Source organism: Rhodomicrobium vannielii ATCC 17100, from assembly GCF_000166055.1.
Taxonomy (GTDB): Bacteria; Pseudomonadota; Alphaproteobacteria; order Rhizobiales; family Rhodomicrobiaceae; genus Rhodomicrobium; species Rhodomicrobium vannielii.
Genome location: NC_014664.1, coordinates 287,920 through 402,880 on the forward strand (window position 1 = coordinate 287,920; position 114,961 = coordinate 402,880).

94 protein-coding genes, 1 tRNA gene and 2 pseudogenes (1 of these 97 cut by a window edge) are annotated in these 114,961 nt (G+C 63.0%); 50 read left to right on the forward strand and 47 right to left on the reverse strand.

What is annotated here, in order from left to right; translation table 11 throughout:
• Positions 1–17 precede the first annotated feature (17 nt).
• On the forward strand, positions 18–572 hold the full coding sequence (locus tag RVAN_RS01235; RefSeq protein ID WP_013417942.1) for an ActR/PrrA/RegA family redox response regulator transcription factor: 555 nt from the start codon (positions 18–20) through the stop codon (positions 570–572).
• Between the two features lie 127 nt (positions 573–699).
• On the opposite strand, the gene RVAN_RS01240 is transcribed toward RVAN_RS01235, so the two are convergent.
• Both RVAN_RS01240 and RVAN_RS01245 read right to left on the reverse strand, forming a co-directional pair.
• A complete protein-coding gene (locus RVAN_RS01240; protein ID WP_013417943.1) occupies positions 700–1,173 on the reverse strand; it encodes a nucleoside deaminase in 474 nt (157 codons plus the stop codon).
• Between the two features lie 115 nt (positions 1,174–1,288).
• Complete coding sequence (locus RVAN_RS01245; RefSeq protein ID WP_155942317.1) at positions 1,289–2,071, reverse strand: hypothetical protein; 783 nt, start codon at positions 2,069–2,071, stop codon at positions 1,289–1,291.
• Positions 2,072–2,074: 3 nt separating this feature from the next.
• Between RVAN_RS01245 and RVAN_RS19950 the strand changes: the two genes are divergently transcribed.
• The 4 genes from RVAN_RS19950 to tam all read left to right on the forward strand — a co-directional run bounded on the left by RVAN_RS19950 (position 2,075) and on the right by tam (position 6,332).
• Positions 2,075–2,353, forward strand: coding sequence for a hypothetical protein (locus RVAN_RS19950; protein WP_155942318.1), 279 nt, complete (start codon positions 2,075–2,077; stop codon positions 2,351–2,353).
• 56 nt (positions 2,354–2,409) lie between these two features.
• The gene (locus RVAN_RS20655) at positions 2,410–4,917 is read left to right on the forward strand and encodes a pseudouridine synthase (RefSeq protein WP_081449547.1); all 2,508 of its coding nucleotides are present in this window, start codon (positions 2,410–2,412) and stop codon (positions 4,915–4,917) included.
• Entirely contained in the window at positions 4,914–5,471 is a 558-nt protein-coding gene (rsmD, locus tag RVAN_RS01255; RefSeq protein WP_013417946.1) for a 16S rRNA (guanine(966)-N(2))-methyltransferase RsmD, read from the forward strand. The genes RVAN_RS20655 and rsmD overlap by 4 nt, the downstream gene beginning before the upstream one ends.
• A gap of 93 nt (positions 5,472–5,564) precedes the next feature.
• Positions 5,565–6,332: a trans-aconitate 2-methyltransferase gene (gene tam, locus RVAN_RS01260; RefSeq protein WP_013417947.1), complete on the forward strand. Its 768-nt coding sequence runs from the start codon at positions 5,565–5,567 to the stop codon at positions 6,330–6,332.
• A 9-nt stretch (positions 6,333–6,341) separates the two neighbouring features.
• On the opposite strand, the gene RVAN_RS01265 is transcribed toward tam, so the two are convergent.
• Positions 6,342–6,923, reverse strand: a complete 582-nt coding sequence (locus tag RVAN_RS01265; RefSeq protein WP_013417948.1) for a TIGR00730 family Rossman fold protein — start codon at positions 6,921–6,923, stop codon at positions 6,342–6,344.
• A gap of 335 nt (positions 6,924–7,258) precedes the next feature.
• Positions 7,259–7,912, reverse strand: a complete 654-nt coding sequence (rplS, locus tag RVAN_RS01270) for a 50S ribosomal protein L19 (RefSeq protein ID WP_013417949.1) — start codon at positions 7,910–7,912, stop codon at positions 7,259–7,261.
• A gap of 206 nt (positions 7,913–8,118) precedes the next feature.
• Here rplS and RVAN_RS01275 point away from each other — a divergent pair, with 206 nt between their 5' ends.
• A complete protein-coding gene (locus tag RVAN_RS01275) occupies positions 8,119–8,727 on the forward strand; it encodes a hypothetical protein (RefSeq protein ID WP_041787177.1) in 609 nt (202 codons plus the stop codon).
• Between the two features lie 65 nt (positions 8,728–8,792).
• Here the strand turns inward: RVAN_RS01275 and RVAN_RS01280 are convergent, their stop codons facing one another.
• Genes RVAN_RS01280 through RVAN_RS01290 form a run of 3 tightly spaced genes read right to left on the reverse strand, consistent with a single transcriptional unit; the run spans position 8,793 to position 11,774 of the window.
• Positions 8,793–9,881, reverse strand: a complete 1,089-nt coding sequence (locus tag RVAN_RS01280) for an HlyD family secretion protein (protein WP_013417951.1) — start codon at positions 9,879–9,881, stop codon at positions 8,793–8,795.
• Positions 9,874–10,662 carry an ABC transporter ATP-binding protein gene (locus RVAN_RS01285; RefSeq protein ID WP_013417952.1) on the reverse strand — a complete coding sequence of 263 codons (789 nt, stop codon included), beginning with the start codon at positions 10,660–10,662 and terminating at the stop codon, positions 9,874–9,876. The genes RVAN_RS01280 and RVAN_RS01285 overlap by 8 nt, the downstream gene beginning before the upstream one ends.
• Positions 10,659–11,774, reverse strand: a complete 1,116-nt coding sequence (locus tag RVAN_RS01290; protein WP_013417953.1) for an ABC transporter permease — start codon at positions 11,772–11,774, stop codon at positions 10,659–10,661. The genes RVAN_RS01285 and RVAN_RS01290 overlap by 4 nt, the downstream gene beginning before the upstream one ends.
• A gap of 289 nt (positions 11,775–12,063) precedes the next feature.
• Between RVAN_RS01290 and dksA the strand changes: the two genes are divergently transcribed.
• Positions 12,064–12,480, forward strand: coding sequence for an RNA polymerase-binding protein DksA (gene dksA / locus RVAN_RS01295; protein WP_013417954.1), 417 nt, complete (start codon positions 12,064–12,066; stop codon positions 12,478–12,480).
• Positions 12,481–12,552: 72 nt separating this feature from the next.
• On the opposite strand, the gene RVAN_RS01300 is transcribed toward dksA, so the two are convergent.
• The gene (locus RVAN_RS01300) at positions 12,553–14,895 is read right to left on the reverse strand and encodes an NADP-dependent malic enzyme (RefSeq protein WP_013417955.1); all 2,343 of its coding nucleotides are present in this window, start codon (positions 14,893–14,895) and stop codon (positions 12,553–12,555) included.
• 437 nt (positions 14,896–15,332) lie between these two features.
• Here RVAN_RS01300 and RVAN_RS01305 point away from each other — a divergent pair, with 437 nt between their 5' ends.
• The 4 genes from RVAN_RS01305 to RVAN_RS01320 all read left to right on the forward strand — a co-directional run bounded on the left by RVAN_RS01305 (position 15,333) and on the right by RVAN_RS01320 (position 21,198).
• On the forward strand, positions 15,333–16,178 hold the full coding sequence (locus tag RVAN_RS01305; RefSeq protein WP_013417956.1) for a formylglycine-generating enzyme family protein: 846 nt from the start codon (positions 15,333–15,335) through the stop codon (positions 16,176–16,178).
• Positions 16,179–16,199: 21 nt separating this feature from the next.
• Positions 16,200–17,828 (forward strand): L,D-transpeptidase family protein, encoded by a 1,629-nt coding sequence (locus tag RVAN_RS01310; RefSeq protein ID WP_013417957.1) that lies wholly within the window; start codon positions 16,200–16,202, stop codon positions 17,826–17,828.
• A 372-nt stretch (positions 17,829–18,200) separates the two neighbouring features.
• Positions 18,201–19,301: a quinolinate synthase NadA gene (gene nadA / locus RVAN_RS01315; protein ID WP_013417958.1), complete on the forward strand. Its 1,101-nt coding sequence runs from the start codon at positions 18,201–18,203 to the stop codon at positions 19,299–19,301.
• Positions 19,302–19,545: 244 nt separating this feature from the next.
• Entirely contained in the window at positions 19,546–21,198 is a 1,653-nt protein-coding gene (locus tag RVAN_RS01320) for an L-aspartate oxidase (protein WP_013417959.1), read from the forward strand.
• 163 nt (positions 21,199–21,361) lie between these two features.
• Here RVAN_RS01320 and RVAN_RS01325 read toward each other — a convergent pair whose 3' ends face one another.
• From RVAN_RS01325 to erpA, 4 genes are all read right to left on the reverse strand, one after another.
• On the reverse strand, positions 21,362–27,346 hold the full coding sequence (locus RVAN_RS01325; RefSeq protein ID WP_013417960.1) for a DUF3320 domain-containing protein: 5,985 nt from the start codon (positions 27,344–27,346) through the stop codon (positions 21,362–21,364).
• Between the two features lie 548 nt (positions 27,347–27,894).
• On the reverse strand, positions 27,895–29,445 hold the full coding sequence (gene ubiB / locus RVAN_RS01330) for a 2-polyprenylphenol 6-hydroxylase (RefSeq protein ID WP_013417961.1): 1,551 nt from the start codon (positions 29,443–29,445) through the stop codon (positions 27,895–27,897).
• A gap of 185 nt (positions 29,446–29,630) precedes the next feature.
• On the reverse strand, positions 29,631–30,419 hold the full coding sequence (xth, locus tag RVAN_RS01335) for an exodeoxyribonuclease III (RefSeq protein ID WP_013417962.1): 789 nt from the start codon (positions 30,417–30,419) through the stop codon (positions 29,631–29,633).
• Between the two features lie 6 nt (positions 30,420–30,425).
• Complete coding sequence (gene erpA, locus RVAN_RS01340; RefSeq protein WP_013417963.1) at positions 30,426–30,761, reverse strand: iron-sulfur cluster insertion protein ErpA; 336 nt, start codon at positions 30,759–30,761, stop codon at positions 30,426–30,428.
• 110 nt (positions 30,762–30,871) lie between these two features.
• Between erpA and RVAN_RS01345 the strand changes: the two genes are divergently transcribed.
• A complete protein-coding gene (locus tag RVAN_RS01345; RefSeq protein WP_013417964.1) occupies positions 30,872–32,071 on the forward strand; it encodes a deoxyguanosinetriphosphate triphosphohydrolase in 1,200 nt (399 codons plus the stop codon).
• Between the two features lie 46 nt (positions 32,072–32,117).
• Here the strand turns inward: RVAN_RS01345 and RVAN_RS01350 are convergent, their stop codons facing one another.
• The 3 genes from RVAN_RS01350 to RVAN_RS01360 form a co-directional block, all read right to left on the reverse strand.
• Complete coding sequence (locus RVAN_RS01350) at positions 32,118–33,149, reverse strand: cytochrome-c peroxidase (protein WP_013417965.1); 1,032 nt, start codon at positions 33,147–33,149, stop codon at positions 32,118–32,120.
• Positions 33,150–33,605: 456 nt separating this feature from the next.
• Positions 33,606–33,824, reverse strand: coding sequence for a hypothetical protein (locus tag RVAN_RS01355; RefSeq protein WP_013417966.1), 219 nt, complete (start codon positions 33,822–33,824; stop codon positions 33,606–33,608).
• A 228-nt stretch (positions 33,825–34,052) separates the two neighbouring features.
• Entirely contained in the window at positions 34,053–34,529 is a 477-nt protein-coding gene (locus tag RVAN_RS01360) for a DUF2059 domain-containing protein (RefSeq protein WP_013417967.1), read from the reverse strand.
• 176 nt (positions 34,530–34,705) lie between these two features.
• Here RVAN_RS01360 and ahcY point away from each other — a divergent pair, with 176 nt between their 5' ends.
• On the forward strand, positions 34,706–36,106 hold the full coding sequence (gene ahcY / locus RVAN_RS01365) for an adenosylhomocysteinase (protein ID WP_013417968.1): 1,401 nt from the start codon (positions 34,706–34,708) through the stop codon (positions 36,104–36,106).
• Positions 36,107–36,295: 189 nt separating this feature from the next.
• Here the strand turns inward: ahcY and radC are convergent, their stop codons facing one another.
• On the reverse strand, positions 36,296–37,057 hold the full coding sequence (radC, locus tag RVAN_RS01370) for a RadC family protein (RefSeq protein WP_013417969.1): 762 nt from the start codon (positions 37,055–37,057) through the stop codon (positions 36,296–36,298).
• Between the two features lie 223 nt (positions 37,058–37,280).
• A complete protein-coding gene (locus tag RVAN_RS01375; protein ID WP_013417970.1) occupies positions 37,281–37,862 on the reverse strand; it encodes a TIGR00730 family Rossman fold protein in 582 nt (193 codons plus the stop codon).
• A gap of 198 nt (positions 37,863–38,060) precedes the next feature.
• On the opposite strand from RVAN_RS01375, the gene RVAN_RS01380 reads away from it, so the two are divergent.
• Together RVAN_RS01380 and RVAN_RS01385 are read left to right on the forward strand one after the other, a co-directional pair.
• A complete protein-coding gene (locus RVAN_RS01380) occupies positions 38,061–40,055 on the forward strand; it encodes an ABCB family ABC transporter ATP-binding protein/permease (protein ID WP_013417971.1) in 1,995 nt (664 codons plus the stop codon).
• Between the two features lie 186 nt (positions 40,056–40,241).
• Positions 40,242–40,985, forward strand: a complete 744-nt coding sequence (locus RVAN_RS01385; protein WP_041787178.1) for an outer membrane protein — start codon at positions 40,242–40,244, stop codon at positions 40,983–40,985.
• An 18-nt stretch (positions 40,986–41,003) separates the two neighbouring features.
• On the opposite strand, the gene RVAN_RS01390 is transcribed toward RVAN_RS01385, so the two are convergent.
• Positions 41,004–42,185: an MFS transporter gene (locus tag RVAN_RS01390; protein ID WP_013417973.1), complete on the reverse strand. Its 1,182-nt coding sequence runs from the start codon at positions 42,183–42,185 to the stop codon at positions 41,004–41,006.
• Positions 42,186–42,486: 301 nt separating this feature from the next.
• Between RVAN_RS01390 and infA the strand changes: the two genes are divergently transcribed.
• The 13 genes from infA (at position 42,487) to RVAN_RS01455 (ending at position 53,426) form a co-directional block, all read left to right on the forward strand.
• On the forward strand, positions 42,487–42,705 hold the full coding sequence (infA, locus tag RVAN_RS01395) for a translation initiation factor IF-1 (RefSeq protein ID WP_013417974.1): 219 nt from the start codon (positions 42,487–42,489) through the stop codon (positions 42,703–42,705).
• Complete coding sequence (locus tag RVAN_RS01400; RefSeq protein WP_013417975.1) at positions 42,665–43,405, forward strand: Maf-like protein; 741 nt, start codon at positions 42,665–42,667, stop codon at positions 43,403–43,405. The genes infA and RVAN_RS01400 overlap by 41 nt, the downstream gene beginning before the upstream one ends.
• Before the next feature lie 2 nt (positions 43,406–43,407).
• Positions 43,408–43,605, forward strand: coding sequence for a DNA gyrase inhibitor YacG (gene yacG, locus RVAN_RS01405; protein WP_013417976.1), 198 nt, complete (start codon positions 43,408–43,410; stop codon positions 43,603–43,605).
• A gap of 382 nt (positions 43,606–43,987) precedes the next feature.
• Positions 43,988–44,073, forward strand: a tRNA-Leu gene (locus RVAN_RS01410).
• 16 nt (positions 44,074–44,089) lie between these two features.
• A complete protein-coding gene (locus RVAN_RS01415; RefSeq protein WP_013417978.1) occupies positions 44,090–45,193 on the forward strand; it encodes a D-alanyl-D-alanine carboxypeptidase family protein in 1,104 nt (367 codons plus the stop codon).
• Between the two features lie 612 nt (positions 45,194–45,805).
• A complete protein-coding gene (locus RVAN_RS01420) occupies positions 45,806–46,072 on the forward strand; it encodes a helix-turn-helix domain-containing protein (RefSeq protein WP_013417980.1) in 267 nt (88 codons plus the stop codon).
• Positions 46,069–48,087, forward strand: coding sequence for a hydrogenase 4 subunit B (gene hyfB / locus RVAN_RS01425; protein ID WP_013417981.1), 2,019 nt, complete (start codon positions 46,069–46,071; stop codon positions 48,085–48,087). The genes RVAN_RS01420 and hyfB overlap by 4 nt, the downstream gene beginning before the upstream one ends.
• On the forward strand, positions 48,087–49,052 hold the full coding sequence (locus RVAN_RS01430) for a respiratory chain complex I subunit 1 family protein (RefSeq protein ID WP_013417982.1): 966 nt from the start codon (positions 48,087–48,089) through the stop codon (positions 49,050–49,052). Before hyfB ends, RVAN_RS01430 begins: the two co-directional genes overlap by 1 nt.
• A complete protein-coding gene (locus RVAN_RS01435) occupies positions 49,049–49,714 on the forward strand; it encodes a hydrogenase-4 component E (protein ID WP_013417983.1) in 666 nt (221 codons plus the stop codon). Before RVAN_RS01430 ends, RVAN_RS01435 begins: the two co-directional genes overlap by 4 nt.
• Entirely contained in the window at positions 49,711–51,147 is a 1,437-nt protein-coding gene (locus RVAN_RS01440) for a hydrogenase 4 subunit F (protein WP_013417984.1), read from the forward strand. Before RVAN_RS01435 ends, RVAN_RS01440 begins: the two co-directional genes overlap by 4 nt.
• Complete coding sequence (locus tag RVAN_RS01445; protein ID WP_013417985.1) at positions 51,144–52,658, forward strand: NADH-quinone oxidoreductase subunit C; 1,515 nt, start codon at positions 51,144–51,146, stop codon at positions 52,656–52,658. The genes RVAN_RS01440 and RVAN_RS01445 overlap by 4 nt, the downstream gene beginning before the upstream one ends.
• 7 nt (positions 52,659–52,665) lie before the next feature.
• Positions 52,666–53,193, forward strand: coding sequence for an NADH-quinone oxidoreductase subunit B family protein (locus RVAN_RS01450; protein ID WP_013417986.1), 528 nt, complete (start codon positions 52,666–52,668; stop codon positions 53,191–53,193).
• On the forward strand, positions 53,190–53,426 hold the full coding sequence (locus RVAN_RS01455) for a sulfurtransferase TusA family protein (RefSeq protein ID WP_013417987.1): 237 nt from the start codon (positions 53,190–53,192) through the stop codon (positions 53,424–53,426). The genes RVAN_RS01450 and RVAN_RS01455 overlap by 4 nt, the downstream gene beginning before the upstream one ends.
• A gap of 24 nt (positions 53,427–53,450) precedes the next feature.
• Here RVAN_RS01455 and RVAN_RS01460 read toward each other — a convergent pair whose 3' ends face one another.
• Entirely contained in the window at positions 53,451–54,194 is a 744-nt protein-coding gene (locus RVAN_RS01460; protein ID WP_013417988.1) for a competence/damage-inducible protein A, read from the reverse strand.
• A gap of 257 nt (positions 54,195–54,451) precedes the next feature.
• Here RVAN_RS01460 and map point away from each other — a divergent pair, with 257 nt between their 5' ends.
• On the forward strand, positions 54,452–55,282 hold the full coding sequence (map, locus tag RVAN_RS01465; protein ID WP_049779569.1) for a type I methionyl aminopeptidase: 831 nt from the start codon (positions 54,452–54,454) through the stop codon (positions 55,280–55,282).
• Positions 55,283–55,322: 40 nt separating this feature from the next.
• Here map and RVAN_RS01470 read toward each other — a convergent pair whose 3' ends face one another.
• Complete coding sequence (locus tag RVAN_RS01470) at positions 55,323–56,312, reverse strand: aldo/keto reductase (protein ID WP_013417990.1); 990 nt, start codon at positions 56,310–56,312, stop codon at positions 55,323–55,325.
• Positions 56,313–56,421: 109 nt separating this feature from the next.
• Here RVAN_RS01470 and RVAN_RS01475 point away from each other — a divergent pair, with 109 nt between their 5' ends.
• Positions 56,422–57,261, forward strand: a complete 840-nt coding sequence (locus RVAN_RS01475; RefSeq protein ID WP_013417991.1) for a helix-turn-helix transcriptional regulator — start codon at positions 56,422–56,424, stop codon at positions 57,259–57,261.
• A 12-nt stretch (positions 57,262–57,273) separates the two neighbouring features.
• Here RVAN_RS01475 and RVAN_RS01480 read toward each other — a convergent pair whose 3' ends face one another.
• Positions 57,274–58,167: a hydrogen peroxide-inducible genes activator gene (locus RVAN_RS01480; protein WP_013417992.1), complete on the reverse strand. Its 894-nt coding sequence runs from the start codon at positions 58,165–58,167 to the stop codon at positions 57,274–57,276.
• Positions 58,168–58,262: 95 nt separating this feature from the next.
• Between RVAN_RS01480 and RVAN_RS01485 the strand changes: the two genes are divergently transcribed.
• Positions 58,263–59,738 carry a catalase gene (locus RVAN_RS01485; protein WP_013417993.1) on the forward strand — a complete coding sequence of 492 codons (1,476 nt, stop codon included), beginning with the start codon at positions 58,263–58,265 and terminating at the stop codon, positions 59,736–59,738.
• Between the two features lie 411 nt (positions 59,739–60,149).
• Here the strand turns inward: RVAN_RS01485 and RVAN_RS01490 are convergent, their stop codons facing one another.
• The 4 genes from RVAN_RS01490 to RVAN_RS01505 all read right to left on the reverse strand — a co-directional run bounded on the left by RVAN_RS01490 (position 60,150) and on the right by RVAN_RS01505 (position 64,471).
• Entirely contained in the window at positions 60,150–60,620 is a 471-nt protein-coding gene (locus tag RVAN_RS01490; protein WP_013417994.1) for a hypothetical protein, read from the reverse strand.
• A 157-nt stretch (positions 60,621–60,777) separates the two neighbouring features.
• Positions 60,778–62,643 (reverse strand): cobaltochelatase subunit CobT, encoded by a 1,866-nt coding sequence (cobT, locus tag RVAN_RS01495; RefSeq protein ID WP_013417995.1) that lies wholly within the window; start codon positions 62,641–62,643, stop codon positions 60,778–60,780.
• 108 nt (positions 62,644–62,751) lie between these two features.
• Entirely contained in the window at positions 62,752–63,738 is a 987-nt protein-coding gene (gene cobS, locus RVAN_RS01500) for a cobaltochelatase subunit CobS (protein ID WP_013417996.1), read from the reverse strand.
• Between the two features lie 76 nt (positions 63,739–63,814).
• Entirely contained in the window at positions 63,815–64,471 is a 657-nt protein-coding gene (locus RVAN_RS01505) for a DnaJ domain-containing protein (RefSeq protein WP_013417997.1), read from the reverse strand.
• Positions 64,472–64,653: 182 nt separating this feature from the next.
• Here RVAN_RS01505 and RVAN_RS01510 point away from each other — a divergent pair, with 182 nt between their 5' ends.
• Both RVAN_RS01510 and RVAN_RS01515 read left to right on the forward strand, forming a co-directional pair.
• Positions 64,654–64,938 carry a BolA family protein gene (locus tag RVAN_RS01510; protein WP_013417998.1) on the forward strand — a complete coding sequence of 95 codons (285 nt, stop codon included), beginning with the start codon at positions 64,654–64,656 and terminating at the stop codon, positions 64,936–64,938.
• 24 nt (positions 64,939–64,962) lie between these two features.
• Positions 64,963–65,622, forward strand: a complete 660-nt coding sequence (locus tag RVAN_RS01515) for an alpha/beta hydrolase (RefSeq protein WP_013417999.1) — start codon at positions 64,963–64,965, stop codon at positions 65,620–65,622.
• A 9-nt stretch (positions 65,623–65,631) separates the two neighbouring features.
• On the opposite strand, the gene RVAN_RS01520 is transcribed toward RVAN_RS01515, so the two are convergent.
• Entirely contained in the window at positions 65,632–67,269 is a 1,638-nt protein-coding gene (locus RVAN_RS01520; protein WP_013418000.1) for a CorA family divalent cation transporter, read from the reverse strand.
• A gap of 495 nt (positions 67,270–67,764) precedes the next feature.
• Between RVAN_RS01520 and RVAN_RS01525 the strand changes: the two genes are divergently transcribed.
• Positions 67,765–68,508 carry a DUF1614 domain-containing protein gene (locus tag RVAN_RS01525; RefSeq protein ID WP_013418001.1) on the forward strand — a complete coding sequence of 248 codons (744 nt, stop codon included), beginning with the start codon at positions 67,765–67,767 and terminating at the stop codon, positions 68,506–68,508.
• A gap of 31 nt (positions 68,509–68,539) precedes the next feature.
• On the opposite strand, the gene RVAN_RS19960 is transcribed toward RVAN_RS01525, so the two are convergent.
• The 3 genes from RVAN_RS19960 to RVAN_RS01540 all read right to left on the reverse strand — a co-directional run bounded on the left by RVAN_RS19960 (position 68,540) and on the right by RVAN_RS01540 (position 70,512).
• Positions 68,540–68,761 (reverse strand): hypothetical protein, encoded by a 222-nt coding sequence (locus tag RVAN_RS19960; RefSeq protein ID WP_013418002.1) that lies wholly within the window; start codon positions 68,759–68,761, stop codon positions 68,540–68,542.
• 351 nt (positions 68,762–69,112) lie between these two features.
• A complete protein-coding gene (locus RVAN_RS18560) occupies positions 69,113–69,751 on the reverse strand; it encodes a retropepsin-like aspartic protease family protein (RefSeq protein WP_013418003.1) in 639 nt (212 codons plus the stop codon).
• Between the two features lie 50 nt (positions 69,752–69,801).
• Positions 69,802–70,512: a retropepsin-like aspartic protease family protein gene (locus RVAN_RS01540; protein WP_013418004.1), complete on the reverse strand. Its 711-nt coding sequence runs from the start codon at positions 70,510–70,512 to the stop codon at positions 69,802–69,804.
• A gap of 167 nt (positions 70,513–70,679) precedes the next feature.
• Here RVAN_RS01540 and dnaG point away from each other — a divergent pair, with 167 nt between their 5' ends.
• On the forward strand, positions 70,680–72,563 hold the full coding sequence (gene dnaG, locus RVAN_RS01545; RefSeq protein ID WP_013418005.1) for a DNA primase: 1,884 nt from the start codon (positions 70,680–70,682) through the stop codon (positions 72,561–72,563).
• 260 nt (positions 72,564–72,823) lie between these two features.
• Positions 72,824–74,917 carry an RNA polymerase sigma factor RpoD gene (rpoD, locus tag RVAN_RS01550; RefSeq protein WP_013418006.1) on the forward strand — a complete coding sequence of 698 codons (2,094 nt, stop codon included), beginning with the start codon at positions 72,824–72,826 and terminating at the stop codon, positions 74,915–74,917.
• 225 nt (positions 74,918–75,142) lie between these two features.
• On the opposite strand, the gene grxD is transcribed toward rpoD, so the two are convergent.
• The 3 genes from grxD to RVAN_RS01565 all read right to left on the reverse strand — a co-directional run bounded on the left by grxD (position 75,143) and on the right by RVAN_RS01565 (position 78,028).
• Positions 75,143–75,481 (reverse strand): Grx4 family monothiol glutaredoxin, encoded by a 339-nt coding sequence (grxD, locus tag RVAN_RS01555; RefSeq protein WP_013418007.1) that lies wholly within the window; start codon positions 75,479–75,481, stop codon positions 75,143–75,145.
• 78 nt (positions 75,482–75,559) lie between these two features.
• On the reverse strand, positions 75,560–75,796 hold the full coding sequence (locus RVAN_RS01560; RefSeq protein WP_013418008.1) for a BolA family protein: 237 nt from the start codon (positions 75,794–75,796) through the stop codon (positions 75,560–75,562).
• Positions 75,797–75,997: 201 nt separating this feature from the next.
• Positions 75,998–78,028, reverse strand: a complete 2,031-nt coding sequence (locus tag RVAN_RS01565) for a glycosyltransferase family 2 protein (RefSeq protein ID WP_013418009.1) — start codon at positions 78,026–78,028, stop codon at positions 75,998–76,000.
• A 74-nt stretch (positions 78,029–78,102) separates the two neighbouring features.
• Here RVAN_RS01565 and RVAN_RS01570 point away from each other — a divergent pair, with 74 nt between their 5' ends.
• A complete protein-coding gene (locus RVAN_RS01570; protein WP_013418010.1) occupies positions 78,103–78,969 on the forward strand; it encodes a hypothetical protein in 867 nt (288 codons plus the stop codon).
• 63 nt (positions 78,970–79,032) lie between these two features.
• On the opposite strand, the gene RVAN_RS01575 is transcribed toward RVAN_RS01570, so the two are convergent.
• The 5 genes from RVAN_RS01575 to RVAN_RS01600 form a co-directional block, all read right to left on the reverse strand.
• Positions 79,033–80,829 (reverse strand): tetratricopeptide repeat protein, encoded by a 1,797-nt coding sequence (locus RVAN_RS01575; protein WP_013418011.1) that lies wholly within the window; start codon positions 80,827–80,829, stop codon positions 79,033–79,035.
• 4 nt (positions 80,830–80,833) lie between these two features.
• On the reverse strand, positions 80,834–82,240 hold the full coding sequence (locus RVAN_RS01580) for an HlyD family type I secretion periplasmic adaptor subunit (RefSeq protein WP_013418012.1): 1,407 nt from the start codon (positions 82,238–82,240) through the stop codon (positions 80,834–80,836).
• Complete coding sequence (locus tag RVAN_RS01585; RefSeq protein WP_013418013.1) at positions 82,203–84,476, reverse strand: peptidase domain-containing ABC transporter; 2,274 nt, start codon at positions 84,474–84,476, stop codon at positions 82,203–82,205. The genes RVAN_RS01580 and RVAN_RS01585 overlap by 38 nt, the downstream gene beginning before the upstream one ends.
• Before the next feature lie 93 nt (positions 84,477–84,569).
• Entirely contained in the window at positions 84,570–87,074 is a 2,505-nt protein-coding gene (locus tag RVAN_RS18565) for a hypothetical protein (RefSeq protein ID WP_013418014.1), read from the reverse strand.
• A gap of 510 nt (positions 87,075–87,584) precedes the next feature.
• Positions 87,585–88,706, reverse strand: a complete 1,122-nt coding sequence (locus tag RVAN_RS01600) for a glycosyltransferase (protein WP_041787182.1) — start codon at positions 88,704–88,706, stop codon at positions 87,585–87,587.
• A 643-nt stretch (positions 88,707–89,349) separates the two neighbouring features.
• Here RVAN_RS01600 and RVAN_RS18570 point away from each other — a divergent pair.
• From RVAN_RS18570 to RVAN_RS18575, 5 genes and pseudogenes are all read left to right on the forward strand, one after another.
• Positions 89,350–90,969 carry a methyltransferase domain-containing protein gene (locus RVAN_RS18570; protein ID WP_013418016.1) on the forward strand — a complete coding sequence of 540 codons (1,620 nt, stop codon included), beginning with the start codon at positions 89,350–89,352 and terminating at the stop codon, positions 90,967–90,969.
• Positions 90,970–91,109: 140 nt separating this feature from the next.
• Positions 91,110–91,869 (forward strand): annotated as a pseudogene (surE, locus tag RVAN_RS01610) (5'/3'-nucleotidase SurE).
• A gap of 32 nt (positions 91,870–91,901) precedes the next feature.
• Complete coding sequence (locus RVAN_RS01615; RefSeq protein WP_013418017.1) at positions 91,902–92,519, forward strand: protein-L-isoaspartate(D-aspartate) O-methyltransferase; 618 nt, start codon at positions 91,902–91,904, stop codon at positions 92,517–92,519.
• A gap of 186 nt (positions 92,520–92,705) precedes the next feature.
• Positions 92,706–93,778, forward strand: a pseudogene (locus RVAN_RS01620) (IS630 family transposase).
• Positions 93,779–93,901: 123 nt separating this feature from the next.
• On the forward strand, positions 93,902–95,776 hold the full coding sequence (locus RVAN_RS18575; protein ID WP_013418019.1) for a LysM peptidoglycan-binding domain-containing M23 family metallopeptidase: 1,875 nt from the start codon (positions 93,902–93,904) through the stop codon (positions 95,774–95,776).
• 225 nt (positions 95,777–96,001) lie between these two features.
• Here RVAN_RS18575 and RVAN_RS01630 read toward each other — a convergent pair whose 3' ends face one another.
• From RVAN_RS01630 to RVAN_RS01645, 4 genes are all read right to left on the reverse strand, one after another.
• Positions 96,002–97,519, reverse strand: coding sequence for a malonate--CoA ligase (locus tag RVAN_RS01630; RefSeq protein ID WP_013418020.1), 1,518 nt, complete (start codon positions 97,517–97,519; stop codon positions 96,002–96,004).
• 608 nt (positions 97,520–98,127) lie between these two features.
• Positions 98,128–98,460 (reverse strand): EamA family transporter, encoded by a 333-nt coding sequence (locus RVAN_RS01635; protein ID WP_013418021.1) that lies wholly within the window; start codon positions 98,458–98,460, stop codon positions 98,128–98,130.
• Positions 98,457–98,885 carry a hypothetical protein gene (locus tag RVAN_RS01640; protein ID WP_013418022.1) on the reverse strand — a complete coding sequence of 143 codons (429 nt, stop codon included), beginning with the start codon at positions 98,883–98,885 and terminating at the stop codon, positions 98,457–98,459. Before RVAN_RS01640 ends, RVAN_RS01635 begins: the two co-directional genes overlap by 4 nt.
• 63 nt (positions 98,886–98,948) lie before the next feature.
• Positions 98,949–99,506, reverse strand: a complete 558-nt coding sequence (locus tag RVAN_RS01645) for an NAD(P)H-dependent oxidoreductase (RefSeq protein WP_013418023.1) — start codon at positions 99,504–99,506, stop codon at positions 98,949–98,951.
• A gap of 237 nt (positions 99,507–99,743) precedes the next feature.
• On the opposite strand from RVAN_RS01645, the gene RVAN_RS18580 reads away from it, so the two are divergent.
• Positions 99,744–100,433, forward strand: coding sequence for a TetR/AcrR family transcriptional regulator (locus RVAN_RS18580; protein ID WP_013418024.1), 690 nt, complete (start codon positions 99,744–99,746; stop codon positions 100,431–100,433).
• Positions 100,434–100,453: 20 nt separating this feature from the next.
• On the opposite strand, the gene RVAN_RS01655 is transcribed toward RVAN_RS18580, so the two are convergent.
• Complete coding sequence (locus RVAN_RS01655) at positions 100,454–101,410, reverse strand: oxygenase MpaB family protein (RefSeq protein WP_013418025.1); 957 nt, start codon at positions 101,408–101,410, stop codon at positions 100,454–100,456.
• Positions 101,411–101,676: 266 nt separating this feature from the next.
• Between RVAN_RS01655 and tig the strand changes: the two genes are divergently transcribed.
• The 4 genes from tig (at position 101,677) to lon (ending at position 108,281) form a co-directional block, all read left to right on the forward strand.
• Positions 101,677–103,137 (forward strand): trigger factor, encoded by a 1,461-nt coding sequence (gene tig, locus RVAN_RS01660; RefSeq protein ID WP_013418026.1) that lies wholly within the window; start codon positions 101,677–101,679, stop codon positions 103,135–103,137.
• Between the two features lie 255 nt (positions 103,138–103,392).
• Positions 103,393–104,037 (forward strand): ATP-dependent Clp protease proteolytic subunit, encoded by a 645-nt coding sequence (locus RVAN_RS01665; RefSeq protein WP_013418027.1) that lies wholly within the window; start codon positions 103,393–103,395, stop codon positions 104,035–104,037.
• A 280-nt stretch (positions 104,038–104,317) separates the two neighbouring features.
• Positions 104,318–105,586: an ATP-dependent Clp protease ATP-binding subunit ClpX gene (gene clpX / locus RVAN_RS01670; protein WP_013418028.1), complete on the forward strand. Its 1,269-nt coding sequence runs from the start codon at positions 104,318–104,320 to the stop codon at positions 105,584–105,586.
• A gap of 256 nt (positions 105,587–105,842) precedes the next feature.
• Positions 105,843–108,281 (forward strand): endopeptidase La, encoded by a 2,439-nt coding sequence (gene lon, locus RVAN_RS01675; RefSeq protein WP_013418030.1) that lies wholly within the window; start codon positions 105,843–105,845, stop codon positions 108,279–108,281.
• A gap of 74 nt (positions 108,282–108,355) precedes the next feature.
• Here the strand turns inward: lon and RVAN_RS01680 are convergent, their stop codons facing one another.
• Positions 108,356–108,826 carry a cupin domain-containing protein gene (locus RVAN_RS01680; protein ID WP_013418031.1) on the reverse strand — a complete coding sequence of 157 codons (471 nt, stop codon included), beginning with the start codon at positions 108,824–108,826 and terminating at the stop codon, positions 108,356–108,358.
• Between the two features lie 426 nt (positions 108,827–109,252).
• The gene (locus RVAN_RS01685; protein ID WP_013418032.1) at positions 109,253–110,278 is read right to left on the reverse strand and encodes an alpha/beta fold hydrolase; all 1,026 of its coding nucleotides are present in this window, start codon (positions 110,276–110,278) and stop codon (positions 109,253–109,255) included.
• Positions 110,279–110,455: 177 nt separating this feature from the next.
• Between RVAN_RS01685 and RVAN_RS01690 the strand changes: the two genes are divergently transcribed.
• On the forward strand, positions 110,456–110,935 hold the full coding sequence (locus tag RVAN_RS01690; protein WP_013418033.1) for an Hsp20 family protein: 480 nt from the start codon (positions 110,456–110,458) through the stop codon (positions 110,933–110,935).
• Between the two features lie 26 nt (positions 110,936–110,961).
• Here RVAN_RS01690 and RVAN_RS01695 read toward each other — a convergent pair whose 3' ends face one another.
• Both RVAN_RS01695 and RVAN_RS01700 read right to left on the reverse strand, forming a co-directional pair.
• A complete protein-coding gene (locus RVAN_RS01695) occupies positions 110,962–112,293 on the reverse strand; it encodes a class I SAM-dependent RNA methyltransferase (protein WP_013418034.1) in 1,332 nt (443 codons plus the stop codon).
• Complete coding sequence (locus RVAN_RS01700; RefSeq protein WP_041787999.1) at positions 112,256–112,987, reverse strand: TlyA family RNA methyltransferase; 732 nt, start codon at positions 112,985–112,987, stop codon at positions 112,256–112,258. The genes RVAN_RS01695 and RVAN_RS01700 overlap by 38 nt, the downstream gene beginning before the upstream one ends.
• A gap of 269 nt (positions 112,988–113,256) precedes the next feature.
• On the opposite strand from RVAN_RS01700, the gene RVAN_RS01705 reads away from it, so the two are divergent.
• Positions 113,257–113,673, forward strand: coding sequence for an SET domain-containing protein (locus RVAN_RS01705; RefSeq protein WP_013418036.1), 417 nt, complete (start codon positions 113,257–113,259; stop codon positions 113,671–113,673).
• Positions 113,674–113,834: 161 nt separating this feature from the next.
• The gene (locus tag RVAN_RS01710; RefSeq protein ID WP_013418037.1) at positions 113,835–114,443 is read left to right on the forward strand and encodes a hypothetical protein; all 609 of its coding nucleotides are present in this window, start codon (positions 113,835–113,837) and stop codon (positions 114,441–114,443) included.
• 281 nt (positions 114,444–114,724) lie between these two features.
• Here the strand turns inward: RVAN_RS01710 and RVAN_RS01715 are convergent, their stop codons facing one another.
• Positions 114,725–114,961, reverse strand: the final stretch of a protein-coding gene (locus RVAN_RS01715; protein ID WP_013418038.1) for an SPOR domain-containing protein. Its footprint extends 1,518 nt past the window's final position; only the last 237 of its 1,755 coding nucleotides appear in the window; the start codon falls outside the window, past its right edge; it ends in the stop codon at positions 114,725–114,727.

Genomic DNA, 114,961 nt, shown 5'->3' on the forward strand with positions numbered 1-114,961 from the left:
AGGTAAATGGGCAGCTCATGGCAACTCTCGCAAGTCCGGAAATCCGGACCGATAACTCGCTCCTGATCGTTGACGACGACAAGCCGTTCCTCTCACGGCTCGCGAAAGCCATGGAGGCCCGCGGCTATGCCGTTAGAACGGCGGAAACGCTGGAAGCCGGCAAGCAGGCGATCCGCGAAGCCGCTCCCGCCTATGCGGTGGTGGACATGCGGCTCGACGACGGCAACGGCCTTGAAGTCATCAAGCTTCTCAGGGAGACCCGGCCGGATTGCCGCTCTCTCGTGCTGACGGGTTACGGCAACATTGCCACCGCTGTCACCGCCGTGAAGCTTGGCGCGGTCGACTATCTGTCGAAGCCGGCGGACGCCGAGGACATTCTCGCGGCGCTCACCGCATCCGGCGAGACGAAACCGAAGCCGCCGGAGAACCCCATGTCGGCCGACCGCGTCCGCTGGGAGCATATCCAGCGCGTCTACGAGCTTTGCAATCGCAACGTCTCCGAGACTGCGCGCCGTTTGCATATGCATCGTCGCACGCTTCAGCGCATCCTTGCGAAGCGAGCGCCGAAATAGTCATTCCGCGAAACGGCCCACGACCGTCCACAGCATGATCCGCAAAATTCACGCCGGTTTTGCGAAAAACATCATGCTTAAACAAAAGCTTAGAACGTGCTTTTGATCCGTCAAAAGCGATAACGCTCTAATCCCGAGGCGTTCGCGACGCGTTGACCTGAGCGCGCTCGTCGCGACGTTCCTGAAAAAAGGCCCGCAATAACGCCGCAGCCTCAGCTTGGGCGATGCCGCCGTAGATCTCCGGCGCGTGATGGCACGTGGCCGCTGAAAAGAAGCGCACGCCATTTTCCACCGCGCCGCCTTTCTCGTCCCACGCGCCGAAATACAACCGCCTGATCCGCGCGAAAGAGATAGCGGCGGCGCACATCGTGCAAGGTTCCAGCGTCACGTAGAGATCGTACCCCGGCAAGCGCTCGCTCTGGACAGCTTCGCAGGCTTGCCGGATCGCCCGCATCTCCGCGTGTCCGAAAGGATCGCGCACGGAGATGACAAGGTTGTGACCGCGCCCCGCAATCGATCCATCGGGCGCGACGACAACCGCGCCCACCGGCGTCTCGCCCAGGGCGGCGGCGCGCTCCGCTTCGATCAGCGCTTCCTGCATGTATCTGTTCGGCTTCACGCGCGAAGTTTAACGCAGATTCCCGCATCGCGCCGCAACGCTCGAGCACCCACAAAAAAAGCCCGGCACTTGCCGGGCTTTTTGAATGCTGACTCGCTCACGCGGCTTCGGCCGTCTCCTTCAGGTCGAGCTGATCCTGAAGGTCGCGCAGGATGTCGGCGGCCTTCGGCATGGGTACGGCGGCCGCGTCGAGGGCTGGCCGCGCATCGTCGCGCTTCACGTCGGCGCGGTCTTCATGCTTGAACTCGATGAGCTGCGTGCGCGGCTTGAGCACGTTGCTCGCGCGCACCTCGCGCCCGGCGTCCATCTCCTCGGTGTAGGCGCCCGATCGGAACAGCGTCTCGATGGACTTCGCCACGACGCGCATGGTGCGTTGCGCCAGCTCCTCGCCGATGATCTGCTGGGCCTGCGCCTCCTTGATGCGCGACACGAACCCCGCCGCCATCATGGCCACCTCGATCTGATAGCGGAAATTCTCCTCGGGCGAGTATTTCACGCGGTCCCAGACGTTGACGAGCAACGTGCTCATGTCGTCCATGACGACGCCCGCGCCGAAGAAGTCGAAGGACTTCGCGCCGCCCGAGTCGATGGAGCCAATTGCGAGGCTCACGCCCATATCGGGATGGAGCGACGACAGCGAGCCGTAAAGCTCGTCCATGGAGCGGATGACGTTGATGACGATCTGCGGATCGGTCAGCGAGCGCTCCTTCTCCGCGATCAACACCCGAACGCGCCGGATCTCGCGCTCCACGCCCTGCGCATCGGCAATGACGAGTTCGCCTTTGTCGGTGTCGCGTGTAAGAAGTTCGCGCAGCTTCGGCATGACGAAGATGACGTTGTACGCACCCACGTCGACATCCGAGAGGAGCTTCCGGTTCACGGATTGCTCGCCATCGATGAGGCTCGACCAGAAAGCCAGATCGAGCAGCGGGTTAAGCCCGAAAAAGGTCATCAGGTCTTTTTCTTCGTCGCCGAACTGCTGATAGTGGCGCGTGAATTCATTATATGCGAGAAGTATGCGTTGCGTGCGGTTCACGCCATCGGCCTGCTGGCCGGTTCGAGCGACTCGCAGCAACTCACGAATCTGCGCGGCATGAAGGGCTTCCCGCAAACTGTTGACAGCCTTTATAATCCTCTCTCGCCGCATGTCTTTGTCTCCTAACCTCGCCGAATCATTTGCGGTTTTCGGAAGGTTAGCCTTTTTTATTGGTTCACATCATGCCTTCACCGAACGATACACGCGATCAGGACACTGCGGGAGCCGAGAGGGTCGCAAAAGTCATAGCTAGATCAGGGCTTTGCTCTCGAAGAGACGCAGAAGTCTTGATTGGGGAAAAGCGGGTTTCCGTCAACGGCTCGATCATTGAAAGCGCCGCGCTGGACGTTTCTCCCACCGACCGAGTCGCCGTAGATGGCCATCCGCTGCCCGCGCGCGAGCCGCCACGCCTGTGGCGCTATCACAAGCCGAAGGGTCGCGTGACGACCCATAAAGACCCCGAAGGCCGCCCGACTGTATTCGAGGCGCTGCCCGACAACCTGCCGCGTCTCATCTCCATCGGCCGGCTCGACTTCAACACCGAAGGGCTGCTGCTCCTCACGAACGACGGCGAGCTTGCACGCCATATGGAACTGCCATCGACCGGCTGGGCGCGGCGCTATCGCGTGCGCGCGTTCGGCGAGATCGATCAGGCGTCGCTCGACAAGCTGAAAAACGGCGTGAGGATCGCGGGCGTCAATTACGGCCCGGTGGAAGCCTCGCTCGAACGCGAGACCGGCGACAACGTCTGGATCACGCTTCTGATCCGCGAGGGCAAGAACCGCGAAGTGCGCCGAATCATGGAGCACCTTGGCCTCACCGTGAACCGGCTCATTCGCATCTCGTTCGGCCCGTTCATGCTCGGCGATCTGGAGCCGGGGCAGGTCGAGGAGGTGAAGACGAGCGTCCTGAAGGACCAGCTCGGGCCGCGCCTCGCGCGTTCGCTCGGCGTGCGCCGCGAAGTCGTGCGCGAGGAAAAGCGCCTTTCGACGCCATCGCGTGGCAAGCCGACTTATCTGCGCCGCAAGGAAGCTGAACCCGAGCGGCCACGCCGCGCCTTCGAGGAGCCGCAGATGCGGCGTCGGCGCGTGCTGTCCGAGGATGCCTCGGAAGCGCCGATCGTGGAACTGGTGCCGGTGCCGAAGCCGCCGCGCGCGGATCGCGGCGAGCGGGGAGAAAAGCGCGATTTTGCGCCGCGTGATCGTGGCGAACGGAGTTTCGACAGGCCGCGCGACGACGCGGGCGGCGAGCGGCGGTCATTCGGGCGTCGCGAGGACAGCGGCGGGGAGCGCCCGGCGTTCCCCAGCCGCGCCGATGGCGACCGCGCGCCGCGTTCCGCGAGAGACGGCGATGGCGGCGAGCGCAAACCCTATCCGAAGCGCCGCGAAGGGGAAGGTGAGGGCGAACGACGCTTTAATCCCCGTGATGCAGGCGACCGTCCGGCTTTCCGCAAACGCGAGGGCGACCGCGCGGAGCGGCCTTCACGCGCGGGCGGCGGCGAGCGTCCGCCCTTCCAGCGGCGTGAGTCGGACGCTGGCGCGGAACACGGCGGCGATGCGCCGAAGCGGACATGGGCGCCCCGGATCGACGCCACGACAGAAGATCACTCGACGCCGCGTTTCAAAAGGCGCGAGGAAGGCGGCGAGGGTAGGCCGTCGCGGCCGAGCGATGCGCGGGGTGAGCGCCGTCCGTTCAACCGCGATGCGCGCCCCGAGGGCCGCTTCGATCGCAAGCCGCGCGACGGCGATGCGGGCGGCGAACGTCGGCCTTTTGTGCGCCGCGAGGATGGTGCGGAGCGCCCGGCGTTCCGCAGCCGCAGCGATGGCGACCGCCCTGCGTTCCGCAGCCGCAGCGATGGCGACCGCCCCGCGCGTTTCGCGAGGGATGGCGAAGGCGGCGAGCGCAAGAGTTCGACGGCGAGGCCAGGTTTCCGTTCCCGCGATGCGGGCGAGGGCCGTGCCGACAACAGGTCGGCCGAGGGATCGGGAGAACGCAGAAGCTTCCGTCCGCGCGAGGGTGGCGGCGAGCGCAAGAGTTTCGGTCCCCGCGACGGGGCTGACCGCCCGCCGTTCCGCAAACGCGAAGGGGACCGCACTGACCGGCCTTCGCGCGCGGCGGGTGAGGATCGGCCGCGCTTTCGCAGGTCGGAAGACGGCGGCGATAGCGCGCGTGGGCCACGGCCCGACCGAGCACCCGGCGACCGTCCGGCATACCGGAGCCGCAGCAACGAAGGCGGCGCAGGTGGCGAACGCAAGAGCTTCGACAAGCCGTTCCGCGAGCGACGGGAAGGTGCCGGCGATCGTGCCCCGCAACGTGAGGGCGAGCGCCAGGCAAGCGGTGCGCCGTTCGAGAAGCGTGGCGGTGCGGGCGGCGCGCGGACGTATGGGAAAAAGCCGTTCGGTTCGCGCGACGGTGCGAAATCGTTTTCCGGTCGCGGCGGTAGCGGCGCAGGCACGGGCGACAAGCCTTTCGGCGCGCGTCCAAGCGGCGCGGCGGGCCGTGATCGCAGCGGTGGCGAAGGCGGCGAGGGCAAACCTTTCGGCGCACGCAAGACGTTCGGCACGCGCGGCGGCAAACCGGGCGGAGGCGCGGGCGGCGGCAAATTTGGCAAGCCCTCCACCCGGCGCGATGGCCCGTCCAAGCCGCGCACGGGCGGTGGCCCCCGCAAGCCGCGCGGCGACAAGGCGTGAGGATCGTCGGCGGACGATTTCGCGGGCGCGGCATTGCTGCGCCCGACGGCACGACGACGCGGCCCACCTCGGACCGCGTGCGCGAATCGCTGTTCAACATTCTGGTGCACGGCATCGACGGCCCGCCGCTTGAGGGCGCGCGCGTGCTCGACCTGTTCGCAGGCACCGGCGCGCTCGGCCTCGAAGCCCTGTCGCGTGGCGCGGCATACTGCCTGTTCGTCGAGGACGAGGCGGCGGCGCGCGGCGCGATCCGTGAGAATATCGAGGCGCTCGGGCTGACGGGCGCGAGCAAGCTCTGGCGGCGCGATGCGACGAAACTCGGGGTCGCCGCACCGATGCAGCCGTTTCAACTTGTCTTCGCCGATCCGCCTTACGCGAAGGGCCTCGGCGAACTTGCATTGAACGCTGCGCTCGATGGCGGCTGGCTCGCGGCGGGCGCGATCTGCGTGCTGGAAGAGCGCGCCGATGTGGCTGTCGCGCTGCCGGAAGCCTTCGAGCCGCTCGACGCGCGCATCTACGGCGAAACGGCGCTGCATTTCTTCCGCAAGGGCTGACCCCGCCAGAGCGCGCTTTTTCTGACGCCCCGACGCATGATAAGCTCACCCGCGAAGCGCTGACGCTTGAGCGAGGCGCAATCGGAGGCGTGCATGCCGTGGTCGTCCGAGCAATATCTGAAATTCGAGGATCAACGCACGCGCCCCGCGCGCGACCTGCTCAACGCCGTCCCTGCCGAGGTGATCGCGAGGGCCGCCGATCTCGGCTGCGGGCCGGGCAATTCCACCGAACTCATCGCCGGGCGCTTCCCGGAAGCCGACATCGTGGGCGTGGACAGCTCCTCCGATATGCTCGACGCGGCGAAGAAGCGTCTTCCGGGCGTGAAGTTCCGCTTCGGGCGCATCGAGGAGTGGAGCGAGCCGGGGCCGTGGGATCTCATCTACGCCAACGCGTCGCTGCAATGGGTGGGCCAACACGAGCGGCTTTTGCCGCGCCTCGCTGAACGGCTTTCGGACGGTGGATTGCTCGCCGTGCAGATGCCGGACAACCTCGCCGAACCGTCGCATGCGAGCCTGCGTACCGTCGCGGCGACGCCCGCCTATGTCGCCAAGTTGGGCAAGGCGATCAAGCTCCGAAGCCCTCTGCCGCGTGCTGAATGGTATTACAAGCTGCTCAAGCCGTATGCGTCGCGTGTCGATATCTGGCGAACGACCTATCTGCACGTGATGCCGAGCCACGACGCTATCGTGGAGTGGGTGAAGGGCACCGGCGCACGGCCGTTCCTGAAGCCGCTCGACGAGGACGAGCAGACGGCCTTCCTCGCCGCCTATCGCGAAGAGCTGGCGAAAGCCTATCCCGCGCTCGACGATGGCACCGTGCTTCTGCCGTTCCCGCGCTTCTTCCTCGTCGCGACGCGGTGAGCGCGCCGGCTAATACTCTTCCTCGCCAATCCACTTGACGGCGGCGGGCGCGCGGTAGGCCTCGATCGCCAGAAGCAAAGCGCCCGGTTCGTCCGCCACGATCAGCATGTCGCGATGGAGCGGGCGGAGGAAGCCCTGCGCCACGACGTGGTCGAGAAAGCCGCTCAAGCCATCATAGAAGCCGTTCACGTTGAGGAGCGCGCATGGCTTCTCGTGGTCGGAAAGCTGCGCCCACGTCCATACCTCGAAGATTTCCTCAAGCGTGCCGATGCCGCCCGGCAGCGCGACGAAGCCATCCGATAGCTCGGCCATCAGCGCCTTCCGCTCGTGCATGGAGCTGACGATGCGAAGATCCGACAGGCCCGCGTGTCCGACCTCCTTGCGTATCAGCGCCTCGGGGATGACGCCCGTCACCGTGCCGCCCGCCTCCATGCAGGCGTCGGCGAGGATGCCCATCAGCCCCACGGCCGCGCCGCCATAGACGAGGCCGATGTCGGCTTCGGCAAGCGCGGCCCCAAGTTGCCGCGCGGCCTCGGCATAGGCTGGGTCCGCGCCCCGGCTCGATCCGCAGAAAACACAGAGCCTTTTCATCGATGTCTCCCCGCAGTGTGAAATCGCGCCTCGTGAAGGCGCGCCGCGAGGTTTTGCTCTAACCCCGCGTTCCTTTCGGGCTATGCCTACCCATTTTCCGGCGAGGATGGAAGACGGCTGATGATCGGGCGGCCTGCCGATCGGGCGGCCTGTCGATCGCGCGGCGCCAATCGCCGGACGCCTATGTCGCTGCGAGGCCCAAGCCTGCGAGCGGGGCATGAAAAAGGCCGGGCATTGCCCGGCCATAGCTGACCGCCGAAGCGGTCTATTGAGCGGTTCTGAATGCCGCTGCTGATTCTGGTGTTCGAGGCGACGAACCGTTCGTCGCGAAGCGCTTACGCCTCGGCCTTGTCCTCGGCGGGGACTTCGTCCGCCGTCGTCTCTGCGAGAAGCTTCAGCGCCTGACCCGGCCAATCCTCGCGTTCGAGGCGACCGCCAAGCTTCAGGTAATCGTCCACGAGGGCGATTTCCTCATCGGTGAAGCTCGCAAGCTGCTCGAACTTGATCACGTTAAGCTCGGCGAGGCGCTTTTCGTCAGCGGCCTGCAGGCCCTTGATGAGCTTGAGGTCGTCCGGGTTGCCCTTCGGACGCTTGAAGCCCTTGAACTCGGCCTTGAGCGCCTTGGCGCGAACGTCGGTGCGCTCCGGGATACGGGCGGCCTTGCCGCGCAGGCCGCGCAGGTAATACAGCTTCGCGCGACGAACCTTGCCGCGGCGGATGACCGTGATGCTGTCGATCAGCGGCGAGTACAGCGGGAACACGCGTTCCACGCCTTCGCCATAGGAGATCTTGCGGACGGTGAAGCTTTCCTGGAAGCCGCCGCCAAAACGCGCGATGCAGACGCCTTCATAGGCCTGAACGCGTTCGCGCGCGCCTTCGACCACCTTCACGTTGACGCGCAGCGTGTCGCCAGGCTGGAACGTCGGGATGCGGCGCTTTGCCTCAAGCTGCGCCATCTGCTCTTTTTCAAGCGTTTGGATGATGTTCATCTCTGCGAAATCCTTCTACGGCGATCAAAGGCACCTTCTTGCCGCGCTGAAAAGCGCAAGCCGCCGCGCCAGTTGAGCTGGAATTTCGCTTGTGTAAGCGAAAAATTCCGGCTTGTCGATTGCAACGTTTCGGTGACGGGCCGATTTCCGCGCAAGATAGCTGGATTATGTTGGCGGAAATGCAACGTAGCCCCCACATCAGGAGAATGATGCGACACCTTTATCTCCGCGCGCCCGCCGCCGCATTTATTGCGCTTTTAGCGTTGAATTCCCCTGCCAGCGCGGGGGATCAGGCGAAGTCGATCATCAATTCGCTCGACCCGAAGAGCATGACCGAGCTGTTCGAAGTCTCGCGTCGCCAGCCCGACGCAGCGCTGACGAACATCACGCCGGTTTCGGCGAATACGTTTCGCTTTCTGTTCATATGGCCCGGCTCGAACCCGGTCATGACTTACGATCGCGTCGGGCGGAGCTTCGCCGAACGATTCGTCGGGTTTGCGGATCAACTGAAGCTGCTGGTGAGGGGCTTTTGCCTGCCGACGAGCCACATGTTTTTCGGCACGGCATCCTATGGCGGCGAAGAGGTGAACGTGGCCTATCGCGACATTCAGGTGCGGTTCCGTGCGGGATGGCAGCCCGACTGCGCGGGGCGATATCTTTCGGTCGCGGATGTGGATCGCCTGTTCGCGCCGCTGCCGGTGACAGGCTATGGCGCGGCGCTGCCATACCGTCCGCGCCCGGACAAGCCGACGCCCCCGCCGCAAAACGATCTGAAGCCCTTCCTCAATCCCGCTCAGCCCGCACCGATTCAATAAGCGCGTACGCGAATCGACCGATCCGCGTGCTTCAACGCACAGCGTCGACTTTAGCGAACCGCCGCCTAGCGCGTGGTGGCGTCTTTCGCGAGCGATGTCTGCTCGGCGCTTTCGGCGTCGCGGAACATCACGTCGACGCGCATGCCGGGAAGCAGCGGCCCGCCGGGGTCCATGTCGAGAACCACTTCGAGGATATCGACGTCGGTATGCTTGCGTGGACCGCGCGAGGTAAGCTCGGGGCTGCCGAGCGTCTTCGCCATGGTGGCGACGCGCGCGTCGAAGATGCGATCCGGGAACGCCTCGGACTTGACGATGGCGCGCTGACCGACAAACACTTTCCGCACGTCGCGCTCTTCAACCTCGGCGCGCGCCTGCATGTGCTCGCTGTCGCCAAGCAGGATGAGCGGCGCAACGGCAGCGGCCATCTCGCCAGTGCGGGCGTCGACCTTGAGCACGGTGGCATCGGCGGGCGCGCGGACGCGCAACCGTTCGAGGTTCGCGGCGACGCCGGTCACTTCGGCGCGGGCAGCGGCGAGGGCCGCTTCCTCACGCGTCAGCTTCGGAAGGTCTCGCTCTTCCACGCGGCGGAGCTTCTGCCGCTCCCGCTCGACCCGGTCGGCGGCGGTGGAAACGGCCGTGCGCGCCTTGGCAACGTCGGCTTCGCTCGCCTTGTAGAGCTTCCTGTTCGCGAGCGCGGCGTCGAGGTCCATGCGCGTCTCGAAAGCTTCGCGCTCGGCATCGTAGACCGCATCTTCCGCCTTGCGGCGGTCGAGCGCCGCGCCCTTGACCTTGGCGTCGTCGCGGTCGGCGAGTTTCACCGCCACCTGCGCCTCGAACGCCGCGAGCCTGGCCGCGAGTTCTCCGTCATCGAGACGGAAAAGCAGGTCGCCTTTCTTCACGTGCTCGTCCGCGCTGACGAGGACATCCTTGATGGCGGCGGGCATGGGCGCGGCAATGCGAAGCTCGCGCCCCTTCGGTTCAACGCGGCCGGGCGCTGCTGCCGCCCATAGCGACGTTGCTGGCGCTGCGGGCTGCGGCTCGGACCAGGCGGGGCTGCCGCCCGGCTGGTAAACGCCGGTCGCGATGAGGATGGCGAGGCCGAGGCCTGCCGAGCCGAAGACGAGCGCCACTGACTTGGAACGGAAATTACGCATGCGCTTGTCTCTTTCTCTCCTGATAGGGGGCGGGAGTGCCGTGAGCCGCCTGCGGTTGTCTCAGCCGCGCCGGGATGACGGTCGCGGCGTGCTTCTTGCGCTCTCCCGAAATGATGCCGTCTTCGATTTCGATCACACGGTCGGCGAAGGGAATGGTACGCGGATCGTGGGTCACGGCGAGCACGGCGCGGCCATTTTTCCGGGCGACGCAGCTCAGTAGCTCCATGATCGCGTGCCCGTTTTCTGTATCGAGGGCTGCGGTCGGCTCGTCCGCGAGGATGACCGGCGGCTCCGGCGCGATGGCGCGGGCGATGGCGACGCGCTGTTTCTCGCCGCCGGACAGCGTGCCGGGGTAGGCCTTGAGCCGATGGCCGAGGCCGACTTCGATCAGCGCTTCAGCCGCGCGCTCCTTGCACTCACGGGAGGGGAAGCCGCGCACGTCGAGGCCGAGCCGCACATTGTCGAGCGCGGAAAGCGTCGGAAACAGATTGTAGGACTGGAAGATGAAGCCGAGATGGCGGCGGCGCAGGTCGGCGAGGTCTTCGGCCGAGCGGTGGACGACCGCTTCGCCGCCGAGCGTCAGCGTGCCCGATGTGGGCGTGAGCAGACAACCGAGGATCGACAGCAGCGTGGTCTTGCCGCTGCCGGACGGCCCCATCAACAATGTGAATTCGCCTTCGTAGAGCGCGAGATCGACGCCCTTCAGCGCCTGCACCTTGCCTTCGCCCTGACCGAGTTCCTTCACGATCTGGCGGGCTTCGAGAATGGGAAACGCTCTCATCGTGCAAACACCATGGCGGGATCGATCTTCGTCACCTTGAAAATGGAGGAAAGGGCTGACACCGCGCACATGACGACGGTGACGACGAGCAGCATCGCGGCGAGCTGCGGCGTCAGCATGATCGGCATGGGCGTGTGGAGGCTCGCTTGCGCCACGGCGAACGAGACGGCGATGCCGAGCGCGTAGCCGAGGAACGCGCTGACCGTCGCCTGCGTGAGGATCACCTTGTGTATATAAAAAGAGGAAGAGCCAAGCGCGCGCAGCGTGGCGAACTCAGCGAGGTGATCCTTGGTGCTGGAATAAAGCGTCTGCGCGACGACAACCGTGCCGATAATCAGGCCCAGCACCGCGCCGCCCAGCAGCGCCACGCCCGCGCCAGTGCCGAACAGCCAGTAGTCGAGGTTCGTCTGGCGAAACTCGGCCTTGGTGAAGATCGACGTGCCGGGAAGCTTCGTTTCGAGCGCTCGCTTGACGCTGGAAACCGCGACGCCCGGCTGCACCTTCACGAGATAGAACGTCGCCTGATCGGATGGCACGGAGAGAAGCTCCCGCGCCTTCGCGAGCGACATGAAGATGTAGGGCGAGGTGGTGAACGAGCGAATGCCTTCCGTCAACGCATCGACGCGCAAGCGCTGGCCGTTGATCTCAGCAACGGAGCCAACCCCGGAAATGCCGAGCGTGTCGGCATAGGTGCGGTCGACCGCGACGCCATCGGGCGAGAGCGCGGACACGCTGCCTTCGGCCACGTTCCACGGCGGCAATGTGCCATCGGAGCCGACGACGACGACGCTTGTGGTGCTGGTGTCGTCCCTGGTCCATGGCGCGAAGGAAGCGACAACGGGCTCGACTGCGGAGACGCCGGGAACCGAGAGCGCTGCGAAGCGTTCGCGACCGTGAAGGATCGTCGCTTGCTCGAAGCTGTTCGAACCGTAGGCGGCGATCCAGATGTCACCGTTGGCGTGATCGATGGTGTCGACGATCATCTTGCGTGCGCCGAGATACAGCCCGAGCTGGACCGCGAGCAGGACGACCGCAAAAAGGATGCCGATGAGCGTCACGAGAAAGCGAGCTCGATCGTGAACGAGGTTGCGTATTGCGAGTTTGGTAACCATATAAACGCGGGCGTATCCGTCCTTTGGCGCGGAATGGGCGGGTTCCCGAAAACAAATTCTTACACGCGCCGTGGTCGGCAAATGTGAACGCCCAACTTCTGATAGTAGGCGAATGAACAAACAACTGTGGCAAGATGCGGGCGAAGTGTATCGGAGCTTCGCGGCAGCGTTGCGATCTTGACTTGGAACGCGTTGAACGTCATAAGGGCTGCAATCATCGCGATTGTAAGTTTTTAGCGTCTTCAAGAACCCGCCAGACTTGGCGGGAGTTCGTGCGATAGGGGGCGACATGGGAGCAGTCGATCTGCCTCCGGACTACCGGCCATCTGAAGACGAACCTTTCATGAATGAGCGCCAGCGCGCTTATTTCCGGAAGAAACTTCTGGATTGGCGGGACGAGATTCTTCGCGAAAGCAGGGAAACGCTCGATTTTCTTCAGGATTCAACCCAACACCCCGACATTACCGACCGTGCGAGCCACGAATCCGACCGTGGGATAGAACTTCGCGCGCGCGACCGCCAGCGGAAACTCATTGCCAAGATCGATGCGGCGCTCGTCCGGATCGATGACGGCTCCTATGGCTATTGCGAGGAGACGGGTGAACCTATCGGCGTCAAGCGGCTGGACGCACGTCCCGTGGCGACGCTGAGCCTCGAAGCGCAGGAGCGACACGAGCGCCGCGAACGCATCTATCGCGACGACTGAACGCATCGAACTTTATTTTTTCAGACATGCTCCCGCCGCCCCTGAGGGCGGCGGTTTTTATTTGTGATGCGATCAGCCCGTCACGTCGAAGGCGGCGAGCGCGGCCATGTTGACGAGGTCGTTATCCGAAGATCCAAGCGATGCGATCTGCACCGGCTTCGACAGGCCGACCAGCATCGGGCCGATCACGATCCCGCCGCCAAGCTCCTGAAGCATCTTCGTTGCGATACTCGCCGCGTGGAAGGCGGGCATGATGAGCACGTTCGCCGTGTCCGACAGGCGGCAGAACGGATAGAGCGACATCGCGCGGCGGCTCAGCGCAACATCCGCCGCCATCTCGCCGTCATACTCAAAGTCGACGCCGCGCTCGTCGAGCAGCTTCACCGCCCCGCGAAGTTGATCCGAGCGGTCGCTCTGCGGGTTGCCGAAGGTCGTGGCGGCAAGCATCGCGACGCGCGGCGTAAGCCCGAAGCGGCTCGCCACGCCCGCGGCTTCCACCGCGATGTCGGCAAGCTCCTGGGAGTTGGGCATGTCGTGCACGGAGGTATCGGCGATGAGGACGACCTTGCCACGGGTCACGATAACCGAAACACCGATCACGCGGCGGCCCGGCATAGGATCGAGCACGCGGCGCACATCCTGAAGCGCGGTCGACCAGTTGCGCGTGACGCCCGTCACCATCGCGTCGGCGTGGCCCATCGCCACCATGCAGGCGGCGAAGACGTTGCGCTCGTTATGCACGAGGCGCAGGCAGTCGCGGTAGAGATAGCCCTTGCGCTGGAGCCGCTGATACAGGAATTCCGCGTATTGCTGGTTGTATTCCGATGTGGCGATATTGTGCTGCTCGAAGCTTTCGACGTTGTTCACGCCCGCCATGAAGAACGCCTGACGGATCTGTGCTTCGCGGCCGATGAGGATCGGCGTGCCGAGCTTCTGGTTTGCGAATGAACTCGCCGCGCGGACGACCTGTTCTTCCTCGCCCTCGGCGAAGACGACGCGTTTCGGGCGCAGGCGAAGCGCCTCATGGATCGAGTTGATGAAGCCCGCCGCCGGATCGAGCCGGGCGGAAAGGCGCACCTTGTAGCCTTCCATGTCAACGATGGGACGGCGCGCAACGCCGGAGTCCATGGCCGCTTTCGCCACGGCCAAGGGGATCGCCGTGATGAGGCGCGGATCGAACGGCGCGGGAATGATGTAATCCGGGCCATAGCGCAGACGCCGCCCGTACACCTTCGCCACCGCGTCCGGCACGTCGGCGCGCGCGAGTTCCGCGAGCGCATTGGCCGCCGCGATCTTCATCGGCTCATTGATGGTGCTGGCCTGCACGTCGAGCGCGCCCCGGAAGATATACGGGAAGCCGAGTACGTTATTGACCTGGTTCGGGTAGTCGGAGCGGCCCGTCGCCACGATGGCGTCGCTGCGCACCTCGGCCACGTCTTCCGGGGTGATTTCCGGGTCGGGGTTCGCCATCGCGAAGATGATGGGCTTGTCGGCCATCGTCGCGACCATCTCTTTCGTCAGCGCGCCCGCTGCGGACAGGCCGAAGAACACGTCCGCGCCTTGGATCGCGTCGGCGAGCGTGCGCGCCTTCGTGTCGATCGCATGCGCCGACTTCCACTGGTTCATGCCCTTCTCGCGGCCGCGATAGATCACGCCCGACGTGTCGCACAGCGTCGCATTTTCGTGGCGCACGCCCAGCGCCTTCATGAGTTCGAGGCAGGCGATGCCCGCCGAGCCCGCGCCGTTGACGACGAGCTTCACGTCGGCGATGTCGCGGCCCGTGAGGTGGACGGCGTTGATGAGGCCCGCCGCCGCGATGATCGCGGTGCCATGCTGGTCGTCGTGGAAAACGGGGATGTCCATCAGCTCGCGCAGGCGCTGCTCGATGATGAAGCAGTCTGGCGCCTTGATGTCTTCGAGGTTGATGCCGCCGAAGGACGGGCCGAGATAGCGCACGGCGTTGATGAACGCGTCAACATCTTGCGTATCGACTTCGAGGTCGATGGCGTCCACGTCGGCGAAGCGCTTGAACAGCACGGCCTTGCCTTCCATCACGGGCTTCGAGGCGAGCGCGCCGAGATTGCCAAGGCCGAGGATCGCAGTGCCGTTCGAGATGACGGCGACGAGGTTGCCCTTCGCGGTGTAGTCGTAGGCGAGGCGCGGGTTCTCGGCGATGGCCTCCACCGGCACGGCCACGCCCGGCGAATAAGCGAGCGACAGGTCGCGCTGCGTCGCCATCGGCTTCGTCGGCACGATTTCGAGCTTGCCAGGCTTGCCTTCGGCGTGGAATTGGAGTGCTTCCTGCCGCGTGAATTTCGGCGGCGCGGCCACTGGCGTGGTGTGACGGTTTTCGCCGGTTTGGCCTTCGGAAACGGCTTTCGGTCGCGTCGGCGACGTGTTTTTTGAAACGGACATGTCGATCTTCTGATGAGATGGGGACGCGGCCCGGTCTCGCACGCCGGAACGCTTTGTGGTGGACGTTAGCGCCCGCGAACGGGGCGCACAAGCGCGCTGGCGCCTCATGCTGAACCTTTTCGCCACAACCTTTCGATTGATAACAGTTTTTGGCGATCTAATTCCCCCGCCGGGCGCGTCTTGCGATGCAGCCTGAGGGCGAGACGTTGTAGCCATGCAATTATAGGGCGTACAAAGAATTTTTTGCTTCCGAGTGATCGGATTTTGTTCCTATTTGTTGATCGGATTATGGAAGCAAAGTTTTAGGCATGCCGTGCGAAAACCAGCGTAGGCCGCAGGCTTCAACCGCTGGGTGATCGTTCCTGCGCACTCGATCTCAGCACTTGGTAACGATGGGTGGGGTAGAGGTGGAGAAGTGTATCGATTGGAAGCATCCCATGATTGGCGCATTTCTCGTTGTGCTCGTACTTCTGTTCATGCCGCAAAGCGCCGACGCACAGCGGCGCTCTTCGCAGGCTGACGCTCCTAAAACCTTCCGCGACTGCTCGAACTGCCCGGAGATGGTGCCTTTGCCAGCGGGCGAGTTTCTGATGGGATCGCCCGAGACGGAGCGCGGTCGCAACAAGGACGAGGGGCCGCAGCGCCGCGTGTCGGTCCCGGCCTTCGCGGCGGGCAAATATGAAGTGACCTTCGCCGAATACGACGCCTGCGTGGCGGATGGCGCTTGCGCCTCCAAGCCCGCCGACGAGGGATGGGGACGCGGCCGCAAGCCCGCCATCAACGTCTCGTGGGACGACGCTCAAGCCTATGTTTCGTGGCTCTCGCGAACGACGGGCCAGCCCTATCGCCTGCTCACCGAAGCGGAATGGGAATACGCCGCGCGCGGGCAGACGACGGTCGCGGAGCGTGCGTTACCCTTCTCCACGGGGCGAACGATCAACTACCGGCAGGCGAATTACGACGCCAACTTCGTATACCCCGGCGGCCAGCAGGGCGAATACAGGCAGAAGACGACGAATGTCGGCTCGTTCCAGAAGAATGCGTTCGGTCTTCACGACATGCACGGCAATGCGTGGGAATGGGTCGAGGATTGCTATCGGCCGACCTACGAAGGCGCACCGACCGATGGCACGGCCGTACAGGACGCGACCTGCGAGCTTCGCATTTTGCGCGGCGGCTCATGGAACTATCACCCCCGGCTTTTGCGTTCGGCGTATCGGTATGCCACGCCCGGCACCATTCGTCTCAATTCGTTCGGGTTTCGCGTCGCGAGGCCGCTTTGATGCATCTCTGAGGGCCTCGACATGAAAAAATTCAAGCTCATCACGTCCTGCGCGTTCGTTGTTCTCGTGGTGGCGGGGCTTTCCGCTCCCGCGCCGACGCCTGCTGATGCACGTTCGAACCGCTACACGGACGACGACTACACGCGGCCGAGGTTCGGGGCCGCGCCCGTGCTTGCCATCGTCGGCCTGAAACAGCAGCGCATCACGGTCTACGACGCGCGCGGCAAGATGCTGGAATCGCCCGTATCGAGCGGCGCGACCGGCTATGAGACGCCGCCCGGCATTTACAGCATCGTGCAGAAGAAGGAGGAGCATCACTCCAACCTCTATGACGACGCGTCGATGCCCTATATGCAGCGCATCCTCTGGACCGGCATCGCGCTGCATGAGGGCGTTCTGCCCGGCTATGCCGCGAGCCATGGCTGCATCCGGTTGCCGGGCTCGTTCGCGCAGCGGCTGTTCGGGCTCACGAACATGGGCATGCGCGTAATCGTTGCACGCGAGGACATTGCGCCCGCTCCGATCGCTCAGCCCTTCCTGTTCGGTGCGCGCGAGGTGGCAGAGGAAAGCGACGGCGAGACGTCGATCCTCGGCATTCCCGTGAGCGTCGGTCGCGATAACGGCTCCGACCTATTGCAGCGGCTGCGCCTTAGCGCAATGGCCAAGACGGGCGAGGCGGAGGCCGCCGCCCGGCGCGAAAAGGAACTGAAGCAGATCGCGCAGAAAAAGGCCGTCGAAGCCGCGCCCGCGCTGAAGGTGGTTGCGGCCGCAGAGCGCGATGTCGCCAGGGCGGAGGCAGACTTCGCGGCGACGGCCAAGCTGATCGAGGCCGCCGACACGGACGCGAAGGCGGAAAAGGCGGCGAAGGCTAAGGAATCGGCCACAACGAAGCTCGCATTGGCGCGCGAGAAGCTCGCGCAAGCAACGGCGCAGGCGGAAGCGAAAGCCGCCGCCGCATCGACGGCAAAGCAGGAAGCCGAGGCGGCGGAAGAGGCGAAAAGCACAGCGCAGGACGCCGCCGATGAGGCTGAACTCAACACTGCGCCCGTTTCGGTGCTCATCAGCCGCAAGACGCACCGGCTTTATATCCGCAAGGCCAACCAGCCGATTTACGAAGGCCCGGTCTCGATCCGCGATGATGACAAGCCCATAGGGTCGTTCGTTTACACAGCCGTCGACACGTCGCGTTCCGGTGCGCTGAACTGGACCGTCGTTTCGCTGTACAAGGATGCGCTCAACGTCGAGCCTTACGTGAAGCAGAAGGAGCCGGCTTCGAAGAAGAAGCAGCCGCCAGCGCCGCCGCATGCGACCGATGTCGCGGCCGCTACGGCAGCACTCGACCGGCTGACGGTGCCGCAGGAAGCGCTGGACAAGATTTCGGCGGTGGTGCTGCCGGGGTCGTCGCTCATCATTACCGATGAAGCGCCGAGCGTCGAAACCGGCAAGGATACCGATTTCATCGTGTTCATGAGCGGCGAGCCGGCGGGCAGCATGGCGATCCGCAAGCGCGCGCCGAGCCAGGGCTGGGCGCGTCGCGGTGGCGAGACGGACTTCTGGGGCAATCCGCGCCCGCGCCGCTATGGCGGCGGGGGAGGCGGCTGGTCGCGCGGCGGTGGCGGCGGGTTCCCGTCGTTTTTCGGCGGATTTTAGCCGAAGCCTCGATAGCTGAAGGAAACGCATCACAAAAGGCCGGGGCATTCCCGGCCTTTTTCATTGGCGGCGGATCGCTGGGCTAGGTATAGCCGCCCCTCAGGAGCGCCTTTTTGCCGCTGCAACCTGCGAATTGAGCCGGTTTCATACGGCGGAGGCTTAATTGTGAGGACATTACGGCTCCGGTGCGCAAAAAAGTGATTGGCAAGCCGTAAACGCACTCTTATCTTATAGTCCGAGTGAGCATAAGGTCGAGTCGAGTGATCGGCTGGGACAGGAAACCCGAGGGGGTTCCTTTTTTGCCTGTCCCTCTTATGCTCAGACGGAGCATTACTCCCGGCGACGGGACGGTGGGGTGGAGGACTATTCGGCATGGCATTTCTCGATAGCGGCGTGGAGCCGATCCGTCGGCAGAGGGGCGCGGACCCGGTTCGCGCGCTCGATGCGGACATCGACATCGAACCCGCTCGCCATCATTTCGACGCTGCGTTCGTTCGCGAGGCCATCCGCGAACTGAAGCCGGTCTATGCCAAGGTTGAGCGCGTGATCCCGTCCTTCGAATGGGCCGCGCATGCGCCTTATATCAAGGCGATCCGCGACCTGAAGCGCGAGAAGAATGCCGTCATTCTCGCCCACAATTACATGACGCCGGAAATCTTTCACGGCGTGGGCGACATTCTGGGCGACAGCCTCCAGCTCGCGAAGGAAGCGGCGAAGACCGACGCGGACATCATTGTCCAGTGCGGCGTGCACTTCATGGCCGAGACCTCGAAGCTGATGTGCCCGGAAAAGAAGATCCTCATCCCGGACCCGAAGGCGGGCTGCTCGCTCGCGTCGTCGATAACGGCCGAGGACGTGCGCGCCCTTCGCGCCGCCTATCCGGGCGTGCCGGTCGTAACATACGTGAACACGAGCGCGGCGGTGAAGGCCGAATGCGACATCTGCTGCACCTCGGCGAATGCGGTGAAGGTGGTGGAAAGCCTCGGCGCGCCGCGCGTGCTGCTGATCCCAGACCAGTATCTCGCGCGCTACGTGGCGACGCAGACGAAGGTCGAGATCATCTCGTGGAAGGGCGCGTGCGAGGTGCATGAGCGCTTCACGGGCGCCGAGCTTCGCGGCTATCGCGAGGCCGAGCCGAACGTGAAGATCATCGCGCATCCCGAGTGCCCGCCGGACGTGATCGCCGAAGCCGATTACACCGGTTCGACAGCGGGCATGATCATGTGGGTGACGGATCACCAGCCGAAGCGCGTCGTGCTCGTCACCGAATGCTCGATGGCGGACAACGTCGCTTACGCCGCGCCGAAGACCGAATTTACGCGGCCGTGCAACTTGTGCCCCCACATGAAGCGCATCTCGCTGCCGAAGATTCTCGACAGCCTCCTTTACGAGAAAGTTGAGGTCACGGTCGATCCGGCAGTTGCGGCCCGTGCGAGACTCGCAGTTGAACGTATGGTGAAGCTGCCGCTTTGAGCGGTTCCAGGAAAAGTGGGAACCGGTTTTCCGTCTGGAATTGCGACAAGACAGTAAGCTTGAGCAATTCCAGGAAAGCAGAAACCGAGTTTTCGCCCGGAGTTGCGACCGAACAATAAGCTGGAGCGCCCGGATGATTCCGTTTAATGCGGAGGCGTTTCGAAGCGTTGGCGGCTGCCGCCAACGCCCTCGGTAACCTCGTCGGTGAGGATGCGCCGACTTTTCAGGTGGGGAGCATCCCGAAATGATCGATACTCGCGCAAAAGATCTGCTGCCTTTCCGGCGGCGGACGGGGCCTGATCGCGTTCTGGTGGTTGGCGGCGGACTCGCGGGTCTGTTCACGGCGCTTCGGCTTGCGCCGCTGCCCGTCACGGTGCTGACGCCGAAGCCGCTCGGCGAGGGGTCGTCCTCGGCCTGGGCGCAGGGCGGCATTGCGGCGGCTATCGGCGCGGGCGACGACGCGGATTCTCATGCGGCTGATACCATCGCGGCGGGTGCGGGGCTGACCGATCCCGAGGTTGCGCGTGTCGTCACCAGCGAAGCGGGCGATCGCATCCGCGACCTTCTTTCTTATGGCGTGCCCTTCGACCGCGAGCTTGACGGCAAGCTTCGTCTTTCGCAGGAAGCCGCTCACAGCGCGCGCCGCATCGTGCGCGTGGATGGCGACCGCGCGGGCAAGGCCGTGATGGCCGCGCTGATCGCGACGGTCGCGAAGACGCCGTCGATCTCCGTGCTCGAAAATGTCGAAGCGGTGGAACTCGTCAAGCGCGACGGCCGCGTGGTCGGGCTTTACGCCACCCGCAGCGGCAGCCATGGGCGCGCCTCGTTTCTAGCGGGCCGCGCGGTCGTGCTCGCGACCGGCGGCATCGGCCAGCTTTTCCGCGTCACCACCAACCCGGCGGAAGCGCGCGGCGGCGGTCTCGCCATGGCGGCGCGGGCCGGGGCCATCATCGCAGATCCCGAATTCGTGCAGTTTCATCCGACCGCGTTCGACGTGAGCCGCGATCCCGCGCCGTTGGCCTCGGAGGCCATTCGCGGCGACGGTGGCCGCCTCGTGAACCGCGACGGTGAGCGTTTCATGCTGGCGATCGATCCGCGCGGCGAGCTTGCGCCGCGCGACGTAGTAGCGCGCGGCGTGCATCGCGAGATCGCGGCAGGACGCGGCGCTTTCCTCGACGTGCGCGCGCTCGACCTCGCCCGCAGTTTCCCGACCGCCTACGAGGTCTGCACCGAGGCGGGCATCGACCCGGCGAACCAGCCGATCCCCATCGCGCCCGCCGCGCATTATCATATGGGCGGCGTCTCGACCGACATGCGCGGACGCACCTCGGTCACCGGGCTATGGGCTTGCGGCGAAGTCGCATGTACCGGGCTTCACGGTGCGAACCGGCTCGCGTCGAATTCGCTTCTCGAAGCGGTGGTGTTCGCGGCTCGCGTCGCTGACGATATCGCGGCGGATGCCCCGCACTGGCCCGCGATGGGCGAGATCGAAGCGCCCGAGACCATCGCCGTTCCCGTCGTCGAGCCTGCCGAAGAGGCGCGCCTTCTGAAGCGTCTGCGCGAGGTGATGGCCACCCATGTTGGCGTCGAGCGAACGGCGGCAACGCTGAAGGCGGCGCTTCAGTCGGTGGTCGACATTTCGCGCATGGCCGCTTCGCCTGCGCTTGCCAACATGGCCGCCTCCGCGATTCTGATCGCGTCCGCCGCGCATGAGCGCAAGGAAAGCCGCGGCGCGCATTGCCGGCTCGACTTCCCCGCCGCGAAGGAGCGAAGCCGCCACACCTTCATGACGCTGACCGATGCCGTCGGGATTGCCGCGCGCGTGACGGGCAAATCGGCCTTCGATGCCGAAGATGCGAGAGTGGTTCGGGCGCGGGCGGCAGATCTGGCCGGGTAGGGCGTACGAGGCCCGAAGCCATTCGCGGTGCCTGGATTTCCAAGCCGGAGCTTTTCCGATTCAATGAAACGGGCGACGCGCTGGGCGTTCCTTGTCGGTTTTCACCCGGCTCGGAACGCTACGGGCACAATCCGCGAGCAGAGCTGAGGCGGACCTTACGACATCAGTCTGAAAGTTCCTGCTGGTACCGCACAGCGTGGTGAGCGGCGGCAAGAAACCGCTCGCGCGCTGCTTCGCGCAGACGCCCGATCCCCATGTGTCTTGCCAACATGATCGCCGCTTCGTCCGGTTTCGCGCCCTCCGCCAGAAAGCGTTCCGCCAGCGCCGCGAGTTCTGGAAGCGGAATGTCGGTATGATCGCGCAGCTCAGCGCTGCTTGCGCGGAAGCGCGGCAGCCTCGACTTGTCGGCGTTCTCGGGCCAGTAGATCTTGCGGCCGTCTTCCGTGGAGCGAGGGAATCGCCGCTCGATGACATCGAGCACCGTTTCGCGGATGCGCCCGGCGGCGCGGTCGAAGCCGTGGGCGCGTGCGATGCGACGAACGAGCACGTCGTCGAAAACAGGGCCTTCGGTCTCGATGACGTGAGCGACCATTTTCCGAAGCGTCGGCCGATACCACGTTTCGTAAAAGCCGTCGCGATCAGGCGCGAAGCCGGCTGCGGCGAGGTCGGCTGCGCGATATCCAGCCGCGTCGGTAACGAGGAACGTCAATTGCTCACCGTCCGCGCGCCCCGCATAGATCGTGGATTGCGGTGGGGCGTCTTCCTCGGCTTCGACTGCGTCCGCCTCCTCGGCTGGAACGGCCGACTCCGGCGGGGAAGGGGCGTCGTCGGGCGGCGTATCGGAAATGAGCGCAAGCACCGCCTCAACCGGGGCAGCGGCCGCTTCAATCGGTATCTCCTGCAACTTGGCCATCTCGGCCGTCCGGTCGCATTCCAGGTGCTCGGTTAGCCGCGCATTCAGATGTGCGAACGCACTGTCGGGATCGACCCACCAGTCGGTCGACCAGACGCGCAGGATGCGCCAGCCCAGGTTGCGCAGCACGCCCTCGCGGAGCCGGTCTCGGTCGCGCGCGGTCGCTGAGCGATGGTAGGTCGCGCCGTCGCATTCCACGCCCGCGAGATAGCGGCCCGGCGCATCGGGATGCACGACGCCGAGGTCGACTCGGAAGCCGGAGACGCCGACCTGCGGATGCACCTGCCAGCCTTTTTGTTCGAGCGCCTTCTTCACCGCATCCTCGAACGGCGATTCCGTGTCGCCAAGAGGCTCCGAAGCGGTGGCGAGCGCGCGTGGCCCACGCTCCGCATATTCGAGGAAATGTTTGAAATCGCGGATGCCTGCCGCCTTCGTGCGGGACAGGTCGATCTGGTCCGGCCTGAGCGTGGCGAAGACCACGAGTTCCGACCGCGCCCGCGTGATGGCCACGTTCAGCCGCCGCGTGCCGCCATCCTTGTTGAGCGTGCTGATCTGCACCGACACCTTACCCGCCTGATCGGGGCCGTAGGCGATGGAAAACAGGATGACGTCGCGCTCGTCGCCTTGCACGTTTTCGAGGTTCTTCACGAACACGGGCTCAGACCATTCCGCGCCGAAAAAGCGTTCGAGTTCCGGCTTCTCGCGCCGCTCCTTGTCGAGCAGCGTTTCGATCAGCCGTTGCTGTTCGCCATTGAACGTCACGATACCGAGCGAGCTTCCGCTGGCGGCGAAAGCCGGGTCCGAAAGACGCCGCACCACGTCCGCAACAACGGCGTGCGCCTCCTGCCGGTTGACGCGGCCGGATCCACGCTCGTAGACGCCGTCCGGCACATGCATGAAGCGCACGGCGCGATCTTCAGTCACGGGAGACGGGAAGGTGACAAGGCTGCCGTCGTAATATTTCTCGTTGGAGAACGCGATCAAGCTTTCGTGGCGGCTGCGATAATGCCAGGCCAGCCGCTTGCTCGGAATGTTCGCGGCAAGACATTCGTCGAGAATGCTTTCGAGGTCTTCCACCTCGCTCGCATCCTCCGTGGCGTTGCTTCCACGGTCGAAGAACGACGTCGGCGGGAGCTGCTTCGGGTCGCCCGCGACGACCACCTGCTTGCCGCGCGCGATGGCACCGATGGCGTCCCACACCGGGATTTGCGACGCCTCGTCGAAGATCACGACATCGAAAGGCTGTGAGTCTGCGGGTAGAAACTGCGCGACGGAGAGCGGGCTCATCATCACGCAGGGGGTCAGCGCCGTCAGCGCGTTCGGCAGTTGCGAGAACAGGCGGCGAAGCGGCATGTGCCGCGCCCGTTTTTCGATCTCCCGCGAGAGGACACCGAACTCGGGGTCTTGTCCGAAGGCGTTGCGGGCGGGCACCGCGCCCGACAGCCGCGCGACGACCACGTGGCGGGCCAGTTGCGCAACCTTATGGTCGAGTTCGATGAAGCGCGCGATGGCGTCCTCATGCTGGTTCGAGACGAAGCCACGAAGCAGCGCATCGCGATGCACGGTCTGTTCCACCCACCAGCGCGCATAGGCGACCTCGAAGGCGATGTCGATGTCCGAGGCAACGATATTGCCCGCCGTGAGCGCATCGATCAGCGGCGCGAGGCCGCGAGCGCGCGCGGCGGCAGCGTGGCGGAGCCAGTCACACCAGCGCTGGGTTTTCGGCGCGTTCGCCTCCCAGGTTTCGGCGAGACTCGCGGCCTCGCGCAGCCAGTGCGCCGAACGCGGCAGGCCGAAATAATCGTCGGAGAGGTGCGCGAGGTGGACAAGCTCCTTGCGCACCGCTTGAAAGGCCTTGTACGCGGTCAGCGTCTTGCCCGCGTCCGTCGCGAAACGGCCGCCCTCGCGCATGAAGTCTGGCCGGTCGAGGATCAAAGCGGCGATGCACGCGAGCCAGCCCGCCTTGTCCCGCTCCGTATTGGCGAGCGACGCGGCGGCGTCGGTAACCTGCGCGAGCCATGCGAAGGCGGCTTCGACGCGCGCGGGATCGGTTTCGAGGCCCTGCCAGATGGCGCCCAGCGCTCCCAGCGTTGCGTCGTGGCGCATCGCCTTGGCGCGCGCCTCCTTCAGCTCCATCAGCCCGACGATTTCAGCGCCGACGTCCTCCGGACTGTCGCCGTTGGTGAATGGCGCGAGCGCATCCCACACGCGCTTCTTGCGTCCGTTCCGCGTCAGGAAGGACGCAGCGAGCGCATCGCGCCAGTCCTGCATCAGACGGCCGAGATCGAGGCTGAACACTGCGTCGCGATAACGATTGGCGAGTCTCGCTCGCGCGGCATCGCAGGCGGCGCGGTCCTTGCGCCACGCCTCGAAAACCGGCTTCAGCGCGCGGATGTCCCTGCCGGTGAGCGCGGCGGCGTCCTGAGCCTCCGGTTTGAAGGCAAGCGCGGCGAGGACGATCATTGAATAAAGGCGATGCGGGTCTTCCGTTTCGGACGTTCCGAAATGCTTCGCGAGCACGGCACCCGCGCTGGACAGGTCGACCACGGATTTGCGGAACGCCCCGCAGGCTGCCTCCAGTTCGCCCCGCCATACGGGCGACCAGTCGGCGTGGCCGATCTCCTTGAGCGGATGATTTGCGGGCGCGGTGCCGAGCGCCTGCACGGCCGTTCGCAGGCTTCGGCAGAGATCGCGCAAGGCACGCATGGCAGCTTGGTCGTGCTGATCGGGGGAGGCGAAGGAGAGCTTGAGCTTCGGCGCGAAGTCGCGATGCGCGATGACGCGACCGAGCGCCTTGTGCACCGACAGGCCGTTGCCGTGACGCCGATGCAGCGCGAGGACAACCTCGTTGAGCTTGTCGCGCAGCGCCTTCAAGTCTCCCGTCGCCGCATCCCACTCGTTCGCGGCATCGGCGGCGCGCGATTCCCACGCCGTCTTGAGTTGCGCGAGCACAGCGGTTTTCTGCGCCTTGGCCGAATGCACTTCGAGACAGAAGGAGCCGAGGCCGATGTCGTTCAGCCGCTTGCGCACGACCTCCAGCGCCGTCGTCTTCTGCGAAACGAACAGCACCGACCGACCGTCGCCGAGAAGCTGCGCGATCATGTTCGCGATCGTCTGGCTCTTGCCGGTGCCCGGCGGTCCGAACAGCACGAAATCCTTCGCGCGCGACGCGGCGACCACGGCGGCGGTCTGCGACGAGTCCGCGAGCAGCGGCATGAACAGGTCTTTCGGGTGGATCTCGCGATCGAGCGCGCGCTCCTCCGGCATGTCGCGCGGATCGCCGTAGGTGTCTTTCGGCGTGTCGATGAGATGGCGAACCACAGCGTTGCGCTTGAGAAGTTCCGCGCGGTCGACCAGATCCTTCCACATCAGATATTTGGCGAAGGAGAAGTTCGACAGCGTGACCTCTTCGGTGAGTTCGAACCCCTTCATGTCCTTGATTTGCTGGCGCGCGATGCGCCAGATTTGCGCCACGTCAAGGCCCGACGCGTCCGAGGGTAGATCGCGCTCGAATTCCGGCATATCGAGGCCGAAATCCTGCCGGAGCATTTGCAGGAGCGTCGGATTGATGCGGGCGTCGTCGTCGTGGCGCACGAGCCGGAAGCCGGAGCGGATCGTGCGGCGCTCCAGCCGGACCGGCACGAGCAGCAGCGGCGCCCGGCAACGCTGATCTTTCCCGGCGGGCGACCACGACAGAAAACCGATGGCGAGATGCAGGCTATTCGCGCCGCTCTCCTCGAGCGAGCTTCGGGCCGCGTGATGGATTTCGGTCAGCCGATCCTGAAGTTCGTCATCGGAAAGCGCGGTAAGAACTTCGCCCCGTAAAAGCGCTTCGAGCGCGTGCTGCCTCGCGGCGTCTTCCCCCGCCTTCAACTGATAAACTTCGGCGTCGCGCGGATCGTCGCCACTCATGACATCGGCTGTGGCGAGGATTTTTATCGTGTCGCCGCTCGCAAGCCTGTCTTCCAGCGCGCCTGCGTCGGGGCAGAAAAGATCGACAGCGCTTTTCCCGCTCTTGAAGTTCAACAGCCGGTTGCGGAGCGACAGGTCGAGAAGCTTGCGCTTCCATTGTTCCACGCGGTCGAGCGGCTGATCCGGCTCGGCGGGCTTGGCCGCTTCCTCCATGAACGAGGGTGGTTCGTCGAGCCCAACCGATTCGCCGGCTTCCGCCGTGACGGGCAGAGCATCCTGCTGCCCGTCAAGCTCGACGCCGAGCGGGCGGATGCGGCGTTGCCGCGCCTGCGCGATGTCCACCACGAGTTCGAAGCGGCGCGGTTCATCCTCGTTCGCGTAGCTTGCGGCCTTGTCGACCGCAGTGCGGAATTTCAGCGGCGGATGATTGGTGAGAAGCGTCGTCTCGATCAGGATCATTTCCTGCAATTGCAAACGCTTGCGAACCGTCTCGGCTTCGTCGACGACACATGAGGAGAAGGCGTCTGGCGTCAACCATAGGCCGCAGAAAGCGTGGCCGGTCACGAAGCCGACGATCGGGTTGAGCCCCGCCTGTTCGAGACAGGCCGCGTAAAGCAGGGTCAGATCGAGGCATGTCCCGAGCTTTCGCTCAAGGATCGCGCCGGGCATGCGGATTTTCTGCCCGTCCTGCTCGAAGCTCGATGGCGGCAGCGCGTAGACGATTTTCGCGTCGACCAGGGCGGCCCAGATGGCTTCGGCCACTTCCCACGAGCGCCCCTTCCGGTTGCCCGCGTAGCCGTCGAGCGCGGAGTTCCTGCCATGCAGTCGAAGCTTCTCGGCCGCATTTCGCAGGATCACTTCGACGGCCGGATCGTTCGGGCGGACGAAAGCGGCGACAAGTTCAGGTGGCGTCGAAAGGCCGGTCCATTCGGTCGGCGCGAGGGCGCGGCACGGGATCGTGATGGCGGCCAGCGATTCGTCGCCCGCGCGCACCGAGATGCGGATTTCGCCGTCCGCCGCTTCTGTCAGGCGATTGAGGAAGGCGGGGTCGAGGTCGACGTCGACCGGACTGATCGACCGTGTGTCACCAGCCCTGAGGCGGTCGAGGCGAAGGGCCTTTGGCTTGAGAAAGGCCGGTTCCGAGGTGATCGAAATTGCTACATCGGAGAAGTCGCCGTCGGTTTCATTGGCGATTTCGATTTCGCCGACGGCCGGAATGGAATTGACCTGAAAGGCGAGATTGATATGCGGCGCGACATTCGCCCTGAGCTTTACGGAAGGCGCCGGAAGATCGGTATCGTCGATTGAAGGACCAATCATCATAAAAAATATACCTAAGTGCGCATGTCCCGCATACTCTGCGCCTACAAACTTCGCAAGGGAGATTTCTTTTTTGCCGAGGTAATGACCGGTGAATCGGGGCGATGCGCAGCACGTTCGGCCGCACTAAGGCGGCGGACTTACCCGGCCGCAATCAGGAGCGGGAAACCAATCGGCGCCAGCGGCAACTCGTCCGTCGCCGCGAAGCCGTCAGGCGCCTAGATTGAGGAGCTAGAGGCGGCCCTTTAAGCCGAAGAGGCGCGGCGAAAGTTTCGGTCAGCTTAATTTTAGACTGGCAATTCGGACAAACGATGGACGGTTCCACGCAACGCCTCCGCTCTAGGAGCTAATGGAACAAAACATAAACTGAAAAGGATCGGATGGGAACACGCCAACAACGGCTGAGGCATTTGCCTTGTGGAAAACGTAGGACAAACTCATTTTATCGCCCAATAGCGACGACGACGCCAGCATCGCACAAGCTTCGCCTATAAGTCTAAGCGCAACCGGTAGCAGCTTTCGGATGTAAGCGTGCGATGTGCAGTTCTGGGTTATGGAAAAAGGAGTTTAGCCGCGATGGCGAGCAGCGCGCCGGTCGCGAGCCAGAGCGGCAGCGCGATGGGCCATCGGCTTGGCTGTGGCGACGCTTCGCGCGGCTTGTCGGGGTCGAGCGCGTCGACGATCTTCGCGCCGCGTTCAATCAGGTCCGGCGCATGTTTGAGCGCGATCGCCAAAGCGCCCACGTTCGAAACGGCGTCGCGGATCTGCGCACGCGGCCCAAGCTGGCCGGTCAGCCATTCGCGGACGATCGGCTCCGCCGCGACCCAGATGTTGAGCTTCGGATCGAGCGAACGCGCAACCCCCTCCACGACAACCATGGTCTTCTGCAGGAGCAGAAGTTCCGGCCGCATCTTCATCTGGAACACTTCCGTGTTCTCGAAAAGCTGCGAGAGGAGGCGCGCCATGGAAATTTCTTCCGACGGACGTCCCATGATTGGCTCGCCGATGGCGCGCAGCGCCTGGCCGAAAGCCGCCACACTCTGATTGGCGGGCACATAACCAGCCTCGAAGTGAATTTCCGAGGCGCGGTAATAATTTCGGGTGATGAAGCCGTAGAGGATTTCGGCGAGGAAGCGCTGCTCCTTAGGGCCGAGGCGTCCCATGATCCCGAAGTCCACAGCGATCAGCGCGCCGTCCCGTGGGTCGACGAACAGATTGCCCTGATGCATGTCGGCATGGAAGAAGCCGTCGCGAATGGCGTGCTTCAAAAACGATTGGATGACAGTGAGGCCGAGCGCCTCCATGTCGACCCCGGCCGCACGAACCGCCTCAATGTCGGTAAGAGGAATGCCGTCGATCCAGTCGAGCGTCAGCACGCGCTTCGACGTGCGCTCCCAGTCGACACGTGGCACGCGAAAGCCGACATCGCCGCTCTTCGCGATGTTATCGGCCATCTCGGATATCGCAGCGGCTTCAAGGCGCAGATCCATCTCCAGCACGACGGACTGGGCGAGCGTGTCGACCGCCGCCACTGGCCGCAAACGCCTCATCGGCTGCGAGACACGCTCCGCCGTATGCGCCGCGAAATAAAAGCTTTCGAGGTCGCGTTCGAAGCGCTTTTCGATGTCCGGTCGAAGGATCTTGACAGCGACGGCGCGAGTGTTGCCGCCCGGCGTGCGCACGGCTGCCTTATGCACCTGTGCGATGGAGGCCGCCGCGAGAGGCGGGCCGAATTCCGCAAAAACCTCCTGCCAGCGCCTGTTGAAGGCGGCTTCGATCTCATGGTGAGCTTTGTCGACCGAGAACGGAGGCAGGCGATCGCGAAGCGAGCCGAGCGCGTTGGCGAGATGAGGCCCTACCACGTCAGGACGTGTCGCAAGAAACTGCCCAAGCTTGATATAGGTCGGCCCGAGCGCGCGGATCGCCTTCGCCAGCCGCTCCCCTCTCGCCTGTCGTTTGGCGGCCGACTCCCGCTCGTCTGCACGCAGGATGCGCAGCGGCGCGGGCAGCGTCACATAGTCGGGGACGAATCCCACGCCGTACCTTGCGAGCGTCGCGCCGGCTTTCGTCAGTCGGTATGTATTCCTGATGGCTTTGAACATGAGCGGGGGGTGTGGAATTGAATTATGTGCCGATTAGCACGTGCGAGGATTAATGTCAGGTTTTTGAATCGCCGCAGGTTGAAGTTTTCGCGGCGATTTCACCTTCGCGGGATGGCGGCGGACCTGCGACGAGAGGCGAGCGCGGCGTTTCGATGAGCCGAGCCGTTTCCACCGAAGCCGAGCCGTCACATGCCGAGGGTGACCTGGACGGGAGTGTGATCTGAAGGCTTGTCCCAGCTTCTTGGCGTGCGGTCAATCACGGTGGAGCGAAGCCTTGAAAACGCCTGTGGCGACAGGAGGATGTGATCGATCCGAAGACCGAGATTTTTTTGCCACGCGCCCGCCTGATAGTCCCAGAAGGTGAATTGGCCGCCGCCGGAGTTGCAGGCCTCGACCGCGTCAGCAAGGCCGAGATTGAGAATGCGGCGGAACGCCTGCCGCGATTCCAGACGGTACAAGGCATCTTCCGTCCAGGCTGCCGGATTATAGACGTCGATGCCGCGCGGAATGATGTTGTAGTCGCCCGCGAGCGCGAACGGCTCCTCATACGAGAGCAGCGTTTCGGCGTGCGCCTTGAACCGTGCGAGCCATTCGAGCTTGTAATCGAGCTTCGGCGAAGCCACGGGGTTTCCGTTCGGCGCGTAGACCGACGCCACCCGAAACGCGCCGCCACCCGGAAGCGACAACACCGCCTCAATGTAGCGCGACTGCTCGTCGGTGTCGTCGCCGGGCAGACCGACGACGGTTTCATCGATGGGAAATTTCGACAGGATGGCGACGCCGTTGAACGACTTCTGCCCTATGACAGCGCAATTATATCCCAGATCCTCGAACGCGCCGCGCGGAAAGGCCTCCGTTTGGCACTTGATCTCCTGAAGGCACAGCACATCGGGGCGGGCGCGCTTCAGCCACTGCACGGCGGCAATCTCGCGCTGTTTGATGGAATTGACGTTCCATGTCGCGACGGTGAGCACGGCTTGTCAGATCGAGAAGGACGTGCCGCACCCGCACGAGGCGGTGGCGTTAGGGTTCGTGATCTTGAAGGACGAGCCCATCAAATCGTCGATGAAGTCGATCTCGGAACCCGCCATGAACGGCACGGACACGGGATCGATGACGACGCGGGCGCCGGATTTCTCGATCACGATATCGTCCGCGGCCGCCTCGAGCACGATCTCGAAATTATAGCTGAACCCAGAGCAACCGCCGCCTTGCACGCTGATGCGCAAAGCATTCTCGCCCTGCGCGGACCCGACGATCTCCCGAATACGGTTGGCGGCACGCTCGCTCACGCTTATGTTGACTTCCGTGGTCATGACGATTGTTCGCCTCTCCTGAACCTTGACCTCAGTTTGGATGTTCGCGCGTCAATGTCAACCGCGCGGGGGCCGAGAAATGCCCGCGACGAGACATCGGAGACGAAACCATGATGGAGCTTGCCCCTTACGCGGCCCATGCCGAGATGAGCGTCGGGCGGCTTCATTCGGAATCGCCGTGTCCCACGCGCGATGTCTATCAACGCGACCGCGATCGCATCGTCCATTCTACCGCCTTCCGCAGGCTGATCCACAAGACGCAGGTCTTCATCTATCACGAGGGCGACCACTACCGCACGCGGCTCACGCACACGTTGGAGGTGGCGCAGATCGCGCGCACGCTGGCCCGCGCGCTCGCCCTCAACGAAGATTTGACCGAGGCCATTGCGCTCGCCCACGACCTCGGCCACCCGCCCTTCGGCCATGCGGGCGAGGACGCGCTGAACGCGGCGATGGCGGCCATCGGCGGCTTCGATCACAACGCGCAGAGCTTGCGCATCGTGACGCTGCTCGAACACCGCTATGCTGCGTTTTGCGGCATGAACCTGACGTTCGAAACGCTGGAAGGCATCGTCAAGCACAACGGTCCGCTCGTCACTGCCGATGGGCTCCCGGTCGCGCGCCACGCCGAAAGCGGCCTGCCGCTCGCGATCCGCGCCTACGCCCGCGAACAGGATCTGCGCCTCGATACTCAAGCCCCGCTCGAAGGCCAGATCGCGGCGCTTGCCGATGACATCGCCTACAACAATCATGACATCGATGACGGTTTCCGCGCCGGCTACATCACCGTGCGCGAAATGGAGGAGGTGCCGCTCGTCGCGCGGATGCTGGCGGAGGTGCGCGACCGTTACGGCGATCTTGCCGACGCGCCGCTCGTCTATGAAATGAACCGGCGCATGGTCGCGGCGATGGTGCAGGACGTGCTGGCGGAGACGCGCGCACGGATCGCCGCCGCAGCGCCCGCGTCAATCGAGGCGGTGCGGACCGCGCCCGCGCCGCTCGCCCAGTTCTCGGATGACATGGCGGCAAGCATCGCCGACCTGCGGCGCTTTCTTTTCGCGCGGGTCTACAAGCACCGCGACATCGTGAAGAAGATGACGGATGCGCAGGCGATCCTGCGCGAGCTTTACGATTATTTCGCCGCCAATCCGGCCGAAATGCACCTCGAAGCGACGCGCGTGGCGTCGCTTTCGGACGACACGGCGCGGCTTCGCGCGGCGGGCGATTTCGTGGCGGGCATGACTGACATGTTCGCCATCAAGGCCTATGCGGCGATCAGGAGCGGCCTCGCGAAAGCTGCGCCGCGTTAGCGGGGAGGCGCCCGAAACGGTTTCGTGCCGCTTCGAGCGCCATTTTCTACTCGGGCTTCGGCACATCTTTCGTGCGGACCGGCAGGATCGGCATTTCGACGCGCGGCTGCTCGCCGGTCAGTGTCTTTAGGAAGGCCACGATCAGCTTCGTATCCTCGTCGGTCAATTTCTCGCCGAGTTGAGAATCGCCCATGACGGCGACGGCCTGCTCAAGCGACCACACCTGCCCGCTGTGGAAATAGGGAGCGCGCAAGGCGACGTTGCGAAGCGGGGCGGCGCGGAACACATATTCATCCGACGCAGTCTTGCTGACGGCGAAGCGGCCCTTATCCCCCAACGGCAGGATTTCCGCGCCGGGTTTCTGGATCACGCCGAACGGGTAATAGCCGTTGCCGCCGACATTGATGCCGTTGTGACAAGCCGCGCAACCCTTGTCCATGAACAGGCGGAGGCCTTTTTTCTCCGCGTCATCAAAGGCCGTCTCGCTCCCTTCGAGGAACTGGTCGAAGCGCGCTGCGGGCGTGATGAGAGTGGCTTCGAACGCCTCTATTGCCTTCGCGAAATTATCGAAGGTGATCGGCTCTTTCTCGCGGGGGAACGCCTTCTTGAACGCATCGACGTAACCCGGCATCGCGGCGAGCGTCGCGACGACATTGGCGGGCGTGTTGTTCATCTCGACGCTCGCCTGAACCGGGCCTTTCGCCTGCGCTTTCAGGTCTTCGGCGCGACCGTCCCAGAACTGAGCGATATTGAATACCGAGTTGAGCACGGTCGGCGCGCGGCGCGGGCCTTTCTGCCAGCCGTGGCCGATAGACGTCGGCCCCGCATCCACGCCGCCGGTGCCGAGATTGTGGCAACTGTTGCAACTGATGATCTGGCTGCGCGAAAGGCGCGGATCGAAGAACAGCATCTTGCCGAGTTCGACCTTCTCGTGCGTAACCGCATTATCCTTAACGGCCGGAACGACGGAGGGAATTGGTTTGAAGACGGCATTTGCGTCGGCGCGCAAATCGTCCGCCGATGCCACCGTCGGCAGCATGAGGCCGAGCCCCAATGCCAATGAGAAAATTCTCTTCATGTGCCCACTCCTTTTTTTGAAAGGCGGCCCCATTTCGCGCCATTGCGACAGCGGGCTCATTGAGCGAGGTCAATGTTTAGAACGATTAAAAACAGAAGCTCAGTTTTCAAAGTGAGCACGTTCTTACAAAGTACGCGCCAGCCGTTGGCTATGTCGGAATATTGCGCATCGCACACGCGGAACGCGAAGTTTTCCCGCAAAGCGCGCAAGGCGTGCGCCAAGATGACGCGGCACCAACTGGCAATATCGCTCCTGCCCGGCCGCACGCAACTGCGTCCGCGTCGGTCCGCACTCGGGTGTTTAGCTTATCGTACAATGATTTAGGCTGCTGCTTGACGCGTTTTTCCGCGCGGCCGAAATAGCACCTCGCCGAAACGCCAAGAGGGCTTCCGCGGAGCACGCGCAAAAAATTGGAGTAATAAGCGAAGCGTCAATGCATCGGCGCGGGAATGCGCCTCAATTCGCTTCCTTGTAATGGTCCTGGCAGCGCGGGAGGAGATTCCGCTCATTCTTAGCCAGACAGGCCTTAAGGTCACGCAGGCGCTTGGCCTTGATGTCCTTGCAATACTGCTCCATGTCGAACTTGCACACGTCCCTGATCTTGTAGGTCGTCGTTGTGGCCTCGGCGTTTGTGGCCAACAGGCAAACGAGCGCGAAGGCGGCGGCGCGTTTCATGGGCATCCCTCATCATAAGAATCCGCCATCGGAATACGCATCTGCTTGGGCAAAAGTTGGACCTGAAGCTCAGTGAATGATGGCGCACCGCGGCGGCAAAGGATGGGGGCGCGCCGCCATCTCATGCGTGGCATGTCGATCGTCGTGTCCCGGTTCGCTTGCGCGGAGCGGCAGCCGCTTCGGAGGCGCACGTAGCGCGGCTCCCTAGCGGCATGATTCCAGCGGGCGCTATTTCTTTTGTTCCTCGGCGGGCTTCTCATCGCCCGCTTTTTGCGGATGCAGTTCGGCTTGCACTTTTCCCAGCGCCGCCTGAAGCTCCTGCTCCGTCGCCGGCAGAACCTCGTTCCTGTAGGCGTCCATCTTGCCCACGGCGGACTTCGCGACCTCTGAGCCGTAGAAATCGGCGAGCGCCTTCAGTTCGTCGGCGGTGAACGTCTTCACCATAGCCTGCCGGATGGCCACCGACACCTTGCCGATGTCGAAATATTTGATCATCAGCGTCTTGAACTGCTCCTGCTGCTCGGGAGGCAGCGTCTCCGCGATGCCCGCCACGGTATCGGCGATCTGCGATTTTGGCGGCACGGCTGCGAGATAACGGTCGGCTTGCGCCTCGCGGTTCTGCGGCGTGTCGTCGAGCGCGAGGGCAGGGAGCGAAAACGGCAGCAAAACCGCCAGGAAGAGGAGGCGAGCGGCTAGGGCGGGCATGGTCGGAGTCCTTCGTTTGGGAGTGAAAGGGTCTGAACTCGGTTAGGAAACGCTACGTCACGAAGCCGGGGACGACATAAAGCAATGTTTATGTCTTTATTGCTTTTCGATAGCACAAGGGATACGACTGCCCCAAACCATCTTGCCGCTGCGGCAAACAAGCCTGGGAGAAGCCTGTGTCGAACGATTTTCTTGTCAAAGATCTAAGCCTCGCGGACTGGGGCCGCAAGGAAATGGACATCGCCGAAACCGAAATGCCGGGCCTGATGGCCGTGCGCGAGAAGTTCGGCAAGGAACAGCCGCTCAAGGGCGCGCGCGTCGCGGGCTGTCTGCACATGACAATCCAGACCGCCGTCTTGATCGAGAGCCTTCAGGCGCTCGGCGCGGACGTCCGCTGGGCATCGTGCAACATCTTCTCGACGCAGGACCACGCCGCCGCCGCCATCGCCGCGCGCGGCACGCCGGTGTTCGCCATCAAGGGCGAGACGCTCGACGAATATTGGGACTACGTGGACCGCATTCTTGAATGGCCGAACGGCGAAACCGCCAACATGATCCTCGACGACGGCGGCGACGCGACGCTGATCGTGCTGCTCGGCGCGGAAGCCGAGACGAACCCGGCGGTGCTCGAAAACCCGCATAGCGAGGAAGAAGCGAGCCTCTTCAAGACCATCAAGGCGCGCCTTGCGAAGACGCCCGGCTGGTATTCCAAGGTGAAGGCCAACATCAAGGGCGTGTCCGAAGAGACGACGACCGGCGTGCTGCGCCTCTACCAGATGGAGAAGAAGGGCACGCTCGCCTTCCCGGCCATCAACGTCAACGACAGCGTCACGAAGTCGAAGTTCGACAATCGCTATGGCTGCCGCGAAAGCCTCGTGGATGGTATCCGCCGCGCGACCGACGTCATGATGGCGGGCAAGGTCGCGGTGGTGTGCGGCTATGGCGACGTGGGCAAGGGCTCGGCGCAGTCGCTGCGCGGTGCTGGCGCCCGCGTGGTCGTGACCGAAATCGACCCGATCTGCGCGCTTCAGGCGGCGATGGACGGCTTCTCGGTGCAAACGCTCGACGACGTAGCCGACAAGGCCGACATCTTCGTGACGGCGACCGGCAACAAGGACGTCATCACGCTTGAGCACATGCGCAAGATGAAGGACATGTCCATCGTCTGCAACATCGGCCACTTCGACAACGAAATCCAGATCGCGAACCTGAAGAACTACAAGTGGACGAACGTGAAGCCGCAGGTGGACATGATCGAGTTCCCCGGCGGGAACCGCATCCTGCTGCTGTCCGAAGGCCGCCTCGTGAACCTCGGCAACGCCACGGGCCATCCGAGCTTCGTGATGAGCGCGTCGTTCTCGAACCAGGTGCTCGCGCAGATCGAGCTTTGGACCAATGTCGGCAAGGGCAAGTATGAGAACAAGGTGTATGTGCTACCGAAGCATCTCGACGAGATGGTCGCGCGCCTGCACCTCGAAAAGCTCGGCGTGCATCTGACGCAGCTCTCGAAGGAACAGGCCGACTACATCGGCGTGCCGCTCGAAGGACCATTCAAGTCCGACCTCTACAAGTATTGAGAACGCTGCGCCGCGCATTGTCGCGGCGTGCATTTCCGACAGGCAACGCGCGGCGGCGCGTTGCCTTTTTTGCGCGACGCAAACTGGCGCGCTCGTCATGACGCGATCCGCCCCGTCCCTCCCGCGGTCGCAGTCGTTCGCTGTCACGTAGGCCGTGGTTACGCCAACGCCACAGGGATCAACCTGCGCTCAAAAAGCCCCGACCGACTTCAGGCTGAGATGGCCGTCGCGGCCGAGGATGATGTGGTCGTGTACGGTCACGCCGAGCTTGCTTCCCACCTCCGCGATTTCCTTCGTCATCTCGATATCGGCGCGTGATGGCGTCGGGTCGCCCGACGGGTGGTTGTGCGCGAGAATGACAGCCGAAGCCGACAATTCGAGCGCGCGCTTCACCACCTCGCGCGTATAAACCGACGTGTGGTCGATGGTGCCGCGCGACTGCACCTCGTCGGCGATCAGCTTGTTGCGCCGGTCGAGGAACAGGATACGGAACTGCTCGCGATCCTCGAATGCCATGGCCGAGCGGAGATAATCGAGAACCGTCGACATGGCGGCGAAAATGGGCCGCTTCTTCACCTCGCCCTGCGCGGTGCGCAGCGCCGCTGCCTGCACCACGCGGAACTCGGTGACGACGGCTTCGGTCACGCCTTCCACCTCAAGCAGCCGGTCGCGGGGAGCGTTCATAACTTCCCCGAACGAACCAAACCGCGCGAGGAGATCCTTCGCGAGCGGCTTCACGTCCCGCCGCGCGATGGCGCGGAAGAGCACGAGTTCCAGAAGTTCGTAATCGGGCAGCGGATCGGCCCCGCCTTCGAGGAAGCGCTTTCGCAGGCGGTCGCGATGGCCCCAGTAATGCGGTTTGGGGCGGGGAGGCTGTGGCGGTGGAACGCTCGCACCTGCTTCAAGGGAGAGGAGCTCGAACAGGGGGCTTTCTTCGAAGCAGTTCGCCATGGGGATGCACAACGCTACGCAAAACGGAAACGCACTTTCAACAGGACGAATAAACATCAGATTTTATGAAAAGAAAAGCGGCATTTGAGGCATCTTGCGAGCGTTCGCGCCGAGGTTGCCGCGTTTTGCTCCTCCAAGGGCGCGACGATGCATTTATCGAGCGCACGGGCCGTCATTGCCGGCCAACATCTACCGCGTTCGCTTCGCCTTCGGCCGGCGAGGGTCAGGCGCGGATGAGCGTCGGCGGCGGCGCCTTTTTCGAAGGGCGATGCTTCAGGAAAAACGGCACCACATCCTCGGCCTTTTCAACCACGATATAGCGCGTATCGAGGCCGGGTCGGATGAAAAGCTGCTCGCGCATGCGGTCGAACATCGCCAGCAGCAGATCCCAGTAGCCCGCCGTGTTGACGATGAACACAGGCTTGTCGTGGTGGCCGAGCTGCGTCCAGGTGAGTTGCTCGACAAGCTCTTCCAGCGTGCCAACGCCGCCCGGCAGGGCCACAAACCCGTCGGACAGGTTGAACATGAGCATCTTGCGCTCGTGGAAGCCGCTCGTGACGTAGCGCTCGCTGATGGTTTCGAGCGCGTTCTCGATTTCAAGGAGAGAGGCCGGTATGATGCCGGTTACGTGGCCGCCATGATCGATGACGGTCTGCGCAACCGTGCCCATCATGCCATTGCCGCCGCCACCGTAGACAAGGCCGATCTGCGCCTCGGCCATCGTGCGGCCGAGCGTTCTCGCCGCATCGAGAAAGCGCGGATCGATCCCGGAACCAGAGCCGCAATAAACACACAAACGCTTCATTTTCTCTGCTTTCATATCGCCGCCGTCTTCACATCCTGAGCGTGTCTTTCCATGAGCTTACCAGCGCGGAACTTGCCCGCCGCTTAAGCCGCGGGCCTCGCCTGACACGGAAATCCGCTTATATGGAGAGAAGGCGCCGCCGCAATCATACACCCGCCGAAGCTCGAAGTTCCGGCTTCACCGTCAACGAGGCCTTTTTTGCATCACCACGCATCGCGATCCGTCCCGCCCGAAAAGCACGGCAAGACAGACCATAAAGCCATTTTCCGGTATCTTTTGCCGTTCGCCTGGCCGAAGGGCCGTGCCGACCTCAAAGCCAGGCTTGTGCTGGCGGCGGTGGTGCTCGTGGCGGCCAAGGTCGTGACCGTCTTCATGCCCGTCACCTACAAATATGCGGTCGACGCGCTGACGGCCATGCCGAAGACGGACGGGGCGCAAGCGGCGTGGACACTGGCTGCGGTGCCGTTGTTCATGACGCTCGCTTATGCCGGCGCTCGGATCGCGATGACCGGCTTTCAGCAGCTTCGCGACGTGCTGTTTGCGCCTATCGAGCAGAACGCGACGCGGATGCTGACGACGAGCGCCTTCCGCCATGTGCACGATCTGTCGCTTCGCTTTCACCTCGACCGGAAAACGGGCGGCCTCACGCGCGTCTTCGACCGGGGCAAGATCGCGGTCGACCTCATCATCCGCATGGGCGTGTTGAACCTCGTGCCCACGATCCTCGAAGTGCTGTTCGTGTGCCTGCTCTTCGGCTTTTACTTCGGCTGGACCTTCGTGGCCATCGTGCTGGGGATGATCGTAATCTACACGTGGTACAGCATCGCGGTCAGCGAGAAGCGCATCGCGATCCGCCGCGAATATATCGAGGCCGACACCGACGCGACGACCAAGGCCGTCGACAGCCTTCTCAACTACGAGACGGTGAAATATTTCGGCAACGAGCGCTGGGAGGCGGACCGTTTCGACCGCTCGATGCGCCGCTACGAACGTGCAAGCATCAAGACCGCGACTTCGCTCGCCGCGCTCAACTTCGGCCAGACCGTCATCTTTACGTTGGGCATGGTAACCGCAATGGCGCTATCGGCGCACGGCGTGGCGACGGGCGCGATGACGGTCGGCGATTTCGTGCTCATCAACGCGGTCTTCATCCAGCTCTATCAGCCGCTCAACCTGATGGGCGTCATCTATCGCGAGATCAAGCAGGCGTTCGTCGATATCGAGGCGCTGTTCGAACTCATCGGCCAGAAGCCGGAGGTGAAGGACAAGCCGGGCGCGAAGCCGCTCATCGTGGGTGCCGGCGCGATCCGCTTCGACAACGTCACGTTCAGCTATGACGGCGTGCGTCCGATCCTGCGAGGCGTCGATTTCGAAGTGCCGCCCGGACATATGGTGGCGCTCGTCGGGCCGTCCGGCGCGGGCAAGTCAACGATTTCGCGGCTGCTTTACCGCTTCTACGACGTGAAGACGGGGCGCATCACCATCGACGGGCAGGATGTGCGCGATGTCACGCAGGAGTCCTTGCGCGCCGCCATCGGCATCGTTCCGCAAGATACGGTGCTGTTCAACGATACCATCGAATACAACATCCGCTATGGTCGCGTCGACGCGACGGACACCGAAATACGCGAGGCCGCGCGCATGGCGCAGATCGACGGCTTCATCAAGCAACTGCCGCTGGGCTACAAGTCGATGGTCGGCGAGCGCGGGCTGAAGCTGTCCGGCGGCGAGAAGCAGCGCGTCGCCATCGCGCGCACGATCCTCAAGGGGCCGCCGATCCTCATCCTCGACGAGGCGACGTCGGCGCTCGACAGCTTTACGGAAAAGGAAATCCAGTCGGCGCTCGACAGCGTCGCAAAGGGCCGCACGACGCTCGTCATCGCGCACCGGCTTTCGACGGTCATCGGCGCGGATACGATCCTCGTGCTCGACAAGGGCCGCATCGTCGAGCGCGGCACGCATGCTTCGCTGCTCGAAGCGCGGGGGCTTTACGCGGCGCTCTGGACGCGTCAGCAGGAGGCCGAGGAGGCGCGGCGGAAGCTCGCCGAGATGGTCGAGGAAGGCGCGCTGCCGACCGTGGAGCCGAATGCGAGCGGCGCCGCTGTTCCGGCGCACATGCGGGAAGTGCAATCCCGGCGGAGTTGTGACCTTGAAGAAACAGCGGACGACAAGGTCGTTGTATCAAGGACTTAGGGACTGGAGCGCACTGCTTATCCACAAGCTGTTCACGCTGCGTCTGCGGCCGGCCATAAACACCCGCTTGCGTTGCATTTCCGTTAATGCCACAGCTTTTACCAGTAACGTGTAAAGCTTCTCTGTGGCAACGTAAGCGGGAAAGTTATGTCAGTTGTAAAGTCAGTTGGTGGGGCCGCTCTAGGTATGTTCCTCGCGGCCCAGGTGGCGTATGCAGCCGATCCATATTATGGCGGAGGCTATGGTGGATACGGCGGATACAAAGACCCCTATCCCCCTCAGCCCGTCGCGCCCATCCCCCTCTGGCAGGGCTTCTATATCGGCGGAAATATCGGGGGTGCCTGGTCGACGATCGAGACGGCCAGTAACGTGGTCTTCGTGAACGGCGCAACAACGGTCTTGTCCGACCGAAGCGTTGAGGGGTCCGGTTTTCTCGGCGGTCTCCAACTCGGCTACAACATTCCCATCGGCAATTTCCTCTGGGGCATCGAGGGCGATCTCGGCGGCCTCGGCAACGACGCGAGCAAGAGTTTCGCCGTTGGTGGCGTTCTGCCGAGCGTTCTGACGGTGTCCTCGGACGGCGGCTGGTACGGCGACGTGACGGTCAGGGGCGGCTTCCTCTATGGCAACGCGCTGATCTACCTGAAGGGCGGCTTCGGCTTCTATACCGGCGAGACCAATGTCACGCTCGTCACCGACAACATCAGCGCCCTCCGCCAGTCGAGCGGCACGTTCACAGGATGGACGCTCGGCGGCGGCCTCGAATATCAGGTCAGCCCGCGCTGGTCCATCAAGGCGGAATATCTTTATTTCGACTTCGGAGACAGCACGCTCAACTTCGACGACAGGCAGTTCAACAATGACATGTCGGTCAACACGTTCAAGATCGGCTTCAACGTTTTCCTGAACGGCGTCGGGCCGCTTTACTAGAAAAGCGGCGACGGGGGCTTAGCCCCGCTCGTCGCCATGGCCTTTGACGGGTTCGGTTTGCACGAGGCAGAACGCGGCCAGCGCCGCAAGCATGATCACGGCGGACACTACGAAGGTTCCGGCGCCGAGCGCTTCGATGAGCAGGCCGAAAAGCAGAGGCGAAGCGGCCTGCGCCATTCTCGACGGCACGCCGAGGATGCCGAGCCGGTAGCCGTAATTTTCCGGCCCGTAGATTGCGAGAGGCACAGTCCCTCTCGCAATCGTGAGAATGCCGTTTCCGGCACCGTGGAGGAGGGCGAAGATTGCGATGCCAGGCATCCCGAAAAACAGAAGCGCTGCGCCTAGCGGGTGCAGCCCCGCTGATAGCCTTGCCGAGGTCAGCGGATGAGCGCGCTTGAACAAGGTCGCCTCGGCGATGCGCGCGGCAACCTGCGCCGGCCCGATCAGCATGCCGGCGGCGATCGCCTGCGTCCCGGTTGCGCCGAGATCTTGCAAGAGGTGCGGAAGGTGCGCGGCCATCCCCGTGGAGATGGTCCAGCCCGCCGCGAAGGCAAAGCCGAGCAGGATCATCGTCCGGTCGATTTCGATCCTTGGCGCGGGGTTGGCCGGGGAGGGCAGGTCGCCCCTGACGCGCGGAAGCATCGCGTTGAGCGGTACGCCGATGAACAGATGCGCGAACGCCCATATGACGCAGGTCTCGCGCCAGCCGACTGCGGCGAGGCCCCATGCGGTCAGCGGCCATCCGACCGTGCTTGCGAGACCCCCCATAAGCGTGACGCCGGTGATCGCTGGTCGGGCGGTGGCTCCATAGATGCGCGCAAGTGTCGCGAAAGCAGCATCGTAGAGGCCGAAGCCCATGCCCGCACCCATGAACGCCCAGGCGAGCCAGACCCAAACCCAGTCCGACGCGCCTGCCATGACGAACAGCCCTGCGGCAAAGAACGCGTTCGACAGCATGAGCACGGTGCGGCCGCCGAACCGGTCGATGGTGCGTCCAACCCGCGGCCCGACCAGCGCGGAAATGAGGAGCGAGAACGAAAAGGCGGCGAATACGCCATTTGCCGACATGCCCGTGCTCGCGGCGATGGGTCCGGCAAGGATCGCCAGCAAATAATAGCTCGAAGCCCAAGCCAGCGTCTGCGTCGTGCCGAGCGCGAGGATCACGCCGAGTCGGGAAGACCCGGCGCTCAATACGGGCACCAATTATGCAAAGAATCGATCACGATGGGAGGTCCGTCTGGCTTCGCCGGTTTGGCCGATCGGATTGCGAGGCCATACATTCGCCAGAGGCTGGTGCCCCGTCAAGCGCGCCACCGAGCCAGCAAACACCTGTTTTCAACCGTCGCTGGTCTGCCGCAGCCGATCCGTCTTGATTTTGGCGGGCCAAGCGGCCATTCTCCGGCAAATTCACAGATCGCTGCGTTTCCTTTCGTAATCTCAAGACGAACATCCGGCTTAGATGGCGTTTTGAAAGCGCAGCGGCTTTTCATTGGCAGGAGTTATGTCGAAAGAAGAACTACTGGAATTTCCTGGTATCATAAGCGAACTTCTCCCCAATGCGACGTTCCGGGTGAAGCTCGACAACGGCCACGAAATCATAGCGCACACCGCCGGGCGCATGCGGAAGAACCGTATCCGCGTGCTCGCTGGAGACAAGGTTTTGGTCGAGATGACGCCTTATGATCTTACCAAGGGACGCATCACTTATCGCTTCAAATAGGGGATCGATCCTGTCCTCGAAGCAACAGCCTGAAGAACGTGGCCATCCCGCCGCCGTACAATCGGCTGCGCGCAAGCTTCTCGTTCTGGCCAGCGCATCGCCTCGCCGCCTTGCTCTTCTGGAGCAGGTTGGCATTGAACCGGATGCGCTCCGTCCCGCATCTATCGACGAGACACCAAAAAGAGGTGAAGCCCCCCGCTCCTATGCGCAGCGGCTTGCGCGGCAAAAGGCCCTGACCGCCAGGGAGAGGCTGGAGCGAGAGCCGAACCTGGGCGGAGCGTTCGTGCTTGCCGCCGACACCGTTGTCGCCGTCAATCGCAAGATTATTGGCAAGCCGGAGTATCTCAACGAGGCCGCCGCCGCCCTGCAAACGCTCTCTGGCCGCTCGCATCGCGTCTTCACCTCGGTCTGTCTCATCACCGATACGGGCTCGGTGAAAATGCGCACCGTCGAAACGCGCGTTCGCTTCAAGCGCCTGTCGGCAGAGGAACTCGACAGCTACCTCGCCTGCGGCGAATGGCGCGGCAAAGCGGGCGGCTATGCGATCCAGGGGATTGCGGGTGCGTTTGTGCAGAAGATTGTCGGCTCGTACACGAACGTCGTGGGGCTTCCGCTGATCGAGGTGGTGCAACTTCTGACCGGGGAGGGGTTTCCCGTTTATTTCAACTGGCTCAATCGCGCGGAAGTCGATTCGCTTTGAAGATGACGGAAGATCGCGACGAAAAGGCAGAGGGCGCTCCCCCATGCGTCATTTGCGGAATGCGTCCGCAGGTGCCGGAATACAGACCGTTCTGTTCGCGGCGCTGTGCGGATGTCGACCTTCACCGCTGGCTTGGGGGCGTCTATGCGATCCCGGTTAAGCCCGAGGAAGAGGAAGACGAGGGCGACGCAACCGGCTGAAGCCATTCCGTAAGATGCGAACTCAGTGCATTACCGGACAGGCTTCTTTTAGGTCCAGGGGCGTAAGTTCAGGGGCGAATGCATCTGATCTGACCGCCTGTTACGCAAAGGACGTTGATGCCGCTTGTGCGAAAATCGTCGCCCGGGGCGCGTTCAATTGAAAGCGATGACGCGTTGGGCATGACGAAAGCGATCTCGAAGCCGGAAGGCTCCCGCAGCCCATGCACGCTCCGTCAACCGATAGAGACTATGGTGGACAACGGTCGCAAGGGCGGCCAAGCGTTCGCGCTCCACAAGTTCTGCTCAAGTCGGCTGTGCTTTTCTGAACCGAGCAGTTGACGCACCGTAAAGCCTCGCTATGATCCAGCTTCCCGATGCGAGTGCCCCAGTGGCGGAATGGTAGACGCGGCAGACTCAAAATCTGTTGCCTGCAAGGGCGTGCTGGTTCGAGTCCGGCCTGGGGCACCAATCGAGCGAATTGATTATGTACGCATCATTGTCGAAGAAGACGCAGCTTATCCTTTGCGGAATGGCGGCGTTTCTGTTCGGTGCGCAAGGCGCCGTAGCCGGCCCCGCGCTCCTCACCGAACCCGCGACAGGGCTAGTGCTCTACGCCGAAGACGCGGATCTCCCGTGGCGGCCCGCCTCGCTCACAAAGCTGATGACCGCCTATCTCACCTTCGAGGCGATCCGCGACGGTCGGCTATCCCCCGAAGACATGTTGACGTCCACGGCACTCTCGCGCAGCCAGCCTCCCAGCAAATTCGGCCTTCCGCTCGGCGCGCAGATCAAGGTCGATCTCGCCATCAAAGCGCTGATCGTCAAATCGGCGAACGACGTCGCCATCATGCTCGCGGAGAAAATCGGCGGTTCGAGCGAAGCGTTCGTCGATCAGATGAACCGCACGGCGAAGCGGCTCGGCATGACGAACACGAAATTCGTCAATCCGAACGGCCTGCCGCAATTCAACCCGGACGGCACCGAGACGCCCGAGCAGGCTGTCACGACGGCGCGCGACATGGCGCTTCTTTCGAACATGATCCTCAAGGAATTTCCGCAATACACGCCCATCTTCTCGATGACCGAAGTGCGCGTCGGCAACCGGCTTCTTACCTCGCATAACGGCATTCTCAAGAGTTACGACGGGGCGGACGGCATGAAGACGGGCTTCGTCTGCGCGGCTGGATATAATGTCGTCGCAAGCGCGACGCGGAACGGCCGCCAGCTTGTCGCGGTGGTGCTCGGCGAGCGCTCGTCTGGGGCGAGAACCATTCGCGCCGCAGCGCTTTTCGAGCACGGCTTCGAAATTTATCCGTGGAAGGCGGTGCTTGCGCCGACGCTTGCCACTTGGCCCGTGGAGACACCTGAAGGCGCGCAACCCGCCGACATGCGCGGTATCGTGTGCAGCGGTCGCAAACCCGCCGTCAGCGCGAAGCAGAAGTCGAAGCGGCCCGCATCGCAGCCCGGTCATGGCGCATCGACCGCGAAGCCGAAAGCGGCACACGCCCCAGGCGATAAGAAGAAGCCCGCGCCGAAGGCTGCGCATCCGGCTGCGGCCAGCCCCGCCGCCGCTCGCACGAACGGGTAAACGCTCGGGGACCGGCCGGTGTTGCCGACGCCGAACGCAAGGCAGTCGGCCTCGGTTGACCGGCGGCGGAACCGCTTCGCGGTCCGCAGCAAGCCCGCCACGATGAGTCCCACGCAGCACGATGCATAGAATGAAATATCGCGAAACCTGAGCGCGGCCTTCGGAGCCACGCTACCGGAGGTGCGTTGCACATGCCTTCCCACAGACAGCGCGAGACGCGTGCGAATCACGACGCGCATAACCTTCGAGCCGCGCGCCTGGATCGGGCTCGATGACGCAGAGAGCTGATCGAAAAAGCACGCCGTCGTGCCGCGTCCCGATACGCACGATGTTGGCGGCCGCATTATCTGCCGTACGTGCGATCGCTTCACCGGTTCCATCGTAGGGTTTTCCACCGCGAGCGCAATCAGAAGTGGAAAACACGCTCCACCTCGGCACAGCCGCCTTTTCCATCTGAGTTGATGCTTGAGACATCAGCCTTGAGGGTTTAAGTTTCATAAAAGAGCCTTTCGTGGTCCTTGATCGCGAGGGGGCGGCCTACGGATTTTGGCGCGTGTTTCGCGAACCGGTTTTCGCGCGTTAACGCATCCAAGAGTTCGAAGGGGAGAGTTCGTGCTCACCGGAGCCCAGTTGCGCGCCGCGCGCTCGCTTATTGGCATCGACCAGAAGACATTGGCCGATCAGGCTGGCGTGTCCCTGCCAACGGTTCAACGCATGGAAGCGAGTCCCGGAATCGTTCGCGGCGTGGTGGACAGCCTCACGAAGATTGTCGAGGCGCTGGATCGCGCGGGCGTCGAACTCATCGGAGAGGGAGCCGTTTCAGGCGGTGGCGGGCGCGGCGTGCGCCTGAAGAAGCCGCTGGAAAGGGCCGAGGAATGACCGGCGCGGGCTGGCAACTTCAGGCGCTTTTCGTGGCGCTCGCGATCTACGCGGGAGCGGCGCTTGCTGCTGTTTTCCTACCCCGGCGCCGGCTCGGCTTCGTCTACGCCGCCTCCGCGGCTGCGGCTTCGCTCGCGATCGCCGCCGACGTTTCCGCGTTTTTCAATGAAGTCCTGCTGAAGGAGCACCTGCCGATCGGTCTTCCCGGCGTCGGCCTTCATATTCGCCTCGACGGGCTTTCCGCCTTCTTCGGCTTCATCGTGAATGTCGGCGTGCTCATGGCCAGCATCTACGGCGCGGGCATCAAGCGCGACGACCTTTCAAGGCGCATCGAGCCGCTCTACCCCGCATTCTGCGCCGCGATGAACGCCGTTCTCCTCGCCGACGACGCGTTCGGCTTCCTCTTTTTCTGGGAATTGATGTCGCTATCGTCGTGGGCGCTCGTCGTGTCGCGGCATGACGATCCGGACAATCGCAAGGCAGGCTACGTCTATCTTCTTATGGCGGCCGGCGGCACGATGGCGCTGCTGTTCGCCTTCGGCGGCCTCGCAGGCGCGTCCGGCGGCTATGCCTTCGACACGATGCGCGCGAGCCATCTTACGCCGCTCGTCTCGGCGCTCGTACTCGGCGCGGCTCTGTTCGGCGCGGGGTCGAAGGCGGGTATCATGCCGCTGCACGCCTGGCTGCCGCTCGCGCATCCCGCCGCCCCGAGCCATGTTTCCGCGCTCATGAGCGGCGTCATGACGAAGGTGGCGATCTATGCGCTCATCCGCGTGGTGTTCGACCTGCTGGGCGATCCGCAGTGGTGGTGGTCGCTGCCGTTCATCCTGCTCGGCGCGGCGTCTGCGGTCGGCGCGTTGCTCTACGCGGTGCAGGATCAGGATCTGAAGCGGCTGCTCGCCTATTCCACGATCGAGAACGTCGGCATCATCTTCGCCGGAATCGGTCTCGCCATCGCGTTCAAGTCGTCGCATATCCCGCCAGCGGCGGGCATCGCGCTCGCCGCCGCGCTGATCCACGCGTTGAACCACTCCTGGTTCAAGTCGCTCCTGTTCCTCGGCGCGGGCGCGGTGCTGCACTCGACCGGCACGAAACAGCTCGACAGGCTCGGCGGCCTCATCCATCGCATGCCGAAGACGTCGGCCTTCTGGCTCATCGGTGCGCTGGCGATCTCCGCGCTGCCTCCGCTCAACGGATTCGTCTCCGAATGGCTGCTTTTCCAGGCGGTGCTGACCGGCCCGGTATTCCCTGAGCCGATTCTGCGTTTCCTCTCGCCCGTGCTCGGCGCAATGCTGGCGCTCGCGGCCGGACTTGCCGCCGCCTGCTTCGTGCGCGCCTACGGGACAGTGTTCCTCGGTCGCCCGCGCAGCCCCGAGGCCGCCAATGCGCACGAGGCGCCGTTCGCGCAGACGCTCGCAATTGGCCTTCTCGCCGTTCTCTGCATTCTCGGCGGCCTTTTCGGCGGGCTGACGGCCTTTGCGCTGAACCCGCTGCTCGTCGAATATGCCGGAGCCGCCGCCGCGATCAACACGCAGACCGGCCCCACGCCGTTCTCGCTCATCGCCTTCGATCAGGGCCGCGCGATCTACGACGCACCGACGATTGCGTTCTTCGTCGCGGTGTCGGCGTTCGCCACCATGGCGGCGATCCACCTGTTCGCGTCCAAAAAGACACGCCGCTCGCCCGCCTGGGACTGTGGCTTTCCCGATCCTTCGCCCGCCACGCAATACACCGCGTCGAGCTACAGCCAACCGCTGCGCCGGGTCTATGGCGGCGTCGTCTATAGCTCAACCGAGACCGTTGACATGCCACCGCCGGGGAGCTTGCGCGAAGGGCATTTCAACATTCGCTTCACCGACTACATCTGGCGCTTCCTCTATGTCATGCCCGCTAACGCGCTCTGGTCGCTTTCGGAGCGTTTCGACCTCATCCATTACCTGACGATCCGCCGCTATCTCGTGCTGATGTTCTCCACGCTGATCGTGCTGCTCGTCATAACCGCGACGTTCATGTGATGCCCGCAACCCTTCAATCCTTCGTCGCTCAGGGCGCGCAAATGTTCTTCGTGCTCGCCATCGCGCCCGCGGTGACGGGCATCACGCGGAAGGTGAAGGCGCGCCTTATGCGGCGGCGCGGGCCTTCCCTCTTCCAGCCCTACCGTGACCTGTTGAAGCTCGTGCGCAAGGAGTCGGTGCTCGCGCCGAACGCCACCTGGTTCTTCCGTTCCGCGCCCTACATGATTTTCGCATTTACCTGGGTCGCGGCGGCGCTGGTGCCCACGCTTGCCTCGGGGCTGATGTTCAACTGGGCCGCCGACGTGGTCGCCCTCGTCGCGCTGATCGGCGCAGCCCGCGCACTGCTTGCGCTCGCCGCGATGGACGCCGGCACCGCCTTCGGCGGCATCGGCTCGTCGCGCGAAATGATGATCGCCTCGCTTGCCGAGCCAGCCTCGCTCCTCGTTGCACTCACCATCGCATTCGCCGCAGGCACGACGCGGCTGCCCGAAGTGGCGCAGTTTCTCATCACGCAGCCGCTCGAAATCCGCGTCTCCTTCGCGCTGGCCTTCGTGGCCCTCGTCATCGTGGCGATGGCAGAGAACGCCCGCATTCCGGTCGACAACCCCGCCACGCATCTCGAACTCACCATGGTGCACGAGGCGATGGTGCTCGAATATTCCGGCCGTCACCTCGCCATGATAGAGGCGGCGGGGCACCTGAAGCTCACGCTCTACATTTCGCTCATCATCTGCCTGTTCTTGCCCTTCGGCATGGCGCCCTTTGACGGAAGCGCCGGGGCGTGGGCCATCGGCATCGGCAGCTATCTCGCGAAGCTCATGCTCGCGGCGGTGGCACTCGGCGTGTGGGAGGTCAGCATCGCCAAGATGCGCGTCTTCCGCGTTAGCGAGTTCCTCGGCGGCGCGTTCACCTTCGCCTTCCTCGCGATCCTGCTCGAATTCCTGTCCCGGGAGGTGCAGCGGTGACGAACGCCTATGACGTCGCACACTTCCTCGCTGGCATGATGCTCGTGTGCAGCTTTACGCTCCTTTATCAGGATCGCATTCTGGCGGTGCTGAACACGTTTGCGGTGCAAGCGATCATGCTGTCGCTCGCCGTCGCTTGGCAGGGCTATGTCCGCAACGCGCCGGACCTGTTCATCACGGCGGCCATGGCGTTCGGGCTCAAGGGCATCATCATCCCCGTCGCGCTGAACCGCATGGTGGAGAAGCTCGGCATCAAGCGCGATGTCGATCAGGTGGTTAATGTCGGGGTCGCGATGTTTCTCGGCCTCGGCCTGACGAGCCTCGCGCTGCTGCTCGTGCTGAAGGTTACGCCGGGTGCCGCATCCTTCACGCGCGAAGGGTTGGCGCTCGCGCTCGCGATCATCCTGCTCGGCTTGCTTCAGATGATCTTGCGCCGCAACGCGGTGACGCAGATCGTCGGCTTCATGTCGATCGAGAACGGCCTCATCCTCGCGGCGACCGGTGCGCGCGGCATGCCGCTCGTGGTGGAGGTCAGCGTCGCGTTCTCGGTGCTCATCGCGCTGTTCGTCTTCGCGGTATTCCTGTTCCGCATCCGCGAGCGTTTCGACAGCGTCGATGTGGAAAGCCTCGACAAGGTGCGAGCGGCGAGGGCGCATCGATGAACGAGGCCGTTTACGCCGTCGTCGGCATTCCGTTCCTCTCCGCGATCCTGCTCGCGCTCATCCCAAGCTATCGGGTGACGGCGCTCGGCAACGTGCTCGCTTCGGGCCTCACCTTTGTGGCGGGGCTATCCTTCCTCACGCTGCCGCCGGTCACCGAGACCTATGTGATCCTCGACGACCTGAACAAATTCTTCATCATCCTGAACACCCTCGTCGGCTTCACCACGTCGCTGTTCAGCCGCAGCTACATCGGCCACGAGATCGAGACGGGCCACCTCACGCCGCTGTTCGTGCGCTTCTACCATGCGATGTTTCAGGGGATGATGGGCGCGATGAACCTCGCGCTGCTCGCCAACAACATCGGGCTGATGTGGGTTGGCCTCGAATTCGCAACGCTCATGACCGTCATCATGGTGGGCATCTACCGCACGCCCGCCGCGCTCGAAGCCGCGTGGAAATACTTCATCCTCGGCATCGTCGGCATCTCGCTCGCCTTTTTCGGCACGATCCTCGTCTATCTGACCGGGCAAGGCGTGCTCGGCGAGGGCGAGGCGGCCATGACGTGGAGCGAACTCATCAAGATCGCGCCGCAGCTCGACGCGCCGTTGCTCAATATCGCGTTCATCTTCCTGCTCGTGGGCTACGGCACGAAGGTCGGCCTCGCGCCGCTGCATGCGTGGCTGCCCGACGCCCACGCCGAAGGGCCGACGCCGATTTCCGCCGTGCTGTCCGGCCTTCTGCTGAATGTGGCGCTGTTCGCACTACTCCGCTTCAAGATGCTGATCGCGGCGAACCCGAACGCGCTTGCGCCCGGCCCGATCCTCATCACCATGGGCCTCGTCTCGCTCATATTCGCGGCGTTCATGCTGTACCAGCGCCAGGACATCAAACGGCTGTTCGCCTATTCGTCCATCGAACACATGGGCCTCATCACCTTCGCTTTCGGCCTCGGCGGCCCGCTGCTGAACTTCGCGGCGCTCTTGCACATGGTGATGCACAGCCTGACGAAATCGGCGATCTTTTTCGCGGTCGGGCATGTTACGCAGGCGAAGGGCACGCAGGAACTGTCCGCCATTCGCGGACTGTCGGTTTCAAACCCGTTGCTCTCGGTCGCGCTCGCGGCGGGGGTCATCGCGATTTCCGGGCTGCCGCCGTTCGGGGCGTTCATGAGCGAATTCCTGATCCTCACCTCTACCTTTGCGCGCGAGCCGTTGCTGGCCCTTGCGGTGGCATTCGGCCTGCTTGTCGCGCTGGGCGCGCTGCTCATGCGGCTTCAGGACATCCTTTTCGGCGAGCCGACCACGCCCAATCATCCAGTCAGCGCAGCGTCGGCGCCGATCTTCGTCCACCTGTCGCTGATCCTGATCGCCGGGATGTTCCTGCCGCCCGCCGTCGTCGTCTGGTTCAAGCGCGCCGCGGAGATGCTCGGATGATCACCATCAACGAGAGAAGCCGCGATGCGGAGCCGGTTGCGCTCGCCGACGCGATCCGCGCCGCGCTGCAGGTTCGCGCCGACGGCTTCGCGCGCATCGAAGCCGACGCAGCGCTGTGGATCGGCCTCGCCAAGGCCTGCACGGCGGGCTGGCATGATCTCGGCGCGCTGTGGGTCGACGATCACCATGTCCGCATGGCGCTGTGGGATGCGCAGGAAAACTGCCGCGCCATCGTCTCGCTCTCGCTCAAGGCGGGGGCTTACCCATCCGTCGGCCTGCATCACCCGCCGGCCCTCCGCCTCGAACGCGCGATGCGCGACCTCTATGGCGCGATACCGGACGGCATCCCCGACGAGCGCCGCTGGCTCGATCACGGCGTCTGGCCGGGGCGGGAGCACGAGCCGGGCTATCATTTCCTGCCGGTCGAAGGCAACGGCCTGCATCAGATCCCCGTCGGCCCGGTGCATGCAGGCATCATTGAGCCGGGGCATTTCCGCTTCACTGCCAACGGCGAGACGGTGGCGCGTCTCGAAGCGCGGCTCGGCTATGTGCACAAGGGGGTCGAAGCGCTGGCGCAAGGCGCGTCGATAGAGAAGGCCGCGAAGCTCGCCGCGCGTATGTCGGGCGACAGCACCGTAGCCTACAGCTTCGCGTTTTCGCGGGCGGTTGAGGCCGCGCTCGGCTGGGAGATACCTCCCCGCGCGCAGATCCTGCGCGGCGTGATGGCCGAACTCGAACGCCTTTCGCACCACGTCAGCGATGTCGGCGGCATCTGCAACGACGCAGCCGTCGCCGTGCTTCTCGCCCGCTGCTCGCTCATCCGCGAGGACATCCTGCGAACGCAGGCGGCGCTTTTCGGCCACCGCATGATGATGGACGCAATCGTGCCGGGCGGCGTCGCCCGCGACATTGATGCGGCGGGCGCAACGGCGATCCTCGCGCTGCTGGAGCGCATCGAGATTGGCTTCCATCGCGTCGTCCGCGCCTACGACCAGTCGCCATCCATTCAAAATCGCACGCACGGCACGGGCATCGTGCAGCTCGATTTCATTCGCCAGTTCGCGGCGGGCGGGTTCGTCGGTCGCGCGGGCGGCCGCGCCTTCGACGCGCGCGCGTCTTTTCCGTACCCGCCTTACAACGCCGTCGCCTTCAAAGTGCCGACGCGCGAGGAAAGCGACGTGGACGCGCGTATCTGGATCCGTATCGAGGAGATCGCCGAGAGCGCCGGCATCATTCGCCAATTGCTTGCTAAGCTCGAAGACGGGCCGATCCATGCCGCGCCGCCGCCATTCCAGCCGGGCGCGGGTGCGGCGCTCGTCGAAGCCTTCCGCGGCGATCTGTTCCTTGCCGTGCGTATCGAGGATGAAAGCCGCATCGCACACATGCACGCGCGCGACGCCTCGTGGTTCCAGTGGCCGCTGCTCGAAACCGCGATCGATGGCAACATCGTCGCCGATTTCCCGTTGTGCAACAAATCGTTCAATTGCTCCTATTCGGGCGTGGATCTGTAGGGACCCGATGCACATTCTGCTTCTCGATGCGCTCCTGAAAGGCCCCGCCACGGAACGCGCGCCCTCCCCGGAGGAAGCGGCGGTCGCCGATCTCGCCCGCGCGCTCGGCACCCGCGCCCGCGCGCGCCTCGGCCGGTCGCTCGCCATCCGCGAGGTCGATGCGGGCTCCTGCAACGCCTGCGAACTGGAAATCCATGCGCTCGGCAACCCGGTCTACGATGTTGAGCGCTTCGGCCTGAAATTCGTTGCGTCGCCCCGCCACGCCGACGTGCTGCTCGTGACCGGCGCCGTTTCGTGGAACATGCGCGAGGGGCTGGAGCGCACCTACGCCGCGACGCCCGATCCGAAATGGGTGGTCGCGGCGGGCGATTGCGCGGCGGGCTGCGGGGTGTTCGCGGAGAGCCGTGCCTGCGCTGGCGCCGTGGCGAAGATTATCCCCGTCGATCTCGTGATACCGGGCTGTCCGCCGACGCCGACCGATCTTCTCAAGGGGCTGCTGGCGCTGGTAGAAGGCACGGCGCAACCCTCGCGATGACGGACGCCATCACCATCGATACGCGCGGGCTTTCCTGTCCGCTGCCGGTTCTGCTCGCGAAAAAGCAGTTGCGCGCCATCGCGCCGGGCGCGCTCGTACGCATCCTCGCCACCGATCCGCTCGCGCCCGAAGACTTCCGCGACTTCTGCCGCGTCTCGGGCTGCGCCTGGGTCGGGTCGCGCGAAGCGAAAGACGGCGCACTCGAAATCACGATCCGGCAGACCGAAGCCTGAGGCAGTCGGCCCGCCGCCGTCCACCTAGCCGCCGAAAACAGCGGCGAGCCGCGCTTCGAGATCCGCTTTCGCCGCAGCAAGCCGCGCCTCGTCAACCGAGCGCAGCACGAGCGTCGTGCCGTAGCGCCCCTCGTCCATGAACGGATAGCTGCCCATCGGCACGTCCGGGAACGCGCGCTGGCACGCTTCGAGCGGCGCCGCAACCGCGCCCTCGGGTCGGTCCACGCGCACCGAAACCGACAACATTTTCGCGCCCGTGCGGAGCCGCGGCGTCACCGCCTTCAGCATCGCCTGCATGATCGAGGGCACGCCCGCCATGACGATCACATTGCCGATCATGAAGCCGGGCGCTTTGGATACGGTGTTTTCGATCAGATCAGCGCCGACGGGAATGCGCGCCATGCGCAGCCGCGCGGGCGTCATCTCGCCTTCAGGGATGCGTTCGAGCAGCAGCGCGCGGGCGCGCTCGTCTATGGGAAGCGCCACGCCGAAAGCCTTCGCGATGGCGTCGGCCGTGATGTCGTCATGCGTCGGGCCGATGCCGCCCGTGGTGAAGACGTAGTCGTAGGCTGTGCGCAGCGCGTCGACTGCGGCGACGATCGCGGCCTCTTCATCGGCGACGACGCGGACTTCCTTCAACCGGATGCCGTTTTCGGTGCAATGATCGGCGATAGTGCCGATGTTCTTGTCCTTGGTTCGCCCGGACAGGATCTCGTCGCCGATGACGAGCAGCGCGGCGGTGACTTCGGAAGCGAATGCGCCGGTCATGGGAACCTCGTTGAATGCGTTATCGCGCATTCCTTAACAGGAAACCACGCAGTTCGCCAAGGCGCGGCGCATGTGCCGGAGCCTGCCGCGTAGCCATGCGCGACGATGATGGCTGGCCATCAGGTGTTGTGACTCGGCGCGGCACCTGCCATATTGCGGGTTGCACATCTGTAGCTTCGCCCCCGGCTTGCCGGAAGACAGGCTGAGCGCGAAAAGTGCGGTTGACCTTCAAGCGCGTGGGCGCGCGGGATCTTGGCATGAACGGATCGGATTACGGCGCGCCGGTGAGGCTCGCACAGGACAGCAAGATCAGGCTTTATGGGCCGGAAGCTTTCGTCGCGATGCACAAGGCGGGGCAGCTTTGCGCGGTCGCGCTCGATCAGATCGCGGACATGGTGAAGCCAGGCGTCCCGACCGATGCCATCGACCAGTTCGTGTTCGACTTCGCTATGGACCATGGCGCGGTGCCTGCCACGCTCAACTATCGCGGTTATACGAAATCCACCTGCACATCGCTGAATCATGTGGTGTGCCACGGCATCCCCGGTCCGCGCGTCCTCCTCGAAGGCGACATCCTCAACGTGGACGTGACGCTGATCCTCGACGGTTGGCATGGCGATTCGAGCCGCATGTATACGGTCGGCAAGGTGGCGCGGAAGGCGGAGCGCCTGATCGAGGTGACGCACGAAGCCATGATGCGCGGCATCGCGGTCATCAAGCCGGGCGCGCATGTCGGCGATATCGGGTACGCTATCCAATCATTTGCGGAAGCGGAGCGGTGCAGCGTGGTGCGCGATTTCTGCGGACACGGCGTCGGTCGCGTCTTCCACGACAAGCCGAACATTCTGCACTACGGCACAGCCGGTGAGGGCGTTACGCTTGAAGAAGGCATGATCTTCACGGTCGAGCCGATGATCAATCTCGGCAAGCCGCATGTGAAGATGCTGTCCGACGGATGGACGGCGGTCACGCGCGACCGCTCGCTGTCGGCTCAGTTCGAGCACACGGTCGGCGTGACGGCAACGGGCGTCGAGGTGTTCACCTACAGCCCGAAGGGCTATCATCAGCCGCCTTATCCCGCCGCCTGATAGGTATGAAGGGAGCGCGAGCGCGCTCCCTTCATTGTCCCTACTTGTCGAGCAGATCGAGCAGAGCGGCGCTGCCATAGCGTTCGCCTGACGCTGCCCCGCGTGGTGCGGCTTCGTCGAGCGCGGCAAGGTCGTCGGCGCTGAGATGCAGCCGCGCGGCATCGACGTTCTCTTCCAGATATTTCCGACGCTTCGTTCCGGGGATCGGCACGATGTCCGGCCCCTGCGCCAGAAGCCACGCCAGCGCGACCTGTCCCGGTGCCGCGCCCTGCGTCTTCGCGATGGCCTTCACTGCATCGACAATCTTCATGTTGCGGTCGAAATTCTCGCCTTCGAAGCGCGGCTGCGTGCGACGGAAATCGCCCTCGGGGTACTCCTCCGCCCGCTTCGCCGTGCCCGTGAGGAAGCCTCTGCCGAGCGGGCTATAGGGCACAAAGCCGATACCAAGCTCACGACAGGTCGCCAACACCCCCTCCTCGACGCCGCGCTCCCAGATCGAATATTCGCTTTGCAGCGCCGAGATCGGGAATTCCTTGTGCGCGCGGCGCAGCGTTGCGGGCGACGCTTCCGACAGGCCGAGGAACCGCACCTTGCCCGCGCGGACGAGATCGCCCATCGCGCCCACCGTCTCTTCGATCGGGACATTCGGGTCGACGCGATGCTGATAATAGAGGTCGATGTGATCGACGCCGAGACGCTTCAGCGCCTCGTCGCACACCTTCTTCGCGTGCTCCGGACGGCCGTTGGCCTTGTATTGGCGCACACCCTCCTCGATCACGAAACCGAACTTCGTTGCGATGATCGCCTCGTCGCGGCGGTCCTTCAGCGCCTTGCCGACGAGCACCTCGTTCGTGAACGGCCCGTACATCTCGGCGGTATCGAACAGCGTGATGCCGAGGTCGAGCGCGTGCTGGATCACGGCGATGCTCTCAGCGTCATCGCCAGCGCCATAGGCGTAGCTCATGCCCATGCAGCCGAGCCCGAGCGCGGACACTTCCAACCCCTGCGTTCCGAGTTTGCGTTTTTCCATCGAAGGCTTCCTTTGGTTAAATGCCTCGACGCCACATTAACCGTGCAGCATAATGTTACCAGACCATAGATTATACTGGTATTGGCGCTAACAGGATGTCGGATACGCCATGTCACTGGCCCACGCAGGATATGACCGCCGCCCGCTCGGCGACTTTCTCCAATCGCGGCGCGGACGACTGAACCCTGCGGAATGCGGTTTTCCGGCAGGCCGCCGCCGCACGTCCGGCCTTCGCCGGGAGGAAGTGGCGCAACTCGCGGGCGTCAGCGTGACCTGGTACACATGGCTCGAACAGGGGCGCGAAATTCAGGTTTCCACGCAGACGCTCGAAGGCATCGCGCGAGCGCTCCGACTCGATCGCGCCGAGCGAGAGCACCTGTTCCTTCTGGCGCAAGGCCGCCCGCCCGCCATGGCGGAATGGCGGCCGCGCGAGATCACCGCCGCGCTCCAGCGCATGCTCGACGGCCTCACCTATTCGCCCGCCTATATCCGCACCAAGCGCTGGGACATTGTCGGCTGGAACCGCGCCGTTGCGCTGACCTTCGCCGATTACGGCGCGATGGAGCCGCATGAGCGAAACTCGATCCGTCTCGTCTTCGCGCACCCCGCATGGCGCACGCTGATGGTCGACTGGGAGGCCGACGCGAAAAAGGCGCTCGCCATTTTCCGGGCCGACTTCGCGCGCGCTGGAAACGATCCGCGCTTTCTGGAACTGGTGGACGAACTCGACCGGCTCAGCCCCGAGTTTCACCAGTGGTGGCCGCGTCACGACGTGCGCAACCACGGCGAGGGCGTGAAGGCCGTCCGTCACCCGAAGGTGGGCCTGATGTCGCTCGAATACACGGCCTTCATCGTGGAGAGCGACCCCGACCTCCGCATGGTGGTCTATACGCCCGCGCCGGGCTCGGACACGGCGGACAAGATCGCGCGGCTCGTCGATGGCGGCTAAGACCGCGTCAAGCTAACCGCCGCCAAGCTCCGTCACGATGCGCCCAAGCTCGCGGAAATCCGTCTTCTTCGGCGAGGATGTCCGCCAGGCGAGCCCGATGGTTCGATGCGGGATTGGCGGCGCGAACCGCATCAGCCGCACGCCGGACCGCGCCTCAATGTCGAGGCTCATGCGCGGCAGCAGCGTCACGCCGAAGCCGCCCGCAACCATCTGCACCAGCGTCGAAAGGCTCGTCGTGCCCATCGTGTCGAGTTTGCCCGCGCGGTTCAGCGAACAGACGCTAAGCGCCTGATCGCGCAGGCAATGGCCTTCCTCAAGGAGAAGGATGCGCTCGTTGAGGAACATGTCCGGTGAGGCGAGCGCGCCCTCCGGCACCGGGCGGCTTTCCGGCAACGCGAACACAAACTCGTCTTCGAACAGCGGCAGGGTCTCGATGTCCGGGAGATCGACGGGCAACGCCAGCAGCACGGCGTCAAGCCGCCCGCCCGCGAGGTCGGCGAGGAGATGATGCGTCTGGCTTTCGCGAAGCTCAAGGTCGAGATCGGGATAGGTCTCGCGAAGCACGGGCAGAAGCCGCGGAAGCACATAGGGCGCGATGGTCGGGATGACGCCGAGCCGGAGCGCGTGGGAGAGAAGCGCGTCGCCTTGCCGCGCGGATGCCTCCAGATCGCGAACGGCGGCGAGGATCGATGCCACGCGGCGAGCGGCTTCCTCGCCCTCGCGCGTAAGCTTCGCGCCGGTCCGCGTCCGCTCGATCAGGACGGTGCCGAGTTCGCGCTCCAGATCCTGAATTTGCATCGAAAGCGCGGGCTGCGTCACGGCGCAGGCCTCCGCCGCGCGCCCGAAATGGAGCGACCGGGCCAACGCATCGAAATAACGAAGCTGTTTCAGCGAGATATTTGCCATTAGGTAATCTTATCGCAACTTCAGATAATGCGAATAGCCCTGATTGCGCTATGTGGTTAAGTTCGAGCCATTCTAAACAGGGAGCAAGCAAATAAATGGCCGACAAACCCATTTTGACGACGACGGCGGGCGCTCCGGTTCCCGACAATCAGAATTCGCTGACGGCGGGCGAACGTGGTCCGGTGTTGCTGCAGGACGTCCATCTCCTCGAAAAACTCGCGCATCAGAACCGCGAGCGCATTCCCGAACGCGTGGTGCATGCGAAGGGCTGGGGCGCGCACGGCACCTTCACCGTGACGAGCGACATCACGAAATACAGCCGCGCGAAAGTGTTCTCCGACATCGGCAAGAAGACCGATATCATCGCGCGCTTCTCGACGGTGGCGGGCGAACTCGGCGCCGCCGATGCCGAGCGCGACGTGCGCGGCTTCTCGGTGAAATTCTACACCGAGGAGGGCAACTGGGATCTGGCCGGCAACAACACGCCCGTGTTCTTCATCCGCGACGCGCTGAAGTTTCCCGACTTCATCCACACGCAGAAGCGCCATCCGCAGACGAACCTGCGCTCACCGACGGCGATGTGGGATTTCTGGTCGCTGTCGCCCGAGAGCCTGCATCAGGTGACGATCCTGTTCTCGGATCGCGGTATTCCGGTCGCGCCGATGTTCATGAACGGCTACGGCTCGCACACCTATTCGTTCATCAACGCGCAAAATGAGCGCTTCTGGGTGAAGTTCCACTTCAAGACGCTGCAGGGCCACCGCCATTTCACGAACGGCGAGGCGGAGGATATCGTTGGCAAGGATCGCGAGAGCTATCAGCGCGAACTGTTCGGCACGATCGATCGTGGCGACTTCCCGAAATGGCGGCTGTTCGTCCAGATCATGCCCGAGACCGACGCCGACAAGACGCCGTACAATCCGTTCGACCTGACGAAGGTGTGGCCGCATGGCGACTATCCGCTGATCGAGGTCGGCATCCTCGAACTGAACCGCAATGCCGACAACTATTTCGCGGAGATCGAGCAACTCGCTTTCTCGCCGTCGAACGTTGTGCCGGGCATCAGCCACAGCCCCGACAAGATGCTGCAAGCGCGCGTGTTCTCCTATGCGGATGCGCACCGCTATCGCCTTGGCACGCATTACGAGGCGCTGCCGGTGAATGCGCCGAAGTCGGGCGTGCACACCTATCACAAGGACGGCGCGATGCGGTTCTTCGGCAGCCAGACCGGCAATGTCGATGCCTTTTACGAGCCGAACTCGTTCGGTGGCGCGGTGGAAGCGCCGCAATATCGCGAGCCGCCGCTGAAAGTCTCCGGCGACGCGGACCGCTACAATCACCGCGTCGGCAACGACGACTACAGCCAGCCGCGGGCGCTGTTCCGGCTGTTCGACGCCGAGCAGAGGGAGCGGCTGTTCAGCAATATAGCGGAGGCCATGCAGGGCGTGCCGGTGGAGATCGTGAAGCGGCAGGTTGTGCACTTCTACCGGGTCGATCCTGAGTATGGGCTCGGGGTGGCGGCCAAAATGGGCCTCGCGCCGGAGGACGTGCAACTCAAGGCGGCGGAGTAGCGCGAGCGAGGTCGGATCAAGCGTTTTGGCCCGGCCTCAAAATTTAATACGAATGACACTTATCAAACGGACGATAACGGTCTATCTTGTTGTAACGCATGGTCTTAAGCGAATGGCACCGTCTTTCAGCCATTAGCCGGTGGCGTTCGTCGACCTGTGTACCTGGTTGCGGTTTTTCTCAAGAAATGCCCCGGAGGCCTAGCTTTCCGGGGCTTTTTTTATGGGCTGGCAACCTCTCGAACGATTAGCGTTGCGTGTGGCGGGCTAAACGTCATTGAAGCGCTACTGCCCTCAGAGTGGCAGCCTGTCCGAAGTGGCATGATCCGCAAACCGGGCTTGCGACAAAACCATGCTTCAACAAAGAAGCGCGGCGCTTTTTTCATCAGGTGCGATAGCGCTCCGCAGGCGGATTCACAGCGCGACGGCCATGATCCCTTGAAATGACAGGATCGCGCTGACTGCGGCGACACCCACCGAGATGAGCAGTTCCAGCCGCGTCGGCCTGAACCACCCCCGTCGCATCGCGTTCACCGGACCGAGCGGCAGCAGCGGACAAACGCGCGCCTGATCCTGCGGCTGCCGCGTCTTCAGAAAGGCGATCAACTCATCCGGCCTGTATCCCGCCGCCTCGGGATAGGCGCATCTCCGTTCCACAGGGAAGCGCGGATCATATCGCCAGATCAGAAGATCGCGGGCGCTTGCGTTGAGCAGAAAATCGAGATCGTCGCGCGGAATGACGGGGACGCCTTCGCGGTCCGGCACGAGCCTGAGCGCCGCCGGCGAATTTTGCGCCGTCCAGCGATGCGGCTTGAAAGGTTTAAAATGTTGCCCCGTAGCAGCGATCGTCGCCGAGGCGTCCAGCGTAGCGGCAATGTCGGTCATGTGGCCCCCTTGTGGTCTTGGGGCTCATGGTCGGGAATGATGCTTGCGTGTGGCTCGCGTCAAGCTGGTTATCCCCATCTGGCGCAACTTAAGGCTGCGTTCGACGCTTTAAGCAGCTTCTCCGCGTCAAGTCGAGTCCGATTAAACGCAGGCCGATCTAATGGAACTTGCCGCGCCGACCGAGACTGCGGCCGCGCTCGGCGAACAACTCCGCCAGCTTCTCCGTCATCGCGCCCGCAAGTTCCTCAGCGTCCGAGATCGTCACCGCGCGGCGATAATAGCGCGTCACGTCGTGGCCGATGCCGATGGCGATGAGTTCCACGGACGAGCGCGTCTCGATTTCGTAGATCACCTGCCGGAGATGCTTCTCAAGATAGGTGCCCGTGTTCACCGAAAGCGTCGAATCGTCGACCGGCGCGCCGTCCGAGATCATCATAAGGATGCGCCGCTGTTCCGGCCGCGCCAGCATGCGAGCATGCGCCCAGGTCAGAGCCTCGCCGTCGATGTTCTCCTTCAACAGCCCCTCGCGCATCATCAGGCCGAGATTGCGCCGCGCGCGCCGCCAAGGCATATCCGCCGCCTTGTAGATGATGTGGCGCAGGTCGTTCAGGCGGCCGGGCTGCGGCTGCTTGCCGGCGGCGAGCCACTGCTCGCGGGCCTGTCCGCCCTTCCATTGCCGCGTCGTGAAGCCGAGGATTTCCACCTTCACGCCGCAACGCTCCAGTGTGCGCGCGAGGATGTCGGCGCAGCACGCCGCGACCATGATCGGCCGCCCGCGCATCGAGCCGGAATTGTCGATGAGGAGCGTCACGACCGTGTCGCGGAACTCCGTGTCGCGCTCCATCTTGAAGGAGAGCGGCTGGAAGCGGTCGGTGACGACGCGCGACAGCTTCGCGGTGTCGAGGATGCCCTCTTCGAGGTCGAAGGCCCACGAGCGGTTCTGCTGCGCGAGGAGGCGACGCTGGAGGCGGTTCGCGAGGCGGCTCACAGCGACCTGTATCACCGCGAGTTGCTTGTCGAGGAAGGCGCGCAGGCGTTCGAGTTCATCGGCGTCGCACAGTGATTCGGCGGTCACGAACTCGTCGAACTGCCGCGTGTAGACCTTGTAGCCGAAGTCTCCCGGCGCATCGAGCACGGACGTGTTGGGCCGCCGTGAGGAATGCGGCTGCTCCTTGCCTTCCGTCTCGGACGGCTTGTAGTCCTTCTCGGTGATGTCGGCCGCGTCGGCGTCGTCGTCGGCGTCCGAGCCTTCCGCGTCGTCGGCCTGCGCCTCGGATGCTTGCGAGCTTTGATCGCTTTCTTCCTGCGAGCTTTCGCCGGGATTATCTTCGTTCTTCTGCTCGTCCGCGTCGGCGCTTTGCTCCGTCTCCGGGTCTTCGACGGGAGCTTCCATCAATTGCAGGGCGACGAGCACATCGCGCGTCAGCTTCGCGAAGGCGGCCTGATCGGCGACGGTGTCGTCGGCGCGGTCGAGGATGTTCCCCGCGCGCTCGTTCACCCAGTCGCGCCACACATTGACGATGCCGTTCGCACCGCGCGGCGGCTTCTGGCCCGTGAGCCGTTCGCGCACCATGAGCGCCAGAGCATCGGCGAGCGGCGCGTCCTGCCGGTCGACGTCACGATCCGGGAAACGCTCGTAGATCGCGGCGAGCTTTGCGTCAAGGTTCTTGGCCACGCCCCTCATGCGGAGCGACCCCAGCGCCTCCACTCGCGCGCGTTCCATCGCGTTATAGGCCGACCGGGCCTCTCCGGACGGCGGCGCGTAGGCGTTGTGCAGCTTCTCGTCATGCGCCGAGATCATGAGCGCGAGCGAGTCCGAATAGCCGCGAATGATCGCGATTTCTTTTTTCGTGATCGCGCGGCTCGGCAGCGGCAGGCGCACCGTCTTGCCGTCGTAGCCGGGCGTCTCGGGGCCGAACGTGACGTTTACGGAATTGTTCTCCGCCAGCGAGCGCGTCGCGAGCGAAACAGCCTGCTTGAACGGCTGGGTCGGGTCGGCCTTTTTTCTCGGGGTGTTCGGCATGGGGCCTAGCCTTCGGGGCGCTTCATCGGTCTTGCCGGAAAGCGGCGTGCCGCTTCCCGGATTGTAGCTTCGCGCGCGGCTCGGATGCCCGCCGCTGCGGCCACTTGCTCAGCTTAGCGCGATATTGGCCGTCGACGCTGGCAGTTCCTCGCCGAAGCAGCGCTGATAGAACTCGGCCACAAGACCGCGCTCCAGCTCGTCGCATTTGTTGAGGAAGCTCAGCGTGAAAGCGAAGCCGACATCGCCGAAGATCGTCGCGTTTTCGGCCCAGGTGATGACCGTGCGCGGGCTCATGACGGTGGAGAGGTCGCCATTCACGAAAGCCGTGCGCGTCAGTTCCGCGACGCGCACCATGTTGCCGACCGCGCGGCGGCCCACGTCGGTCTCATACCCTTTCGCCTTGGCGACCACGATATTCAGCTCGTCCTCGTAGGGCAGATAATTCAGCGTGGCGACAATCGACCAGCGGTCCATCTGGCCCTGGTTGATCTGCTGCGTGCCGTGATAGAGGCCCGACGTGTCGCCGAGACCGATGGTGTTTGTCGTGGCGAACAGGCGGAAGGCCGGATGCGGGCGGATCACGCGGCTCTGGTCGAGCAGCGTCAGCTTGCCGGACACTTCGAGCACGCGCTGGATCACGAACATCACGTCCGGGCGGCCCGCATCATATTCGTCGAACACGAGCGCGGTGTTTGATTGCAGCGCCCACGGCAGGATACCCTCGCGGAATTCCGTGATCTGCTGGCCGTCGCGCACCACGATCGCGTCCTTGCCGACGAGATCGATGCGGCTCACATGGCTATCGAGGTTGATGCGCACGCATGGCCAGTTCAGCCGCGCCGCGATCTGTTCGATATGCGTCGACTTGCCGGTGCCGTGATAGCCCTGGATCATCACGCGGCGGTTGTAGGCAAAGCCCGCAAGGATCGCGAGTGTCGTCTCGCGGTTGAACAGATAGTCCGTATCGAGATCCGGCACATATTCGGACGACTGAGAATAGGCCGGAACCTCCATCGCGCTGTCGATGCCGAACACCTGACGGACAGAGACTTTCATGTCGGGCAGGCCCGCCAGGCCTGCTTCACCGTTGGTCATGGCTTCCCCTCGGGATTGTTTTGGTGCCAGCGCTTCCCCGGCTTGCGTCCGGTCGGGCCGCCCGCCAGTAAGTCGACTAGCGAACGAGACCGGACTGCTTCAGATAATTATAGGCTGCGAGCACTTCGCGGAAGCGATCCTCGGAACTGCGATCCCCGCCGTTGTGGTCGGGATGATGAAGTTTTACAAGCGCTTTGAACTGAATCTTGATGTCGTCGGATGAGGCTGTCTCGTCAAGATTGAGCGAATGAAGATGTTTCAGCGCGCCTTTGGACACCGCGCGGCGTTGCTTGACGGCTTCGGCAGACCGCGCCTGCTCCCGCCCGCGCACCCGCTTCAGGAGTTCAAACGGATCGTTGGCGGCTGTCGCCGCAGCGGCAGCGGCGGCTGCATCACGGGCGGCGTGAAGCTCCGGCGCGTCGTGACCGTGCACGCCCATCGACCAGGTGGGGCGATGACCGGTGGCCGCCGACTTCTGGAAGTCCGCCACCTCTTCGTCTTTCATGCCCGCGAAATAGTCGTAGGTCTTGTTGTATTCGACCACGTGGTCGCGGCAGAAAAGGTAATATTCCCCCTCCGCATCACGGCCCTTTGGAGCCTTGTGCAGTCCAGGTTTGGTGCACCCGCGCCATTGACAAGCGCGCGGAGCGGCGGCGGCGGGCTTTTCTGCGCGCGAGCGCCCACGCCCCTTGGTCACGCGGATGCTGTCGAAATATTTCGAATCGAGCTTCATGCGGAAACGAGTGTCACCTGCCGGAACCAAGTTTATCGTGCGGACGCTTCCGGCTTCGCATCCACCCTCAACCACAGTATGCGGCCACCGGCAACTCCTTACAAGGTCTTGACAGAACGCCAAATCGTGCCTCGTAAATTGTAGCAAGAAAAGCGCCCGCGTATTTGAGGCTGGAGGGTTCGATGTCCGTCGAAAAGTCTATCCGTGAGAAACTGGAAAAAGCCTTTCTTCCGACGGTTCTCGCCATTGAAAACGAATCCGGCAAGCATGCTCATCATGTCGAGCAGCAAGGGCGCGCCGGTCCATCCGGGGACACGCATTTTCGCGTGCGCATCGTGTCGAGCGCCTTCGAGGGAAAAAGCTCGCTCGAACGTCATCGCGCGGTGAACGCCGCGCTTGCCGAGGAACTTGCCGGGCCAGTCCACGCACTCGCCATCAAGGCGCTGACGCCCGCCGAAACCGCATAATCGATCAAAGCTTCCGGAGACGCTATGCCCGCTCTTCTCGACGGCCCTCGCCTTGCCCCCGCTTCGGGCGGCGAGGCGAAGCAACTCGTGATTTTCCTGCACGGCTACGGCGCCGACGGAAATGACCTCATCGGCCTTGGCCGCGAATGGGCGCCGCTTCTGCCGGACACCGCCTTCGTTTCGCCCGATGCGCCGGAAACGATCCCCGGCTATTTCGGCGGGCGGCAATGGTTCTCGCTTTCGACGCGAAGCGAGCGCGAATGGGAAGAGGGCGTTTTGAGCGCGGAGCCCGCGCTTGCTGCCTTTATCGAGGACGAGGCGAGGAAGGCCGGGCTGCCGCTGTCGAAAGTGGCGCTCGTCGGATTCAGCCAGGGCACGATGATGGCGCTGCAAACGGGGCTGCGCCTGCCGGAGCCGGTGGCGGGCATCGTCGCTTTTTCGGGTCACCTCGCGGGCGCGACGCGGCTTGAAAGCGAAATCAAGGCGAAGCCGCCGGTTCTGCTTCTCCACGGTTCGGCCGACGAAGTTATCCCCGTCGCCGCGATCCATCTGGCGCGCGAGACGCTGGCAGCTGTCGGCGTGCCGGTCCAATGGCAGATCCGCCCCGGCCTCGGTCACGGCATCGACGGGCAGGGCCTCCTCGCGGCGGGGCGTTTCCTTCGGGCGTGCTTCGGCCTCGACTAGATTGAAGTGCTAGAACGGCGGCTCCTCGCGGTCACGCTGGTTCTCGCCGGACAGCCTGTCGAAGAGATCGGTCAAGCGTCTCGAATAGATAATGGTGAGGCCAACGAATATCGTGACCGCGACCAGCACGGCGATGAAATATTCGACCCTGAAAGACATGGGCTCTTCGGCATAAGCGATCAGGTTCATGCCGAGGAAGCCCGTCACGATTGTGCCGATCAGGCCAACCGTGGTGACGACCGTAAGCCGGTGCATCGAGGCGTTCTGTTTGCGCAGAGCGTTACTGTCGAGATACTTCACCAGATCGAACAGTTCGCTCCGGACCTCGGCGAAAAGCGCGTCGATGGCGAGATGTTTGCGCAGCATGCGGAACAGGTCGCGGACATGGGCGCGGCCGGAAAGCTCCGTGAAGAAATAGCGTTGCGAGAAGCGCAGGAAATTCTCCTGCAACAGCAGCGTCTCGTCGCGAAACGCCATCCGCGAATCGGGTTTGGACGGATCGAGCCGCTTCAGCGTCGCAACGAGCTGATCCGAGATCATCAGGAGCGACGCCTTGTGAAAGTGGGCGACGAGAAACAGCCGGAAATACTGGTGCCGGAACTGGCTCAAGAGGCCGCGCTGGTCGTCGGTCAGGCTCGGATTGTCGCCCGCCGAGACGATGGCGAAGGCTTCGCCGGAGGTGAGGAATCGCGTTTCGAGTTCCGGCGCATCGAGGCCGCCCGAATACATGCGGTCATAGACGTGATTGGCCTCGAACTTCTGCACGAAGCGCTTGGAATAGGGCATGATGCCGGTCTTTGACGGCCGCGTGGCGAGCGTCAACGCGATGTAATCGCGCTTCGTCAGCACGTCGAGCGAGGGCAGCGTGATGTAGGTCATCACCGGCATGCGGTAATATTCAATCTCGCGAAACCTGAGACGGCCCGTGTCGCTCGACGCCGCGTTCACGATCGGTGACAGCACGAATTCCCAATGTCGGGCGATGCAGGGCGAGCGGCGCGTGCCGACGAAGTCGATATAGCGCTCGCGATCCTCGTAATCCGAGGCGCAAAGCACGGCGTCGTTGTCATCGAGCCACTCGACGCGGGCTGCGCAATGCACGGGCTGGCCGTCCCTCGTCCATCCGGCCGGATAGGCTCGCCCGAAGGTTTGCGTAATGCCCTGCGCAATTTCGAGCGGGATATTCTCTGCCCCGATCTCGCAGACGAGAATGGCTGTGTTCACCTCATAGAAGAAATACAGATCGATATGCGAGACGTCGCAGATGACCGGCGTGGCGCCGCGCTCCGTCGTGATGCGCACCTTCTTGATATCGCAGCGCCGGTAGACCTTCATGGGCAGATCGCCGGGGTTCTTGCGCCCGGCATCCGGCGCGTCGCCATATAGAAAGCGCTGCGCATGCGGAAGGAACGAAATGAACTCGCGGTAATGGCGCTCTTCGAAATGATCGCCGCCAAACGGACCGGCGGAGCGCCACGGCGTGCCCTCGCATTCCAGGTCGAACAGCGCGCCGCAGCCGCCGAACCCGCTTTTCTCACCCGAGGTGATGATCTGGAGCGGCCAAAGCACGATTTCGCGGAAATGGTGCGCGATGCGCCCGGGAGCTTGCGTTTTCGCTTCCTGGGGAAGCATCACCTTTTCTTGCATGCGAACCTGCGGTCTTCCTGTACTCGCGACGAAGCTACTCCACATTCAGGACAGTTTCACGAAACGAAAGCGCGCCCATTCAAAATATTCGCAAGATCTAGTGGTCCGATTCCGACATTTGCATCCGTTCGCAGCACCTCGTGAGCAAATGTCGGAATCACAAGGACCACTAGCAACTTGTTGATTTTAGTGGAGCTTTTGAATTTGGCATTTGAGCGAGAGCTCGCTGCAACCGGGACTCAAATGTCAAATTCGCTCCACTAGTCGAGAGAGCGGGGTCTTGCCGCCTCTATGTGTACAACGCTGTAAACGGTTTTCTCAACCCCGTCGCTTAGCATCGCGGGAGATCGCGGGCGTTTCGCCGAATGCGCCCAGCGTTGAAGCGTGTCGTCCGCGCACGGATTTCAGGGCGTCGACGGATCGAGATCGTCGCCCCGTATGTTTCTTGAAAGGCCGTGCGGGTCTCCTGCCGGCTGTCACCGCGAGGAAGACGCCATGCTTTCGAGCCATCTCGATTACCTGCCGGTCTCCAGCGGACTTTACATCGCGCTGATGGGCGCGCTTCTCGTCCTCGGCGTTCTCGTCAAGATCGGCCTGATCCGTTACGTCTATACGCGTCTCGGCATCACGCCGCTGTCGGCCATCCTTCTGCTGCTGGCGAGCCTCGCAGGATCTTACGTCAACATTCCGCTCGCGCATTTTCCCGACGAGACGGTGGTCGTGCGCCAGTATGTGGACTTCTTCGGTATGGAAGTGGTCCTGCCGAGGGAGGTTGACTGGCCCGGAACGATCATCGCCATCAACATCGGCGGCGCGGTCATTCCGATCCTGTTGTCGCTCTATCTTCTCGCGGTGAACAAGATCTGGCTGCCGAGCATCGTCGCGACGGCCATCGTCAGCGCCGTGTGTTACATGGTCGCCGAACCGGTGCCGGGGGCTGGCATCATGATCCCGATCTTCATTCCGCCGCTGTTCGCCTGCGCCGCCGCGCTGATCGTCGCGTGGAACAAGGCACCCGCCGTTGCCTATGTAAGCGGCAGTCTCGGCACGCTGATCGGCGCGGACCTCTTCAATCTCGACGAAATACAGAAGATCGGCACGCCGGTGGCATCAATCGGCGGGGCAGGGACGTTTGACGGCATTTTCGTGACGGGCATCTTCGCCGTGCTGCTCGCGAGCCTCGTAGGCGCGATCAGCGAGCGTCGGGCAACGGAACGAGCATCAAGCGGCGACGCGTGACGGCATGCGCGCCCGAAGGCGCGCCGCCTTTCTACATCGAGCCGTAGCGCTTGATGAGTTCGCGCTCGACATCGTCGCTCATCACGCCGCCGCGCTGCCGGATGAAACTCTCGGCGTCACGCGCTCTGTCGCCGCGCACGAACTCCGCCACGCGACGCGCGGTGCTCCGCAGCGTCTTCGCGACATCGATGCGGTCGTGATGGCCCTTGCTCGGGAGAGAGTAAATGTTGAATGCGCCAGCGGTCCTTGCCATGGGGGCGCTCCTTTCAGGGGCTGGATCGATCCGCGTCGAAATTCGCACCGTCGAACGCGGATCAGCGCCGAAAGCGAGAAGCCGGAGCGGTGCGGCGCGTTTATAAAACGCCCGATGCTCCAACCCTTCTTTCGGGATTAGACGAAGGATGTAGGCCCGTCCATGACGCGCAGCAATGCGGCGCGAGTCAGGGTTCGCATGCATAAGCTGCATGACTGCGCAACCGCACGCATCGCTTGCGTCGCCAAGGGTCTGGCCTATCGACGGAATCAGCTTCGCGATGCAAAAATTTTCTTCGCTGGCACTCTGCTGCGACATTTTCGCAATCGGAGAGCGGAAGCCGCGTTCGCGCTACTCGATCATCGTCAGCTTGGAGCCGTTCAGCTCGAAGCCGGAGAGCTGCTTGATGAAGCTCATGCCGAGGAGGTTCTGCGCCATGCGGCCCGGCTCCGCGACCACCGCCTGCACGTCGCGCACGGTGATGTCGCCGATGCGCACCTGATCGAGCGTTACCGACGCCACGCGCGCCACACCGTTCGCGGTGGTGGACCGACCGTTGAACCGCAGGGACTGCGGCTGAAGGCCAAGCTTCTGCGCCGTCTCATACGACAGCGCAACATAGGTCGCGCCTGTGTCCGTCATGAACTCGACCTGCTGGCCTCGAATGGCCGCCAGCGCGTGAAAATGGCCGTAATCGTTGGCGCTCAGCACGACCTTGCGCGCCGTCGAGGCCTGATCGGTCTGGCCCGCGTTGATCGTACCGCGCAAGGGAAGGGACGAGGCCGTGAGCACGCGGGTGTTGAAGCGGGACACGCCCGGCGAAGTCTGCTCGAAGCTGAAAAGATGCGAAAATCCGGCATCGGTGGCTGCCTGCCGAACGCGCTCGTAAAGCGGCTCGAAGGAGTGGAAGGTGGCGTAGGCACCGACCAACGCAACCGACCAGACGAGCAGTTCCTTCGCGATCAATCGCTGAATCGACCGGCTTTCCATCGGCGGCTACCATTCCCCGTGTGACGAGCGCCGCGATGAAAAGTGTCGCTTTAACTCTTCATCACGAGCCTGTTCCCTGAGAATTCATATGACCGCAATCGGCTTAAAAAACTCATACCGAGAAGGCTCTGATGCAGCGCTCCGGGGCGCGTAATCAGCGCATCAACCTTTTCGAGCGTCACCGCGCCGAGCGAAACCTTGTCGAGCTTCACGCGCGCTGCGAATGCGCGACCGTTCGCCGTATCGACCGGCACCGTGTAGTCGAGCGCGCTGATGAGGATGCCCGCGCGGCGTGCGTCCTCCGGGCGAAGCACGACCGTGGACGCGCCCGTGTCGACAATCATGCGCACGGCCTTGCCATTCACCTGCACCTTGGCGATGAAATGGCCGTCGCCCTGCCGCTTGACCGACACGACGGCGCCCTTGCCCGAGCCTTCCATGCCCGGCGAAACCGTTTGTACCGTGCCGGGGTTGAGTTCTTCGACGACGCGATCGCGCACCTCGCCAATTTCGGTGCGATAGGTATAAAGAGAGATGACGACGAGGAAGATCGCCGCCCAGCTTCCGAGCGCCTTCAGCGCTTCGGCCACGCGTCCGGCAGTGAGCCGTGTGACGCCGGCCATCAGGAAGATGAGAAGTGCAAGGAGTGCCGCGACGCGCGGAAATTCATCCCGCGGAAGACCAGCGATGGTGTCGCCGTCGCCGGTCAGCAGGTAAAGCGCGAGACTGACGGCCAGAAGCCCTATCGCCAGGAAAATCATGGAACCAACCATCTTTCAACGCGTGCAATATGGAGGATATCGCGCAAAAGTCAGCCCCTTGTCGCGCAAACAAGGGAGCCCCCGCGCGAATCGATCCATAATTGCTGCGGAGCGTAACCGTTCTGCGCCGCGGCGTTGAGACCAGAATGCGCTGTGAGGCCCCGTAGATGCGTTATCCGCCCGATTTGCTCGACGAAATCCGAAGCCGTCTGCCCGTCAGCCGCGTCGTGGAGCGGCGCGTGAAGCTGAAGCGGCAGGGCCGCGAATATATCGGGCTGTCGCCGTTCAAGACCGAGCGCTCGCCTTCCTTTACGGTGAACGACCACAAGGGCTTCTATCATTGCTTCGCGACGGGCGAGCATGGCGATGTCTTCACATTCCTGATGAAGGTCGAAGGACTATCCTTCCCCGAAGCGGTGGAGCGGCTCGCGGCCGAAGCGGGCGTGATGCTCCCCGAGCCCGAGCCGGTGGACGCCGTCAAGGAGAGCCACGAAAGCCGCGTCCGTGCCGCGCTTGAGGAGACGTGCCGCTTTTTCGAGGTGGCGCTGGCGAGCCTCGACGGAATGGCGGCGCGCGCCTATCTCGAAAAGCGCGGCGTCGGCGCGGCTGAGGTCGCGGCGTTTCGGCTCGGCTATGCGCCCGACTCCAAAACGCGCCTGAAGCAGCATCTTTCGGCCAAGGGCTTTACGCTCGCGGAGATGGAGGACGCCGGGCTCCTCATCCACGGCGAAGATATCCCGGTTCCCTACGACCGTTTTCGTGGCCGCCTCATATTCCCGATCACCGACGCGAAGCGCCGCGTGATCGCGTTCGGCGGTCGCGCGCTGCAACCCGACCAACAGCCGAAATACCTGAACTCGCCCGAGACGCTGCTCTTTCACAAGGGCCATGTGCTGTTCAATCACGCCGCCGCGCGCGACGCGTCGAAGGTCGAGCGTGCCGTGATCCTTGCCGAAGGCTACATGGACGTGATCGCGCTGGCCCGTGGTGGCTTCCCGAACGCGGTCGCGCCGCTCGGCACCGCGCTCACCGCCGATCAGCTTCGGCTTTTATGGGCGATGTCGCCGCTACCGACGCTCTGCTTCGATGGCGATTCGGCTGGCCGCAAGGCCGCGCATCGCGCGCTCGACACAGCGCTCCCGTTCCTCGAACCGGGGCGGTCGCTGCAATTTGCCTTCCTGCCCGAAGGCCGCGACCCCGACGATATGGTGTCTGGCGGCGCAAGGGATGCGCTGGCGAAGCTTCTGGCCGAACCGCTGCCGTTTATCGATGTGCTCTGGTCGCGCGAGGCCGAAAAGCACGCCCTCGACACGCCCGAACAGCGCGCGAGCTTCGAGGCGCGCCTCACGGAGGCCGCACAGAAGATCGAGCACAAGAGCCTTCGCTTCCATTATATGGCGGGGTTTCGCGAAAGGCTTCGCGGCATCGGCCACAAGAGCGGCGGCCTGCCGCGTCCGCGCCCCGATGCCGAGAGTTGGCGGGCGCGCTCAATGCTCGCGCCGACCGGCGGCGCCCGCAAGCCACGCGCTCCGGCCGGCGGCCGCTCCATGCTTCCGCAGCGCACGAGCGAGCTTCTTTCCAGTCCGCTTACGCAGGCGACAGCGCCTGTCACCGCACCCCGGGAAGCGGTCATAATCAGCGCCATTCTCGCCCATCCGTGGCTGATCGACGAGCACATGGAAGAGATTGCTCGCATTCCGTTTATCGACCCGGATTGCAACCGCATCCGCAACGCTGTGTTAACCGTGCATCAGTTTGATGAATCACTTGACAACAAAAAATTGTTAGAGCACCTCTCAAAGGAGGGCTATGAGGCGGAGCTTGAGCGCCTGGATAAGGCGTGCGCTCACAAGGCTGATCCACACTTCGCGCCGGATGCAGAGAGAGAGCAGGTCCAGGAGGGCTGGCGTCATGTCATGATGCTTCATGACAAGGCAGGCGTTCCCAGTTCGCTGCTTGAGGCGGAGAGTGAGTGGATGAGCGACCAGTCCGACGAAAATTCGGTTCGGCTCATTGCCGTGAAACAGCAGGTGGAAATTGTGTCGACTTAATCAACTCGCCTATATTGCGAGCGGCACAAACATTCACCAGATAGTATATGAGGCACGTGGCAGGGCGAAAAACGAGCTTCATGAGTAACGGCGCATTAAGCACAACCGCTTATCTCTTTAAGTGGTTCGGCGATCAGAATCGCAAGCTCTCCAGTGAGCACCGCTATACGTCTTGAACGTACAAAACGAGATTGACCCGATACCCTGACGGGGTGGCAGCTCCTTGCGAGCCCCGTTTCCCGGCATTTCTGGAGCGCATAATGGCAACAGCGACGACAAAAAACGAGGACCAGGAGACGCAAGCGTCCGAATCCACGGACAGCCCGGTTCTTGATCTTTTGGATGCCGCCGTAAAACGCCTGATCAAGACCGCAAAGGCGCGCGGTTACGTCACCTACGACGAGATCAACGAAGTCATGCCGCCCGAGGACGTTTCCCCGGACCAGATCGAGGACATCATGACGATGTTCTCAGACCTCGGCATCAACGTCGTCGACGCGGAAGAGGTCGAAGAAGCTTCGGCCGAGCATCTCGACGACGAGGAAGACGATCGCGCCGCACCGGCCAATCTGCCGGTCAAGCAGGAACGGTCCACCGAGGTGGGCGAACGCACCGACGATCCCGTGCGCATGTATCTGCGCGAGATGGGTTCCGTCGAGCTTTTGTCGCGCGAAGGCGAAATCGCCATCGCGAAGCGCATTGAGGCTGGCCGCGAAGCCATGATCGGCGGCCTTTGCGAAAGCCCGCTGACCTTCCAGGCCATCATCATCTGGCGCGATGAGTTGAACGAGGGGAAGATTCTTCTCCGCGACATCATCGACCTCGAAGCCACATATTCCGGTCCGTTCTCGCGTCCCGAGGAGGGCGACGGCTCCGAAGAGGAGTATGATCCCGAGCCGCAGCCGCAGCTGCAGCCCGTAAGCGGCCCCCGTCCCGTTGTCACGAACGGCGGCGGCGCAACTAACGGGGTGACAGGCCTCAACGGCGCTAACGGTCACGCCCGCCCCGAGGGAACCGATGCCGTCGGCCCCGAGGGCGAAACCGCCGAATTCCGCGGTGAGGAAGACGACGACGACCTCGAAAACAGCCTGTCGCTCGCGGCGATGGAGGCCGAACTCAAGCCGAAGGTGCTCGAAACCTTCGACCGCATCGCCACCGAATACAAGAAGCTGCGCAAGCTTCAGGATCAGCATGTCGAGCGCAAGCTGGCCGACGACGCGCTGTCGCCGCAGCAGGAGAAGCGCTCCCGCAGGCTTCGCGACGCGGTCATTCAGGACGTTAAGAGCCTGTCGCTCAACCCGGCGCGTATCGAATCGCTGGTCGAGCAGCTTTACGACATCAACAAGCGCCTGATCGGCTATGAAGGCCGCCTTCTGCGCCTTGCCGATGGTTTTGGCGTCCGCCGCGACGAATTCCTGTCCTACTATCAGGGCAGCGAACTCGATCCGAACTGGATCGACCGCATCGGCACCCTGAAGGGCAAGGGCTGGCAGAAGTTCGTCGAGAAAGAACGCCAGCGCATCGATGAAATCCGTCAGGAAATCTACGCGCTTGCCACCGAAACCGGGCTCGATATCGCCGAGTTTCGCCGCATCGTTAAGATTGTGCAAAAGGGCGAACGGGAAGCCCGGCAGGCGAAGAAGGAAATGGTCGAGGCAAATCTTCGCCTCGTGATCTCTATCGCCAAGAAATACACGAACCGCGGCCTGCAATTCCTCGACCTTATTCAGGAAGGCAATATCGGCCTGATGAAAGCGGTCGACAAGTTCGAATACCGCCGCGGCTACAAGTTCTCGACCTACGCCACGTGGTGGATCAGGCAGGCGATTACACGCTCTATCGCAGATCAGGCGCGCACCATCCGCATTCCGGTGCACATGATCGAGACGATCAACAAGATCGTGCGCACGTCTCGCCAGATGATGCACGAAATTGGCCGTGAACCGACGCCGGAAGAACTGGCCGAGAAGCTTTCGATGCCGCTCGAAAAGGTGCGGAAGGTTCTCAAGATCGCGAAAGAGCCGATCAGCCTCGAAACGCCCATCGGCGACGAGGAAGACAGCCACCTCGGCGACTTCATCGAGGACAAGAACGCGATCCTGCCGATCGACGCCGCGATCCAGTCGAACCTGCGCGAAACGACGACGCGCGTGCTCGCCTCGCTCACACCGCGCGAGGAGCGCGTGTTGCGCATGCGCTTCGGCATCGGCATGAACACCGATCACACGCTGGAAGAGGTCGGTCAGCAGTTCTCCGTCACACGCGAACGCATCCGCCAGATCGAGGCGAAGGCGCTGCGCAAGCTGAAGCATCCGAGTCGCTCGAGAAAGCTGAGAAGCTTTCTGGACAACTAAGGAGCCGCAAGCTCCGCAGCTTGAGACACCGAAATGCAAAAACCCGGCCTTTGCGCCGGGTTTTCGTTGTCTACCGATGGTGAAGTGTATTGGACTTCGTCGTGGCCGACGCCGGGCCGGAAATGCAGGCGATGCAAAGAGCTATAACCCAAGCGCTGCCCGGCAAAGCCGATAAGCGCCCGGTTCCGTTCTCGCTCGCCTTGTCGAGCGCGATCTCGCTCCCCGCTAAGCCGCCTTGCTCGTCGGAACGCCTTTGTCGGCGAAAACCTTTTGCAGCTCGCCGGACTGGAACATCTCCGACACGATGTCGGCACCGCCGATGAACTCGCCTTTGACATAGAGCTGCGGGATTGTCGGCCAGTTCGTGTAGGCCTTTATGCCGTCGCGAATTCCGTCATCGGTGAGGACGTTGATATCCTGATACGGAACACCGAGGAAATTCAGGATCTGCGAGACGCGGCCGGAAAAACCGCATTGCGGAAATTCCTTGGTCCCCTTCATAAAGAGCACCACGTCGTTTGTCGTGACCTGATCCTTGATCCAGCTCTGGACGTCTTCGCTCATGCTTGGCCTTCCTTGTGCGATGTCGCAATTAAGGTGTTAACAGCGCGCCGAGAAAACAAGGCGCGGTGGCAAAATCTGCTACTCGCCGGGAAGCCTGGTGGTGAGTGCGAGGGCATGCAACTCGCCACCCATCCGGCCTTTGAGCGCGGCATAAACCAGCTGATGCTGCTGCACGCGCGATTTTCCGGCAAATGCGGTCGATGTCACGAGTGCCGCGTAATGATCGCCGTCGCCCTTCAGCGCCTCGATCTGCACTTCGGCATCCGGCAGGTGCTCCTTGATCAGGCGCTCGATTTCGTGGGCCTCCATGGGCATCGGCGGTGCTTCTCCTTCGATGGTGATGCGAAAGATTACAGGCGAATTGCTGCGCTGCGCAACAAGCGCCGACATGGGGGCGCCCGATATGGTTCAAAGCCGCGTGATCGGAGAAGCAAACTTTCCGCGCGCACATCGCCCGCCCACGTCGTTGTTCGAGCCGCAGCGCCAGAGAGCGGCAGCCATGCGAACGCGATCAGATCAGGCGCACAGCTCGATTGATCGAACCGCCACCGTCGTTTCTGTGCCGTGTCCGAACATGGGATCGCCTCGCAGAAGCTCTCTCGCCAGCTCCGCGCCCCCCGCGATGTAACGATCATGACCATCGCCGAACGCGATGTAGCCGTACACTTGGCGGTTATCGAAATATTGCGGGATCCCGTGCCTGCGCGCGCTTTCCGAAAAGATTACGTACTCGTGACGAGCGGTTCCGTCCCGGTAAGCGAGCTCGCCCAGCACGTCGGCGCGGATCAGATATGTGCAATGCGTAACGGGCACTTCGATCACACCGCGTATCCAACGGTTGAGGATCCAGGAATACTGGTCGCAATCTTCGAAATATCCGCTGGCGTCTATTTCCGCATGGTAGTTCGAATATGGATCGTCCGGGGACAGTGAGCGCAGGAATGGCGCGACGATCGGAAGGTCGAGCGCCACCAATTCGCGGAGCGTGCACGGCCGGATGAAATTGTCCACGTCAGCCACGAAGTAGAAGTCGCACCGATGCGCGAGGGCGCGGCTCAGGCTGACGTTTCGAATGTGTCCCAGCACATCAAACCGCGTCTCGTTCCATTCATGGACGCTGAATTGCTCCACGGGGACTTCCACCTCCTCGGCATCGAATTCTACGTCGGCGTAGAGGTGACCCACACGCTTCGCCCATTCTCGCAGGATGCGTTCTGTCCCATCGGTATTGTTGTTGGTCCGGATGTAGAGAACAATCGAAGATTTGGGATAATCAAGCGACTCGATGCATTCGAGATGAAGCGGCAGAAACTCTTCTTTCTGTTTTGCAAGTATTGCAACGAGCACGCGCGGCGCTGCTTTCAAGCGCGAGCGTAGCATTCTTGGAGCCACCAAGGCGTGCTGTTGTACGAAGTCATCGGCGACAAGCGATCCAAGGTTTCGGTCCTGATCCAGGCTTTCGCTCGCGACTTGCGCATTCGCAGATACACGCGTCCGATCCTCATCGGAGAGCTTTCCCGATGCGAGAAGCTTCAAACTTGCATAGAGGCAATCCCGCATATGACCGGACCAATAGGCATTGACAGAGAACTCATCCAGAAGCCCGGTTTCGTAAATCCAGGCTTCGACAAACAGCCCATCCGAGGGCATGGGAATCTGCAACCCGCGCTTTGCGAGTTGGTATCCTTCCTCATTCCGCCCCTTGAGGCGGCAGAACTTGCTCGCCCCGTGCAGGGCTTCCGCCCGCGATGGCGAGGCATCAGCAGCGCGAAGATACGCGTCGATAACGTCCTGTTCGGCGTGTCCGAGCTCCTCCTTCAACTGCGCGACGGAATAAAGGCTGATGAAAACTTCCTCCTGCCAGAAGCCAAGCTCAGCCCGGATCAGGTATTGTTGCAATGCGCGAACCGACTCTCGGCAGTCGCGATAACTCTGTGCGAGATAAAAACGGTAGCGGGCGATAAGGAACGGGTTGGTTTCTGTCCTCAACGCAGTCTCAAGCACTCTGGCATCGCGCCGGTAAGTCTCGGGATCTTTCCGGCGAGCACCATCATCGTTGACCTTCAAACGGATACCCGGAAGCTGTCCATCTGAAGAAGCCTCTTCGCAGGTGAGATATTCGTGCAGAACCCCCTCCCAACGCCACGGAAGCGCGCTGCGGACGATCTGGGTCCGCGAATGCACGATGCTGCCATGCTGGATCTCGATCGCGTATTGATCTGCGGCCAACTCGGGGATCGTGTTGCCCGGTTCAAATTCCAGCACATCATCGGCGTCGATGATCAGCGTGTAATCGCCCTTTCCACGCGCCAACTCCAGCGCCTCGGTGCGATTGTGCGCGAAATCGCGCCAGGGCCGCTCATGCAACTCGCCCGGCAGGTCGCGCAAATGCTCGCGGATAATGTCCTGAGTGCCGTCGGTGGACCCAGTGTCCACGATGACCCAGTGACCGATGATCGGCCGCACGCTGTCGAGGCAACGCCGGATCACGGCCGCTTCGTTCTTGACGATCATGTTTAAACAAATTATCTGGTTTTTGTTTTTCATTGCAAGCTCCGGTTGAGCGGACTGGCGAGCCGGCCGAAGTTGAGTGAGGTGCACATGCTCATCACCGGCCGATCATGAGACGGCGGCACTTTCTTTTCCTGCTCGGGGGCAGCCTGTTGCTGCCGTTGAAAACCACCCCGGCGTGGCCTATTTGCAACAGTGTGTCTGTCCTCGATGCGCCGTTGGAACTTGAAGGCAAGTGGGGTGGGTCCGCGCCGTCGGATGCGGCGGCGGTGATGGAGCGCATGCGCACGGCCTGTCTGGCGGGGGTGGCCTTGGTTTCGGACCGCCAGCCGGATAGGCTCCGGGTCGATAACCATGCCGGAACGCTGCCCTCGATATGGCTTCACTCCCAGCCGCCGCGAACCGGCTGGATCATCGTCAGTATCGGCACCCGCGACTGGTGCAAACTCGCCTATCAATTCGGGCACGAGCTCGGGCATGTGCTTTGCAACAGCTGGCAGTCGGATGCAAAGCCCCAAACCCCCTGTCAATGGATCGAGGAAGCGCTGGTGGAGGCGTTCTCTCTGCGTGGCCTCGGGCTTCTTGCGGATGCGTGGGAGCATGCGCCTCCGTTCCCGAGGGACGCTGCATTCGCGGACGCCATCCGAAACTACCGGGAAAAGATGGTCGTCGATTATCGCGCGGCCTCGAAGGAGCAAGACGAGACGGCGTCGCTGCGCACCTGGTTTAACCGACATGAAGCTTCCCTTCATGTGAACGGCGGAGTTAAAGCCGCCGCAGGTGCGGTCTCCACCATGCTCGATCTGCTGGAGAGCGACGCCACCATGATCGCCGACTTGGGAGCGCTGAACCGCTGGCCGGGACGAAGTGGGGTTGCTCTGCACCACTACCTCAATCTATGGGAGAAAAGCTGTGCGGAGCTGAAGGCCCCCGGCCGATTGCCCGTGCGACTGCGAAACCTGCTCGCTCAACAATGAACGTGACGGCGCAGCCCGTGAGGTCTCAGGCCCGGCTCGCTGCTAATCGACCGCCCCCGGCGATCACGCCATCATTTCAGGTTCCACGTCCGCTTTGGCTTGTTCAGTCAGCTTGAGGTCGAGCGTGGCGAGTTCCTCCGCCGCATCCTGCGCGCCAAGCGCCACCGCACGCTCGTACCATGCGCGCGCGGCTTCGATTTCCTTCGGCCCGCCGAGCCCTTGCGCCGCGTAGCGAGCGAGCATCAGGGCAGCAACAGCATGACCTTGCTCGGCCGCTCGGCTGAACCAGCGCCGCGCCTCGTCGTGATCGCTCCCGATAATCGTCCCGTCGTTGTGCATGATGCCGAGGGCGAACATTGCGCCGGAGTGGTCCGCCTCTGCGGCCGAGAGAAACCGCGACTTCGCCGCTTCCGGATCGTACGGAACGCCACGGCCCTGAAGATAAAACTCACCGAGCGCCACTTGTGCATCCGCCATGCCGTCGTCGGCGGCACGTTCGAACCAGGCGGCGGCTTCGCGGTCGTCCTGATCCAGGCCCCGGCCATCGGCGAGCATGCGGCCATACCAATATTGCGCGCTCACCACCTCGTCGGCGGCCTTTTTCAGCCAGAAGGCGGCGCGCGCGTCGTTGCGCGGCACACCGATGCCCTCGGCGAGACAGACCGCATAGTTGAACGCGCCGATAAGATCGCCTTGCTCGGCGGCACGCTCGAACCATTCATGCACCGGGATGTCACGATTATCGAGAGTCGTCACCCCGCCATCCTGCAGCAGCACCGCGAGGTCAGCCTGGGCAACGGTATCGCCGGCCTCGGCGGCACGCTTGAACCAGGCCGCCGCCTCGTCCGGGTCGCGTGCCATGCCCGCCCCCGTAAGATAGAGCGTGCCGAGTGCCCTGGCGGCGGCTTGATGGCCTTGTTCGGCCGCCGTGCGAAACCAATGCGCCGCCTCGATATAGTTCGGCGGCAGCGCGCCACCGCGAGAATAAAGCTCACCGAGGTGCATCGCCGCGTCGCTCTCGCCCGCGACTGCCGCGCGACGCAGCCAGCTTTCGCCGTTCAATGGATCGACCGATCCGCCGCGACCTTCCAGCAGCATCAGACCGAGCTTTATTTGCGCGGCGGTGTGCTGAGCCTCGGCGGCGAGACTATAGAGCCGCCGCGCCTCTGCCTCATCCAGCGCCGTACCAAATCCGCCCTCCGCCGCCGCGCCCAGCAGGTAATGCGCGGTGGGTAGCCCCGCCTCCGACGCGCGGAGGAGTTCGTCTCGTGCCATGAGCGCATTGTTTGCGATGTCGGTGCGAAGCATCAGCGCGATGGCGTAACCGAGCCTGCCTTGCGGACAATCCTGCGCGGCCGATTTTCGGTACCATTCGAACGCGGCATCGGGATCGCGCAATTCTTCTGGGCCGGAGGAGAGAATAAAAGCCAGCATGGCCTGAGCATCCGGCGCGCCCGTTTCGGCCGCCTTCTTTGCCCAGACCACGGCGGCGTGGTAATCGGGCGCGTCCGAATCAGCTGACTCGAACAGTCTTTCATCGGTTCCGACAGCCGCTTTGGGCACACCGAACAGGTGGAGGGCGGCGAGGCGGCACTGCGCCTCGACATGCCCGGCCTCGGCAGCCAGTTGATACCATCGCGCTGCGGAGACCGGATGCGCAAGCGCGCCTTTGCCCTCAAGGTAGCGCTCGCCGACAATAAACGCCGCTTCCGCGTCGCCCGCCTCAGCTGCGGCTACGAAAAGCGCAAGGGCGCGTTCCGGTGCCGCCTTCGAGAGGCGCTCGGCCCGCGCCCGCGCCCGCTTCGGTGAGCGGGCAACGAGGCGGTCAAGCAACTTGTGCAGTATATCCAACCCGATCATGCTGTCAGGCTCCTGGCTCGCGCATGCTTTCGTGAGCAATCGGAAGAATTTTCGATACGTAGTATTCCAATATGGAGCGTGTGCCGACCTTGACGTCTGCGGTGAGCGGCATGCCGGGCATCAGGCGGAAGCCGGGAGGGGTGTCATGCAGTTGCATTTCAGTGAGAGAGATGTAGGCCTTGTAGTAGAGGGTGCGGGGCCGGTTCGGCAGGCTGGAACCGCCTTCCTGAGGCGTTGCTTCGGGGCTGAAGCTGTCCGCGCTTATCAAACGCACCGTGCCCTTTGCGCTGCCATATTGCAGGAAGGGCAGGGTATCGAACTTGACAGTTACCTGATCCCCGGGGCGAACATAGCCGCTGTCGATGCCGGAAATGTCGGCCTCGACCGATAGCGGCGCGTCGAGCGGGACGAGCTGGATCAGCGGTTCGGCACTGGTGACGACCGAGCCGACCGAGATCTTCGCCACCGACAACACAACTGCGTCGCGCGGCGCTGTCAACACCACCAGCTGATTATGCAAGTTTGCCTTGGTAAAGTCCTGGCGTGCCTGCGCCAGCTTGCGGCGCGTATCGGCGAGTTCCTGCGAGAGTTGGGCATCCCAGCGGTTAACGTAGGCTTCCCGTTCCGCTTCCTCGGCGGCGAGTTTCCGGCCCGCTTGCGCGCTTTCCGATTCCATCTGGGAAAGCGCAACCGCCATGTTCAGCCGGGCGTCCGTCGCGAGGATCGTATTCAGCTTGCTGCCGACCTGGAGGTTCTGAAGCTCCTGGCGCATGCCCTCGACATTTGCTGCGAGACCAAGACGCTTGCGATAGTGATCGGCCTGCGCGCTGCTGCCGTCCATCTCGGTACGGTACTGGTTGATCTTCTGATCGTGCGCTTCCAGCGAGGATTTATACTCTCGCGATTGCTGATAGAAGATCGCTGCCTGCAACGTGGAGTGCGAGTTCGCCGGATCGGGCACGTAATCCTTGCCCGAAGTCTGTGCTTCGAGCCGCGCGGCCTTGGCCGTGAGCGAATCGAGCTGATCTTGCATCGACGTGAGGTCGGCCGCGCTGATGGTCGGGTTGAGGCGGGCGAGCAACTGGCCCTTGCGAACGATATCGCCCTTTCGCACATCGATGCTCTCGACGATGGAGTGGTCGAAGGGCTGCACGACGATATTCGGCGCGTCGGCGACCAGCTTGCCGCTGGCCGACACGATCTTGTCGATCTTGATCAGCCCGCTGGCGGCGACCGTGGAGACCACCAGCAGGAACACGAAGAGGTTCGTCGCGCGTGACAGCCTTGGAATCGGCTTCGCGATGATCGCGGCCGAGGGGCTCTCGAATTCGAGGGCGGCAAGTGGCAGCGGGCTCGTATCGGCCCGCTTCGCCTTAGCTGGCTTGGATAAACGAGGGAGCAGGAGCGGCATGGACTTTTCCTTGGTAATCGGAGTGGCGGTTCTGTTGAAGCCAGAGGTGGCGATAGACGGCGCAGCGCTCTACCAACTCGCGATGCGGACCAATATCGATGACCTTCCCGCGGTCGAGGACGAGGGTCTTGTCGCACTCGACAAGCGACGAGAGGCGGTGGGAAATGATCACCATCGTGCGGCCGCGAGCCATGCGCTGAAGGTTGGCGTTGATGAGCGCCTCGCTTTCAGGATCGAGGGCGGAAGTTGCCTCGTCGAGGATCAGCAGCTTGGGATCGGCGATCAGCGCTCTGGCGATGGCGAGACGCTGCCGCTGGCCCCCGGAGAGGTTGGTGGAACCCTCCTGGACCCAGGTCTCATAACCCTGAGGCAGGCGCTCGATGAACTCCTCGGCACCGGCAAGCCTCGCCGCGCGCACGGCGTCTTCGAAGCTCAGGCCCGGCCGCCCGGCCAGAATGTTGTCCTTCACCGAGCCGCGGAACAGGAAGTTGTCCTGCAGCACCGCCCCGAAGCTCTGGCGCAGATGACGGAGGTTTATCTCCCGCAGTTCAATTCCATCGATCTTGATCGCGCCCGAATACTCAGGGTTGATACCCATCAGCAGGCGGGTGACGGTGGATTTGCCTGACCCCGAACGCCCCACCACGCCCAGCATCATGCCGGGTTCGATGGCAAAGCTGATGTTGTCGAGTGCGGGCGACTTGCTGCCCTCATATTTGAACGTCACCTCATCGAAGCTGATCGCGCCTTCGAGTTTCGGACGCAAACCGTGAGTGAGCGCGCGCTTCTCGGTCGGCCGGTTGAGCACCCATCCGACCTGAAACAGCGCCTGGCGCGCTTCCTGGACGTCCTGAAGAAGACGCGCCAGATTCACCAGCGGACCGGCGACGCGGCCGCCAAGCATCATGAAGCCGATCAGACCGCCGAGAGACAACGGGTTATTCGAGGTCATCGCGAGATACGCGCCAAGCGCCAGAACGCCCGCCTGCGTGTATTTCTCGAACGGCATCACGAGCACCATGGGCCAGTTACTGAGCTTGCCCATCCGCATGTTGAGATCGCCGACGGTGGCAATCCGCTGATCCCATTCCGCTGCGCGAGTGGATTCAAGGCACAGCGACTTGACCGTGCGGATGCCGTAGATGCTCTCGACCAGCGTGGAGCCCTTGTCAGATTCCGCCTGGATGACCTTGCCTGTCAGATCCGCGAGCGGGCGGAGAAAGGCCCAGATGATGAGGGTGATGCAGGCCGCTGCGGCAAGCACCGTCCAGGCGAGCGTCGGCTCCATGTAGAACAGCACGGGCAGCAGTAACAGAACCATGGCGACGTCGATGAACGTCGTAATCATGCGACCGGTGAGAAACTCGCGGACGCGATAGAGTTGGCTCACCTTGTAGGAAAGCTCGCCGGCCTGATTGCGCTCGAAGAAGTCGATCGGCAGCGTCATCAACCGGTTGAATATCGCAAGGTGAAGTCTGGTATCGAGCCGCGTGGCGAGCGTAATGAGCAGCATTCGCCGCGACCATGCGATCAGCATCTCGAAGCCGAGCGCGATCAGCAGTACAACGACGATCAGCGTGAGCGTGTTCATGCTGTGATATGTGACGACCGTGTTCAGCGTCGTCATAATCATCAGGACGGGGAGCACGCTGAGGATGGTGATGGTAATCGAGCCGATCGCCACATCGCGCAGGATCGATTTCTCACCCCAGACCATGCGGGTGAGCAAGCCGAGGTCGAATGGCTTCTCATCTTCGCTCTCGCCGCGCGAGGCGCGCACGAGCAGCGCAGTGCCATCCCAGACTTGCTTGAGGCGGAGTTCGTCGATTGGCGTAGGCGGTTTGCTTGAGGGTGCCAGTGGATCGCGCACCAGAAGCACGCCGTGCTCATGATTGCGACCGACAACGACAGCGGCGCCGCCATCCGAAAGCAGCAGCAAGACCGGCGCCGGGTTGTCGAGTTTCATCAACTGACCGAAGCTGAGGCGCACAGCGCGGGCCCACAGGCCGTATTGGCGGAGCCATTCCACCAGCGCGGGCGAAGTGGGAGCTGCGCCGCCAGCATTGGGACGGATCCCCGATGGGTCGGGATCGACGCCGTGATAGCGGGCGACATGGGTAGCGGCGACTATCCGAGCTTGCAGAGCGGTAGTGCCCTGCCCGTCAGAAGCGGCCTTCTCGCCAAAATCGCTTGTGGCGATGTGCAGCGGAATGTTGGCAGGTGACACGAAGTTCATCTCGATCACTCTATGGGCTGTTCAAGGAGAAATGGATTGTCTGGGCATGCAAAGGAGGAGATCGGCCAGAGCGGCCGATCTCCCGTTTTTGTCTTAGTGCTTGGGCAAGGACAAATGATGTGTCTGGTTATTCAGGTTGATCGGGTTGAACGAACCTGAATTACCATTGTCCTTGAAGATGCCGCCCGCTTTGATGTCGCTGCCATTCTTGAGGTTATTCAGCAACGACGCCACATTTTTGGGTGCGACATCTGTAGGCCGCAGAGACGCGCTTACCTGTTTCGCGATGCTCTGAAGCTGGTTGTCACCAGCGGTGCTCTTGGCAGTTTCTCCGGTGCTTCCCTGAGTTTTGGCTGAGCCGGAGATGAAGGTCGGGCGGTCGCCCTTGGAGCCATGATCGCTGCTGTTCGAGCCGTGACCATGATCGGGCTTCCCGTGGTCCGGCTTGCAATGCCCGCCGGACTTGCCCGTAGCGCCGGTAGCGCCCGTAGCACCCTTCTTGCCGGTAGCCCCGGTAGCACCCGTGGCTCCCGTCTTCCCGGTGGCACCCGTAGCTCCCGTCTTGCCGGTAGCACCCGTGGCACCGGTCCTGCCGGTAGCACCCGTGGCACCGGTCCTGCCGGTAGCGCCTGTGGCACCGGTAGCACCCGTTGCGCCGGTAGCACCTGTGGCACCCGTTGCGCCGGTGGCACCCGTTGCGCCGGTAGCGCCGGTAGCACCCGTTGCGCCGGTAGCACCCGTGGCACCGGTAGCACCCGTAGCGCCGGTGGCTCCTGTAGCACCCGTTGCGCCGGTAGCACCCGTAGCTCCAGTGTCGCCAGTCGCGCCGGTAGCACCGGTATCACCGGTAGCGCCCGTAGCTCCAGTGTCGCCAGTCGCGCCGGTAGCACCGGTATCACCGGTAGCGCCCGTAGCTCCAGTGGCACCTGTTTCACCTACGCCCGTGGCACCGGTTGCGCCCGTAGCACCGGTATCACCCGTTGCGCCGGTAGCACCCGTGGCACCAGTCGCGCCTGTAGCACCCGGCGCGCCGTTCTGGCCGTTCTGGCCGTTTTGACCATTCTGGCCATTCTGGCCGTTTTGGCCGTTTTCGCCGGTGGCACCTGTTGCGCCCGTAGCACCCGTAGCGCCCGTAGCGCCGGTTTCACCCGCGCCAGTGGCACCTGTGGCACCCGTTGCACCTGTAGCACCCGTGGCACCGGCTGGACCCGTCGGACCACCTTCAGGACCCGTTGCGCCAGTGTCACCCGTTGCACCTGTCGCGCCGGTAGCACCGGTATCACCGGTAGCGCCCGTAGCTCCAGTGTCGCCCGTAGCACCCGTAGCTCCAGTTGCACCCGTAGCTCCCGTAGCGCCTGTGGCACCGGGTTCGCCGGCTTCACCCGTGGCGCCGGTTGCACCCGTGGCTCCCGTGTCGCCAGTAGCGCCTGTAGCTCCAGTAGCGCCCGTGGCTCCAGTGTCGCCGGTTGCACCCGTTGCGCCGGTAGCGCCTGTGGCACCCGTTGCGCCCGTAGCTCCAGTTGCACCCGTAGCTCCCGTTGCACCCGTGGCTCCCGTGTCGCCAGTAGCGCCTGTAGCGCCCGTGGCTCCAGTGTCGCCGGTTGCACCCGTTGCGCCGGTAGCGCCAGTAGCGCCTGTAGCGCCCGTGGCTCCAGTGTCGCCGGTTGCACCCGTTGCGCCGGTAGCGCCTGTGGCACCCGTTGCGCCCGTAGCTCCAGTGTCGCCGGTTGCGCCCGTAGCACCGGTTGCACCGGTAGCGCCTGTGGCTCCAGTGGCACCGGTAGCACCGGTGTCACCCGTAGCGCCGGTTGCGCCAGTAGCGCCGGTTGCACCCGTTGCACCGGTTGCGCCGGTAGCGCCTGTGGCTCCAGTGTCACCGGTTGCGCCGGTTGCACCCGTTGCACCGGTTGCGCCGGTAGCGCCTGTGGCTCCAGTGTCACCGGTTGCGCCGGTTGCGCCGGTTGCGCCGGTAGCGCCGGTAGCGCCGGTAGCGCCGGTAGCGCCGGTAGCGCCTGTAGCTCCAGTTGCGCCGGTAGCGCCCGTGGCTCCAGTGTCACCGGTTGCACCGGTAGCGCCTGTGGCACCGGTAGCACCCGTTGCACCGGTAGCACCGGTGTCACCCGTAGCGCCGGTTGCGCCAGTAGCGCCGGTTGCACCCGTTGCACCGGTAGCGCCTGTGGCTCCAGTGTCGCCGGTAGCGCCGGTAGCGCCGGTAGCGCCCGTGGCACCAGTGGCGCCAGTGTCACCTGTGGCACCGGTACTACCTGTAGCACCGGTATCGCCCGTGGCACCTGTAGCACCGGTAGCGGCGACATCTAGAAGCGTAACGTCATACTGCCCGTTTACGGTATGACTTCCTGCTGTTTGAAGCGTTCCGGCCTGGTTGAACACGACGATATTGGCCGGGTTCTGTGTATCATCGAGGCTGACGATGACCTTGTACTCGGCGATCGTGGCGCTCCCGACCGCCGCATCAACTGCCGCTGTCGTATTATTTGTGCTACCCAAAAGCGTATAATTTAGGCCATCGAAGTAGTAAATATATTCTGTGGTTCCAGATATATCACGACCCCAGACCTGCACTAGTTGATCAGCCATGCCGATACCCTTTTTTTACCTGTTTGCAACCGAGCTTATATGAAGGATGTACTTTAGCTCTACATGCGTATTACTGGCGATTGCAAGGTATCCCGCTGTAGTTGCACACTAATTAATGCAACTACCTGACATAGAAAAAAATGATGCGCCTGCGAAAAAACTGGCGGCGTCCTGGGGGGGATCGCGCTTTCGGGCTCTAGCAGCGGTGCTTCGCGTTGTGCAGGCGCGGCTGACCGCTGGGTAAATCACAGTTGCGAAAGACGGGGAGCAAGACGTTCGTGCTATCGATGAGGTGCTACCAGGTCAGTCGCCGTGCACTCTCACTCACTGCATTTCAGACGCGTTGGCATCTCGTCTGGGTCGCGGTCGGAAGCCAGCTGTTCTGCGTAGGCTCCCTGTAAAGACGCATTAAATGTCTTGATTTCAAAAGGTGCGGAAGCAGAATGGGCGCAGTTTACGGCGCGGTGATTGCATTGGTTGCCGCTGATAGGCAACCAATGCAGTATAGTCTTAGGCCTTCTGAAGCAAATTTGCCTCTTGGATCTTCTCGCGAGCGAATTTGGCGTTGAGCTCAATGCGTTCCGGATAACCCGCCGGCAAATCCTTCAACTGGAGCAGCTTTTCGCTTGCTTCCAGGGACTCGGGATAATGGCCCGCCCAATAGGCGAGGACCGCGTATTCATCGAGCATCCCGTAGGTATAAACCGAAGGCTCTACGAAAAGCGCGGCGCCTTCCGGCTTCTTGATGTCGATCCCCTGACGGGCGATCATGTAGCCTTGGTGGAACTTGTTGTTCACACGGCAGTATCGCGCGGCGGCATGCAATGATTCGGCGCGGGTCGGGCATACGTTGAACGCGCGAAGGTAGGTTGCAAGGATGTCGGCTTCACTGTGGCCAAGATCTTCCATGAGCCGTCCGGCCGACAGGAGGGCGATGAAAACTTCCTGTTCCCAGAAGCCAAGTTCGGCGCGCTTCAGGTAGTTGGTGAGGGATTTGGCCTTGTCGCCGGCGGAGCGATAACTTTGCGCGAGATAGAAGGTGTAGCGAGAAACCAGGAAGGGATCCTGCTCAGACTTGAGCGTGCGTTCGAGAAGCTCGGCATCGTGAAGGTATTTCTGAGGATTTTTGTTGCGGGCGCTATCATAGAACGTCCGGTTGTGAAGGCCCCTTATAACACCCCAAGTGCAATGCTTCCCGGGCGATTCCAGAAACTCATGCAGGACGCCGCGATATTTGAAATTGATGTTATTCCTGAACAAGAGCGGACGCAGGTTGATGATTCCGCCATTGAAAGTCGGCAGTTGATAGAAATCGTGGCTAAGCGCTTTCTTGAAAGCGGTGAGGTCGACGTTTTCGTCGAATTCGAGAGCTTCATCCGCATCGATCATTAGGCAGTAATCGATATAGGTGTATTTGCGAAGCTCGGTCAGCGCGAAAGTCCTGTTCCATGCGAAATCGCGCCAAGGCTCATCTATGACGACGCCCTTTATGTTGTTCTCTTCCAGAAAGGTGCGAATGACGCCTTGAGTGCCATCTGTCGATCCGGTATCGACGACAAGAACGAAGTCGACAAGAGGCTTCACGCTCGCAAGACAGCGCCTGATGCAGTGGGCCTCGTTTTTGACAATCATGCAGAGTCCGACTGTCTTGGCCTTGGGTTCGGAAGAATTCCCGAATGGTGTTCCTTGTCTTTTCAACTTTGCCTCCTGCCGGATTGAAACCCACTTCATGCAAGCCTCCCGACTTTTGTGCAGTCACTGGCGCGAACAGCGAGTGGGGCTCCCGTTTTGAAATTTTCGTCGCACGAAGTCCCATGCCAATGGGCAACAACCGACGCCACTGAAGCGAGTGTTTTGCTACAGACTGCGATTTGATCTTGAGGGCCTTGGGGCCGCGCTGCACGCAACAGCTCTGGACGGTACTGACTTGAGCGCTTCTACCATAGATAGAATGTAAGAATGGTAAACTACGTAAAATTGCAAATTATTAGTGCAGTAGGTTTTGCGCAAGGGTCTTGGCGCTCCAATAAAACTCAGGATCAATACGGGTTGAGTGTTCTAACGATACTGTATGAAACCTATAGCCAACTCAGGTTGAGTTGCGTCGCAACAGGAGCTGCGTCGGCTATGTGCAACGCTGCGTATTAAACCCGCACCATTAGGTCGACGTCCAGGCGTTACGTCTTGGAGCTGCAAGCTTGGGATGTGGTTGGTCTGGTATTGCTGCTATAGCCCGACGTGATGATCGGGACGCAAGAGATCAGGTTCTTAGGCCATGACCATCAACGTTACCACCGGCTCCATGCTGCCGACCCGACTCAACCTCGGTTCGGGCAAGGACTATCGCGCTGACTGCTTCAATATCGACGTCGACAACAGCTGGTCGCCCGATGCGGTAATAGACCTCGCAAGCTTCGATCTGGACGCTGATGGCGTAAGCGTGCCGACGCACAGATTCGGAGATGTGCAGCTGCGGCCCGGCACCTTCGATACGATCATCGCCAACGACGTGCTCGAACATGTGCCGGACCTCGTCCGGCTGATGACCAATTGCCTGAAGCTGCTGAGGGCTGGCGGTGTGTTCGAGATCAGCGTTCCCTACGACCTGTCATTCGGCGCCTGGCAGGATCCGACCCATGTGCGGGCCTTCAATGAGCGCAGCTGGCTCTATTATACGGACTGGTTCTGGTATCTCGGATGGAGCGAGGCACGGTTCGTTCTTGAGCGGATGAGCTTCGTTCCCAGCCCGGCAGTCGCGCCGTTTGCAAGCGCCACGCCCGCCGAACTCCAGCGCATGCCTCGCATGATCGACTCGATGTCGGTCTCGCTCCGCAAGGTCGACCTGACGCCCGCGGACCGGCAAGTCTGGGAATATTGGCGCGAGCGCAAGCGGCAGGCGCAAAGTCGCTGGTCCGCGCCCGTCCCGGCGGTTCAGGAGATTGCCCCTTCAACTGCGGCGCCCGCCGCGTTGGCGACAGCGGCAGCAACGTCGCCCGTGACGCCGCAGCAAGCTGAGGTCCGGCAGGCCTTTGCAGGCGGCTGGGCGGCGCATCGCCATGCTCACTGCCTATGGATCGTCACGCCGGAGGGCTACAAACATCACCAGACCTTCGACGAATTCGCGCTCGGTCTTAGCGAGGCTTTCGCGGAGCTTGGCGGGTCATGTCCCATCGTCCGCGATGTCCTGCAATTGAACGGCCGCGTTCCGATCGTCCTTGGCACACATCTGCTTCGGCATTGCTCTTCCGTCGCCATTCCGGCCGACAGCGTCCTAATCAATTTCGAACAGGTCGTCAGCGGAGGCGGCTGGCTCGATGAGAATTACCTGGCATTGCTGCGACGCTTCCCTGTTCTCGACTATTCAGTCCGAAACCGCGAGGCCCTGATCGAGCGAGGCATTACCCATGCGGGACTGCTGGGGATTGGCCACGCGCCCGGGCTCGTCCGGATTCCAAAGGTCTTGGAGAAGGACATCGACGTTCTTTTCTACGGTTCGTTGAACCCACGTCGAAAGGCCATTCTGGAGGCTCTGCGCGCCAGGGGGCTGAACGCGGTTCATTTGTTCGGCGCCTATGGGGCCGAGCGCGATGCAGCAATTGCCCGCGCGAAGCTGGTGATCAACCTCCACTTCTATGAAAGCGCAATTTTCGAGGTCGTGCGAGTCTCCTACCTTCTGGCCAACGGTGTATGCGTCGTCAGCGAGGGAGACGAGGGCGACCCGGATATCGCCCCGTTCGAAGGCGGGCTCGTCGTGTGCGGTTATGACGAGATCGTCGAGAACTGCGCCGCTCTCGTCGCCGATGACCCATACCGCGACGCCATCGGCTTGCGAGGGCAGCGCATCATGATGGCGCGACGCCAGTCCGACTTGCTCAAGGCTCTGATCGGAGACTGAGCCGCCCCGAGCGCAGGTTTGAGGCAGGCGTCCGCGATGAAAGCAATCTGATGGCATGGCCCGTCGCACGGCGGGGATCGTTCAGTTGTGCCACGCGCTTTGAAGGTGACGCGGGCGCGGGCTTGGCGTAAAAAGACGCCATGCGGATCCTCATCACGAACGACGACGGCATCGAAGCGCCTGGCCTCGATGCCCTTCAAAAAATCGCGAACGACCTTTCGGACGATGTCTGGATCGTCGCGCCGGAAACCGATCAGAGCGGCGCATTCGCTCACGCTGCATGAGCCGTTGCGCCTGCGCAAACTCTCGGAGCGGACCTTCGCGGTCAAGGGTACGCCGACCGACTGCGTGATCATGGGCGTCCGCCACGTGCTGACCGACAAGGCACCCGACCTCGTCCTGTCCGGCGTCAATCGCGGCTCGAACGTCGCCGACGACGTGACCTATTCCGGCACCATCGCGGGCGCGATCGAGGGGACGCTGCTCGGCATTCCGTCCATCGCGATGAGCCTCGCCGTCGACTGGGAAGACCTCGACCGGATCTATTGGCAGACCCCGATGCAACTCGGAGCGGACCTGGTGCGAAAGATGCTTGATGCGGGCTGGCCGAAGGATGTTTTTTTAAATGTAAATTTTCCCGACAGGGAACCAGAGCGTGTCGAATGTATTAAGATCACCGAGCAAGGTCGTCGTGACCCTGATTACCTCCGCATCGAAGACCGGATGGATACGCGCAACAACCCCTACTACTGGCTGGGGTTCAAGCCGATGTCCATGATAACGGGGGAGGGGACGGACCTTCACGCTGTGAAGTCCGGCGCCATTTCTGTCACGCCGCTTTGCCTCAACCTGACACACAGAGAAACCTGTCGGAAGCTGTCGGCCTTTATCGAAAAATAGAGGCTGCCAGCCGCGTCCGGAGGGGAAACCTGATGATGGACGAGCGGCTGGAAAGTCTGATCCACCTTTTGCAGCGAAACGCCATCGCCGACCCGCGCGTGCTCGCGACCATGAAAGACATTCCCCGCAAGGCGTTCATCGAGTCGCCGGAACTGAAGCCGCTGGCCTATGCCGACGAAGCGCTTCCCATCGAATGCGGGCAGACGATTTCCCAACCCTACATTGTTGCCTACATGACCGAGCGGCTGAACGTGCAGCGCAAGCACGATGTGCTCGAAATCGGCACCGGCTCGGGATACCAGACGGCGATCCTCTCCCGGCTGGCGCGCCATGTTTACACGATCGAAATTCACGAGGAGCTTCACCGGCTCGCGGTCGCGCGGTTCAAGGCGCTTGGCCTCACCAACATCACGGCGCTCTGCGGCGATGGGTCGAAGGGTTGGCCGGTGCCTCGGCTTTTTGACCGGATTCTCGTCACGGCGGGTGTCATCGCCGCGCCGCCCGACCTCATAGGCCAGCTTGGCCCTTGCGGCGCCATGGTGATACCGCTTGGACGGACATCCTCGCAGAGGATCATGCTCGTCGTCCGCAACGGGAACGGCGTGGAATTCCAAAGCCTGATCCCCGTTCGCTTCGTGCCGCTTCTCTAGGCCAGTGAATTTTTCATTTGAGTCCCGGTTGCAGCGAGCTCTCGCATCAAGTTGCTAGTGGCCCTTGTGATTCCGACATTTGCTCACGAGGTGCTGCGAACGGATGCAAATGCCGGAATCGGACCACTAGTGCACTGACGCAAACATAGGATTCACAAAGCAGACGAAGCAAGGCATGCTTCAGGCATGGCTCAAACCGTCTGCATCCTTCTCTCGTCCGAAGACCGCTCACGTTTGGCGGCGGTCATCGGGGACCGCAACAGCCCGCAGAAGCACGCGCAGCGGGCAAAGATCGTGCTTCATTCTGCTGAGCGCCGTTCCGTTTTCGACGTCGCCCGCTTAAGCGGCGTCAGCCGGCCAGCCGTATGGCGTTGGCAGCGGCGCTACGCCGAAAAAGGGGTGGACGGGCTGTTGCGCGACCAGACCCGCAAGCCAGGCAAGCCGCCTTTGTCAGCGAAGAGCGTCGCGAAAGTGCTGGCGCTGCCGTGTTCCGAGCCCCCCGGAAACGCCACGCATTGGACCGGACGCGCTGTCGCCAAGGCGGCGGGCGTCAGCTTGCGCACGGTGCAGCGCATCTGGGGAGCCCACCGCCTTCAGCCGCACCGCTTGCGCACGTTCAAGAAGTCGAACGATCCCGCCTTCGCCGAAAAGGTCGAGGATGTGGTGGGCCTCTCCATGAGCCCGCCCTGCCATGCCGTGGTCCTGTCCATCGACGAGAAGAGCCAGATCCAGGCGCTCGACCGCACTCAACCGGGCCTGCCGTTGAAGCCCGGCAAATGCGCGACCATGACCCACGATTACAAGCGCAACGGAACCACCACGCTGTTCGCCGCACTCAACGTGCTGGATGGAACCGTGCTCGGCCGCTGCATGAAGCGCCACCGCCATCAGGAGTTCATCAAATTCCTCAACGCCGTGGAGCGCAAGGTCCCAGCCGGCAAGATCATCCACGTCATTCTGGACAACTACGGAACCCACAAGCATCCCAAGGTGGACGCCTGGCTGGCGGATCATCCGAGGTGGGTTTTTCACTTCACGCCGACCTCGGCGTCCTGGCTGAACGCGGTCGAAAACTTCTTCTCCGCCATTACCCGGCGGCGCATCCGTCGTGGCGTCTTCAAATCCGTCGCCGACCTCGAAGACGCCATCAAGCGCTACATCGCCGATCACAACCGGAACGCAAAACCCTTCGTCTGGACCAAAACCGCCGATGAAATCTTCGACAAGCTCAACCGCCTCAATCTGCACCTTCTGAATGAGTCAGTGCACTAGTTTCCCGGTGATTGACCGAGCGTCGCCCGGATCGTTCGATAATCGTCGATCCGTTTAAATCAATATTAAGCACTCGCACGCATAACCTTAGGAAAGTGAGGTGTGCTGCGATGAGTAAAGTAAATGCGGTGGGCAAGCGCGAGCCCTCATATGTACGCGCAGCGTTAAAGATCGGTATCGGTTGCGTCCTGTTGGGCGGATGCAGCTCCGGTGGAACCGAGCGGTTCAGTTCCTTGTCGTTCGGAAGCGGCTATGAGACCGCATCCGGCCCTTCTTCCCCCATAGCGCCGTCGCGCGTTGCCGATGCATCGCCTCAGGCCACCGGCCCGGCGAGCTATGGCCAGAGCGCCTACAGGCCAAAGGCCAGCCAGTCACAGGCCGCTTATCAGACGCAGGCCAACTATCGTCAGCCGTCGCAGGCTGGCTACGCCCAGACCGCCGCGTATCAGCCGAACCAGCAGGGCGGCTTCCAGCTTGCGAGCGCAACACCGGGCCAGCAGGGCGGTTACCTTCAGGCTTCGCGCGTCGATCTTCCGCCGCTTGCGGGCCAGCAGCAGTCGTCCACCTCGACTCGGGTGAAGACGGCGGACGGCTACGGCCGCTACAATCAGGCGCCGCTCCCCGATGGCAGCTATGCGGGGCCGCGCGTCTACACGCCTTATGATGACAGGCCTCGCGATTATGCGCCCCCGCCTCCGCCGCCTCCGGCGGTCTATGAGCCGCGTTACGAGCGCGACGCTCCGCCGCCGCCCCCGCCCCCGGCCTATGACGACCGGCGCTCTGAAGTCACGCCGCCCTACGATCAGCGCCCGCTGCCTCGTTACGCCGAACCTGCGCCGCGCGATTATACCCCCGCGCCACGGGACTACTCATCTGCGCCCCCCGCCTATTCCGGCGAGCGCAATTTCTATGAGCGTCGCCGCGAAGGCGCCGTGACGCCGAAGCTCGCGCCGCGAAACGGCTCCGGCGTCGACGGCACCGGGATCATGTCGCCGAACGCGACGGTCGCATCCGAGCGCGGCATCGGCAAGACCGTCACCGTGAAGCCGGGCGACACGCTCTATTCGCTGGCGATCCGCCACGGCGTGACGGTCGACATGATCGCCCGCGCCAATGGCCTCGACCGCCACAACAGCGTGCGGCCGGGCATGGATCTCCTGATCCCCGGCTCCGATCCGGCCAAGATGACCAAGGATGACGCGCCGAAGGCTCAGCCGGTTGGATGCCAGGGCGACGGCTGCCATGTGGTGAAGAAGGGCGAGACGGTTGCCGCCATCGCTCGCGGATATGGGCTTAGCGAGAAGCAGATTCTCGAAGCGAACAACATCGCGAATGCGCGGCTTATCAAGGTGGGCCAGACGCTTGCGATCCCCGGCCGCGAAGCGCCGCGTCAGGAAATCGCGTCGAATGGCGTCAAGCCGGAAGCGCCGATTGCTGGCCCACAGCAGCGTCAAGCTGATGCTCAGCCCGCGCCGGAACCCGCTCAGCCGCAGATGGCCGATGCGAACAACCCGCTGAAGGCCGCGCCCGCGCCCGACGTCAAGATGACGTCGGCCAAGCAGGAACCGACCTGCGAGGCCGCGCTTGCCAATCCGCTGCCGCGCATGGGCAAGAGCTTCCGCAAGCCGGTGGAAGGCATGATCATCGGTCAGTTCGGTCCGCAGCATGACGGCAGCGTGAACGAGGGTCTCACGATCTCCGTGCCGAAGGGCACGCCGATCAAGGCCGCCGAGAATGGCGTCGTGGCGTATGTCGGCGACGAACTGCCGGGCTTCGGCAATCTGATCCTGATCCGCCACGCCGACGAGTTCGTCACGGCTTACGCCCACACGGACGAGATCATGGTCAGGAAGTGCGATGTGGTGAAGCGCGGGCAGGTGGTTGCCAAGGCCGGTTCGACCGGCGACGCGAGCCAGCCGCAGCTCCACTTCGAGATCCGCAAGAATGCGAAGCCCGTCGATCCGGCTCCGCTCCTCGGCTCGTAATTGAAAACGCGGGTACCGGCGCACCCGGTATCCGCTTCCCTCCCTCTTCCTTCTGTCTCCCGATTTCCGATCCGAAATATTTCGCCGCCGTTTTCCCGTGGCAGGGAGATGGCGCGAACGCGAAGGGGCAGCCCTTCGCCCTGAATCCCGTGACGCGCCCTGTCCCCTTCCAGTACGGCGCGCACGGGATTTTTCTTTTTGCGGGTGCCGCCGGAGCGGGCGCCGTCAGCGCACAAAAAGATCCTTGTGCGCGTCGCGCAGCACGTTTTTCTGCACCTTCGCCATGGTATTGCGCGGCAGGTCGTCCACGAAGAACACGCGCTTCGGCAGCTTGTAGTTTGCGAGTCTCACCTTCAGCGCGTCGTGGATCGCCTTCTCGTCGATGGCGGCGTCCTTCGTCTTCACCACGACTGCGACGACACCCTCGCCGAAATCCGGGTGCGGCACGCCGATGACGGCGCTCTCGAACACGCCCGGCAGCGCGTCGATCTCGCTTTCAACTTCCTTCGGATAGACGTTGTAGCCGCCCGTAATCACGAGATCCTTGCCGCGCCCGACGATGTGCACATAGCCCGTCGCGTCGATCTTGCCGAGGTCGCCGGTGATGAACCAGCCGTCGCGGAACTCGGACGCCGTTTTCTCGGGCATGCGCCAGTACCCGATGAACACGTTCGGGCCGGTCACCTCGATCATGCCGATTTCGTCCGCGCCAAGAAGCTCGCCCGTCTCCGGGTTCGCGATGCGCACCGACACGCCCGGCAGCGGGAAGCCGACCGCACCCGGCACGCGCTCGCCGTCATACGGGTTCGACGTGATCATGTTCGTCTCGGTCATGCCGTAGCGTTCGAGGATGCGGTGGCCGGTCTTTTCCTCGAAGGCGCGGTGCGTGTCGGCGAGGAGCGGCGCCGAGCCGGAGATGAACAGCCGCATCTCCTTCGTCGTCTCGCGGGAGAGGCGCGCGTCGTCGATGAGCCGCGTGTAGAAGGTCGGCACGCCCATCATCGTGGTCGCGCGGGGCAGCAGGCGGAACACCTCGTTCGGGTCGAACTTCGGCAGGAACAGCATCGACGCGCCGGAGCGGAAGATAACGTTCGAGGCGACGAACAGGCCATGCGTGTGGAAGATCGGCAGCGCGTGAAGCAGCACGTCCCGGTCGGTGAAGCGCCAGTATTCGGCGAGCGCGCGCGCATTCGAGGCGAGGTTCTCATGCGTCGTCATCGCGCCCTTGGAGCGGCCCGTGGTGCCCGAGGTGTACAGGATCGCGGCGAGGTCGTCCGGGCCGCGCGCGATGTTTTCGAAGGTTTCGGCCTTGTCGGCGGCAAGCTCGATCAGCGTGCCGTCGCCGTCGGCACCGAGCGTATAGCAGCCCGCAACGCCCGTTTTCGTGCACAGCGCGGGCGCGCTGGCGTGCGTCGGGCGGGCGACGAACACTGTCGGCTCCGCGTCGCCGAGGAAATACTCAAGCTCAGCATCCGTGTAGGCCGTGTTCAGCGGAAGATAGGCGGCACCGGCGCGAACACAGGCGAGATAGAGGAACAGCGCCTCGGGTGACTTCTCCACCTGCACGGCCACGCGGTCGCCCGGCTTGACGCCTGCCGCCACGAGGGCGTTCGCGAAACGCGCCGTCAGCGCGAGGATGTCGCGATAGCGGAACTGACGACCGTCATTCGTCTCCAGCGCGACCTTGTCGAGATCGGTCCAATTCGCGCGCAACTCGGAAAAAAGATGGTTGGTTCCTGACATGGTGTCACGTCCTGCTGCTGGTCTTTTTCATTAGCAACCACGCGGGAGACGCTGAAGACAACCGTCTCGTAAAAAAGCGAGTGAGGCTAATGTGTTAACAACGTCTCTGAAGAATGTATGCAATGCTATATTTAATATGCTGCCATTGCATGCGGTGCGGGCAGGCTGTGTAGTCATTGCATGCAATTGGTAACGCGTCAAAAGCAGCCCCACGAGCCAAGTTGCCAGCGCAGGCTGACGTCCCAGCCCGGTTGTGACACTCCTGCGATCGGCGGGGGAAGGAGCGCGGTGGCGTTTGTGCGGAAGCCCGCTTTCGAGCGTCGTTCGAACGACGGTCCACCGCTTGCGTTTTCTCGCGAACCGGCATTCACGGTCCGAACACCGCGCGCCGTAAATCAAGGCGGGCCACGACGCTAAGGTGTGCGCTCACGTCTGCGCCGGAGCACTAGTGGTCCGATTGCGACATTTGCATCCGTTCGCAGCACCTCGTGAGCAAATGTCGGAATCACAAGGACCACTAGCAACGTGATGATTTTAGTGGAGCTTTTGAATTTGACATTTGAGCGAGAGCTCGCGGAAACGGGGACTCAAATGTCAAATTCGCTCCACTAGGCGCGCGTCATGACCAGCGCCGCGCCGACGAAGATCAGGCCGACGCCGATCCAACGGGTGCGCGTGACCTCTTCGCGAAGGATGAACCGCGAGAGGATGGTGATGGCGATGAGGTTCAGGCTGCAGATGGTGAAGGCGACGCTCACATCGAGCAGTTTCAGCGCCTCGGTGTAGATCAGCGCCTCGGCGGCGAGCGCGATCACGCCGGCCGAAATCCACATGAACCAGCGCACTTTCGTCATGGTGGACTTCTTGAGCAACACCTGTCCGATGCCTTCGAGAAGGGCGCAGAGGACGACGAGCAGAATTCCGAGTGTGGTGCCGTTCATGATGCTTCGGGCCGGGATGTGAGTTTCGTTTCGCTTGTGAGCGGCTTTGTCTGGCTGATGAAGAAGACGCCCGCGATCACGCAGATGACGCCCGCCACTTCCACCGCATCGAAGTTTTCATGCAGGAGCAGAACGGACATGATCGGCACCGAAGCGAAACTCAGCGAGGCGATGGGCTTCGCGTAGGAGAGATCGGCCTCACCCAGCACCATGAGCCAATTGAAGAATTGCAGCGTCATGATGGCGATGACGCCGATGAATAGCGGATTTGCAAAAAAAGCCGCGAACGACGCCGACACGGAGAGGTTCACTTCGGGCGTGTCGACGACTGCGGTCTTCCACACGATCTGAAGCATCGTGTCGAAGGCGATTGCTGCGATAAGCCCTATGAGGAGCTTCCACCTCAGCCTGCCATTGATGACCATGACGTTCCTCGGATAATGGACGCTTGCCGTCCACGATCTTCGGGGCTTTTTGAGGACGACTCGTTAATTTGTGGACGCCTTGGCTTTTCTCAGGCGGACGAGATCGAGTTCGTGCACCGCTTCGCCCACGAGATGGTCAAGGCGCGCGTTCGCCGCGTCGTCGGTGACGCGCCCGCCTTCGATGGTCTTGTCCGACAAAAAGATGCCGGTGGGCAGCGTCTTGGCGCCAAAGAACCCGAACAGCGGGCGAAGCTCATGTTCAATGACGAGCGCGTGCCGATCGCTGCCGCCGACCGCGATGAGGCCGACGGGTGTCTTGAACAGGGCAGGGTAGTTGAGGAGGTCGAAGAGGTGCTTCAGCATGCCCGTGTAGGAGCCTTTGTAGACAGGCGTGCCGACGATGAGCAGGTCTGCGCCTTCGATGGCGTCGAGCGCGTGGAGGATCGGCGGCGACGCTTCGTCACGGCAGCGGATGGCGAGCCACGGCAGAAGCTCCGCCACATCAATGAGCGTTCGCTCGACGTCGGGCGCATCGCCGATGCGCGCGAGCGTCGCCTCGACGACGGCGCGCGTCCGCGAGGGTGAGGAAACGCTTCCCGTTACACCGACGATTCTAAGCACGTCTCATATCTCCGGAGCTGGAAAGGGCTTCGCCGCCGATGGTCTTCGGGCGCATCATCGCGCCTGCATTATACGCGGTTTTCTGATAACGCGATGCGCGCCTGTTTCGCCTGCCGCGTGAGGCTTAGAGGCGCGGAGCATGTCACGCGAAAGATCGCACTTCCAAGCCCGCGCACGCGGTTCATAAAAAAGTCTCAGAGTCGTGTCCCATAAACTTTAGTCAAAGGAGCATTGATATTGGTCAAGTCTGCACTGCCCGCCCTTGAAGAAAACGCTTCGGGCCGTCGCCTTCTCAAGAGCCGGACCGACCGGCGCAGGGAGGACACGCGTCGCAAACTCATGCGGGCGACATATGAAATCGTCGCGGAGCGCGGCCTCGAAGGGCTTGTCATTCAGGACATCACCGCGCGGGCAGACGTCGGCTACGGCTCCTTTTACAATCATTTTCCCTCCAAGGAAGCCATCGTGAGCGCGGCCATCGAGGCATTTCGCCTGCATACGAAAGGTATGTATGAAAGCCTCGACGGCCTCACAAGCAATCGCGTCGAAGCCTTCGCCAACGATGTGCGCGTCTGGCTGCGCGTCGCGAAGACAGATCGCATGTGGGGCTGGTTCATGATACGCGCGGTGCTTGCGGGCAACGACTTCCGCTTCGGCATCGCCGATCTAATCCGGCGGGCCGTGGCGGCGGGCGTCGAAGAGGGCGTGTTCAAGCACGCCGATGTCGACATGGCGCGCGAAACCGTCGCCGGCCTCCTGCTGCTGGCGACGCTGAAGCTCGTTTCGGGTGAGGTGGACGACGATTACGCCGACCGGATCATCAGCACTGCGCTTTCCGTTCTGGGCGTGCCAGAGGCGACCATCCTTGAGGTGATGGCGAAGCCGCTGCCGGATGTGGAATTGCCCTCGTTCCTCGAAGCAGCCTGACTTTAGTGCGACGTATGACGCTAGCGCGACGTATAAAGGAAGTCGGCGGGGAGCCCGAGGCGCTGGCACGATTGCACGGCCGGGCTCGAATGAAGCACGATGCGATCCGCGAGCGCGCCGCCCTGCCGAAGGAGCGTGCGTTCAAAGGGCCGCAGCCCGTATGATGCGCCGAGGCCAAGGCGTTCGCGGATCTCGGGCGGCGTGAGGCTCACGGCGGCGCGCACGAACATCGGCTGCGCCAGATATGCGGCGGGCGTGAGCACCCGCGACACTGGCGGCACGATGCGGGTTGTGCGCATGATATCGAGAAACTCGAAGGTGATCGGCGACGGTTCGAGGCGCGGCAGCATGGCCGCGAACGCCGCGTTGAGGTCCGCCTCGGAGGTCGGGGGGTGTGTCGCCCCGTAGAGGCTCGCGGCGGTTTCGCCCTCGCGATAATAGCGGTCGCGGGCGGCCTGCGAGAGGGGCGCGGCATAAGCGTGATAGGCTTGCAGGAAGCCGTACGCGGCTGTTGCCTGCACCCAGTTCAGAAGGTCGGGGTCGTCGGCGCGGTAAGGCTGGCCGTCGGGCGTTGCGCCTTGCACGCGGGCATGCATGCGGCGAACGCCCGCGACCATCGCCTGCGCGGCGCTCGCTGGGCCGTACACCGTCAGCATCGCGGCGAGCCCGGTACGGCGGAGGCGTCGCAGCGGCTGTTTGCGAAAGGACGTGTGCTCCCACACGCCGGTGCGCACGCGCGGTTCCGCGAGTTCGAGGATCACCGCCGCCATCCCGCCGATGAAGACGGTGAGCGGGTTCTTGAAGATGCGCCACGAGACTTGCGTCGGCTGGCCCAGCGCCGCCTCGCCCGCCGGTCGCCGGAAATCCACCGCGCGCCCGTCTTCGGGTTCGAGGAGCGCGCGGCTCGCCCGGTCGAGGCGTCTTGCGAGAGCGCCGTGGAAAAATGTCTGCGCCGTTGCGGCTTCTGGTCCCGACAAGGATGCTCCCGGCTCTTGAGTTTCGGCTCGAAATCGCCGCCAGACAACACCTTCAGGTCGAAAGAGGTCCGAGCAAGGATACCTTCGGGCATGTTCAAGTGTGACCGAACGTTGTGGTTTTTTCCACGGGTGATTGATGCAGCCCTTGTGGATTGGGCTGCGATATGCAATTTCACACGTCTAGATGCGGGGCGAATGCGCCCGCGGCAACGATTCCCGTTGCTTCGAAAAACTTCGCCGAACAACGGCCAACGAGATTCCGGACAATGCAAGTTACAGAGACTGTTTCAGACGGGCTGAAACGCCAATTGAAGGTCGTCGTACCCGCCGCCGATCTGAAGGTGAAGGTCGAATCGAAGCTCCAGGACCTGACGTCCAAGGTGAAGCTCAACGGCTTCCGCCCCGGCAAGGTGCCGATCGCGCATGTGCGCCAGATGTACGGCAGGTCGGTCCTGGCCGAAGTGCTGGAGGAGACCGTCGGCGAATCGAGCGCGAAGGTGCTTGAGGAGCGCAAGGAGCGGCCTGCCTTCCAACCGGACATCAAGCTGCCGGAAGACAAGGACGTCATTGAGCGCATGCTCGATGGCACGGGCGACCTCGAATATACGATGGCGTTCGAGGTGTTGCCGAAGATCGAACTGACGGACCTCAAGGCGATTACGCTGACGAAGGACGTCGCCGATCCGAAGGAAGAGGACGTCAAGGGCGCGATCGATCGCCTTCTCAAGGCAAACGTGGCCTATGAGACGAAGGACGGCGCGGCTGAAGCCGGCGACCGCCTCACCATCGACTTCAAGGGCAGCATCGACGGCGAACCCTTCGAGGGCGGCGCGGCGGAGGATGCATTCCTCGTGCTCGGCTCCGGCCGGTTCATTCCGGGCTTCGAGGATGGCCTGATCGGCGCGAAGGCGGCCGATCAGCGCGACGTCAAGGTGACGTTCCCCGAGGACTACCAGGCACCGCATCTCGCAGGCAAGGACGCGGTCTTCGACGTGACCGTGAAGGACGTCTCAAAGCCGGTCGACGCGAAGGCGGACGACGAATTCGCGAAGACGCTTGGGCTTGAGTCTTTCGCGAAGCTCGAAGACGCTGTGCGTGGCCAGCTTCGCAAGGAGCTTGATGACGCCTCGCGCGCGAAGCTCAAGAAGGAACTGCTCGACGCGCTGGATGAGCGTCATGCGGTCGAGTTGCCGCCCTCGCTCGTAACGAGCGAGTTCGACGGCATCTGGCGCGGCATCACGCGTCAGCTCGAACAGGCGAAGAAGACCTTCGAGGACGAAGGCTCGACCGAAGAAAAAGCGCGCGCCGAATATCAGAAGCTCGCCGAGCGCCGCGTGCGCCTCGGTCTCGTGCTCTCCGAGATCGGCAATCAGAACGAGATCAAGATCCTCGACGACGAACTTCGCCGCGCCATGATCGACCGCGCGCGTCAGTTCCCCGGACAGGAGCGCGAGGTCATCGAGTTCTATCGCAAGAACCCGCAGGCGCTGAACGAACTGCGCGCGCCGGTCTACGAGGACAAGGTGATCACCTTCGTGCTCGAACTCGTCAAAACGGAAGAGAACAAGGTTTCTCCCGAAGATTTGATGAAGTCGCTGGCGGAGCTTGAGCGCGAGCAATCGCTGTTCGACGGCGGTATCGAAGAGGAACACGAGCACGTGCACGGTCCCGATTGCGACCACGATCACGATCACGACCACGATCACGCCGGGCACAAGCACAGCTGAGCAGGGCCGCGCAAGTTTACGCGCGGATGATGCGAGATGGATCGCGTTCGTGTTCACACGGGATCGGCTTCCAATGGACGCTAGCGCTACCGACCGGTTGCGCTAGCGCTCAAATCATCCCATCTATGACGGCGGCGCCTCGTGTGCCGCCTCAAATTCACAAGCCACCGGCTTCGCTCGCGCCCGCGCCACACGTGCTGCGGGCTTTCCTCAGAACGAAGCCTTCCTCGGCTCCTCACGGCCTGGAGTAAGCCCATGCGCGATCCCGTTGAATTCTATACCAGCCAACTCGTTCCCATGGTCGTCGAGCAGACCAATCGCGGCGAGCGCGCTTTCGACATCTATTCCCGCCTCCTGAAAGAGCGCATCATCTTCTTGACCGGCGTCGTCGAGGACAACATGGCCTCGCTGGTGATCGCGCAGCTTCTGTTTCTCGAATCCGAGAACCCGAAGAAGGAGATCAACATTTACATCAACTCGCCCGGCGGCCACGTCACTTCCGGCCTCGCGATGTACGACACGATGCAATTCATCCGCCCGCCGGTCTCCACGCTTTGCGTCGGGCAGGCGGCTTCGATGGGGTCTCTGCTTCTCGCGGCGGGCGAGCCGGGCATGCGCTGGGCGCTGCCGAACGCTCGCGTGATGGTGCACCAGCCGTCGGCCGGTTTCCAGGGGCAGGCGAGCGACATCGAGCGGCACGCCGAGGACATTCTGAAAACGAAGCGGCGGCTTAATGAAATCTATGTCAAGCACACAGGGCAGCCATACGAAGTCATTGAACGTACCCTGGACCGTGACCACTTCATGTCTCCAGAGCAGGCGAAAGCGTTCGGCATTATCGATGAGGTTCTGACGAAACGCGCGGCTGCTGAAGAAACAGGAAATCCGGGACGTTCGTGACCGACCTAGAGCTTCACGGGCACGTTCAGATCCGGGCAGGATCTTTAACGGACTGGAAAGCATAAGCAGTCCAACGTGCCAGACGGCCTTCGGGCGAGTTGCGAATCGAAGCTATGGACAATCTCCCCAGAAGCCGTAAGACTGTGGGGAAGCATGCAAGGAGGGCGGCGGATTTGGGGGCTTAGCGGGTGCGGAATAAATCGGGAACTCCGGTTGTTCACGTCATCAGTCAGGCACAATCCATCGCCACATTCGCGCATGTGGGTGCTAAGGTAGGTCAATGACGAAAGAAAGCAGGGGTCACGACTCCAAGAATACGCTCTACTGCTCGTTCTGCGGCAAGAGCCAGCACGAAGTCCGCAAGCTTATTGCAGGGCCTACGGTGTTCATTTGCGACGAGTGCGTCGAACTCTGCATGGATATTATTCGCGAGGAGAACAAGAACTCCTACGTGAAGTCCCGTGACGGCGTGCCGACACCTCAGGAAATTTGCACGGTCCTCGACGACTACGTGATTGGGCAGGACTATGCGAAGCGCGTTCTTTCGGTCGCTGTCCATAACCATTACAAGCGCATCAACCACTCCGCGAAGAATAACGACGTGGAGCTGGCGAAGTCGAACATTCTGCTGATCGGTCCGACCGGTTGCGGAAAGACTTTGCTCGCGCAGACGCTTGCGCGCATCCTCGACGTGCCCTTCACCATGGCCGACGCCACGACTCTGACCGAGGCGGGCTATGTCGGCGAGGATGTCGAAAACATCATCTTGAAACTGCTTCAGGCGGCGGATTACAACGTCGACCGGGCGCAGCGCGGCATCGTCTATATCGACGAAGTCGACAAGATCAGCCGCAAGTCGGACAACCCGTCCATCACGCGCGACGTGTCGGGCGAGGGCGTTCAGCAGGCGCTACTCAAGATCATGGAAGGCACGGTTGCAAGCGTTCCCCCGCAGGGCGGCCGCAAGCACCCGCAGCAGGAGTTCCTGCAAGTCGATACGACGAACATCCTGTTCATCTGCGGCGGCGCGTTCTCCGGCCTCGAGAAGATCATCGCCCAGCGCGGCAAATCGAGTTCGATCGGTTTCGGCGCGAAGGTGACCTCCGAGGACGACCGGCGCACCGGTGAGATTTTGCGCGGGGTGGAGCCGGAAGACCTGCTGAGGTTCGGCCTCATACCGGAATTCATCGGTCGGCTGCCCGTTCTCGCAACGCTCGAAGACCTCGACGAAGTGGCGCTCGTGAAAATCCTTTCCGAGCCCAAGAACGCGCTCGTGAAGCAGTATCAGCGGCTCTTCGACATGGAAGGCGTGCAACTCACGCTGTCCAACGAAGCGCTCAAATCCGTCGCCCGCAAGGCCATCGAGCGCAAGACTGGCGCCCGCGGCCTCCGGTCGATCATGGAAGCGATCCTGCTCGACAGCATGTTCGAGCTTCCGAGCCTGAAAGGCGTTGAGGAAGTCGTGATCAGCCCGGAAGTGATCGAAGGGAACGCCAAGCCCTTGCGGATCTACGCCGAGCGACTAGATGAATCGACAAGTGCCGGATGACACGGTTTGTTAATCGCAAACCTGTCCCAAAGAATTTTTCATCGGACCCCACCAAGCACAGGCAGCGCCGTCTGCGGCGCTGCCTTAATTGCGGCGATTAACGTCTTGATAACTGCGCTCTGGACTGTCGGCTTATGCGGCATGTACTGTCGGATGAGCGGCGGTAAGACGCGGGTGGCGGCCATAAGGCCGGGATCTCCGGCTGCTACAGGATGATGACAGCGGGCGTTTGCGCTGTCGGATTGAGGAGAGCGACATGACGAATCCAACTTCGGACCATCCCACGGCAACGGGTCAGGGCGAGATCTTTCCCGTGCTTCCGCTTCGGGATATCGTCGTTTTCCCTTACATGATCGTGCCGCTGTTCGTAGGGCGTGAGAAATCCATCAACGCCCTCGACGAGGTGATGCGCACAGACCGGCAAATCTTGCTCGCCGCGCAGAAGAACGCGGGCGACGACGATCCAGAGCCCGACGCCATCTACACGATGGGCATGCTCGCCACCGTGCTGCAGCTGCTGAAGCTGCCGGATGGAACCGTGAAGGTTCTGGTCGAAGGGACGACGCGCGCTCGCATCAAGGGTTTTGTTCCGAACGACAACTATTTCGAGGCGGAAGTCGAACGCATCGAAGAAACGCTCGGCAACCAGGACGAGATCGAGGCGTTTGCGCGCTCGGCGATCAGCCAGTTCGAGAATTACGTCAAACTGAACAAGAAGATCTCGCCCGAGGTCTTGAGCACGCTCAGCCAGATCGAAGACTATTCGAAGCTCGCCGACACGATTGCCTCGCACCTCGCCATCAAGATCGGCGACAAGCAGGAAATCCTTGAGCTTCTGTCCGTCTCGGAAAGGCTGGAACGCGTCTTCACGCTCATGGAGAGCGAAATCTCCGTGCTTCAGGTCGAGCGCAAGATTCGCAGCCGCGTGAAGCGCCAGATGGAGAAGACCCAGCGCGAGTACTATCTGAATGAGCAGATGAAGGCCATTCAGAAGGAACTCGGCGATTCCGACGAGCGTGACGATATTTCCGAGTTCGAGGAGAAGATCGAGAACACCAAGCTGTCGAAGGAAGCCAAGGACAAGGCCATCGCCGAGCTGAAGAAGCTCAAGCAGATGAGCCCGATGTCGGCCGAAGCGACGGTGGTGCGCAATTACCTCGACTGGCTGCTGTCGATCCCGTGGGGCGTGAAGGGCAAGGTCAAGAAGGATCTCGACGAGGCGCAAGCCGTGCTCGATGAGGATCATTACGGCCTTGAGCGCGTGAAGGAACGCATCGTCGAATATCTCGCGGTTCAGAAGCGCACGAACATGCTGAAAGGCCCGATCCTGTGCCTCGTCGGCCCTCCGGGCGTCGGCAAGACCTCGCTCGGCAAGTCCATCGCGAAGGCTACGGGGCGCGAATTCGTGCGCATGTCGCTTGGCGGCGTTCGCGACGAGGCGGAGATCCGCGGGCACCGGCGCACCTATATCGGCTCGATGCCCGGCAAGGTCATCCAGTCAATGCGCAAGGCGAAGAAGACCAACCCGCTCTTCCTTCTCGACGAAATCGACAAGATGGGCATGGACTTCCGCGGCGATCCGGCGTCGGCGCTGCTGGAGGTGCTGGACCCGGAACAGAACCACGAGTTCAACGATCATTACCTCGAAGTCGATTACGACCTGTCGAACGTGATGTTCGTGACGACGGCGAATACGCTCGATATTCCGCCGGCGCTGCGCGACCGTATGGAGATCATCCGGCTCGCGGGTTACACGGAAAGCGAGAAGCTCGAAATCACGAAGCGCCATCTTCTGCGCGGCCAGATGGAGGCTCACGGCCTTCAGCCGGGCGAGTGGTCGGTTGACGACGAAGCCATCGTGGAGATCATCCGCCGCTACACCCGCGAAGCTGGCGTGCGCAGTCTCGAACGCGAGATCGCCAAGCTTGCGCGTAAGGCCGTGAAGCAGATCGAAAGCGGCAAGCAGGTCAAGGTGAATGTCACGCTCGACAACTTGCGCGACTTCCTTGGTGTGCAGAAATACCGCTATGGCGAGGCCGAGCTTGAGGATCAGGTCGGCGTCGTTACGGGCCTTGCCTGGACGGAAGTCGGCGGCGAGTTGCTTACGGTTGAAGGCGTCATGATGCCCGGCAAGGGCCGCATGACCGTCACCGGCAACCTGCGCGACGTGATGAAGGAGTCGATCCAGGCCGCGAACGCGTATGTCCGCAGCCGCTGCGTCGCCTTCGGCATTGAGCCGCCGCTTTTCGACAAGCGCGACATCCACGTGCACGTGCCGGAAGGCGCGACGCCGAAGGACGGCCCCTCGGCGGGCGTTGCGATGGTCACGGCCATCGTGTCCATCCTGACGAGCGTCCCGGTTCGCCGCGACGTGGCCATGACGGGTGAGATCACGTTGCGTGGTCGCGTGCTGCCCATCGGTGGCCTCAAGGAGAAGCTGCTCGCGGCGCTTCGCGGTGGCATCAAGCGCGTCATCATCCCGGAGGAAAACGCGAAAGACCTCGCGGAAATCCCCGACAATGTGAAGAACGGGCTTGAGATTATACCGGTCGCGCGGATGGACGAAGTGCTGGCGATTGCGCTCACCCGCAAGCTCGATCCCATCGAATGGGACGAGGCGGCGGCGCTCGCTGCGGCGAAGATGAAGGAGATTGGCCAACCGTCGGTGGCGGATGGCAGCGGCCTCCCGCATTAAGCCGGGGCGGTCCGCGCAAAAGTTAAAGTGCGAAGGACGAGGCCGCCGCCTCGTCCTTTTCTTTTGTCGTCGGTTCAGGCCGCGTCCGGCGACCATCCCGGCGACGCGAGTTCGAAGCCTTCGAAACAGAACGCGGGCGCCACGATGCAACTCACGAGCGTCCACGCGCCTAGGCTGACAGCCTCCTGCCATGCGAATGCCGGCACGACACCCTGAAACGCTTCGCCGCCGCCCGCGTTCGGGCCGAGAGTGAGCGTCTCGCGCCTGCCATCCGCGTGAGCAATGCCGAGCGCCAGCGGCGCGCCCGCCTGCCAGATCCAGATCTCCGCCGCATCGACGCGATGCCAGTGCGAGCGCTCGCCCGCCGCCAGCAAAAACAGGATCGCGCTCGCGGCCCCGCGCTCTCCGTGCGGCGGCGCATCCCGCCACAATTCGCGGTAATGGCCGCCCTCGGGGTGCGGCCTCAGATCCAGTGCTGCGCGAGCTTGATCGGCCGTAAGCGTCGGATCGCGGAAATCGGCTTGGACAGTCTTCATCGGAACCATCGAGATGAGCGGTGAGGGCAGGGCAGTGGTACGGTGCGTTTTCCATATGCGAGTCTCACCTTCATCGAAGGGAAGGGTCTCGCTGTGCTTGATCGGCGTTCTTATCGCAAACTGTGACTTGTGCCGTGACTTATAAACTGCAGCAGAGCGCCAGGCGATGAGCTTTACAGCGGCGACGAAGTTGGCGGGGTCTTGAGTAGCGGGTTGCGATGCCGCAGAACTCTTTGTTGAAAGAACCCGCTCGAAGAGGTTGCGCTGCCGATGGCCAGCGGAAAAGACGGAACCGTTGCTTTCGGTTCCGCGCTGCGGAAACGTCGGCGAAGATCCTTTTCTCAGCCGCGCCCCCCGATGCGCGGCGTCGCATCATCGGCGGGCCAGACGCCGCTCGACATCGGTCGCTTCCGCGGCATGTGAAGGATCGGTTGCTCAAAGCGCGATTTCAGGCTGCTCCAGCCGTCGCGGCAGCAGCGTCGAGCCCGGAACATAGGCGTCGAACGCAGCCCAGAACTGGTCGCGGAGCTGGTCACGCTCCATGAGGATCTCGTGGCGCGCGCCCGAAACGACGATGAGGCGGCAGTTCTTCACGTGGCTCGCGAAACGCTCCATCGCAGTGTTGGACACGATCTGATCGTTGCTCGCCGCGACAATCAGGGTTGGCACGCGGATGCTCTCCATGAATGCCGTCGAGGCGAGCGTCGCGACGGAGGCGCAGGCGGCCTGTACCCAGCCGATAGTCGGCGCGCCGATGCCGAGCCCCGGCGACGCGCGAAGCACGTCTTGCGCGCGCTCGTATCGCAGCCGATCCGACGTCAGCGGGTTGCCGTCGAACGGCGCGCGCTCCCAAAGCTGAGCCTTGCCGCCCGGAATGAAACTGTCGCCAAAGCCAAGCAGCGTCAGCACTTCGGCACCCAGGCCGATAAGCCCCTTGCGCTTCTCGGTCTGCGCGAAATCGATCATCGGCGCGGTGAGCACGATGCGATCCCACCAGCAAACCTTCGTTTGCGCGAGACGTAGCACGAGGTGTCCGCCCATCGAATGCGCGAGGCAATAATAGGGCGGGGGGCAGTCCGGCAGCACGATGCTCGACATGAATCGGCGAACGTCGTCGTCGAATTGCGCGAAGTTCTCGGCGTGGCCCTTGGAGCGGTTCTTCAGCATGCGCGAGGAGCCGCCCTGCCCGCGCCAGTCCATGGTCGCGACGGCGAAGCCCCTGCGGCGCAGGTCGCCGATGGTCTCGAAATATTTCTCGATGAACTCCGTGCGCCCGTGGAAAAGACAGACCGTACCGATGCGTCGCTCGGCCGTCGTGTCCCACCGGGCATAGCGAATCTGCAAGCCGTCGCGCGAAGCGAACGTGCCGCATATGGCGCCGCCCGGCACGGGATTGCGGGTGATGCCGATCAATTCGGCTGCCGGTGAAACGCCGTGAGTCGCCATATCCGAGCCGATCATGTCGAGCCGTCCTCGCTGTTCGTGGAAAAACTCTATCGCATGCGCATAGCGCTGCTCAAGCACCCCTTGACAGCGAAGATGTCCGAAATAAATTTACGGGTGCAGGCCAATCGGCTGCAAACATACGCTCCGGCCTTTAAGGCGGAGGAAACTTCTCGCTTGATAAGGAGAACACACATGCGTCGTCTTGATCTCTCTCCCCTGTATAAGTCCGCGATCGGCTTCGATCACCTGGCTAATGTGCTTGACCAGCTCTCTGGCCTCGAAAGCGAAAGCGGCTTCCCGCCCTACAACATCGAACGACTGGGCGAGAATGTCTATCGCGTTACCATGGCCGTCGCCGGTTTTGGCGAGAATGACCTCTCCATCGACGTGAAGGAGGGCACTCTTACCATCCGCGGCGAAAAGAAGGGTGAACCCGCCGCTCGCGCCTACATTCATCAGGGCATCGCCGCGCGTAATTTCGAGCGCCGTTTCCGGCTTGCCGACTACGTCGAGGTGTCCGCCGCCGCGCTTGAGAACGGGCTTCTGCACGTCGATCTGAAGCGCGAACTGCCCGAGGCAATGAAGCCGCGCACGATCCAGATCACGAAGGGCGCTCCCCAGCCTCGCGTGATCGAGGGTGACGCGGCCTCGAAGGTCGAGGCGGCTGCGTAACGCAGCCCCCCAGCCTGACCACGGCCTCAGCGAAGGGCGGGCGAAAGCCTGCCCTTTTTCGTGCGTGGACGCCGGAAAAGCGCCGCCACCTCCACATGCGCCGAGTAGCGGAACTGGTCGAAGGCCGCGAGGCGCGTCAGTTCGAACCCGCCTTCCGCAAGAATGGCGGCGTCGCGCGCGAAGGTGGCGGGATTGCAGGACAGCATCACGGCGGCGGGGATTTTCGATTGGGCGAGCGCGCGCGCCTGCGCTTCCGCACCTTCGCGCGGCGGATCGAGCACGGCGGCCGCGAAAGCGTTCAATTCCTGAAACCCGAGCGGACTGCGAAACAGGTCGCGGCGGATGGCCTTCACGGGCTTGAGGCCCTTCGATTCCTTCGCGGCGGCCGACAGTGCTGCGACGGCGGCGGCATTGTCTTCATAGGCCGTCACAGAGGCGCGGGTGGCCACCGGAAAGGTGAACGCCCCAAGCCCCGCGAACAGGTCGCACACCGGCCCTTTGCCCGCACCCGCCGCGTCGAGCGCTTCAACGGTGAACGCCCCCATGTCACGCTCGCACGCCTCGACTGCTTGCAGAAATGCGCCTCCGGGCAGCGACACACGCACGCCGCCGAAGCCGACCCGCGGCACGCCGCTGATGAAGAGCGCCTCGCCATTCCATGACGCGCGGATCGCATCGGCCGCCTGAAGCTCCGACTCGAGGGCGTGGCGGGCGCTGCTCGCGAGGCGCGGCCCGGCGATGGCGACGTCGAGCCCGTTATCGACGGCGGCGACCTGGATTTTCGCTTCGCCGCGGTCCGCCATCGCGCCCCTGAGCCCTGCGCGAAGGTGCGGGAGCGCGGCGGCGAGCTGTGGCGACAGGATGGGGCATTCCTCGATGTCGACGAGATCGTGGCTGCGCGCGGCGTTGAAGCCGAGACGAAGCGCGCCTTCGTCTTTCCGTGCGGTGAATGCGGCGCGGCGGCGACTCGAAATGGGATAGGTCTTCCGCGTCTCGACCGACGGCGCGCGGACGCGGGCCTGCGCGAGCGCGGCCTCTACGAGACCGGCCTTCCACGCGTCGTAGGGCGTCGCTGCCCAATGCTGGAGCGCGCAGCCGCCGCATACGCCGAAATGGCGGCATACGGGATCGACGCGCTCCGGGCTTGCCACCTCCACCGCTATGAGACGGCCCTTGGCGCCGGCCACCTCCGCCTGCACGATCTCGCCCGCCAGCGTGAAAGGAATGTGCACCGGAGCATCGCCAACGCGCGCGACACCGTCGCCTTGCGCGCCCATGGCATTGATGCCGAGCGTCAGCGTTTCCAGATCTTCCGGCGGGCTATCGCTCGCGCGAGGCTGCGACGAGTGTTTCTTCATTGCCGTCCTGTCCCTTAATCGGCGAGGCGACGGCGCCAATCACGCGCCAACCCTCCGCCTCGATGCATGCCATGACGCGCTCCACCGCCGCGCGCCGCAAATTTTCATCCTTCACGATCCCGCCCTTGCCGACGCCATCGCGCCCAACCTCGAACTGCGGCTTCACCAGCGCGACGAGCCACGCGCCGGGCGCGGCGAGCGGCAGCACGGCGGGCAGCACCTTTTCGAGCGAGATGAAGCTCACGTCGCAGGTCACGGCCTCGATCGGTGCATCGAAGAGCGCTGGGGCGAGCGAGCGCGCGTCCTGCGCTTCCATCGACACGACTCGGACATTTTGTCGCAGCGACGCGTGAAGCTGATCACGGCCCACATCCACGGCATAGACGCGGGTTGCACCGCGCTCAAGCAGCACTTCGGTGAAGCCGCCTGTGGAGGCGCCGACATCGAGGCAGGTGCGCGCATTCGGAGCGAGGCCGAAGGCATCGAGCGCCGCTGCGAGCTTGAGGGCGCTCCGCGCGACATACGGCATCTTTTCAAGCACTTCCACCGGCTCGTCGTCCGAGACTTCGAATCCCGGCTTCATATCGGTGCGCCCGCGCACGCGGATAACGCCGCGGCGGATCATATCCTGCGCTTTCGAGCGCGTTTCGGCCAGCTCGCGCTGAACCAGAAGATGGTCGAGTCGGATTTTCACACGCGGTCCCAAAGTCTCGTAAACATCGACGTTAAGCTTGTTGCAAATGACAATGTTTGGCGCAATCATCAGCTCCCTGTGTTGTCTTCGGCAACCGGATCAAGCGCTATTTCCAATCCTCTGAAGGATGTTGAAAAAGCACATGTGAGAGAAGACTGCCTCCTTCGCGGCCGAGGTCGCCAGAAGGCCGTGAAGCGCGAAGCATTCAGCGCATAGCCGTTCAGGCTCGATAAGCAACCAACCTCACAAAAATCTTGGGAAATCAAATCATGATGCTTGTCCGCACCTATCTCTCGAACAGTGCTATCGAGGGAGTAGGCATTTATGCTGCCGAACCGATCAAGAAAGGAGACGTGATCTGGCGGCTGGAGCCGAAGTTTGACGTTTTCTTCACCGAGGCCGACATCGAAGAACTGCCGACGCACATGCAGGACTTCATTCAGCGCTATTCCTACCCGCATATGCAGAAAAAGGGCATCTGGGTTCTTGAATCGGACAACGGCCGTTTCATGAACCACAGCGAAGCGCCCAATACCGATTTCACGGACGCGGAACTGGGCTACGCTATCCGTGACATCGCTGCGGGCGAGGAGATCACCTGCAACTATCACGAATTCGATTCCTCTTTCCAGGGTTGGTTCCCCACCCTGACGAAGGTCAACGGAGACGCTCACTCCCACCCTTGATTGTGCACACGAAGCCCTCCGGACGCGGCGTTGTCCGGGGGGCGGTGCTCAACGTCCTGTTGCGGCGCGGCCATAGGAACGAAATTATCGATTTCCGGCACGTGATATTTACCCAAACCGTGTCTATAGATTCCTGTTGAAATTTATCGCGGGGGCGAAACATGCGGTCGGCTGCAATGAAAAACTGGACGCGGGGTTTTTGCTTCGGGCTCGCCGGTCTGTCGGTGCTGACGGTGGTCGCACCGAACGATGCGGGGGCCGAATGCTATGTGCAGGCGCCTCTGCGGCCCGTTCATCGGACCTTCATCCGCCGGGACGTCGTCGAGCCGGGTGTCTACGAGGTGAGCCGCCGACCGGGCCTGCATGGGGTGATCCGGCAGCAGGTCGCCGTAGCAGGCAATGTCGTGTGGCGCGAAACGCCGCCCGTTTACAAGACTGTGACGGTGCGCGTTCGCAAGCGCGGTGGCTCGATCTGGAGCGAGCGATGCGTGGGCGGGCAGGCTGCCGTCTGCCGCGTGCGTGTTCCGCCGCAGGATATTCTGGTCGAAAAGCAGGTGCTCGTGCGTCCGGGGCGCCGCTGGGCCGAGCAAGTGGCACCCGATGCGGTTGCGCTGACCGAGCGGCGCGTGCTGCTGCGGCCTTACAAGAACTACGCACATTTCCAGCGGCCCTACGTTGCGTTCTCGCGGGAGCGCGTGGCCGTCCAGCCCGAAGGCGCCCGCTGGGTTCCCGCTCCGTCGCAGCCGCAGTGCTGCGAGCCGAAGTGCTGATTGCCTGGCCGCGCCGGTCGGAGATCCCGACGGCGCGGCGACTGTTCGCGGACGCTGTGGGAGCGGCTCGGCTCGGGGCTCCAGGCTGCCGATAGTGCCTGCTCGCGGTGGCTCGCGTTATTTCTCTGCGTGGGGTGCGCTTGCATAGCGCCCTAAGCGTGCCTTCGCAGCCGGCGCGCAGATCGCGGGCGTGACGGCAGTCCTGCTCGGCTGCCCATCAACGTAGGTCGCCGCCTCGCGGCATTTCAGCGAATGTGTGAAACAGAAAAGCGCAGGGCGGCTTATGGCGCGCGGACGTTCATGCACTCGATGCCGGACCGCTTGAGCTTCTGGCAGACCGATTTCGCCTGCGCTTCGTTGTCGAAGCGCGCGAGCCGGACGCGGAACATCGTCGCGCCGCTCGAAAGCGAGACCGGCATGATGAAATCGGGATGGGATTTGCAGAAGGCCGGGCCGAGCGTCTGACGCACGCTTTCGAGCCGGAGCTGCGCCTGTGAGTGGTCGGGGAACGCGCCCAC

What these genes read in the sequence shown, in the direction of transcription:
- nadA (WP_013417958.1), top strand. Translation starts at nt 18,201, where the DNA reads ATGGCATTTCTCGATAGCGGCGTGGAGCCGATCCGTCGGCAGAGGGGC.
- RVAN_RS01305 (WP_013417956.1), top strand. Translation starts at nt 15,333, where the DNA reads ATGATTGGCGCATTTCTCGTTGTGCTCGTACTTCTGTTCATGCCGCAA.
- RVAN_RS01615 (WP_013418017.1), top strand. Translation starts at nt 91,902, where the DNA reads ATGATGGACGAGCGGCTGGAAAGTCTGATCCACCTTTTGCAGCGAAAC.
- cobS (WP_013417996.1), bottom strand. Translation starts at nt 63,738, where the DNA reads ATGACCAACGGTGAAGCAGGCCTGGCGGGCCTGCCCGACATGAAAGTC.
- RVAN_RS01580 (WP_013418012.1), bottom strand. Translation starts at nt 82,240, where the DNA reads ATGCCGCTCCTGCTCCCTCGTTTATCCAAGCCAGCTAAGGCGAAGCGG.
- RVAN_RS01705 (WP_013418036.1), top strand. Translation starts at nt 113,257, where the DNA reads ATGATGCTTGTCCGCACCTATCTCTCGAACAGTGCTATCGAGGGAGTA.
- RVAN_RS01240 (WP_013417943.1), bottom strand. Translation starts at nt 1,173, where the DNA reads ATGCAGGAAGCGCTGATCGAAGCGGAGCGCGCCGCCGCCCTGGGCGAG.
- RVAN_RS01350 (WP_013417965.1), bottom strand. Translation starts at nt 33,149, where the DNA reads ATGAAGAGAATTTTCTCATTGGCATTGGGGCTCGGCCTCATGCTGCCG.
- dnaG (WP_013418005.1), top strand. Translation starts at nt 70,680, where the DNA reads ATGCGTTATCCGCCCGATTTGCTCGACGAAATCCGAAGCCGTCTGCCC.
- RVAN_RS01415 (WP_013417978.1), top strand. Translation starts at nt 44,090, where the DNA reads ATGTACGCATCATTGTCGAAGAAGACGCAGCTTATCCTTTGCGGAATG.
- RVAN_RS01355 (WP_013417966.1), bottom strand. Translation starts at nt 33,824, where the DNA reads ATGAAACGCGCCGCCGCCTTCGCGCTCGTTTGCCTGTTGGCCACAAAC.
- map (WP_049779569.1), top strand. Translation starts at nt 54,452, where the DNA reads ATGAACGGATCGGATTACGGCGCGCCGGTGAGGCTCGCACAGGACAGC.
- RVAN_RS01300 (WP_013417955.1), bottom strand. Translation starts at nt 14,895, where the DNA reads ATGTCCGTTTCAAAAAACACGTCGCCGACGCGACCGAAAGCCGTTTCC.
- RVAN_RS01430 (WP_013417982.1), top strand. Translation starts at nt 48,087, where the DNA reads ATGCCCGCAACCCTTCAATCCTTCGTCGCTCAGGGCGCGCAAATGTTC.
- dksA (WP_013417954.1), top strand. Translation starts at nt 12,064, where the DNA reads ATGGGAGCAGTCGATCTGCCTCCGGACTACCGGCCATCTGAAGACGAA.
- RVAN_RS01585 (WP_013418013.1), bottom strand. Translation starts at nt 84,476, where the DNA reads ATGAACTTCGTGTCACCTGCCAACATTCCGCTGCACATCGCCACAAGC.
- tam (WP_013417947.1), top strand. Translation starts at nt 5,565, where the DNA reads ATGCCGTGGTCGTCCGAGCAATATCTGAAATTCGAGGATCAACGCACG.
- RVAN_RS01695 (WP_013418034.1), bottom strand. Translation starts at nt 112,293, where the DNA reads ATGAAGAAACACTCGTCGCAGCCTCGCGCGAGCGATAGCCCGCCGGAA.
- lon (WP_013418030.1), top strand. Translation starts at nt 105,843, where the DNA reads ATGACGAATCCAACTTCGGACCATCCCACGGCAACGGGTCAGGGCGAG.
- RVAN_RS01505 (WP_013417997.1), bottom strand. Translation starts at nt 64,471, where the DNA reads ATGAAGCTCGATTCGAAATATTTCGACAGCATCCGCGTGACCAAGGGG.
- RVAN_RS01320 (WP_013417959.1), top strand. Translation starts at nt 19,546, where the DNA reads ATGATCGATACTCGCGCAAAAGATCTGCTGCCTTTCCGGCGGCGGACG.
- RVAN_RS01290 (WP_013417953.1), bottom strand. Translation starts at nt 11,774, where the DNA reads ATGGTTACCAAACTCGCAATACGCAACCTCGTTCACGATCGAGCTCGC.
- RVAN_RS01385 (WP_041787178.1), top strand. Translation starts at nt 40,242, where the DNA reads ATGTTCCTCGCGGCCCAGGTGGCGTATGCAGCCGATCCATATTATGGC.
- RVAN_RS01575 (WP_013418011.1), bottom strand. Translation starts at nt 80,829, where the DNA reads ATGATCGGGTTGGATATACTGCACAAGTTGCTTGACCGCCTCGTTGCC.
- RVAN_RS01275 (WP_041787177.1), top strand. Translation starts at nt 8,119, where the DNA reads ATGATGCGACACCTTTATCTCCGCGCGCCCGCCGCCGCATTTATTGCG.
- RVAN_RS01345 (WP_013417964.1), top strand. Translation starts at nt 30,872, where the DNA reads ATGATGGAGCTTGCCCCTTACGCGGCCCATGCCGAGATGAGCGTCGGG.
- tig (WP_013418026.1), top strand. Translation starts at nt 101,677, where the DNA reads ATGCAAGTTACAGAGACTGTTTCAGACGGGCTGAAACGCCAATTGAAG.
- RVAN_RS20655 (WP_081449547.1), top strand. Translation starts at nt 2,410, where the DNA reads ATGCCTTCACCGAACGATACACGCGATCAGGACACTGCGGGAGCCGAG.
- cobT (WP_013417995.1), bottom strand. Translation starts at nt 62,643, where the DNA reads ATGCCGAACACCCCGAGAAAAAAGGCCGACCCGACCCAGCCGTTCAAG.
- RVAN_RS19960 (WP_013418002.1), bottom strand. Translation starts at nt 68,761, where the DNA reads ATGGCAAGGACCGCTGGCGCATTCAACATTTACTCTCTCCCGAGCAAG.
- RVAN_RS01685 (WP_013418032.1), bottom strand. Translation starts at nt 110,278, where the DNA reads ATGATCGGCTCGGATATGGCGACTCACGGCGTTTCACCGGCAGCCGAA.
- RVAN_RS01440 (WP_013417984.1), top strand. Translation starts at nt 49,711, where the DNA reads ATGAACGAGGCCGTTTACGCCGTCGTCGGCATTCCGTTCCTCTCCGCG.
- RVAN_RS01515 (WP_013417999.1), top strand. Translation starts at nt 64,963, where the DNA reads ATGCCCGCTCTTCTCGACGGCCCTCGCCTTGCCCCCGCTTCGGGCGGC.
- RVAN_RS18560 (WP_013418003.1), bottom strand. Translation starts at nt 69,751, where the DNA reads ATGGAAAGCCGGTCGATTCAGCGATTGATCGCGAAGGAACTGCTCGTC.
- ubiB (WP_013417961.1), bottom strand. Translation starts at nt 29,445, where the DNA reads ATGTTCAAAGCCATCAGGAATACATACCGACTGACGAAAGCCGGCGCG.
- RVAN_RS01565 (WP_013418009.1), bottom strand. Translation starts at nt 78,028, where the DNA reads ATGAAAAACAAAAACCAGATAATTTGTTTAAACATGATCGTCAAGAAC.
- hyfB (WP_013417981.1), top strand. Translation starts at nt 46,069, where the DNA reads ATGACCGGCGCGGGCTGGCAACTTCAGGCGCTTTTCGTGGCGCTCGCG.
- RVAN_RS01450 (WP_013417986.1), top strand. Translation starts at nt 52,666, where the DNA reads ATGCACATTCTGCTTCTCGATGCGCTCCTGAAAGGCCCCGCCACGGAA.
- RVAN_RS01690 (WP_013418033.1), top strand. Translation starts at nt 110,456, where the DNA reads ATGCGTCGTCTTGATCTCTCTCCCCTGTATAAGTCCGCGATCGGCTTC.
- RVAN_RS01665 (WP_013418027.1), top strand. Translation starts at nt 103,393, where the DNA reads ATGCGCGATCCCGTTGAATTCTATACCAGCCAACTCGTTCCCATGGTC.
- RVAN_RS18570 (WP_013418016.1), top strand. Translation starts at nt 89,350, where the DNA reads ATGACCATCAACGTTACCACCGGCTCCATGCTGCCGACCCGACTCAAC.
- RVAN_RS01570 (WP_013418010.1), top strand. Translation starts at nt 78,103, where the DNA reads ATGAGACGGCGGCACTTTCTTTTCCTGCTCGGGGGCAGCCTGTTGCTG.
- RVAN_RS01360 (WP_013417967.1), bottom strand. Translation starts at nt 34,529, where the DNA reads ATGCCCGCCCTAGCCGCTCGCCTCCTCTTCCTGGCGGTTTTGCTGCCG.
- RVAN_RS01445 (WP_013417985.1), top strand. Translation starts at nt 51,144, where the DNA reads ATGATCACCATCAACGAGAGAAGCCGCGATGCGGAGCCGGTTGCGCTC.
- RVAN_RS01635 (WP_013418021.1), bottom strand. Translation starts at nt 98,460, where the DNA reads ATGAACGGCACCACACTCGGAATTCTGCTCGTCGTCCTCTGCGCCCTT.
- RVAN_RS01280 (WP_013417951.1), bottom strand. Translation starts at nt 9,881, where the DNA reads ATGCGTAATTTCCGTTCCAAGTCAGTGGCGCTCGTCTTCGGCTCGGCA.
- RVAN_RS01475 (WP_013417991.1), top strand. Translation starts at nt 56,422, where the DNA reads ATGTCACTGGCCCACGCAGGATATGACCGCCGCCCGCTCGGCGACTTT.
- RVAN_RS01510 (WP_013417998.1), top strand. Translation starts at nt 64,654, where the DNA reads ATGTCCGTCGAAAAGTCTATCCGTGAGAAACTGGAAAAAGCCTTTCTT.
- infA (WP_013417974.1), top strand. Translation starts at nt 42,487, where the DNA reads ATGTCGAAAGAAGAACTACTGGAATTTCCTGGTATCATAAGCGAACTT.
- clpX (WP_013418028.1), top strand. Translation starts at nt 104,318, where the DNA reads ATGACGAAAGAAAGCAGGGGTCACGACTCCAAGAATACGCTCTACTGC.
- radC (WP_013417969.1), bottom strand. Translation starts at nt 37,057, where the DNA reads ATGGCGAACTGCTTCGAAGAAAGCCCCCTGTTCGAGCTCCTCTCCCTT.
- RVAN_RS01400 (WP_013417975.1), top strand. Translation starts at nt 42,665, where the DNA reads ATGATCTTACCAAGGGACGCATCACTTATCGCTTCAAATAGGGGATCG.
- RVAN_RS01640 (WP_013418022.1), bottom strand. Translation starts at nt 98,885, where the DNA reads ATGGTCATCAATGGCAGGCTGAGGTGGAAGCTCCTCATAGGGCTTATC.
- RVAN_RS01480 (WP_013417992.1), bottom strand. Translation starts at nt 58,167, where the DNA reads ATGGCAAATATCTCGCTGAAACAGCTTCGTTATTTCGATGCGTTGGCC.
- RVAN_RS01630 (WP_013418020.1), bottom strand. Translation starts at nt 97,519, where the DNA reads ATGTCAGGAACCAACCATCTTTTTTCCGAGTTGCGCGCGAATTGGACC.
- RVAN_RS01235 (WP_013417942.1), top strand. Translation starts at nt 18, where the DNA reads ATGGCAACTCTCGCAAGTCCGGAAATCCGGACCGATAACTCGCTCCTG.
- RVAN_RS01525 (WP_013418001.1), top strand. Translation starts at nt 67,765, where the DNA reads ATGCTTTCGAGCCATCTCGATTACCTGCCGGTCTCCAGCGGACTTTAC.
- RVAN_RS01540 (WP_013418004.1), bottom strand. Translation starts at nt 70,512, where the DNA reads ATGATTTTCCTGGCGATAGGGCTTCTGGCCGTCAGTCTCGCGCTTTAC.
- rplS (WP_013417949.1), bottom strand. Translation starts at nt 7,912, where the DNA reads ATGAACATCATCCAAACGCTTGAAAAAGAGCAGATGGCGCAGCTTGAG.
- RVAN_RS01460 (WP_013417988.1), bottom strand. Translation starts at nt 54,194, where the DNA reads ATGACCGGCGCATTCGCTTCCGAAGTCACCGCCGCGCTGCTCGTCATC.
- RVAN_RS01520 (WP_013418000.1), bottom strand. Translation starts at nt 67,269, where the DNA reads ATGCAAGAAAAGGTGATGCTTCCCCAGGAAGCGAAAACGCAAGCTCCC.
- erpA (WP_013417963.1), bottom strand. Translation starts at nt 30,761, where the DNA reads ATGACCACGGAAGTCAACATAAGCGTGAGCGAGCGTGCCGCCAACCGT.
- RVAN_RS01560 (WP_013418008.1), bottom strand. Translation starts at nt 75,796, where the DNA reads ATGCCCATGGAGGCCCACGAAATCGAGCGCCTGATCAAGGAGCACCTG.
- RVAN_RS01265 (WP_013417948.1), bottom strand. Translation starts at nt 6,923, where the DNA reads ATGAAAAGGCTCTGTGTTTTCTGCGGATCGAGCCGGGGCGCGGACCCA.
- RVAN_RS01375 (WP_013417970.1), bottom strand. Translation starts at nt 37,862, where the DNA reads ATGAAGCGTTTGTGTGTTTATTGCGGCTCTGGTTCCGGGATCGATCCG.
- RVAN_RS01600 (WP_041787182.1), bottom strand. Translation starts at nt 88,706, where the DNA reads ATGATTGTCAAAAACGAGGCCCACTGCATCAGGCGCTGTCTTGCGAGC.
- RVAN_RS01710 (WP_013418037.1), top strand. Translation starts at nt 113,835, where the DNA reads ATGCGGTCGGCTGCAATGAAAAACTGGACGCGGGGTTTTTGCTTCGGG.
- RVAN_RS01490 (WP_013417994.1), bottom strand. Translation starts at nt 60,620, where the DNA reads ATGACCGACATTGCCGCTACGCTGGACGCCTCGGCGACGATCGCTGCT.
- rpoD (WP_013418006.1), top strand. Translation starts at nt 72,824, where the DNA reads ATGGCAACAGCGACGACAAAAAACGAGGACCAGGAGACGCAAGCGTCC.
- RVAN_RS18575 (WP_013418019.1), top strand. Translation starts at nt 93,902, where the DNA reads ATGAGTAAAGTAAATGCGGTGGGCAAGCGCGAGCCCTCATATGTACGC.
- RVAN_RS01455 (WP_013417987.1), top strand. Translation starts at nt 53,190, where the DNA reads ATGACGGACGCCATCACCATCGATACGCGCGGGCTTTCCTGTCCGCTG.
- RVAN_RS01310 (WP_013417957.1), top strand. Translation starts at nt 16,200, where the DNA reads ATGAAAAAATTCAAGCTCATCACGTCCTGCGCGTTCGTTGTTCTCGTG.
- RVAN_RS01325 (WP_013417960.1), bottom strand. Translation starts at nt 27,346, where the DNA reads ATGATGATTGGTCCTTCAATCGACGATACCGATCTTCCGGCGCCTTCC.
- RVAN_RS01680 (WP_013418031.1), bottom strand. Translation starts at nt 108,826, where the DNA reads ATGGTTCCGATGAAGACTGTCCAAGCCGATTTCCGCGATCCGACGCTT.
- grxD (WP_013418007.1), bottom strand. Translation starts at nt 75,481, where the DNA reads ATGAGCGAAGACGTCCAGAGCTGGATCAAGGATCAGGTCACGACAAAC.
- yacG (WP_013417976.1), top strand. Translation starts at nt 43,408, where the DNA reads ATGACGGAAGATCGCGACGAAAAGGCAGAGGGCGCTCCCCCATGCGTC.
- RVAN_RS01470 (WP_013417990.1), bottom strand. Translation starts at nt 56,312, where the DNA reads ATGGAAAAACGCAAACTCGGAACGCAGGGGTTGGAAGTGTCCGCGCTC.
- RVAN_RS01485 (WP_013417993.1), top strand. Translation starts at nt 58,263, where the DNA reads ATGGCCGACAAACCCATTTTGACGACGACGGCGGGCGCTCCGGTTCCC.
- RVAN_RS01285 (WP_013417952.1), bottom strand. Translation starts at nt 10,662, where the DNA reads ATGAGAGCGTTTCCCATTCTCGAAGCCCGCCAGATCGTGAAGGAACTC.
- RVAN_RS18565 (WP_013418014.1), bottom strand. Translation starts at nt 87,074, where the DNA reads ATGGCTGATCAACTAGTGCAGGTCTGGGGTCGTGATATATCTGGAACC.